This window comes from Loktanella sp. IMCC34160 (genome assembly GCF_004145845.1).
Classification (GTDB): Bacteria; Pseudomonadota; Alphaproteobacteria; order Rhodobacterales; family Rhodobacteraceae; genus SELP01.
In genome coordinates this window covers 56,651-169,930 of record NZ_SELP01000005.1, presented here as the reverse complement: position 1 = coordinate 169,930, position 113,280 = coordinate 56,651, and the positions used below count along the sequence as shown (strand labels likewise).

Annotated in this window: 107 protein-coding genes and 2 tRNA genes (2 of these 109 only partly in view); 43 read left to right on the top strand and 66 right to left on the bottom strand. The window is 63.6% G+C overall.

Translation table 11 applies throughout. The features are described from left to right. Positions 1-1,642, top strand: the 3' portion of a protein-coding gene (locus EU803_RS14430) for a molybdopterin cofactor-binding domain-containing protein (protein WP_129684063.1). Its footprint begins 602 nt before the window's first position; 1,642 of the gene's 2,244 nt are visible here — the last part of the coding sequence; its start codon lies off the left edge, out of view; it ends in the stop codon at positions 1,640-1,642. Positions 1,643-1,654: 12 nt separating this feature from the next. After that, positions 1,655-2,002: a hypothetical protein gene (locus EU803_RS14425; protein ID WP_129684061.1), complete on the top strand. Its 348-nt coding sequence runs from the start codon at positions 1,655-1,657 to the stop codon at positions 2,000-2,002. Positions 2,003-2,033: 31 nt separating this feature from the next. Here the strand turns inward: EU803_RS14425 and EU803_RS14420 are convergent, their stop codons facing one another. The 11 genes from EU803_RS14420 to EU803_RS14370 form a co-directional block, all read right to left on the bottom strand. Then, the gene (locus tag EU803_RS14420; protein ID WP_129684059.1) at positions 2,034-3,668 is read right to left on the bottom strand and encodes an acyl-CoA synthetase; all 1,635 of its coding nucleotides are present in this window, start codon (positions 3,666-3,668) and stop codon (positions 2,034-2,036) included. A gap of 3 nt (positions 3,669-3,671) precedes the next feature. Beyond that, a complete protein-coding gene (locus EU803_RS14415; protein WP_129684057.1) occupies positions 3,672-4,472 on the bottom strand; it encodes an enoyl-CoA hydratase in 801 nt (266 codons plus the stop codon). Between the two features lie 20 nt (positions 4,473-4,492). Further along, positions 4,493-4,942, bottom strand: coding sequence for an OsmC family protein (locus EU803_RS14410; protein WP_129684055.1), 450 nt, complete (start codon positions 4,940-4,942; stop codon positions 4,493-4,495). 23 nt (positions 4,943-4,965) lie between these two features. Further along, the gene (locus EU803_RS14405; RefSeq protein WP_129684053.1) at positions 4,966-6,108 is read right to left on the bottom strand and encodes a glycine cleavage T C-terminal barrel domain-containing protein; all 1,143 of its coding nucleotides are present in this window, start codon (positions 6,106-6,108) and stop codon (positions 4,966-4,968) included. Between the two features lie 162 nt (positions 6,109-6,270). Continuing rightward, entirely contained in the window at positions 6,271-6,762 is a 492-nt protein-coding gene (locus EU803_RS14400; protein WP_129684051.1) for an Lrp/AsnC family transcriptional regulator, read from the bottom strand. Positions 6,763-6,936: 174 nt separating this feature from the next. Continuing rightward, positions 6,937-7,011 (bottom strand) — tRNA-Gln (locus EU803_RS14395). Between the two features lie 65 nt (positions 7,012-7,076). Then, positions 7,077-8,408 carry a mechanosensitive ion channel domain-containing protein gene (locus EU803_RS14390; RefSeq protein WP_129684049.1) on the bottom strand — a complete coding sequence of 444 codons (1,332 nt, stop codon included), beginning with the start codon at positions 8,406-8,408 and terminating at the stop codon, positions 7,077-7,079. Positions 8,409-8,468: 60 nt separating this feature from the next. Beyond that, complete coding sequence (gene kdsA / locus EU803_RS14385; protein WP_129684047.1) at positions 8,469-9,302, bottom strand: 3-deoxy-8-phosphooctulonate synthase; 834 nt, start codon at positions 9,300-9,302, stop codon at positions 8,469-8,471. Beyond that, positions 9,302-10,981 carry a capsule biosynthesis protein gene (locus EU803_RS14380; protein WP_129684045.1) on the bottom strand — a complete coding sequence of 560 codons (1,680 nt, stop codon included), beginning with the start codon at positions 10,979-10,981 and terminating at the stop codon, positions 9,302-9,304. The genes kdsA and EU803_RS14380 overlap by 1 nt, the downstream gene beginning before the upstream one ends. Then, on the bottom strand, positions 10,959-11,618 hold the full coding sequence (locus tag EU803_RS14375; protein WP_129684043.1) for an ATP-binding cassette domain-containing protein: 660 nt from the start codon (positions 11,616-11,618) through the stop codon (positions 10,959-10,961). The genes EU803_RS14380 and EU803_RS14375 overlap by 23 nt, the downstream gene beginning before the upstream one ends. 194 nt (positions 11,619-11,812) lie before the next feature. Then, a complete protein-coding gene (locus EU803_RS14370; RefSeq protein WP_129684041.1) occupies positions 11,813-13,078 on the bottom strand; it encodes a Na+/H+ antiporter NhaA in 1,266 nt (421 codons plus the stop codon). A gap of 75 nt (positions 13,079-13,153) precedes the next feature. Between EU803_RS14370 and EU803_RS14365 the strand changes: the two genes are divergently transcribed. Beyond that, positions 13,154-13,750 (top strand): uracil-DNA glycosylase family protein, encoded by a 597-nt coding sequence (locus EU803_RS14365; RefSeq protein ID WP_129684039.1) that lies wholly within the window; start codon positions 13,154-13,156, stop codon positions 13,748-13,750. Continuing rightward, the gene (locus EU803_RS14360; protein WP_129684037.1) at positions 13,737-14,513 is read left to right on the top strand and encodes an SseB family protein; all 777 of its coding nucleotides are present in this window, start codon (positions 13,737-13,739) and stop codon (positions 14,511-14,513) included. Before EU803_RS14365 ends, EU803_RS14360 begins: the two co-directional genes overlap by 14 nt. A gap of 78 nt (positions 14,514-14,591) precedes the next feature. On the opposite strand, the gene EU803_RS14355 is transcribed toward EU803_RS14360, so the two are convergent. From EU803_RS14355 to EU803_RS14340, 4 genes are all read right to left on the bottom strand, one after another. After that, positions 14,592-14,668: transfer RNA gene (locus EU803_RS14355), tRNA-Pro, on the bottom strand. Positions 14,669-14,714: 46 nt separating this feature from the next. Next, on the bottom strand, positions 14,715-15,677 hold the full coding sequence (locus tag EU803_RS14350; RefSeq protein WP_129684035.1) for a DMT family transporter: 963 nt from the start codon (positions 15,675-15,677) through the stop codon (positions 14,715-14,717). 127 nt (positions 15,678-15,804) lie between these two features. Continuing rightward, positions 15,805-16,911, bottom strand: a complete 1,107-nt coding sequence (gene leuB / locus EU803_RS14345; RefSeq protein WP_129684033.1) for a 3-isopropylmalate dehydrogenase — start codon at positions 16,909-16,911, stop codon at positions 15,805-15,807. 58 nt (positions 16,912-16,969) lie between these two features. Beyond that, positions 16,970-17,866 (bottom strand): LysR family transcriptional regulator, encoded by an 897-nt coding sequence (locus tag EU803_RS14340; RefSeq protein ID WP_129684031.1) that lies wholly within the window; start codon positions 17,864-17,866, stop codon positions 16,970-16,972. A 60-nt stretch (positions 17,867-17,926) separates the two neighbouring features. Here EU803_RS14340 and EU803_RS14335 point away from each other — a divergent pair, with 60 nt between their 5' ends. Continuing rightward, positions 17,927-18,865 carry an epimerase gene (locus EU803_RS14335; protein ID WP_242494381.1) on the top strand — a complete coding sequence of 313 codons (939 nt, stop codon included), beginning with the start codon at positions 17,927-17,929 and terminating at the stop codon, positions 18,863-18,865. On the opposite strand, the gene EU803_RS14330 is transcribed toward EU803_RS14335, so the two are convergent. The 4 genes from EU803_RS14330 to leuC all read right to left on the bottom strand — a co-directional run bounded on the left by EU803_RS14330 (position 18,797) and on the right by leuC (position 23,106). Further along, positions 18,797-19,873 carry an endonuclease/exonuclease/phosphatase family protein gene (locus tag EU803_RS14330; protein WP_242494380.1) on the bottom strand — a complete coding sequence of 359 codons (1,077 nt, stop codon included), beginning with the start codon at positions 19,871-19,873 and terminating at the stop codon, positions 18,797-18,799. The two genes, EU803_RS14335 and EU803_RS14330, sit on opposite strands and share 69 nt — an antisense overlap. Continuing rightward, the gene (locus EU803_RS14325; protein WP_242494379.1) at positions 19,852-20,652 is read right to left on the bottom strand and encodes a hypothetical protein; all 801 of its coding nucleotides are present in this window, start codon (positions 20,650-20,652) and stop codon (positions 19,852-19,854) included. The genes EU803_RS14330 and EU803_RS14325 overlap by 22 nt, the downstream gene beginning before the upstream one ends. 445 nt (positions 20,653-21,097) lie before the next feature. Beyond that, positions 21,098-21,703, bottom strand: a complete 606-nt coding sequence (gene leuD, locus EU803_RS14320; protein WP_129684027.1) for a 3-isopropylmalate dehydratase small subunit — start codon at positions 21,701-21,703, stop codon at positions 21,098-21,100. Then, positions 21,703-23,106, bottom strand: coding sequence for a 3-isopropylmalate dehydratase large subunit (gene leuC, locus EU803_RS14315; RefSeq protein ID WP_129684025.1), 1,404 nt, complete (start codon positions 23,104-23,106; stop codon positions 21,703-21,705). The genes leuD and leuC overlap by 1 nt, the downstream gene beginning before the upstream one ends. 258 nt (positions 23,107-23,364) lie before the next feature. Here leuC and EU803_RS14305 point away from each other — a divergent pair, with 258 nt between their 5' ends. Together EU803_RS14305 and EU803_RS14300 are read left to right on the top strand one after the other, a co-directional pair. After that, on the top strand, positions 23,365-24,702 hold the full coding sequence (locus EU803_RS14305; protein ID WP_129684023.1) for a mechanosensitive ion channel domain-containing protein: 1,338 nt from the start codon (positions 23,365-23,367) through the stop codon (positions 24,700-24,702). A 123-nt stretch (positions 24,703-24,825) separates the two neighbouring features. Then, a complete protein-coding gene (locus tag EU803_RS14300; RefSeq protein ID WP_129684021.1) occupies positions 24,826-26,391 on the top strand; it encodes a bifunctional metallophosphatase/5'-nucleotidase in 1,566 nt (521 codons plus the stop codon). Positions 26,392-26,595: 204 nt separating this feature from the next. Here the strand turns inward: EU803_RS14300 and EU803_RS14295 are convergent, their stop codons facing one another. The 4 genes from EU803_RS14295 to EU803_RS14280 are packed head-to-tail and all read right to left on the bottom strand — an operon-like array spanning position 26,596 to position 31,572. Further along, the gene (locus EU803_RS14295; RefSeq protein WP_129684019.1) at positions 26,596-28,764 is read right to left on the bottom strand and encodes an RNA degradosome polyphosphate kinase; all 2,169 of its coding nucleotides are present in this window, start codon (positions 28,762-28,764) and stop codon (positions 26,596-26,598) included. 43 nt (positions 28,765-28,807) lie between these two features. Next, a complete protein-coding gene (locus EU803_RS14290) occupies positions 28,808-29,476 on the bottom strand; it encodes a DnaA/Hda family protein (RefSeq protein WP_129684017.1) in 669 nt (222 codons plus the stop codon). Further along, positions 29,476-30,585, bottom strand: a complete 1,110-nt coding sequence (locus EU803_RS14285) for an AI-2E family transporter (RefSeq protein WP_129684015.1) — start codon at positions 30,583-30,585, stop codon at positions 29,476-29,478. The genes EU803_RS14290 and EU803_RS14285 overlap by 1 nt, the downstream gene beginning before the upstream one ends. 48 nt (positions 30,586-30,633) lie before the next feature. Next, positions 30,634-31,572: a LysR family transcriptional regulator gene (locus EU803_RS14280; RefSeq protein WP_129684013.1), complete on the bottom strand. Its 939-nt coding sequence runs from the start codon at positions 31,570-31,572 to the stop codon at positions 30,634-30,636. Positions 31,573-31,740: 168 nt separating this feature from the next. Between EU803_RS14280 and EU803_RS14275 the strand changes: the two genes are divergently transcribed. From EU803_RS14275 to EU803_RS14220, 12 genes are all read left to right on the top strand, one after another. Continuing rightward, the gene (locus tag EU803_RS14275; protein WP_129684011.1) at positions 31,741-32,193 is read left to right on the top strand and encodes a cupin domain-containing protein; all 453 of its coding nucleotides are present in this window, start codon (positions 31,741-31,743) and stop codon (positions 32,191-32,193) included. 70 nt (positions 32,194-32,263) lie between these two features. Next, a complete protein-coding gene (locus tag EU803_RS14270; RefSeq protein WP_129684009.1) occupies positions 32,264-32,641 on the top strand; it encodes a hypothetical protein in 378 nt (125 codons plus the stop codon). A 111-nt stretch (positions 32,642-32,752) separates the two neighbouring features. After that, positions 32,753-34,096, top strand: a complete 1,344-nt coding sequence (proS, locus tag EU803_RS14265; RefSeq protein WP_129684007.1) for a proline--tRNA ligase — start codon at positions 32,753-32,755, stop codon at positions 34,094-34,096. A 60-nt stretch (positions 34,097-34,156) separates the two neighbouring features. Next, a complete protein-coding gene (locus EU803_RS14260; protein ID WP_129684005.1) occupies positions 34,157-35,044 on the top strand; it encodes an alpha/beta hydrolase in 888 nt (295 codons plus the stop codon). Positions 35,045-35,189: 145 nt separating this feature from the next. Beyond that, complete coding sequence (locus EU803_RS14255) at positions 35,190-36,125, top strand: AEC family transporter (protein WP_129684003.1); 936 nt, start codon at positions 35,190-35,192, stop codon at positions 36,123-36,125. A 33-nt stretch (positions 36,126-36,158) separates the two neighbouring features. Beyond that, entirely contained in the window at positions 36,159-36,989 is an 831-nt protein-coding gene (gene fghA / locus EU803_RS14250) for an S-formylglutathione hydrolase (protein ID WP_129684001.1), read from the top strand. A gap of 3 nt (positions 36,990-36,992) precedes the next feature. Then, on the top strand, positions 36,993-38,432 hold the full coding sequence (gene sthA, locus EU803_RS14245) for a Si-specific NAD(P)(+) transhydrogenase (RefSeq protein WP_129683999.1): 1,440 nt from the start codon (positions 36,993-36,995) through the stop codon (positions 38,430-38,432). Continuing rightward, a complete protein-coding gene (locus EU803_RS14240) occupies positions 38,429-38,869 on the top strand; it encodes a YaiI/YqxD family protein (protein ID WP_129683997.1) in 441 nt (146 codons plus the stop codon). The genes sthA and EU803_RS14240 overlap by 4 nt, the downstream gene beginning before the upstream one ends. A gap of 495 nt (positions 38,870-39,364) precedes the next feature. After that, a complete protein-coding gene (locus EU803_RS14235) occupies positions 39,365-40,333 on the top strand; it encodes a DMT family transporter (RefSeq protein WP_129683995.1) in 969 nt (322 codons plus the stop codon). A gap of 68 nt (positions 40,334-40,401) precedes the next feature. Then, a complete protein-coding gene (locus EU803_RS14230) occupies positions 40,402-41,022 on the top strand; it encodes an HAD family phosphatase (protein ID WP_129683993.1) in 621 nt (206 codons plus the stop codon). After that, on the top strand, positions 41,019-41,936 hold the full coding sequence (locus EU803_RS14225) for an ornithine cyclodeaminase (protein ID WP_129683992.1): 918 nt from the start codon (positions 41,019-41,021) through the stop codon (positions 41,934-41,936). Before EU803_RS14230 ends, EU803_RS14225 begins: the two co-directional genes overlap by 4 nt. 5 nt (positions 41,937-41,941) lie before the next feature. Continuing rightward, positions 41,942-42,868, top strand: a complete 927-nt coding sequence (locus EU803_RS14220; RefSeq protein ID WP_129683990.1) for an alpha/beta hydrolase — start codon at positions 41,942-41,944, stop codon at positions 42,866-42,868. 56 nt (positions 42,869-42,924) lie between these two features. On the opposite strand, the gene EU803_RS14215 is transcribed toward EU803_RS14220, so the two are convergent. The 6 genes from EU803_RS14215 to EU803_RS14190 all read right to left on the bottom strand — a co-directional run bounded on the left by EU803_RS14215 (position 42,925) and on the right by EU803_RS14190 (position 48,704). After that, positions 42,925-43,857: a LysM peptidoglycan-binding domain-containing protein gene (locus tag EU803_RS14215; protein ID WP_165352843.1), complete on the bottom strand. Its 933-nt coding sequence runs from the start codon at positions 43,855-43,857 to the stop codon at positions 42,925-42,927. 56 nt (positions 43,858-43,913) lie between these two features. Continuing rightward, positions 43,914-44,537, bottom strand: coding sequence for a rhodanese-like domain-containing protein (locus EU803_RS14210; RefSeq protein WP_129683986.1), 624 nt, complete (start codon positions 44,535-44,537; stop codon positions 43,914-43,916). Positions 44,538-44,862: 325 nt separating this feature from the next. Next, positions 44,863-45,378 carry a hypothetical protein gene (locus EU803_RS14205; RefSeq protein ID WP_242494378.1) on the bottom strand — a complete coding sequence of 172 codons (516 nt, stop codon included), beginning with the start codon at positions 45,376-45,378 and terminating at the stop codon, positions 44,863-44,865. Positions 45,379-45,516: 138 nt separating this feature from the next. Next, on the bottom strand, positions 45,517-46,788 hold the full coding sequence (locus EU803_RS14200) for a folylpolyglutamate synthase/dihydrofolate synthase family protein (RefSeq protein ID WP_129683985.1): 1,272 nt from the start codon (positions 46,786-46,788) through the stop codon (positions 45,517-45,519). After that, positions 46,785-47,723: an acetyl-CoA carboxylase, carboxyltransferase subunit beta gene (accD, locus tag EU803_RS14195; protein WP_129683983.1), complete on the bottom strand. Its 939-nt coding sequence runs from the start codon at positions 47,721-47,723 to the stop codon at positions 46,785-46,787. Before accD ends, EU803_RS14200 begins: the two co-directional genes overlap by 4 nt. A gap of 57 nt (positions 47,724-47,780) precedes the next feature. Then, on the bottom strand, positions 47,781-48,704 hold the full coding sequence (locus EU803_RS14190; protein ID WP_129683981.1) for a type II CAAX endopeptidase family protein: 924 nt from the start codon (positions 48,702-48,704) through the stop codon (positions 47,781-47,783). A gap of 191 nt (positions 48,705-48,895) precedes the next feature. On the opposite strand from EU803_RS14190, the gene EU803_RS14185 reads away from it, so the two are divergent. The 6 genes from EU803_RS14185 to EU803_RS14160 all read left to right on the top strand — a co-directional run bounded on the left by EU803_RS14185 (position 48,896) and on the right by EU803_RS14160 (position 54,586). Next, a complete protein-coding gene (locus EU803_RS14185; RefSeq protein WP_129683979.1) occupies positions 48,896-49,522 on the top strand; it encodes a hypothetical protein in 627 nt (208 codons plus the stop codon). A 104-nt stretch (positions 49,523-49,626) separates the two neighbouring features. Beyond that, positions 49,627-50,400: a DUF6478 family protein gene (locus EU803_RS14180; RefSeq protein WP_129683977.1), complete on the top strand. Its 774-nt coding sequence runs from the start codon at positions 49,627-49,629 to the stop codon at positions 50,398-50,400. 23 nt (positions 50,401-50,423) lie between these two features. After that, a complete protein-coding gene (locus tag EU803_RS14175; protein WP_129683976.1) occupies positions 50,424-50,801 on the top strand; it encodes a hypothetical protein in 378 nt (125 codons plus the stop codon). Positions 50,802-50,889: 88 nt separating this feature from the next. Continuing rightward, complete coding sequence (locus EU803_RS14170) at positions 50,890-52,914, top strand: NADPH-dependent 2,4-dienoyl-CoA reductase (RefSeq protein ID WP_129683974.1); 2,025 nt, start codon at positions 50,890-50,892, stop codon at positions 52,912-52,914. Then, positions 52,915-53,529, top strand: a complete 615-nt coding sequence (locus EU803_RS14165) for an MOSC domain-containing protein (protein ID WP_129683972.1) — start codon at positions 52,915-52,917, stop codon at positions 53,527-53,529. It abuts the gene before it with no gap. A 151-nt stretch (positions 53,530-53,680) separates the two neighbouring features. Then, on the top strand, positions 53,681-54,586 hold the full coding sequence (locus tag EU803_RS14160; protein ID WP_129683970.1) for a LysR family transcriptional regulator: 906 nt from the start codon (positions 53,681-53,683) through the stop codon (positions 54,584-54,586). Positions 54,587-54,668: 82 nt separating this feature from the next. Here the strand turns inward: EU803_RS14160 and EU803_RS14155 are convergent, their stop codons facing one another. The 7 genes from EU803_RS14155 to zapE all read right to left on the bottom strand — a co-directional run bounded on the left by EU803_RS14155 (position 54,669) and on the right by zapE (position 62,939). Next, on the bottom strand, positions 54,669-55,805 hold the full coding sequence (locus EU803_RS14155) for an ABC transporter permease (RefSeq protein WP_129683968.1): 1,137 nt from the start codon (positions 55,803-55,805) through the stop codon (positions 54,669-54,671). Beyond that, positions 55,802-56,725, bottom strand: a complete 924-nt coding sequence (locus tag EU803_RS14150) for an ABC transporter ATP-binding protein (protein WP_129683966.1) — start codon at positions 56,723-56,725, stop codon at positions 55,802-55,804. The genes EU803_RS14155 and EU803_RS14150 overlap by 4 nt, the downstream gene beginning before the upstream one ends. Continuing rightward, positions 56,722-57,675, bottom strand: coding sequence for an HlyD family efflux transporter periplasmic adaptor subunit (locus tag EU803_RS14145; protein WP_129683964.1), 954 nt, complete (start codon positions 57,673-57,675; stop codon positions 56,722-56,724). Before EU803_RS14145 ends, EU803_RS14150 begins: the two co-directional genes overlap by 4 nt. Next, positions 57,672-58,310 carry a CerR family C-terminal domain-containing protein gene (locus EU803_RS14140; RefSeq protein WP_129683962.1) on the bottom strand — a complete coding sequence of 213 codons (639 nt, stop codon included), beginning with the start codon at positions 58,308-58,310 and terminating at the stop codon, positions 57,672-57,674. The genes EU803_RS14145 and EU803_RS14140 overlap by 4 nt, the downstream gene beginning before the upstream one ends. A 107-nt stretch (positions 58,311-58,417) precedes the next feature. After that, complete coding sequence (locus tag EU803_RS14135) at positions 58,418-59,644, bottom strand: DVUA0089 family protein (RefSeq protein ID WP_129683960.1); 1,227 nt, start codon at positions 59,642-59,644, stop codon at positions 58,418-58,420. Between the two features lie 122 nt (positions 59,645-59,766). Next, the gene (locus EU803_RS14130) at positions 59,767-61,725 is read right to left on the bottom strand and encodes an acetoacetate--CoA ligase (protein ID WP_129683958.1); all 1,959 of its coding nucleotides are present in this window, start codon (positions 61,723-61,725) and stop codon (positions 59,767-59,769) included. A gap of 149 nt (positions 61,726-61,874) precedes the next feature. Continuing rightward, positions 61,875-62,939, bottom strand: coding sequence for a cell division protein ZapE (zapE, locus tag EU803_RS14125; RefSeq protein ID WP_129683956.1), 1,065 nt, complete (start codon positions 62,937-62,939; stop codon positions 61,875-61,877). 138 nt (positions 62,940-63,077) lie between these two features. Here zapE and ptsP point away from each other — a divergent pair, with 138 nt between their 5' ends. After that, positions 63,078-65,321: a phosphoenolpyruvate--protein phosphotransferase gene (gene ptsP / locus EU803_RS14120; RefSeq protein WP_129683954.1), complete on the top strand. Its 2,244-nt coding sequence runs from the start codon at positions 63,078-63,080 to the stop codon at positions 65,319-65,321. A gap of 30 nt (positions 65,322-65,351) precedes the next feature. Here ptsP and EU803_RS14115 read toward each other — a convergent pair whose 3' ends face one another. Continuing rightward, the gene (locus EU803_RS14115) at positions 65,352-66,155 is read right to left on the bottom strand and encodes an EcsC family protein (protein ID WP_129683952.1); all 804 of its coding nucleotides are present in this window, start codon (positions 66,153-66,155) and stop codon (positions 65,352-65,354) included. 3 nt (positions 66,156-66,158) lie between these two features. Beyond that, positions 66,159-66,674, bottom strand: a complete 516-nt coding sequence (locus tag EU803_RS14110) for an N-acetyltransferase (RefSeq protein ID WP_129684224.1) — start codon at positions 66,672-66,674, stop codon at positions 66,159-66,161. Between the two features lie 88 nt (positions 66,675-66,762). Between EU803_RS14110 and EU803_RS14105 the strand changes: the two genes are divergently transcribed. The 3 genes from EU803_RS14105 to EU803_RS14095 all read left to right on the top strand — a co-directional run bounded on the left by EU803_RS14105 (position 66,763) and on the right by EU803_RS14095 (position 70,382). Then, complete coding sequence (locus EU803_RS14105) at positions 66,763-67,371, top strand: flavin reductase family protein (protein WP_129683950.1); 609 nt, start codon at positions 66,763-66,765, stop codon at positions 67,369-67,371. 69 nt (positions 67,372-67,440) lie between these two features. After that, positions 67,441-69,222, top strand: coding sequence for a hypothetical protein (locus tag EU803_RS14100; RefSeq protein ID WP_129683948.1), 1,782 nt, complete (start codon positions 67,441-67,443; stop codon positions 69,220-69,222). A gap of 59 nt (positions 69,223-69,281) precedes the next feature. Next, positions 69,282-70,382, top strand: coding sequence for a cystathionine gamma-lyase (locus tag EU803_RS14095; RefSeq protein ID WP_129683946.1), 1,101 nt, complete (start codon positions 69,282-69,284; stop codon positions 70,380-70,382). Between the two features lie 126 nt (positions 70,383-70,508). On the opposite strand, the gene EU803_RS14090 is transcribed toward EU803_RS14095, so the two are convergent. Genes EU803_RS14090 through EU803_RS14080 form a run of 3 tightly spaced genes read right to left on the bottom strand, consistent with a single transcriptional unit; the run spans position 70,509 to position 75,548 of the window. Next, a complete protein-coding gene (locus EU803_RS14090; RefSeq protein ID WP_129683944.1) occupies positions 70,509-72,488 on the bottom strand; it encodes an FAD-dependent oxidoreductase in 1,980 nt (659 codons plus the stop codon). Further along, positions 72,485-73,501, bottom strand: a complete 1,017-nt coding sequence (locus EU803_RS14085) for a proline racemase family protein (protein ID WP_129683942.1) — start codon at positions 73,499-73,501, stop codon at positions 72,485-72,487. The genes EU803_RS14090 and EU803_RS14085 overlap by 4 nt, the downstream gene beginning before the upstream one ends. Before the next feature lies 1 nt (position 73,502). Beyond that, positions 73,503-75,548 (bottom strand): NADH:flavin oxidoreductase, encoded by a 2,046-nt coding sequence (locus EU803_RS14080; protein ID WP_129683940.1) that lies wholly within the window; start codon positions 75,546-75,548, stop codon positions 73,503-73,505. A 116-nt stretch (positions 75,549-75,664) separates the two neighbouring features. Here EU803_RS14080 and EU803_RS14075 point away from each other — a divergent pair, with 116 nt between their 5' ends. Continuing rightward, positions 75,665-76,315, top strand: a complete 651-nt coding sequence (locus tag EU803_RS14075) for a TetR/AcrR family transcriptional regulator (RefSeq protein ID WP_129683938.1) — start codon at positions 75,665-75,667, stop codon at positions 76,313-76,315. 164 nt (positions 76,316-76,479) lie between these two features. After that, the gene (locus EU803_RS14070) at positions 76,480-76,908 is read left to right on the top strand and encodes a DUF6484 domain-containing protein (RefSeq protein WP_129683936.1); all 429 of its coding nucleotides are present in this window, start codon (positions 76,480-76,482) and stop codon (positions 76,906-76,908) included. Here the strand turns inward: EU803_RS14070 and EU803_RS14065 are convergent. From EU803_RS14065 to EU803_RS14030, 8 genes are all read right to left on the bottom strand, one after another. Further along, complete coding sequence (locus EU803_RS14065) at positions 76,905-77,492, bottom strand: hypothetical protein (protein ID WP_129683934.1); 588 nt, start codon at positions 77,490-77,492, stop codon at positions 76,905-76,907. The genes EU803_RS14070 and EU803_RS14065 overlap by 4 nt on opposite strands. 86 nt (positions 77,493-77,578) lie before the next feature. Then, complete coding sequence (locus EU803_RS14060) at positions 77,579-78,355, bottom strand: hypothetical protein (protein ID WP_129683932.1); 777 nt, start codon at positions 78,353-78,355, stop codon at positions 77,579-77,581. Between the two features lie 27 nt (positions 78,356-78,382). Continuing rightward, positions 78,383-79,423 carry a PAAR-like domain-containing protein gene (locus EU803_RS14055; RefSeq protein WP_129683930.1) on the bottom strand — a complete coding sequence of 347 codons (1,041 nt, stop codon included), beginning with the start codon at positions 79,421-79,423 and terminating at the stop codon, positions 78,383-78,385. Then, positions 79,420-80,466, bottom strand: a complete 1,047-nt coding sequence (locus tag EU803_RS14050; protein ID WP_129683928.1) for a 3-oxoacyl-ACP synthase — start codon at positions 80,464-80,466, stop codon at positions 79,420-79,422. Before EU803_RS14050 ends, EU803_RS14055 begins: the two co-directional genes overlap by 4 nt. 34 nt (positions 80,467-80,500) lie before the next feature. Then, positions 80,501-81,514, bottom strand: a complete 1,014-nt coding sequence (locus EU803_RS14045; RefSeq protein WP_129683926.1) for a DUF2169 domain-containing protein — start codon at positions 81,512-81,514, stop codon at positions 80,501-80,503. Between the two features lie 3 nt (positions 81,515-81,517). Next, the gene (locus EU803_RS14040; protein WP_129683925.1) at positions 81,518-82,729 is read right to left on the bottom strand and encodes a hypothetical protein; all 1,212 of its coding nucleotides are present in this window, start codon (positions 82,727-82,729) and stop codon (positions 81,518-81,520) included. Positions 82,730-82,988: 259 nt separating this feature from the next. Beyond that, the gene (locus tag EU803_RS14035; protein WP_129683923.1) at positions 82,989-83,990 is read right to left on the bottom strand and encodes a sterol desaturase family protein; all 1,002 of its coding nucleotides are present in this window, start codon (positions 83,988-83,990) and stop codon (positions 82,989-82,991) included. 15 nt (positions 83,991-84,005) lie between these two features. Further along, the gene (locus tag EU803_RS14030) at positions 84,006-84,629 is read right to left on the bottom strand and encodes an HD domain-containing protein (RefSeq protein ID WP_129683921.1); all 624 of its coding nucleotides are present in this window, start codon (positions 84,627-84,629) and stop codon (positions 84,006-84,008) included. Positions 84,630-84,755: 126 nt separating this feature from the next. On the opposite strand from EU803_RS14030, the gene EU803_RS14025 reads away from it, so the two are divergent. After that, entirely contained in the window at positions 84,756-85,640 is an 885-nt protein-coding gene (locus EU803_RS14025) for a LysR family transcriptional regulator (RefSeq protein ID WP_165352842.1), read from the top strand. Here the strand turns inward: EU803_RS14025 and EU803_RS14020 are convergent. Further along, entirely contained in the window at positions 85,633-86,583 is a 951-nt protein-coding gene (locus tag EU803_RS14020; protein ID WP_129683917.1) for a GlxA family transcriptional regulator, read from the bottom strand. The two genes, EU803_RS14025 and EU803_RS14020, sit on opposite strands and share 8 nt — an antisense overlap. 132 nt (positions 86,584-86,715) lie before the next feature. On the opposite strand from EU803_RS14020, the gene EU803_RS14015 reads away from it, so the two are divergent. Genes EU803_RS14015 through EU803_RS14000 form a run of 4 tightly spaced genes read left to right on the top strand, consistent with a single transcriptional unit; the run spans position 86,716 to position 91,185 of the window. Continuing rightward, positions 86,716-87,423, top strand: coding sequence for a GntR family transcriptional regulator (locus EU803_RS14015; protein WP_129683915.1), 708 nt, complete (start codon positions 86,716-86,718; stop codon positions 87,421-87,423). A gap of 7 nt (positions 87,424-87,430) precedes the next feature. Then, a complete protein-coding gene (locus EU803_RS14010; RefSeq protein ID WP_129683913.1) occupies positions 87,431-88,348 on the top strand; it encodes a dihydrodipicolinate synthase family protein in 918 nt (305 codons plus the stop codon). Between the two features lie 3 nt (positions 88,349-88,351). Continuing rightward, the gene (locus EU803_RS14005; protein WP_129683911.1) at positions 88,352-89,848 is read left to right on the top strand and encodes an aldehyde dehydrogenase; all 1,497 of its coding nucleotides are present in this window, start codon (positions 88,352-88,354) and stop codon (positions 89,846-89,848) included. Further along, positions 89,845-91,185 carry an FAD-binding oxidoreductase gene (locus EU803_RS14000; protein WP_129683909.1) on the top strand — a complete coding sequence of 447 codons (1,341 nt, stop codon included), beginning with the start codon at positions 89,845-89,847 and terminating at the stop codon, positions 91,183-91,185. The genes EU803_RS14005 and EU803_RS14000 overlap by 4 nt, the downstream gene beginning before the upstream one ends. A 14-nt stretch (positions 91,186-91,199) precedes the next feature. Here the strand turns inward: EU803_RS14000 and EU803_RS13995 are convergent, their stop codons facing one another. The 6 genes from EU803_RS13995 to mbfA all read right to left on the bottom strand — a co-directional run bounded on the left by EU803_RS13995 (position 91,200) and on the right by mbfA (position 97,338). Then, positions 91,200-91,697, bottom strand: a complete 498-nt coding sequence (locus EU803_RS13995; RefSeq protein WP_129683907.1) for a hypothetical protein — start codon at positions 91,695-91,697, stop codon at positions 91,200-91,202. Further along, positions 91,694-92,176, bottom strand: a complete 483-nt coding sequence (locus tag EU803_RS13990; RefSeq protein WP_129683905.1) for an RNA pyrophosphohydrolase — start codon at positions 92,174-92,176, stop codon at positions 91,694-91,696. The genes EU803_RS13995 and EU803_RS13990 overlap by 4 nt, the downstream gene beginning before the upstream one ends. An 88-nt stretch (positions 92,177-92,264) precedes the next feature. Further along, positions 92,265-93,599 carry a S41 family peptidase gene (locus EU803_RS13985; RefSeq protein WP_129683903.1) on the bottom strand — a complete coding sequence of 445 codons (1,335 nt, stop codon included), beginning with the start codon at positions 93,597-93,599 and terminating at the stop codon, positions 92,265-92,267. Positions 93,600-93,652: 53 nt separating this feature from the next. Further along, positions 93,653-94,774 carry a peptidoglycan DD-metalloendopeptidase family protein gene (locus tag EU803_RS13980; protein WP_129683901.1) on the bottom strand — a complete coding sequence of 374 codons (1,122 nt, stop codon included), beginning with the start codon at positions 94,772-94,774 and terminating at the stop codon, positions 93,653-93,655. Next, on the bottom strand, positions 94,771-96,291 hold the full coding sequence (gpmI, locus tag EU803_RS13975; protein ID WP_129683899.1) for a 2,3-bisphosphoglycerate-independent phosphoglycerate mutase: 1,521 nt from the start codon (positions 96,289-96,291) through the stop codon (positions 94,771-94,773). The genes EU803_RS13980 and gpmI overlap by 4 nt, the downstream gene beginning before the upstream one ends. A 69-nt stretch (positions 96,292-96,360) precedes the next feature. Beyond that, complete coding sequence (gene mbfA, locus EU803_RS13970; protein WP_129683897.1) at positions 96,361-97,338, bottom strand: iron exporter MbfA; 978 nt, start codon at positions 97,336-97,338, stop codon at positions 96,361-96,363. 122 nt (positions 97,339-97,460) lie between these two features. Between mbfA and EU803_RS13965 the strand changes: the two genes are divergently transcribed. After that, positions 97,461-98,084, top strand: a complete 624-nt coding sequence (locus EU803_RS13965; protein ID WP_129683895.1) for a TetR/AcrR family transcriptional regulator — start codon at positions 97,461-97,463, stop codon at positions 98,082-98,084. On the opposite strand, the gene EU803_RS13960 is transcribed toward EU803_RS13965, so the two are convergent. Together EU803_RS13960 and EU803_RS13955 are read right to left on the bottom strand one after the other, a co-directional pair. Beyond that, positions 98,081-98,800: an NYN domain-containing protein gene (locus tag EU803_RS13960; protein WP_129683893.1), complete on the bottom strand. Its 720-nt coding sequence runs from the start codon at positions 98,798-98,800 to the stop codon at positions 98,081-98,083. The genes EU803_RS13965 and EU803_RS13960 overlap by 4 nt on opposite strands. Positions 98,801-98,910: 110 nt before the next feature. After that, a complete protein-coding gene (locus EU803_RS13955) occupies positions 98,911-100,047 on the bottom strand; it encodes an S-(hydroxymethyl)glutathione dehydrogenase/class III alcohol dehydrogenase (RefSeq protein ID WP_129683891.1) in 1,137 nt (378 codons plus the stop codon). Positions 100,048-100,158: 111 nt separating this feature from the next. Here EU803_RS13955 and EU803_RS13950 point away from each other — a divergent pair, with 111 nt between their 5' ends. From EU803_RS13950 to EU803_RS13940, 3 genes are all read left to right on the top strand, one after another. Further along, entirely contained in the window at positions 100,159-100,437 is a 279-nt protein-coding gene (locus tag EU803_RS13950; protein WP_129683889.1) for an I78 family peptidase inhibitor, read from the top strand. A 252-nt stretch (positions 100,438-100,689) separates the two neighbouring features. Beyond that, a complete protein-coding gene (locus tag EU803_RS13945) occupies positions 100,690-101,025 on the top strand; it encodes a DUF2794 domain-containing protein (RefSeq protein WP_129683887.1) in 336 nt (111 codons plus the stop codon). Positions 101,026-101,140: 115 nt separating this feature from the next. Beyond that, positions 101,141-101,812, top strand: coding sequence for a hypothetical protein (locus EU803_RS13940; protein WP_129683885.1), 672 nt, complete (start codon positions 101,141-101,143; stop codon positions 101,810-101,812). A gap of 242 nt (positions 101,813-102,054) precedes the next feature. Here EU803_RS13940 and EU803_RS13935 read toward each other — a convergent pair whose 3' ends face one another. Beyond that, positions 102,055-103,008 carry a GlxA family transcriptional regulator gene (locus tag EU803_RS13935; protein ID WP_129683883.1) on the bottom strand — a complete coding sequence of 318 codons (954 nt, stop codon included), beginning with the start codon at positions 103,006-103,008 and terminating at the stop codon, positions 102,055-102,057. A 92-nt stretch (positions 103,009-103,100) separates the two neighbouring features. On the opposite strand from EU803_RS13935, the gene EU803_RS13930 reads away from it, so the two are divergent. Further along, positions 103,101-103,889, top strand: coding sequence for a class II aldolase/adducin family protein (locus EU803_RS13930; protein ID WP_129683881.1), 789 nt, complete (start codon positions 103,101-103,103; stop codon positions 103,887-103,889). A 36-nt stretch (positions 103,890-103,925) separates the two neighbouring features. Here the strand turns inward: EU803_RS13930 and EU803_RS13925 are convergent, their stop codons facing one another. The 7 genes from EU803_RS13925 to EU803_RS13895 form a co-directional block, all read right to left on the bottom strand. Then, a complete protein-coding gene (locus tag EU803_RS13925; protein WP_129683879.1) occupies positions 103,926-104,432 on the bottom strand; it encodes a DUF2165 family protein in 507 nt (168 codons plus the stop codon). Between the two features lie 51 nt (positions 104,433-104,483). Continuing rightward, positions 104,484-106,148 carry an ABC transporter substrate-binding protein gene (locus EU803_RS13920; RefSeq protein WP_129683877.1) on the bottom strand — a complete coding sequence of 555 codons (1,665 nt, stop codon included), beginning with the start codon at positions 106,146-106,148 and terminating at the stop codon, positions 104,484-104,486. Between the two features lie 120 nt (positions 106,149-106,268). Beyond that, positions 106,269-107,150 carry a TauD/TfdA family dioxygenase gene (locus EU803_RS13915; protein WP_129683875.1) on the bottom strand — a complete coding sequence of 294 codons (882 nt, stop codon included), beginning with the start codon at positions 107,148-107,150 and terminating at the stop codon, positions 106,269-106,271. A gap of 4 nt (positions 107,151-107,154) precedes the next feature. Next, positions 107,155-108,555, bottom strand: a complete 1,401-nt coding sequence (locus tag EU803_RS13910) for an FAD-binding oxidoreductase (RefSeq protein WP_129683873.1) — start codon at positions 108,553-108,555, stop codon at positions 107,155-107,157. Beyond that, positions 108,552-109,781: an amidohydrolase family protein gene (locus EU803_RS13905; RefSeq protein ID WP_129683871.1), complete on the bottom strand. Its 1,230-nt coding sequence runs from the start codon at positions 109,779-109,781 to the stop codon at positions 108,552-108,554. Before EU803_RS13905 ends, EU803_RS13910 begins: the two co-directional genes overlap by 4 nt. Then, positions 109,778-110,572 (bottom strand): creatininase family protein, encoded by a 795-nt coding sequence (locus tag EU803_RS13900; protein WP_129683869.1) that lies wholly within the window; start codon positions 110,570-110,572, stop codon positions 109,778-109,780. The genes EU803_RS13905 and EU803_RS13900 overlap by 4 nt, the downstream gene beginning before the upstream one ends. Further along, positions 110,569-111,261: a glutamine amidotransferase gene (locus tag EU803_RS13895; RefSeq protein ID WP_129683867.1), complete on the bottom strand. Its 693-nt coding sequence runs from the start codon at positions 111,259-111,261 to the stop codon at positions 110,569-110,571. Before EU803_RS13895 ends, EU803_RS13900 begins: the two co-directional genes overlap by 4 nt. Before the next feature lie 128 nt (positions 111,262-111,389). Between EU803_RS13895 and EU803_RS13890 the strand changes: the two genes are divergently transcribed. Beyond that, entirely contained in the window at positions 111,390-111,782 is a 393-nt protein-coding gene (locus EU803_RS13890) for a RidA family protein (protein WP_129683865.1), read from the top strand. A 262-nt stretch (positions 111,783-112,044) separates the two neighbouring features. Continuing rightward, a protein-coding gene (locus EU803_RS13885; RefSeq protein ID WP_129683863.1) for a sulfatase-like hydrolase/transferase crosses the window boundary here: on the top strand, positions 112,045-113,280 show its 5' portion. It continues 429 nt past the right edge of the window; the window shows 1,236 of its 1,665 coding nt (coding positions 1-1,236); its start codon is at positions 112,045-112,047; its stop codon lies beyond the right edge, outside the window.

Genomic DNA, 113,280 nt, shown 5'->3' with positions numbered 1-113,280 from the left:
GCTGGCCTCCGCTGCGGCGGGCGTTGACCCGGTTCAGGATGTGACCTTGCGCGACCCCGCTGAATGGCGGCTGATCGGCAAACCGACCCAGCGGGTCGATATTGTCGCCAAATCAACCGGGACCATGACCTATGGGATCGACCTGAAGGTCGAGGGGGTGGTGCACGCCGCCGTCCGCACCAACCCCCGGCAGGGCGGCGCCCTTCTGTCCTATGACGACAGCGCCGCGCGTGCGATGCGCGGGGTCAGCGACGTGCTGGAAATCCCTGGAGGGATCGCGGTCATTGCCGACAATACCTGGCGGGCGATCCGCGCTGCCGAAACGGTCGAGGTGGACTGGGGCCCGGCCCCCTATCTGGCCGAACAGGATGACCATTGGACCGCGCTTGCCGACGCCTTCAACGACGATCAACTCGACAAGACCTGGCGGGATGAGGGCGACACCAGCGCCACGATCTCCGCCGCTACGGACGTGGTTCAAGCGGAATACCGGTCGCCGTATGTTGCGCACGCCCCGCTGGAACCGCTGAACGCCATCGTCCGGGTGAACGCGGACAGCACCGATGTCTGGACCGGCCACCAGATGCCGCAATTCCTGCAACGTCAGGTCGCCGCGATCACCGGGCAAACGCCTGACCAGATCCGGTTCCATAACCAGTTCATCGGCGGCAGTTTCGGCCACCGGCTGGAACTGGAGTATCTGAAACACGCAGCTGCCATCGCCGTGCAGATGCCCGGCATCCCGGTCAAGCTGACGTACAGCCGGGAAGAGGATTTCGCCCACGACTATCCCCGCCATCCTGCCATCGGGCGCGGGCGCGGCGTGGTCGCAAATGGCCGGGTCGAGGCGATGGAGGTGGATATCGCCGCACCATCGGTCATGGCCTCGCAAATGGGGCGGATCGGCATGAATATCCCCGGTCCGGATTCCCAGATCACATCCGGGGCCTGGAACAATCCCTATAATATTCCCAACCTGCGCGTCCGGGGTTTTCGGGCCGAAGGGCTGGCGCCCGTGTCGTCCTGGCGGGCGGTGGGCGCGCCAGGGGCCGGGTTCATCTTCGACAGTTTTCTGGACGAATTGATCCACGCGGCCGGGGCCGACCCGCTTGAAGAACGGATCAGGCTGATGGGCCACGAGGCTTCGCGCCGGGTGCTGGAAACCGTGGGCGAGATGGCGTCGTGGGCCGGTCCGCTTGGCAACGGCAAGGGGCGTGGGGTGGCCTTTGTCGAAAGTTTCGGCGTGCCCTTCGCCCAGATCATCGAGGTGACAGCCACCGACAGGGGCATCAGGATTGACGATGTCTGGGCCGCCTGCGACGTGGGCACCGTGGTGGACCCGGTCAATTTCGAAGGGCTGGTGCAGGGCGGGATCGTCTTTGGCCTTGGCCATGCGATCAATTGCGAGATCACCTATGCCGATGGGATGGCCCAGCAGCAAAACTACTACGACCACGAAGCGATGCGGATCTGGCAAGCGCCGCGCATCCACGTTCGGGGGCTTGAGAACGGTTCCAAGGTGCGCGGGATTGGCGAACCGATGGTGCCACCCGCGGCCCCCGCATTGGCCAACGCGATCTTCGCGGCGACAGGGCAGCGCATCCGCGAAATGCCGTTCAACAAGCACATAGATTTCGTCTGACCGGGGGCCGCCATGACACAGAACATTATTTCCGCTTCCGGCTTTGGCAGCTTTCGCTTCGGGGCGCTGATGATGGGGCTGGCCGCCGTGCTGCACCTTCTACTGGTGCCCTTCGCGGGACTGTCGGAACTGACCCTTGTCGGGCTGGCGCTTGTCGCGGGCGCGATCCTTTGGACCGGGTGGCGCGGGCCGGGCTGGCTGGTGATGCTGGCGCTGATCGTTGCGGCGGGCGTCGAACTTTCCCGACTGGGCGGCGGCGTTGTCCACGATCTCCTGATCGGCGGGGTGGTTCTGGCCGATCTTGGCGCGATCTTGTCGGTCTTTATGGCGCTCTGGAAAGGTCGGGCGGCGCCGACCTGATCGCAGCGCCGCCCGGAAAAATTGCTGAGCCTTAGGTGAATTCGGGCTGCCGTGCCTGTTCCCGCAGCACGAACTTCTGGATCTTCCCGGTCGAGGTGCGCGGGATCTCGGTGAAGACGAACCGCCCGGGCACCTTGTAGGGCGCCAGTTGCGACCGGCACCAAGCGCGAAGCGTTTCGGAATCCGCTTGCTGGCCCGGCTTCAACTCGACGAAGGCGCAGGGCGTTTCGCCCCATTTGTCATGCGGCATGGCAACCACGGCTGCCGTGCCCACGGCGGGGTGCCGATACAGCGCCTCTTCCACTTCGATGGACGAGATGTTTTCGCCGCCGGAAATGATGATGTCCTTGGACCGGTCCTTCAGCTGGATATAGCCGTCCGGATGCCGGACACCCAGATCACCCGAATGGAACCAGCCGCCTTCAAAGGCCTTCTGCGTGGCCGTGGGGTTGCGGAAATAGCCCTTCATCACCACGTTGCCGCGGAACATCACCTCGCCCATGGTCTGCCCGTCACGCGGGACCGGTTGCATGGTGTCCGGGTCCAGGACGTCCAGCCCTTCCAGCGGCAGATAGCGGACGCCCTGACGGGCCTTCAACGTCGCCTGTTGGTCGGCGGGCAGGTCGGACCAGTCGCGGTGCCAGTCGTTGACGACTGCGGGGCCATATGTTTCGGTTAGCCCGTATAGGTGGGTCACGTCGAAACCCGCCTCTTTCATCGCGGCCAGAACGCTTTCGGGCGGCGGGGCGGCGGCGGTGAAGAACTGCACCGTATGCGACAGGTCGCGCTTGGCCGCGTCCGGCGCGCCGATCAGCAGCGACATCACGATGGGCGCACCGCACAGATGGGTAACCTCCTCTTCGGCCAGCGCCGACCAGATCGGTTCGGCCCGAACCTGCCGCAGGCAGACATGGGTGCCCACGATGGCCGACAGGGTCCAGGGGAAACACCAGCCGTTGCAATGGAACATCGGCAGGGTCCAGAGGTAGACCGCGTGCTTCTTCATCGAAGTGGTCAGCGCGTTGCCCTGCGCCAGCAGGTAGGCCCCCCGGTGGTGTGACACGACCCCCTTCGGGTCGCCGGTGGTGCCCGAGGTATAGTTGATCGAAATCGCGTCCCATTCGTCTTCTGGCATCAGCCAATCGAAGTCAGGGTTGCCCCGGGTCAGGAAGACCTCGTAATCGGCGACCTCTACTTCGGTGCGGGGGCCGTCATATTCGGGATCGTCCACCTGAATGACCAGTGGCGCAACTTGGGCTAGCGACAGCGCCTCTTGCAGCAGGGGCATGAACTCGCTGTCGACGATGACGATCTTCGCCATCGCGTGATCCAGTTGGAACGCGATGATCGCGGCATCCAGACGGGTGTTGATCGAATGCAGAACCGCGCCACACATCGGCACGCCATAGTGGCATTCCAGCATGGCCGGCGTGTTGGGCAGAAGCGCCGATACCGTGTCGCCGCGCCGGATCCCGTTCTTGGTCAGGGCCGAAGCCAGACGGCGGGACCGCGCGTAGAATTCGGCATAGCTGCGGCGCAGGGCACCATGAACAATGGCGGTGTGATCGGGAAAGACGTTCGCGGCCCGCTCCAGAAAGGTCAGCGGCGTCAGCGGCTGATAGTTGGCCGGGGTCCGGTCAAGATCGGTGTTGTAGGGGTTTGTCATCGGTCAGGCATCCTGCCACTGGGGGCTGCGTTTTTCGATGAAGGCACCGATGCCTTCTTCGGCGTCACGGGCCAGCATGTTGTCGACCATGACTTGGCTCGCATAGTCGTAGGCCGCGGCCAGCCCCATTTCCCGCTGGGCGTAGAACGCGCGCTTGCCGGTCGCCAGCGTCATGCTGGATTTCGACGCGATCTTGGCGGCCATCTCCATCGCGGTCCGGGTCAGATCTTCGGCCGGGACAACCCGGTTCACCAGCCCGATTTCCGCGGCGCGGGTCGCGGTCGTCATATCGCCGGTCAGCAGCATTTCCATCGCGTGTTTGCCCGACACGTTGCGCGACAGGGCGACCATCGGGGTAGAGCAGAACAGGCCGATGTGGACCCCCGGCGTGCTGAATTGCGCCTCTTCGGCAGCGACGGCCAGATCGCAGCTGGCGACCAATTGGCAGCCGGCGGCGGTGGCGATCCCTGCAACCTCGGCGATCACCGGCTTGGGGCAATTGACGATCGCCTGCATGACGCCGGAACATTGGGTCATGACCTTGGTGAAATAGGCGCGGCCGCGGTCCGGCCCGGCGCGACCTGCGGTCATTTCCTTCAGGTCGTGGCCCGCGCTGAACGCTGGACCATTTGCGGCCAGGACGATCACCCGGACCTTCGGATTTTCCCCGGCCTCGGCAAATGCCTCGCCAAGGCTGGCCAACATCGCCTCGGACAGCGGATTGCGCCGCCGCCCGTCGTTCAGGGTCAGACGCAAGATGCCGGTGTCATCAAGGTCACGCAGCAGGATGTCGCTGTTTTGCACGGGGAAAGTCCTTTTCAGGGTCAGAGAACGTTGACCTCGACGCTGTCGGCCAGCGTGTTTGCGATAAAGCAGTAGCGGTGCGCGCGGTCCTGCATCTCGGCCATTTCGTCATCGCTGACGGTGAACCCGGTGTCGAAACGGACGACCGGATGCAGGTCGATTTTCGTCACGGACATCTGCCCCTTGGGGTTCTTGCCCAGATGGGCGACCGCGTGGTCGTGATAGCTTGCCACCGGCCAACCGGCCTTGGCGCAAAGCGCAAGGAAGGTCATCATGTGACAGCTGGACAGGGCAGAGGCCAGCGCCTGTTCGGGGTTGGTGTTGGCGGGATCGCCGCCCCAATCAGGGGCGGCATCCACCATCACGTCGAAATTGCTGTTATACTGAACCGTGTGTTCTGCCGAATAGGCGTTGGGCTTGAATTCGGCTTCGGCACGGTGCCAGTGCAGCTGGATCGAGAGATCGGACATGTCGTGATGGTCCTTGTTCTGGCTCAGGCCGCGGCGAGCGACTTTTTCGGGTCGTAGAAGGGAACTTCAACGATGGTTGCCCGTGCCGGACCGGAGCCGGTGACGACCTCGATCTCGGTGCCCAGCTCGGAACATTCGACGGCGACCATGGCCAGCGCGATGTTCTTTTCCAGACGCGGCGAATAGACGGCCGAGGTGACCTTGCCGACGTTTTCACCGTTCTGGTTGATCGGCCAGAAGCGGGTGTTGGGGCCTTTCAGCGGATCGCAGTCGATGACCAGACCAACCTGCTTGCGGGCGACGCCCTCTTCCTTGATGCGGCGCAGCGCGGCCTTGCCGATGAAATCGGCCTCTATGTCGAGGTTCACAAGACGACCCAACCCCAGTTCGAACGGGTTGGTCTTGATGTCGGCATCGGCGTGGTAGGACAGCATCCCGCCTTCGATCCGCCGGATCGAGGAGGTGTGGCCGGGCTTCAGGCCGAATTCGAGACCGGTTGCCATGATCTTTTCCCACAGCTCGTCGCCGCGCGACCCATCCTGAAGGTACAGTTCATAGCCTAGTTCGCTGGACCAGCCGGTGCGGGACACGATCAGCGGGATCCCATCCAGTTCGACCGCGCGCAGCCAGTAGTATTTCAGGTCCATGATCTCGTCGCCGAACAAGGCGCGCATGATCTCGCCCGACTTCGGGCCCTGAAGCTGCAGAGGCGACACGTCGGGTTCGCCAATGGTGACGTCGAGGCCCGAGTTGACGGCCACGCCCTGTGCCCAGAGCAGGATGTCGCTGTCGGCCAGCGAGATCCAGAAGTGGTTTTCAGCAAGACGCAGCAGGATCGGGTCGTTCAGGATGCCGCCGTCTGCGTTGGTGATCAGGATGTATTTGCACTGGCCCACGGCCATCTTGGACAGGTCGCGCGGGGTCAGCATCTGCACGAATTTGGCGGCGTCCGGCCCGGTGATTTCGACCTGACGTTCCACGGCCACGTCACACAGGATTGCTTCGTTCACAAGGTTCCAGAAGTTCTGTTCCGGGTTCCCGAAGTCGCGCGGGATATACATGTGGTTGTAGACGGAAAAGCCGGTCGCGCCCCAGCGGACGGTCGCGTCGAAATACGGGGACTTGCGGATCTGGGTGCCGAAGCCAAAATCGTCTGCGTTCTTCATGTCAGTCGCCTTCTCTTGCGTGGGACCGGTCAGGTCATCAGCGGTTGGATCTGGCGAGGTTCTAGTCCGGGAAATTGCCCGGCTGCGGTCTGGAAATATCGGTTTGGACAGCCCAAACGGACCGATTTTTCTGGCCTTCAAAGTCTGTTCAGACGCAGGTGGTCAGTTCGCGCCACGTGCGATCAGTTTTCCGACACTGGGCTGAATCGATTTGATTCTGCGGGTCGCGATGTAGGTCATGTAGCGATCCACCTCGACATCGGCCGCCAGCAGCCTGTCCATCAGTTCCTGGAACGCCGCCAGACTGGGCGTGTAGACATGCAGGACATAGTCCATCCCGCCGCCGGTCGCGATGCACAGGGTGATCTCATCCATAGTCTGGATCAGGGCCTCGAACCGGTCGAAGTCGGACTTGCGATGCCGTTGCAGCGAAACCGTAACGATAACCTGGGTGAAGTCGGCGATGCGCTCCAACGCCAGATCGGCGTGAAACCCACGAATATAACCGGCCGCCCGCAACCGATCCAAACGCGCCCAGCAGGGGGTGGGTGACAGGTTGACCAGTTCCGCCAATCGCGACTTGCTCAGCTGACCATGCAGTTGCAGTGCAGTGAGAATACGAATGTCGGCGGCATCCAGTCCCGTGGATTTCATTCTTCTCTGCCTTCACAAAGGTGCCAGCGGCATAATCTGCCGTGATCGTCCCAAGCTGCTACATTCCGCCGTCGCGGTAAAGAAGTGGTCTTCTTTCACATATACCAAAAGACCCCGCTGCCCCATGGCACGGGGCCCGGACACAATGGGCGGGACATCAGGGAAACGCTAGGCTGGCTGGGGTGGTAGGATTCGAACCTACGGTACGCGGTACCAAAAACCGTTGCCTTACCACTTGGCTACACCCCAGCAGCGAGGGGCTAGATACTCGGCCTTGTGGGACTGTTCAACCCCTTTCAATCCGAAAAATTCGGCTATTCTTTCGTGGCGTCCTCGGTCAGCAGGTCCTCGGTCTCGTCCTGTTCGCGCTCTGCATCGATCATCTTGTCCAGCGCGGTTTCATTGGTGGTTTCAACTGTCGCGACCTCGGCCGATTCCGCGGACTCGGGCGCGGCCGCGGCGGCCTGTTGTGCCGGGGTCTCCGGCCCCGGTGCCCCTTCAAGAAGCACCCGCTGGACCGCGTTCACAAGGTCGATTCCCGCCTCTTCAAAGGCGCGCTTCACAAGGCGCAGCGCCTCGCCCCGCGCCAGCAGGATCGATGTCTCATGTTGGTCGATCCAGCCGGTCACCTTAATCTGCGCGCCGCCCGGTTCGATCCCTTCGATCCAGGCCTGCGCGGCCGGTTCGGCAAGGACAAAGGGAAGGCCCTGCACCGTCTCGGCGGCAATCGTGCGCGCCTGCGACAGATCTGCGCCCGGATCGACGGCAAGGTCGAACATGAACCGCCGGTCGGATTGCTGGGTGAAGTTGATGATGCGGCTTTTGAACACGGTCGAATTCGGGATACGGATGTGGTTGCCGTCAAAGCTCAGCAGGATCGTCGCCCGGCTGGTCAGGCGGATCACCTTGCCCTGATCACCGTTGATTTCCACCGTGTCGTTCGGCCGGAACGGCTGCCGGATCGAAAGCAGGACCGAGGCGATATAGTTTTCTACCGTGTCACGGACCGCGAAACCGATGGCAAGGCCGACGATCCCCGCCGCGCCAAGGATGGTGGACAAAAGCGCGGTGGCGTTCAGGATATCCAGCGCAATCACCAGTCCGGCGACCACAAAAATGATAAGCACGATCTGGCGATAGAGATCGGCGATGAAGGCATTGGGCGCGAGCCGGTCCCACGGCTGCTTCATCCGCGCCAGAACCCGGCCAACAAAGGCCACGGCAAGAAATGCCGCAAGCGCAATCAGGATCAGGGGCAGAAGGGTGATCAACTGATCGACCCGCGCCAGGAACCGGTCCATGGCCGGGTCCAGCCGCCGGGCCAGATCGCCTGTTTCCGTCACCTCGTTCTTGACCGCGACCACCCCTTCGACGCGGGTGGCAAGCCCGGTCAGGCTGTCGATCTCGGCGGCCGAGGTGGCTGTGCCGCGTAGCGTAACGATGCCGTCGCTTACCTGAACGGTCACATCCTCATATCCCCCCAACTCGCCGATGATGTCGCGGATGCGGGTGGCGATGGCCGCGTCATCGGTGGCCGAACTTTGGGTCGTGATCGGGCCCGAAGGGGCTTCGGTCGTCTGCGCCGGTGACAGCGAAGGCGACAGGACCAGGGTCAGACAGATCAGAAGGATGTGAAAAAAGCGCATGGGAAACCGCAGCAATGAACGAATGCCCAAACCCTAGGACGGAAACGCCGGGGGTGAAAGTCAGACGTGCAGCGGGTCTGCCTTGGCCAGCCGGTCAAACCCCATGAGGCTGTCAACAAGCGCGGGCATCCGCGACAGCGGGATCATGTTCGGCCCGTCCGAGGGCGCAGTGTCCGGGTCCTCGTGCGTTTCGATGAACACGGCCCCGATCCCAAGGCTGACCGCGGCACGGGCCATGACCGGTGCAAATTCACGCTGGCCACCGGACGATCCGCCCTGACCACCCGGCTGCTGCACCGAATGGGTCGCATCCATGACCACCGGGTAACCGCTGCGGGCCATGATCGGCAAAGACCGCATATCGGCCACAAGGGTGTTATAGCCGAACGAGGCTCCCCGCTCGGTCAGCAGGATGCGCGTGTTGCCGGTGCTTTCGATCTTGGACACCACGTTGGGCATGTCCCACGGGGCCAGAAACTGCCCCTTCTTGACGTTGATCACAGCGCCGGTTTCTCCGGCGGCCAGCAAGAGGTCGGTCTGGCGGCACAGGAAGGCGGGGATTTGCAGGATGTCGGCGACCTCTGCCACCCGGGCGCATTGGGCCTCGGAATGGATGTCGGTCAGAACCGGGCAGCCGATCTCATCCTTCACGGCCTGAAGCACGGCAAGACCTTCGTCGACGCCAAGTCCGCGCTTGCCCGAAAGGGAGGTGCGGTTCGCCTTGTCAAAACTGCCCTTGAACACATATTGCGCCCCCGCCGCAGCGCAGGCCTCGGCCATGGTGCGGGCGATCATCAGGGCGTGGTCCCGGCTTTCAAGCTGGCACGGGCCCGCGATGACGCAAAGCGGAAGGTCGTTGGAGACGGTAAGACCGCCAATCTGGACATGTTTCATCAGGAAGAGACCTGTTCGCGAAGGATGGAAGCGGTAAGCGAGATCATCAGATAGATGCCCGCGAAGATCAGGAAGGTGACAAGCGTGTTTTCCAGCGCACGGGGATAGGTCGGATCGTCCGGGGCAATCGGGCGCACCGAGAGCGACAGGTAGCGGACCTGCCGCTCGGCCTCGATCCGGGCGGTTTCGCGCATGGTCAGCGCCTGCTGCACCATCAGGGTCTGGAACTGGTAATTCTCCTCGGCCAGCCGCAATTCGGTGGTCTTGGAGGCCAGCGTGGACCCTTCACCGCTTTGCTGGGTCATCTGGCTGCGCAGGGCGATAATCAGATCGTCAAGGTTGGCGATTTCCTGTGTCAGGGCGTTGACGCGCGCCTCGTTCGGGCGGCGCACGCTGCTCAACTGTGCCAGTTCAAGCTGCTTTTGCTGCTTCTGGGTTTCCAGCGTGCTGACCTGCGCAAGAATGGCCGATACCTCGCCCTCGGGGCTCAGGACGGACACCTCGTTCTGGATACGCAGCAATTCCTGAAGGGCCTGTTCGCGGCGCGTCTCGGCATCGCGATAGCTCTGCTCTGCACCGGCCATCTGATCTTCGCGCAGGCGCTGGGTCATCTGGTCGACCTGCTCTTCCGCATAGCCGATCAGCGCCTCCGAGAACCGCTGGCTGACGGTGGGATCGGTGGCGCTGACCTCCATCTTGATGACGCCCTCGCTAGGGTCATAGGCAATGCGGATGTGGTCCTGATAGGCGGCAAAGGTCTCTTCGTTCGACGCATCCTGCGGCAGGCGCTGGATCGCGTCGATGGACGGGTCCGAGAAATGGGCCTTGAACCCGTGTTCGGTGTCCAGCCGCTGCATCGCGTCGCGGCTGGTCAGGTAGGATTGCACCGCCGTGCTATCCTGCTGCGTCGCCATGCTGGTGCCCTGGAACAATCCGCCAAGACCACCCGCGGCAGCGGATGCGCCTTCGGCCTGCTGGATCACGAACTCGGATTTCGTGGCGAACAGCGGCGTTGCGATCGCGAAGAAGTAGTACCCCGCGATCAGCGTCGGCAGCATCACGAACATCGACAGGCGCGATGCCAGCAGAACCAGCCGCCGCCGCCGCCGTTTGGCGATATCGCGCTGAATCTTCAGAATCTCGCGGGCCCGCTGATCCGCCGGGTTCGGCTGAACCGGATGGCCCACCTCGCGGCTTTGCTGTGGGACGGTCTGGGGCAGCTGAATCCGACCAAGCGGCTGACCACCCGCAGAGGCGGGTTCGGCGGTGTTGGTCGGGTTGCTGGGCGGCTGCCCCCCACCCCCTGCCGCCGCGGTCGGCTTGACCAGTTCAAGGATCGAGGATTTTTCAAACGGGTCGATCCCGCGCGCGCGCAGTTGGCGCACAGCGTCGAAATCGGATGTGGCGGCGATGCCATGCTTTTGGGCTACACGCCGGGCCATGCGGAGTTGCCGCCCGGTCAGCCCCTCGGCCCGGATCGTATCAAGATCGGTTTCCGCCTGAACCTGCGCCGGGGTGTCCACCTGTCCGCCCATCGGCCGCGCGGCAGGGGCCGCCGGCGGGGCAGAGGGGGCCGTGCCGATTGCACCCAGCGGCGCACGCGTGTCGGGCCGGGCACTGCCCGGGCCGGTGCCGCTGCGCCGGATGCGGAATTTTCTAGCCTTGGGTTTCGTAGTCATACAACTGCTTCGCTTCTTCCAAGGTGTCAAACATGTGAAAACGGCCATTGGCAAGCACGGCGGCCGATCTGGCGAACTTCTCGAGCGTCTGGGGCTGGTGGGACACGATGATGACCGTCGTCGTTTCCAGCCGTTCGCGCATGATTTCGCCGGCCTTGCGGTTAAAGGCGGCGTCGGTCGTCTGCGGCATCCCTTCGTCGATCAGGTAGATGTCGAAATCCAGCGCCAGCATCAGGGCAAACGACAGGCGCGACCGCATCCCCTGGCTGTAGGTGCCGACCGGCATGTCGAAATATTCCTTGATGTCGCACAGCCAGCGGCAGAACGCTTCGACATAATCGGGATCAAGCCCATACAGGCGCGCGATATAGCGGGTGTTCTCGCGCGCGGTATGTTTGTGGACCAACCCACCCATGAACCCCAGCGGAAAGGAAATGCGGCTGGTGCGGAGGATCTTTCCTTCGTCCGGTTTTTCCAGCCCCGCCATCATGTTGATCAGGGTCGTCTTGCCGGTGCCGTTGGGGGCAAGGATGCCCAGAGAATTGCCAAGCTCCACCCGGAACGACGCCCGGTCAAGGATGACCTTGCGCTGCTTGCCGGTCCAGAAGGACTTGCTGACATCAATGAATTCCAGCATTGCGATCCGCTTTTGCCTGCCCGCGGATGGCCCGCAGAGCGTCTGCAAGGTCACCGAACATGGTTAACGCCCAATGATCAGGCGCTGTTTTTCTTTATATTATGTCGGATGGGGGCGGAAAAATACAATCCTTATTGCACAAATGAAAAGGGCGGCCCGGTCAGACCGCCCTTTTCCAAAACTGCCCCCGGAGGTCAGCTGTTCTGCTTCTGCACCCGGGTCAGCTTCCCCACGACGATCGAGATGACAGCCGCACCAAAGCTGAACAGGGCGCCCATCTTGGCCGCGTCCTGAACCGGACCCGGATCAAAGGCGACCGAGGCCACGAACAGCGCCACGGTAAAGCCGATCGCCGCGACGCAGCCGATCACGAACAGGTCGATCGTCCGCATCCCCTTGGGCAGGCCCAGTCCCATCGGCCCCGCCGCAAGCCAGCCGAACAGCAGAACGCCCACCGGCTTGCCGATCAGAAGCCCCGCCAGAACCAGCCAGGTCGGCGACGAAATGGCGGAAAACTCAACGCCGGCGTTCAGCAGGCCGAAGAAGAACAGGATGATCTCAACCGGGTGCTTCAGGATGTGTTCGATGTGGTTCAGAAGGTCGGTCAGATATTGTTCGGCCTCCGAGAAGAAACCAAAGGCCCGGTCGGCATGGGGGATGGTCGGCACGATCGGCAAAAGGCCAAGGGCCGGGTGAATCCCGCTTTCCTGAAAGCCGTACCAGCTGATGCAGCCCGCGATCAGGTAGGGCCAGAACGACAGGGTGTTGCGCGCCCAGGTGGACCAGGGCCGCGCGTCATTGCCACGATCCAGACGCCGGGGCAGCCAGTTCGCAAAGACGAACACGGCGACAGCGGCGGCCAGCGACAAGAGCAACCATTCCGGCGCCAGTTCGCCCGACGGGTAGAAGATCGCCAGAATAATCAGCCCGCCCGCGTCATCCGCGATGGCCAGAAGCAGCAGGAAACGCACCGCCGGATGGCCCGCGCCAAACACCATGCGACCCACAAGGTAGGAAAATGCGATGTCGGTCGCGGTGGGGATCGCCCAGCCGTTGGCGACAGCGCTGTAGGTCTCGGACCCCAGAAGCGCGGCAAGACCAAGGTAGACGGTGATCGGCCCGAGCATCCCGCCCGCGGTTGCCACCAGCGGGGTCGCGGCCTTTTTGCCACGCAGCGACCCGTTCTTGAGGATGATCGCCTCCCAGACTTCCTTGGCCGCGATGGCGAAGAACAACGCCATCAGCACATCGTTCACAAGGTAGTGCAGCGTCAGCGTCCGATATTCGACCTGCCCCGCCGCGTCATAATGGGCGTGGCCGATGAAGAAATGATCGACCAGCGGGTATTCGACGAAATGGTGATAGCTGCCGGGGTTCACGTTTGCCCAGATCAGGGCGATGATTGCCCCGGCGATCAGAAGCAGGGAATAATTGGTGACGAAATTCCAGACGCGATACATCGAGTTCCCCCGTTGGATATTGTTCCTTCGCGATTACCCCAATCGAACCAAAGGCACAACGGCGGCGGGCGGGAAATGGCCGTGCTGACCGAACGGATCGCGGAATGCAGGCTGTGTGCCGACAGGTTTCGGGCGACGGCGACGGCCCATGCGCCGCGTCCCGTGGTCTGGTTCAGGCCCTCGGCGCGGGTGCTGGTGGCGGGGCAGGCCCCCGGCGCGCGGGTCCATGAAAGCGGCCAACCCTTCACCGATCCCTCCGGTGACCGGCTGCGCGATTGGATGGGGGTGGACGGTGAAACTTTCTATGACCGGGACAGAATCGCGATCGTGCCGATGGCCTTCTGTTTCCCCGGCTATGATGCCAAAGGCGCCGACCTGCCGCCGCCGCCCCTATGCGCCCGGACATGGCGGGCCGAGGTGTTGGACAGCCTGCGGGACCTGCGCCTTATCCTTTTGGTCGGTGGTGCCGCGCAGCGTTGGCACCTTGGCACCCGCGCCGGTGTCACCGAAACCGTTGCCGGCTGGCGCGACCATTGGCCCCGCGTGCTGCCCTTGCCTCATCCGTCGTGGCGCAATACGGCGTGGATCAGACAGAACCCATGGTTCGAAACCGAACTTCTGCCCGCCCTGCGGGCCCGCGTCGCCGAGGTGCTGGATGATGACCGAACTTGATACCGCCCATGCCGCGATGGAGGCCGCGCCCGAGGACGATCTTGCACGCCTGCGATTCTACGAACGGCTGGCTGACACCGAACTCTTCCTGTTGCTGGAGGGCGAACCCGAGGGCGACGACGTGACCCCGCAAACATTCGAGGTCGAGGATCAGACCTTTGTCCTTGTCTTCGACCGGATCGAACGGCTGACCGGGTTTACGGGCAGTGAAAGCCCCTACGCCGGGCTGTCTGGTCGGATGCTGGTGCGGATGCTGGCCGGGCAGGGAATCGGGCTGGGGCTGAACCTTGAAACCGGGCCGTCGGCCATGCTGATCCCGTCGGACGCTGTCGATTGGCTGGCCGAAACGCTGGCCCATGGCCCCGAAGTGGCCGAGGCCCGACCGGTCGAGTTCACCGCGCCGCAAGGGTTGCCCGACAGCGTGGTCGCCGGGATTGACCGCAAACTTGCCTCTGCCGTGGGGCTGGCCCGTTTCGCCTATCTGGCCGGGGTGATCTATGACACGGGCGCGCGGGGGCACATGCTGGCCTTCGTCGACGCGGTCGAAGGGGCCGAGGCCGCGCTGGCCTCTGCCGCGGGCGAGGCGCTGACCTTTTCGGGAATCGACGCAGGCGCAATCGACGTGGCCTTTGTGCGGGCGCAGGATTCGGCGGCCGCCAGTCTGGCGCGGGTCGGGCTGCGGTTCGACCTGCCCGAACCCGAGGTTGCTGCCGCGCCCATCGCCCCCGGCAGCGACCCGGACAAGCCGCCGCGCTTGCGCTAGGGACCGGCAAGGCGGGAAACGGCAGGTAACAGGACTGTCGTCCCGCTCGTGCCGCGCATTTTCGTAAATCGGGAGATTTGGTCGGAGCGAGAGGATTCGAACCTCCGACCCCCTGCTCCCGAAGCAGGTGCGCTACCAGGCTGCGCTACGCTCCGACCGTGGGGCGTGGGTTAATCCGCCCGCGCGGAATATGCAAGCGCCTTATTGCCCCCTTTTGAAGCGGATCGAACTGGGCAGGAACGGGCTGATCCGCAGGGTGGTTCCGGTCTCGGGGCGGGACCGGGTGCGCAACACCGGACGGTTGGCAGAATTGCCCGATTTGCTTTCGCGCAGCACGATATAAAGGCCCGAGGCGATGATGATCGCCGATCCCAGCGCCGTTGCCCCGTCGATCTGTTCATCGAAGAAGAAGGCGCCATAGGCACTGGCCCAAAGGATCTGGGAATATTGCATCGGCGCGACGATCACTGCCTCGCCCGATTTGTAGGCCGCGATGATTCCCAGCCCCGCGACCCAGGCCAGGACCGACAGGATCGCCAGCAGGCCTAGATGTTCCACCGGCATCGGTTTGTAGACGAGGGCAAGAAACGCGCCCATCACAAGGAAATTGGCGACCATCGGATAAAGCAGAAGCACCACATTGCGTTCATCCGCCCCGATTTTACGCACCACGACCGAGTTCAGCGCCCCGCCAAAGGCCGCCATCAGCGCGGCAAGGTGGCCAAGGCCAAGTTCGGTCTGTCCCGGTCGCAGCACGACCATCACCCCGACCAGCCCGACCAGCACGGCAAGCCCCCGGCGCAGGCGCACCTTCTCGCCCAGAATCGGGATCGCCAGAACGGTGATGATCAGGGGCGAGGCGAAGATCATCGCATAGACCTGCGCCAGCGGCAGAACCGAAAACGCATAAAAGGCCGACATGCCGGTGACCACCGCCGCGACGGTCCGCAGGGCCATCCACCACGGGTGCGCGGGCAACAGGGTGCCCGGCGTCGCATCCCGCATCAGCATCAGCGTGGCCAGCGGAAAGCTGAGAAGGACGCTGAAAAACACCAGCTGGACCGGCGAATAAAGCCCGCCAAGGATTTTCACCAGAACGTCGTGGGTGGCGAAAATGCCAAATGCGATCAGCGCGTAAAGCGCGCCTTTGATATTCGGGCTCATGAATCCGGCCTTTGGTGATAGCGCCAACAGTTTTGGGGAATATCGTCGCGGGGTCAATCTGGCGACCCTCAAAATACGAAACCCCGCCCTGCGTTGGGCGGGGTTCTGTTGTCATCGTCCGATCAGATCAGAGGCTGGCGTCAAGCGCCCCGATGATCGCGTCGCCCATTTCGCTGGTGGTCACAGGGGTCACGCCCTCTTCGCCCAGAAGATCGGCGGTGCGGACACCATCGGCCAGAACCTTCTCGACAGCCTTTTCCAGACGGTCGGCCTCGGCCCCCTGATCGAAGGAATACCGCAGCGCCATTGCGAACGACAGCACACAGGCGATGGGGTTGGCCTTGCCCTGACCGGCGATATCCGGGGCCGACCCGTGCACGGGTTCATACAGCGCCTTCGGGCGGCCGTTGGCCATCGGCGCGCCAAGCGATGCCGAGGGCAGCATCCCAAGCGACCCGGTCAGCATCGCGGCGGCATCCGACAGAAGGTCGCCGAACAGGTTGTCGGTGACGATCACGTCGAACTGCTTGGGCCAGCGGCACAGCTGCATCGCGCCGGCGTCGGCGTACATGTGCGACAGCTCGACATCCGGATAATCCTCGTCGTGGACCTTCTGGACCACTTCGCGCCACAGGATGCCCGATTCCATCACGTTGGCCTTTTCCATCGAACAGACCTTGTTGCCCCGGCGACGTGCCAGTTCAAAGGCAGACCGGGCGACGCGGTCGATCTCGGATTCCGTGTAGCGCTGGGTGTTGATACCCACGCGTTCGTTGCCTTCCTCGAAAATGCCGCGCGGCTCGCCGAAATAGATGCCGCTGGTCAGTTCGCGGACGATCATGATGTCGAGGCCCGCAACCACATCCTTTTTCAGGGACGAGAAATCGGCCAGCGCGTCAAAGCACTGCGCCGGACGCAGGTTGGCATACAGGTCCATTTCCTTGCGCAGGCGCAGCAGGCCGCGTTCCGGCTTTACGCTGAAATCCAGCACGTCGTACTTCGGGCCGCCTACGGCACCCAGAAGAACCGCGTCCACCTCTTGCGCCTTGGCCATCGTGTGGTCGTGCAGCGGCGTGCCATGCGCGTCATAGGCGGCCCCGCCGACAAGGTCTTCGCTGACGTCAAACTTCAGGTCGCGCTTGTCGCCGTACCAGCCGATGATTTTCTTGACCTCGGCCATGACTTCCGGGCCGATCCCGTCGCCGGGCAGGATGAGGAGAGAGGGGTTGGACATGGGTTTGGTTCCGTCGTGATAAGGGTTCGGCACCGCCTAGCCCTTTGCCCCGCGAGGGTCAAGAAACCAAAGGCGAAAGCCCCTCGGCCAGCAGGTCCCAGACGCGGCGGATGCGCGGGGTTTGCCGCATCGCCTCATGCGCGGTCAGCCAGACCGGCAGCGTCGGCAAGGGAAACCCAAAGTCCAGACGTTCGACCAATGGGTCGTTGTCCCCGATCTCGGCCTGAGAAAACCCGATGCCCGCCCCGGCCCGAACAAGCGCCCAATAGGCAAGCTGGTCATCGGTGCGCATCCGGAACCAATGGCGGTCCACATCCATTCCCGCCGCCCGGAACCCGTCCAGAATGTCGGACTGGGCGTCATAGCCGATCACCTCATGCTGCGGCAGGTCTTGCGGCCCCTTTGGACGGCCGCGCCGCGCCAAATAGGAGGTGGCGGCATAGGCCGCCAGTGACAGGTCGCCGATATGGCGGGTCACGAGGTCCAGTTGCGTCGGCCGATACATACGGATCGCGATGTCGGCCTCGCGATACAGCAGGTTGCTGCTGGTGTCTGACGGAACCAATTCCAGTTCGATCTCGGGTTCGGCCTCGCGGATGCGGGTCAGGATCGCAGGCAGGTGAAAGGTCGACATGACGACGCTGGCCGTGATCCGCACGGTGCCCGCCAGCCGCTCCTCGCGCCCCGCAGCGGTCAGGGCGATTCGGTGCATGGCCTCGCGCATGTCGCGGGCGGGGGCGACCAGCGCCGCGCCGGTCTCGGTCAGTTCGAAGCCGCGCGCCCGGCGGTGAAACAGCGCCGCACCCAGCTGCGCCTCGATCGCCTTGATCTGGCGGCCAAGGGTCGGCTGGCTGCTGCCAAGGTCGCGGGCTGCGGCGGACAGGCTGCCGGTTTCGGCCACGGCAAGAAACGCCTGCACCAAAGACCAGTCGAGGGAGTGAAGCGGTTTTGTCATTCAATAATGAATACACGATATGCCGCTATGGGCAATTTCAAAACAAAGGTGAATGGATAAATGTCGACCCATCACATGAAGGAGATCGACATGACTGGAAAGGTTCTCATCCTCGGCGGCTCGGGCAAGATCGGGCATCACGCTGGGCAGGCATTCAAGGACGCGGGCTGGCAGGTGGACTATTACCGCCGTGGCACCGACATGACCAAGGCGGCACAGGGGGCGGATGTAATCGTCAACGGGTTGAACCCGCCCGCCTATCACGACTGGGCCAACCTGATTCCCCCGATCACCGCGCAGGTCATCGCCGCCGCCCGCGCCAACGGGGCCACCGTCATCATTCCCGGCAACGTCTACAACTATGGTGACCGGGGCGGCGAATGGTCTGACCAGACCCCGCAAGTTCCGGTCAGCCGCAAGGGCCAGATCCGCAAGGAGATGGAAGAAATCTACCGCGCCGCGGGCGTGCCGGTGATCATCCTGCGGGCCGGCAACTTCATCGACCCGTTGGCAAATGGCGATGTGATGTCGATGGTCCACCTGCGCGGGATCAAGTCGGGCAAACTGACCATCGCGGGCGGGCCGGATGTGATGCAGGCCTACTGCTACCTGCCGGACTGGGCGCGGGCGGCGGTGATGGTGGCGAACCGGCGGGCCGATCTTGCGCCCTTCGAGGACATCCCCTTTCCGGGCCATGCCTTCAGCGGCGCTCAGTTGCGGGACGAACTTGAACGGCAACTTGGGCGACCCGTCCGGTTCAGCCGCTTCCCCTGGTGGATCATGTCCGCCCTGTCCCCGGTCTGGGAACTGGCGCGCGAGATGAAGGAAATGCGCTACCTTTGGGAAACCTCGCACTGGTTGGGCCGGGACAAGTTCGACCGCCTTTTGCCGGGGTTTCAGGACACGCCGTTTGACGCGGTGATCCGCGCCTCACTCGCGGCGCAGATCGACCCAGACAAGGCGATGCGGCCCGGCGGCAAGCCCGTCGTCGCCCAGTAGCACAGCCGCAGGATCGTCGGGCGCGGGCCAGAAAACGCCCGCGCCCGAAACCGTCCAATCGACAGAGGGCAGGACATAGGACACCCGCAGGTTCCCCGGCTCTCCCTCCGGCCAGTCGGCGGTATCAAGGGCTGGGTCGCCGCGATGATCGGGATCAGGGGCCAAGGCCGCGCCCGCGCTGCGCGGGGCCGGGTCTTGCAGTCGGGGGGCGGCCAGAAAATCGGCCATCGCCCCGGCGAACCCGTCACCATCCACCGGGTCAAGGTTGCTGTTGCCCGCGAGGATGAAGCTATCCGGCACCCGGCCAAACGCCCCATCCAGAACCGCCGTCCACAGGCGCAGTTCATCCCGGCCCCGCAATCCGTTCAGATCTTCCGGTCCGTCGAACACCGGCGGGGTGGCGGCATAGACCAGCAGATCAAAGGGCGGATCGTCCAGCGGGGCAATCCGCACGATCCAATGGCCAGAAGACGACAACCGTTGAACCGCCTGCGCCTCGGCCGACGGGAAATCGTCTTCGGGCAAGGTCGCACCGGCCAAGTCCCGCCACAGCACGTCCGACAGATCGACAGAGGCCCCCGTATCAATCGGCAGGCGCGACAGCACCGCCATGCCATTGTCCCCGGCAAAGAACCCGAACCCCTGCCGGTCCGCCGCGCCGCCCAGCCGGCCGTCACCGTCCAGATCAAGGTCGGTCATCCAGACGCTGTTCGGCGCCCGTGCAAAGCGATGGGGATAGGGCGCGCCCGATTGGGCCAGAAGATCGGCAAAGGCCGCCAGCGCGACCTGATCCGCGTCATAGTCGAAATCGGTCAGGATCAGGATGTCGGGATCGGCGTGGGCAATCACGGCGGCAATCGCGGCGATGCCGGGATCGTCGCCCTTCAGGATATCGCGTAGCAGAAGCCCCGGCCCATCCCGGCTTAGCGGGGCGGCAAAAGTGGCAACGCGGATCGGGTCGGCAAGTCCTGTCGTCGCCGCAAGGATCAGGCCGAGGCCGGCTCCCACTCCTCTTGCGAGGCGGCATAGTCGCGACGGCGCTTTTCGCAGATCATCTGGGCAACCCGGTGGATCGCGATCCCGCGCATCAGAAGGGAGGATGGCAAGAAGGCCCATGCGGTCATCGTCCAGATCAATGTATGCGGGTCCGCCAGGCTGATCGGGTCGAACAGGTTCGACGCCAGCTTGACGAAGGCCGGGATCACGAATGGCAGCAGAAATCCTAAGATAAGGTTAATCTGGCTGTCCCGGCTGAGCCGCTCAACCACGTCGCCGCCTGCGGTCGGGTCAAAGGTGGGCATGTTGGTCCAGACATTGAATCCGCCCACCTGGCGCGGCCAGCGCTGGAAGCGCATCACCAGAACAAAGACACCAAGCGACAGGATCGACACCAGATAGGACAGACCTGCCGCCGTGCGGACCGAGCCGACAAGCGCGCCGCTGGCGTCTTCCGGCAGCATCAGCACCATCAGGCGAACCGGCGAATAGGGGAAGTCGATCACATCGGCGATACGGGCCCCGATCGCTTCGAAGAACATGGTCAACGTCGTGGGCGCGACCTTGCCCCGGCAGATCACGGCCAGCATGAACACCGTCATGAACAGGGCAAGGAACCGGATCCGGTTGAAGGGCGGGGCGTCCCTGAATTCCACAAGGCTGGGATAGGCCGCGCGATATTCGACGAAGGTAAAGATGCCGGCAATCAGCCCCACAAGCGCAACAATCTGCGTTGTGTCGGCCGGGGTTACCGGCAACAGGATCGACGGCGTCGCAACCAGCAACACCATCAGAAACGCGCGTGTCAGCGCACTTGCAAGTCTCGATACCACTCGACGTCCATCCTCAATCCGGTCGGCCGCGATACGATGCCGCGCCCTTGTCCCAGTTTGATTTTCCGCCACTGCGGCGGTCTGCCTCATTCTTGACATGATTTTGCCCAGATTCCGATTGGTCAGCAAGTGATGGGTCAACTGACCGTGGAACTGGGGCGGTTTTGCGGCGAAACTGGTGCCGGAATGCAACCATTTCAAAGCCTTAGAATGGTGCCCTGTTTTCAGCCACAAGATGCGGTGTGCAATTTGAGGGTCCGCCACCAGATAGGGCGGCCCGCGCCTAGGCTTCGAAATGCGCCCGATATGCGGGCAAAATGTTGGAAAATGTGGCACATGGTAAACAAGAACCGCCCCGGAAACCCGGGGCGGCCCTTAGAATTGACACCATTGCCTTGGGAAATCAGACCCAGGGACGGTCCTGCGCCATCTTCGCTTCATAGGCGTCGATCGAGGCGCCTTTTTCCAGCGTCAGACCGATATCGTCCAACCCGTTGAGCAGGCAATGCTTGCGCCAGGGGTCAACCTCGAACGCGATCTCACCGCCGTCGGGTCCGGTGATCGTCTGGTTTTCCAGATCGACAGTCACGGTCGCGTTCGCGCCCCGCTCTGCGTCGTCCATCAGCTTGTCCACATCTTCCTGCGGCAGGACGATCGGCAGAATGCCGTTCTTGAAGCAGTTGTTATAGAAGATGTCGGCGAAGCTGGTGGAGATCACGCAGCGGATGCCGAAATCCAGAAGCGCCCAAGGGGCGTGTTCCCGCGACGAGCCGCAGCCAAAGTTGTCGCCCGCGACAAGGATCTGCGCATCGCGATAGGCCGGCTTGTTCAGAACGAAATCTTCGATCTCGTTGCCCTGCCGGTCATAGCGCATCTCGTCGAACAGGTTCACGCCAAGGCCCGACCGCTTGATCGTCTTGAGAAAGACCTTGGGGATGATCATGTCGGTGTCGATATTGACCAGCGGCATCGGCGCCGCGATCCCGGTGAGTTTGGTGAATTTTTCCATCAGATCATCTCCCGCACGTCAGTCAGGTGCCCAGTGATTGCAGCGGCGGCGGCCATGGCCGGCGACACGAGGTGCGTGCGCCCCTTATAGCCCTGACGCCCTTCGAAGTTGCGGTTCGAGGTCGAGGCGCAACGCTCGCCCTCGGACAGCTGGTCGGGGTTCATGGCAAGGCACATGGAACAGCCGGCCATCCGCCATTCGAACCCGGCCTCCTTGAAGATATCTGCCAGACCTTCTTCTTCAGCCTGGGCGCGGACGAGGCCGGACCCGGGGACGACCATGGCGCGTTTGACCTTAATCTTCTTGCCCTTGAGGATCTCGGCCGCGGCGCGCAGGTCTTCGATCCTTCCATTGGTGCAGGAGCCGATAAAGACGGTGTCGATCTCGATGTCCGACAGCTTCTGGCCCGGCGTCAGGCCCATGTATTCGATCGACCGGCGGGCGGCCTCGACCTTGCCGCCAGAGAAGCTCTCGGGCGCGGGAACCACATCGGTGATCGGCAGCACGTCCTCGGGCGAGGTGCCCCAGGTGACGACGGGAGCGATGTCTTCGCCCTTGATGGTGATGACCTTGTCCCAATGGGCGTCGTCATCGGAATAGAGGGTTTTCCACCATGCCAGCGCGGCCTCGTACTGGGCGCCTTTCGGGGCGTGGGGGCGGCCCTGCACATAGGCAAAGGTCTTTTCATCCGGGGCGATCAGACCGGCGCGGGCGCCGCCTTCGATCGCCATGTTGCAGACGGTCATGCGGCCTTCCATCGACAGGTCGCGGATCGCTTCGCCACAATATTCGATGACATAGCCGGTGCCGCCGGCGGTTCCGGTCGCGCCGATGACGGACAGGGTGATGTCCTTGGCGGTCACACCGGGGCGCAGTTTGCCGGTGATCTCGACTTTCATGTTCTTGGATTTCTTCTGGATCAGGGTCTGGGTGGCCAGAACATGTTCCACTTCCGAGGTGCCGATCCCGTGGGCCAGCGCGCCGAATGCGCCGTGGGTGGCGGTATGGCTGTCGCCGCAAACCACCGTCATGCCGGGCAGGGTCCAGCCCTGTTCCGGGCCGACGATGTGCACGATGCCCTGACGCACGTCGGTCACCGGGTAGTAATGGATGCCGAAATCCTTCGCGTTCTTGTCAAGCGCGGCCACCTGAATGCGGCTGTCTTCGGTCATCTGGTCGGGGTTTTCCCGGCCCAGCGTGGTGGGCACGTTGTGGTCGGGCACCGCGATGGTCTGATCGGGGCGGCGCACCGGGCGGCCCGCCATGCGCAGCCCTTCAAAGGCCTGCGGGCTGGTCACCTCGTGCACAAGGTGGCGGTCGATATACAGAAGGCAGGTGCCATCCTCGGCCTCATGGGCGACATGGGTATCCCAGATTTTATCGTAGAGCGTTTTACCGGACATGGTGTCCTCTTTCGTGCAAATGAAAAGGGTCGTGCGAACAGGGTGCCCCTACGGGCACGCGCCGTCATAGACGGGCGAGGATCGTGTGCGTCGCGCCAAAGAACCGCCAGGGCAGGCGGGCGCGGTCGTCCATGTCGAAAACCTGTTTCATGACAGCGCAGATACACTCCTTGCCCGAGTCTCGCAAGGGCGCAGAACAGGCGGCTTGCGCTTGCCGGGCGTCCGGGGCCGGTGCATGGTGGACCGAACGGAGGGCGCATGGAACAAGAGGTCGAAACGCCCGGTTCTGCCGGGGATGTGGTCCAGATCGGGCACGGGTTGTGGGAACGGGCGATGGACTTCGCCGAAAGCCTGCTGCGGCCGTGGAACGCCTATCAGGTTCTGATCGCCGTCGGGTTGCTGATTGCCGCCCATGTCTTTGCCCGGATCATCGAACCCCGCGTGACCGAATGGCTGCGGACCCGCGAAGGCTGGCCCAAGTGGCGGCTGCGGGTGCTTCTGATCGTCCGCAACCGGCTGCGGCTGATCACCTTCGTTCTGCTGATCTGGGTCACCGTCGCGATCATGCGAGAGGTCACCTGGCCCTCGCGGTCCTACCTTTTGGCCATCGTCGCCAACCTTGCGCTGGCATGGCTGGTCGTGGCCTTTGCCACAAGGCTGATTTCCAACTCATTCCTGCGGGCAGTCGTGCGCTATGGGGCCTGGGCCTGGATCACCCTGCGCATCCTGAACCTGACGACCGAGGCGGAACAGGTTCTTGACAGTCTGGCGATCGAAATCGGGGGCATCCGCCTGTCGGTCTGGATGATCCTGCAGGCCGTGATCGTGATCGGCATCCTGTTCTTCGGGGCGCGGGTGTTGTCGCGGACCACCTCGGCCCGGCTGCAAAGCAACACCGACCTGTCCCCGTCGATGCGCGTGCTGACGATCAAATTCGTGCAGCTTGTCCTTTACGGCGCGGCGTTCTTTGTCGGGTTGAAGGCCGTGGGCGTGGATCTGACCGGGCTTGCGGTCCTGTCGGGGGCCATCGGTGTCGGCCTTGGTTTCGGTCTGCAAAAGGTGGTGTCGAACCTTGTGTCCGGCGTCATTCTTCTTCTGGACAAGTCGATCAAGCCCGGCGACGTGATCTCGCTTGGGGAAACCTTCGGCTGGATCAACACGCTGGGCGCGCGCTATGTGTCGATCACCACGCGCGATGGGCGCGAATACCTGATCCCGAACGAAGACCTGATTACCGGGCAGGTGGTGAACTGGTCCCATTCGAACGATTTCGTCCGGCTGGATATCCACTTTGGCACGTCCTACGCCGACAACCCGCATGACGTGCGGCGGATCGCGATTGCGGCGGCGGAAAGCGTCGACCGGGTGCTGACCAGCCAGAAGACCGTCTGCCATATCGTGGGCTTCGGCGACAGCAGCGTCGACTATGTCCTGCGGTTCTGGATCAGAGACCCGACTGGCGGGCTGACCAACATTCGGGGCAATGTCTACCTCGCGCTTTGGGACGCCTTCCAGGAGAACGGGATCTCTATCCCCTTCCCGCAACGCGAAGTGCGGATGCTGGGCGGCGAACAGGTGGCGGCGGCGCAAGATTAAGCGCCCCCACACCGTCAAACGACCGTTACATGCCGACGTTAGGTCAGGCCGGAAGACAACCTTTGACTCTTCGGTAAACTCTCGTCAGCATCGGCTGATAACAACCAATAAGGGGGGCAAATTATGCTCAAGACTCTACTCACCAGCTCTGCCGCTGTCGTGCTGGGCGCGGGTGCGGCGATGGCCGATTATTCGCTGACCATTCTGCACACCAACGATTTTCACGCGCGCTTTGAACCGATTTCGCGGTTCGATTCGGGCTGTTCGGCAGAAGACAACGCCGCCGGGGAATGCTTTGGCGGCACCGCCCGTCTTGTGACCGCGATCGAGGAAGCCCGCGCGCGGTCCAACAACTCGGTCCTGTTTGATGGCGGCGACCAGTTCCAGGGCACGCTGTTTTATACCTACTACAAGGGCGCGATGGCCGCCGAATTCATGAACAAGCTGGGCTATGACGCGATGACCGTGGGCAACCACGAATTCGACGATGGCCCCGAGGTTCTGCGCGGCTTCATGGACAGCGTGAATTTCCCGGTGCTGATGTCCAACGCCGATTTCTCGGGCGAAGAGCTGCTGGCCGACACGCTGCAGAAATCGGTCATCATTGAGCGGGGCGGCGAACGGCTTGGCCTGATCGGCCTGACGCCGCAGGACACCGATGAACTGGCCAGCCCCGGCCCCAACGTGATCTTCACCGATCCGGTCGATGCCGTGCAGGCCGAGGTGGACAAGCTGACCGCCGAAGGGGTGAACAAGATCATCGTCCTGTCCCATTCGGGCTATGCCACCGACATCCGCGTGGCCGAAAACACGACCGGCGTCGATGTGATCGTAGGCGGGCACACCAACACCTATCTGCATTCCGATGACGAAGATGCCGAAGGCCCCTATCCGACCATGGTCGGTGGCACTGCCATCGTGCAGGCCTATGCCTATGGCAAATTCCTGGGCGAGCTGAACGTTACCTTCGATGACGAGGGCAACATCACCGAAGCCTCGGGCGCGCCGATCATCATGGATGGTGCCGTTCACGAGGACGAGGCGACCGTCGCCCGGATCAGCGAACTGGCCGCCCCGCTGGAGGAAGTGCGCAACCGCGTCGTGGCCGAGGCCGCAGCGGCAATCGAAGGCGACCGGTCCTTCTGCCGCGCGGTGGAATGCCAGATGGGCAACCTTGTCGCCGATGCCATGCTCGACCGGGTGGCCGATCAGGGCATCCAGATCGCCATCGCCAACGGCGGCGGGCTTCGCGCCTCTATCGACGCGGGTCCGGTGACCATGGGCGAGGTGCTGACCGTTCTGCCGTTCCAGAACACCCTGTCCACCTTCCAGGTGACCGGCGAAACCGTCGTGGCTGCGCTGGAAAACGGGGTCAGCCAGGTGGAAGAGGGCGCAGGCCGCTTCCCGCAGGTGTCGGGGATCACGTTCACCGTGGACCTGTCCAAGGAACCGGGCAGCCGGGTGTCCGACGTGATGGTCGGCGGGGCACCGATTGATCTGGCCGCGACCTATGGTCTGGTGTCCAACAACTATGTCCGCAACGGCGGGGATGGCTACGGCATGTTCCGCGATGCAATGAACGCCTATGACTTCGGCCCCGATCTGGCCGATGTGACGGCGGAATACCTTGCCGCGAACGCGCCCTATACCCCCTATGTCGACGGGCGGATCAACATCACCGGCAACTGATCCCCGGATCAGGAGTGAAACAGGCCCCCGGCGCGACAGCGGCGGGGGCTTCTTCTTTGAAAGATATCCGAGGGACAAATCCCCGGCCTTTCGCAGAAAGGCCACGCGCCGACCGCCCCCGTCGTGCGAATAGCACGCCACTGGCGTGACGGCGGCGCGTTCCGCGTCACCCGCGGTCGGCTTGCACCCGGAATGGGCGCCGGGCTAATCCTCGGTATGGGTCAGTTGCGGCACGTCCTTCGCCCCGGCGGACCCCCGCCCGGACAGAGACGGGTTTTCCATGAAGAATCGGTGGCAGTTGAAGGCAAAACCAGATTCCGGAACCTCGGCGCGGGTGAACGACCCATCCGGCCCCATCACCCAGCTTTGCGCCACGTCATGCAGGTTCGCGGCCATGATCTGGCTGACGATCTGGGCCTTCACGGTCGCATTGGTGATCTCGACCAGCGTTTCGACACGGCGGTTCAGGTTCCGGCCCATCCAGTCGGCGGACGAAATGAACACCCGCGCCTTCTTCGACGGCAGATCCGAGCCGTTGGCGAAACAGACAATACGGCTGTGTTCAAGGAACCGGCCAACGATGGATTTCACCCGGATGTTTTCCGACAGGCCCTTCACCCCCGGTCGCAAACCGCAGATGCCGCGAACCACAAGGCTGATCTTCACGCCATCCTGACTGGCCGCATAAAGCGCGTCGATCACGTCCTCCTCGATCAGGCTGTTCATCTTGGCCCAGATCACGGCGGGTTTTCCGGCGCGGGCGTTGGCGGCCTCTGCCCGGATCATCTCGATCAACCGGGGCTTCATGCTGATCGGCGAGATCGCGAGGTTTTCCAGCGTATCCGGCTGCGCATAGCCCGACAGATAGTTGAACACCTTCGTCGCATCGCGCCCCAGCGCGGCGTCGCAGGTAAAGAACGACAGGTCGGTGTAAATGCGGGCGGTGATCGGGTGATAGTTGCCGGTGCCGTAATGGGTATAGGTCACCAACTGGTCGCCCTCGCGCCGGACCACGGTGCTGATCTTGGCGTGGGTCTTGTATTGGGTGAACCCATAGACGACATGCGCCCCGGCCCGTTCCAGCCGCCGGGACTGGCGAATGTTGGCGGCCTCGTCGAACCGGGCCTTCAACTCGACCAGCGCGGTGACGGATTTGCCGTCCTCCGCCGCTTCGCACAGGGCATCGACGATGGGCGAATTTTTCGACGTCCGGTAGAGCGTCTGCTTGATCGCCACCACATCCGGGTCGCGGGCCGCCTGATGCAGGAACCGGATCACCATGTCGAAGGTTTCATAGGGATGGTGCAGCAGCATGTCCTTCTGGCGGATCGCCGCGAACATGTCGCCATCGTGGTCCTGCACCCGTTCAGGCACGCGTGGCGCATAAGGCGGCCACAGAAGGTCGGGCCGGTCGTCCAGAACCAGTTCTTTCAGATCCGCCAGCCCGATCAGCCCGTCTACCTCGACAACCTCTTCCTCGGTGACCGGCAGTTCTTCCATGATCATGGACTTCAGGGCGGGCGGCGCATCGGCGGACAGTTTCATCCGCACCACCTCGCCCCGGCGGCGACGCTTCAGCGCCACTTCAAACTCGCGGACAAGGTCCTCGGCCTCGTCCTCGACCTCCAGATCACTGTCGCGAAGAACGCGGAAGGCGCAATGGCCCTTCACCTTGTAGCCCGGGAACAACTGGCCCAGATGCAGCAGAAGCAGTTCTTCCAGCGGCAGGAACCTATGCCCGCCCTCTGTCGGCAGGGCGACGAAGCGGTCGATCTGCTGTGGCACCGGCAACAGCGCGCGCAGGGGGCGCTTGTCGGCGCTGCGTTCCAGTTGCAGGGCCAACGCGAACCCTTCGTTCGGGATAAAGGGGAAGGGGTGCGCCGGGTCCACGGCCAGCGGCGACAGGACCGGGAAGACGCGGCTCAGGAACACCTCGTCCAGATGGGCCAGATCATCCTTTGACAGGTCGTCGCGCGACAGGAGGGTGATCCGCTCTGCGCGCATTTCATCCATCAGGGACCGGAACACCTGCTGCTGACGCCCCAGCAGGCGGCGGGCATCATGGTCGATCAGGATCAGCTGTTCCGCCGGTGTAAGCCCGTCCAGCGCGGGCGTGGTATTGCCCGCATGGGCCAGTTCCCGCAGACCCGCGACCCGGACGGTATAGAACTCGTCCAGATTGGTGGCCGAAATCGACAGGAACCGCAGCCGTTCCAGAAGTGGCACGCGCAGGTTCTCCGCCTCTTCCAGCACTCGCCAGTTGAACCCAAGCCACGACATTTCACGGTTGTAGAACCGCGACGGTCCGGTCTTGTCGATGTCCATCTCTACCGGGTCGGGAAAGGGTGCTTCTAGGAAATCTGCATAGGTCATGCGCGGGGTCTGGCCCAAAACTGTGACAGGGGTATGACCCATTTCATCCGGCATCGGGGGTATTGTCCAGAACCTCGCGCGCCAGCGCCTCGTTCACCTTGCGGGACCGGGCCAGCGCGGCGCGGTCAATCCGGTCCACCACATCGGCGGCGGCGGCAAAGGATCGTTCGATCCGCGCTGCCAGATAGGTGGCCAACCCCGGAGAGGGGGCGATCTGGCGATCCTGAAACTGCTTCATGATCACCGCCGACAAGAGCCTGTCATCGGGGTCGTCGATGGTGACAAGGTTGGTGGCCTGCATCCGGCTGGCCAGATCGGGCAGGGCGATCTGCCAGCGCGCCGGGGCCCGGTCAGAGGTCAGCAACAACCGCCCCCGGCCCTTTAACGCGTTGTGCAAGTGGAACAGCCATTCCTCGGCCTCGGGGGACAGTCGTTCAACATCCTCGATCACGACGGCGCGGGCCTCTGGCAGCGGGCTCGCGGGCGTCAGATCGGCGGCGTTCAGGATCATCGCCGCATTGGCTTGGGCAAAGACGCGGGCCAGATGGGTCTTGCCCGACCCCTTCGGCCCGACCACGGCCAGCTTCCCCTCGGGCCAGCTGTCGGGCGCGGTGACGGTGGCAAAGGCGCGGGCATTGGCCTCGGACACGAAAAAGTCCTCACGCCCCAGCGCCACCCGCGCCGGCCAATCGAAACTCAGTTGTTCGGACATCACTCGCCGGACTTTCCCGACAGGCCCTTGTACAGGCGGCCGTTCTTGTATTCGGCGATGAAGAACCGGGCGACGACGCCCAGCATCGCCGCGACCGGCACCGCCACCAGCATCCCGACAAAGCCAAACAGCGACCCGAAGACCGACAGCGCGAACAAGAGCCAGACCGGGTGCAGCCCTACGGAAGAGCCCACAAGTTTCGGCGTCAGCACGTTGCCTTCAAGGAACTGACCCAACCCGAAAATCCCCGCGACGATCCCGATCCGGATCCAGTCTGTCGTGTAGCGGATGGTGTCGCCGTCGGCCACTTCGACCACGCCCCAGTATTGAAACAGGGCCAGCCCGATCGCCAGCGCCCCGCCGACCAGCGCGCCGACATAGGGGATAAAGGTGATCAGCCCGGCGATGAACCCGACCACAAGGCCGAAATTCAACCCCACGATCATCAGCGCCACGGCGTAATAGGTGCCCAGAACCAGACAGACGGTGCCCTGACCCCGGATGAAACTGGCCAGCGTGCGGTCGATGTCATGGGCGATCTGGCGGATGGTGGGGGCATGGTCGCGCGGCAGAAGATCGTCGATCTTCGCGGTCATGTTGTCCCAATCCAGCAACAGGTAAAAGGCCACCACCGGCACCACGACCAGCAGAACCAGCATGTTGATCAGCGACAGGGCCGACGACAGGATGCCGTTGAACAGGTCGCCGCCCTTGGACTGGATCGCCTCGCCGATGGCAATCAACTGCTGGCGCACCGTCGATTCCTCGTCCAGCACTTGCGGGAACCGCTCGGTCAGCCAGTTTTGCAGGTTCTGGAACAATTCGGGCGCGGTGTTGATCAACTGCGCGGTCTGTTGGATCAGGGTCGGGATGACCGCAAGGAACATCACCACGAACACCAGCGCCGCGATCAGGGTGATCAGGGCGACCGACGTGGCCCGGCTCAGGCCCTTCTTTTCAAACCAGTCGGCGATGGGATCAAGGCAATAGGCAATCGCGCCCCCCAGCACGAAGGGCAGGATCACATCGCCCAGAAACCACAGGACGGCAACAAAGACCGCCGTGGCGATACTCCAGTATTTAATCTGGCTTTGAACGGGCAGGGCCATGGATACTCCGATACGCTTTGGGTCATTTCACCCCCAATGGGGCGAATTTCAACCCCCGGGCGCGTCAACCGCCCGCAGGACCGAGGCGATTTCGCCCCGCATCCAGCGGTGGGCGGGCGAATGAGATGACCGTTTGTGCCAGACCAGAGACAGATCCACCATCGGCACCTGCATGGGCGCGGCATAGGTGTCCAGCCCGGCCTTTTCACAGACCCGCGCGGCCAGTTGATGCGGCAAAAGGGCCAGAAGATCGCTTTCGCTGACCGTGCGCCATACCCCGGACATCACGGGTAGGGTCATGGCGATGTGGCGGCTGCGTCCCACCCGGTCCAGCGCGGCATCGCCCAGCCCCTTGCGGTGGCCTTCGGGCGAAAACAGCACATGGGACAGGTCGCAGTATAGGTCGATGGGGATCGTCTGTCCCGGTTCGATCCCGGCCCGCGCCAGCCGCGGATGCCCCTTGCGTGCGATCACGACGAACCCGGACCGCATGACGATCTGATCCTCGGCCCAGGGCGGGAAGGGGTGGCGCGGCACCAGCGCGAAATCGAGGCTGGGGTCCAGCAGCGGGTCGATGGTCACGTCGGGGGTGATGTCAACCTGCTGCACCCCGACCCCCGGCGCGATCCGCGACAGGCGGTCCGCCAGCGCGGGCATCAGCATCTCGGTAAAGAAATCGCTGCCCGAGATACGGAAACTGCGCGCGGCCGTGGCCGGGTCGAACGGCTGCACGGTCAGCGCCTCGGTCAACTGCCCCATGATCGACTGCAACTGGGGGGCAAGGGCGCGGGCGAATTCTGTCGGCTCCAGCCCGGCGCCGACCCGCACGAACAGCGGATCGTTCAGCGCACCCCGCAATCGCCCCAGCGCGGCCGAAACCGCCGGCTGCGACAGGCCCACGCGCGTCGCGGCCCGAACGGTAGAGTTTTCCGCCAGCAGCGCATCAAGCACCTTCAGCAGGTTCAGGTCGAACGAGGCTAAATTCATGATGTGGATATTATCTATACAATCAATTCGTTTCAAAGATTTTGTTGGTCATGTCAGAGTCCACTCATCGGGTCCGGATGGGGTGGCCCGATCCCGACAACCAAAGCCCGCCACGCCCGCCGATCCATTCGGCGACCGGCCCCGGCTTGCCCAAGGAAAGGAACGACAATGCTGGACAATCCGCTTGGCCCCGGCACCATCGACTGGAACGGGACGCTTTACAAAACGGTGCTGACACTGGCCGACAGCCAGGGCGCGATGACGATTACCGACAGCGTCTCGCCGCCCAAGTCCGGGCCACCGATGCACATCCACCACGGCGAGGACGAGGCGTTCTTCATCCTCTCGGGTGAGGTCGAGTTCAGCGTCGGCGGCACCCGCCTGCGCAAAGGCCCGGGCGAGGCCGCTTTTGTGCCGCGCGGGGTGGAACATACCTTCACCGTCGTCGGCGACAAACCTTGCCGCCATCTTGTCATCCTGACCCCCGGCGGCTTCGAAGGGTTCTTTGCCGAAATGGCCGAAGGTCAATTTCGCATTCCCGAAGACATGGAACAGGTGCAATCTTCGGCAAAAAGGCATAGTCTTGAATTTACCGGGCCGCCGATTTCGCCCGAGTTGTGATCCGCGCCGCGCCGCGTGATCTGTGCCAGTGGCTCTGGTTTTCCTTCAAAAGCAAACAATGGGGACAATGATGAAGGGTATCGCATTTCTGTTTTTCCTGACCGCCGTTCTGTGCGTGTCCATCGGCATGGGCTGGGGCATCCAGATGTCCGCGTCGCAGGATCATTCGCTTTATGGGGCACATGCCCACCTGAACCTTGTCGGCTGGGCGACGATGGGGCTGTTCGGCCTTTACTATGCGGTGACGCCGCAGGCCGCGCAGGGGGTCTTGCCGAAGATCCACTATGCGCTGGCGCTGTCGGGGGTTGTCCTGATGGTGATCGGGATCGTGATGGTGCTGACCGAACGCAGCGAAATGCCGGTGGTGATCGGGTCGTTCCTGACCATCGGGTCGATGCTGGTGTTCCTCTATACCGTGTTCCGGCACGGGATCGGCCGGGCCGCCTGACCTCTCCGTTTTGAACCGGGGGCCGCCTGCGCATGCGGGCGGCCCTTGCCTTTTGCGCGGGCGCACGTCTAAACCCGGAACGACAGTAACTTCCGCCGCCCGGAGTCCCAGATGCGCCTCAGCCGCTACTTCCTTCCCGTTCTCAAGGAGAACCCCGCCGAAGCCCAGATCGTGTCGCACCGCTACATGCTGCGCGCGGGCATGATCAAGCAGGCAAGCGCCGGGATCTATTCCTGGCTGCCGCTGGGCTTCAAGGTTCTGCGCAAGCTGGAAAACATCGTGCACGAGGAACAGGTCCGCGCGGGCCACATTCCCATGCTGATGCCGACCCTGCAATCGGCCGACCTGTGGCGCGAAAGCGGCCGCTATGACGATTACGGCGAAGAGATGCTGCGCATCACCGACCGGCACAAGCGCGACATGCTGTATGGCCCGACCAACGAAGAGCTGATCACCGATATCTTCCGGTCGCATGTGGGCAGCTACAAGGATCTGCCGCTGACGCTCTATCACATCCAGTGGAAGTTCCGGGACGAGATCCGCCCGCGCTTTGGCGTGATGCGGGGCCGTGAGTTCCTGATGAAGGACGGCTACAACTTTGACCTGACCAAGGAAGACGCGCTGCACGCCTATAACCGTCACCTTGTCAGCTACCTTCGAACCTACGAACGCATGGGCCTTCAAGCGATCCCGATGCGGGCCGACGGCGGCCCGATTGGTGGCGACTATACCCACGAATTTCTTGTGCTGGCCGAAACCGGCGAATCCGAGGTCTTCTATGACAGCGAGATTACCGACCTGAAATTCGGTGATCGCCAGATCGACTATAACAACGTCGAACAGTGCCAGGCCGTGCTGAAGGAATTCACCAGCCGCTATGCCCGCACCGACGAAACCCATGACGAGGCGCTGTTCAACCAGATCCCCGAGGATCGCCGTCGCGTGGCCCGCGGGATCGAGGTTGGCCAGATCTTCTATTTCGGGACTAAGTATTCCGAGCCGATGGGCGCCACCGTCGTCAATGACAAGGGCGAACGGGTGCCGGTCCACATGGGGTCGCACGGGATTGGCGTCAGCCGCCTGATCGGCGCGATCATCGAGGCGAGCCACGACGACAAGGGCATCATCTGGCCCGAAGGCGTGACGCCTTTCCACTGTGGCATCGTGAACCTCAAGCAGGGCGACGAAGAGGCCGATGCGGCCTGCGAGGCGATCTATGACAGCCTGACCGCGCTGGGGCTGGAGCCGCTCTATGACGACCGCAACGAACGGGCCGGGGGCAAGTTCGCCAGCATGGACCTGATCGGCCTGCCGTGGCGGATCACCGTCGGGCCGCGCGGGCTGAAGAACGGGGTGGTCGAACTGACCAGCCGCCGCACCGGCGAGAGCGAGGAACTGCCGCCCGAACAGGCGATTGCCAAGATCGCCGCCATCTACGGGCTGGCGCAGGGCTAGCGGATAAGGGGCGGGTCGAAAGGTCCGCCCCAGTTCGTTTCGGACGGGGAGATTGGCACGTTGAAAACGGTCACCGCAGGGGTTCTGGAGGTTGCCTATCTGGAAACCGGACCAGCCGATGGGCCGACGGTGATCCTGCTGCACGGGTTTCCCTATGACGTGCATTGCTACGACGATGTGGCCGCCTTGCTGGCGGCGCGTGGGGTTCGCTGCATCGTGCCCTGGCTGCGGGGCTATGGCCCGACGCGGTTCCTGTCCGCCGATACCATGCGGTCCGGCCAGCAGGCGGCGCTGGGCGTTGATCTTCTCGCCTTCATGGATGCGCTGAACGTCCCCACTGCCTGTCTGGCGGGCTATGACTGGGGCGGGCGTGCCGCCTGTATTGTCGCCGCACTTTGGCCCGAGCGGGTGCGCGGGCTGGTCAGTTGTGGGCAGGGCTACAACATCCAGAACATTCCCGCCGCCGCCCATCCGGCCCCGGCGGTGGAAGAAGCCCGCTACTGGTATCAATACTATTTCCACACCGACCGGGGGCGCGCCGCCCTGACCGACAACCGCGAAGATCTGTTTCGGCATATCTGGACGCTCTGGTCGCCCGATTGGCGGTTCGATGATGCCACGTGGTCCGCGACCGCCCCATCCTTTGACAATCCCGATTTCGTCGATGTGGTGGTGCATTCCTACCGGCACCGGTTCGGCGTTGTCGCGGGCGATCCGGCCTATGACGGGGTCGAGGCGCAACTGGCCGCCCAGCCGAAAATCACGGTGCCGACCGTCGTCCTGCAAGGGGCCAGCGACGGGGTCGACCCGCCCACACAGACAGACCGCGCCCGCCCGCAGTTCACCGGGCCCTATGACCGGCGCGTTCTGGGCGGGGTCGGGCACAACCCACCGCAGGAAGCGCCAGAGGCCTGTGCCGAGGCCGTGCTGGCCGTGATGGAAATGTAGTTCTGGGGACCGCCAGCCATTTTGTGCCTGATTGCAAGGCATCAATAGCCCAGGTTTCCGCCAGCCGGTCCCGGGCCCTCGCGATGCGGCAATATCCGCAATTGTCCCGTTCCCAATGCCCGCGCCCCATGCTACGCCCCTGCCCATGTGGGATATCCTTCTTCAGACCCTTCCCTTTTTCGCCCTGATCGCGCTTGGCTTTGGCGCGGGCCGGACCGGGTTTTTCACGCCCGAGGCGACGGCCTATCTGACGCGCTTTGTCTTCTATTTCGCGCTGTCGGCGATGCTTTTGAAATTCTCGGCCAACCTGTCGCTGTCCGAAATCCTCGATTGGCCCTTTGTCGGGGCCTATTTGACCGCGACGGTGGCCATCTACCTTGTTGCCACCGCAGTGGCCCTGATCCGCAAGCGCGGGATCGAGGAAGCGGCGGTCGAGGCGCAATGCGCGGTGATCGGCAATGTCGGCTTTCTTGGTATCCCGATGCTGGTACTGCTTCTCGGGCAGAATGCCATCGGGCCGATCATGCTGGTGCTGGCGGTCGATCTGATCGTGTTTTCCTCGCTGATCGTGATCCTGATCACCGGGTCGCGCGACGGGCGGGTCAGCCCGGCGGTTCTGAAAACCGTGGGGCTGGGCCTTTTGAAAAACCCGATGATCGTGTCGATCGTCGTGGGGCTGTCAGTTTCCGCCACGGGGATGACCATCCCGACCCCGGTGAACGATTTCCTGACCATCCTTGGCGCGGCGGCGACGCCGGGCGCGTTGTTCGCCATCGGCGCGTCTTTGGCGTCCAAATCGGCGGAGCGGCTGGCCGTGGCGGGCTGGCTGTCGGCGTCCAAACTGGTGCTGCATCCCGCCGCCGTGGCCTTTGCCGCGCTGGTGCTGTTCGACGTGGAGCCCTATGCTGCCGGGGTGATGATTTCCGCCGCTGCCCTGCCGGTCGCGGGCAATGTCTACATCCTTGCGCAGCATTATGGCGTGGCCCCACAGCGGGTGTCCGCCTCGATCCTCATTTCGACGGCGCTCAGCGTCCTTACAGTGTCGGCTGTGATCGCCTGGGTCCAGCCCTTCATGGGCTAGGCTGGCGCAAACCTCCAACCGTGGGAGACGACCATGAAAACGATTTCTGAGAACCGGTGCTTTGGCGGGGTGCAAGGGGTCTATACCCATGCCTCTGGCGCGACCGGGACCGACATGACCTTTGGCCTGTTCCTGCCGGAAGAGGCCGCATTCGGGCCGGTGCCCGTGTTGTGGTATTTGTCCGGGCTGACCTGCACCCATGAAAACGCCATGGTGAAGGCTGGCGCACAGGGCTGGGCCGCGGAACATGGCATCGCGCTGGTCTTTCCCGATACCAGCCCGCGCGGCGAAGGCGTGGCCGATGACGAAGCCTATGATCTGGGGCAGGGGGCCGGGTTCTATATCGACGCGACCGAGGAACCCTGGGCCCCGCATTTCAAGATGTGGACCTATGTGGCCGAGGAGCTGCCCCGGATCGTCACCGCGAATTTCGCCGTGGACGAAGACCGGCAGGCGATCACCGGCCATTCGATGGGCGGGCACGGGGCGCTGACCCTTGCCATGGCCCTGCCGGGGCGGTTCCGGTCGGTGTCGGCCTTTGCACCGATCTGCAACCCGACGAACAGCGACTGGGGCCGCAAGCAATTCGCGGCCTATTGGGGCGACGAAAGCAAATGGGGGCCGCATGACGCGACGCTTCTGATGCAGGGGCCGGGGTTTGACGGGCCGATCCTGATCGACACCGGCACCGACGACCAGTTCGGTGACAAGCTGGGCACCGAAGCCTTCGCCGCCGCCTGCGCCGCCCGGCGGCAAGAGGCGACGATCCGGCTCCAGAAGGGCTATGACCACAGCTATTTCTTTGTTTCGACCTTCATGGAAGATCACATGGCCTTCCATGCGGATGCACTTTACGGGGGATAACCCATGTCCAACCATTATGACCTGATCATCATCGGTTCCGGCCCCGCGGGCCGGGCCGCCGCCATTCAGGCGGGCAAGCTGAAGCGGCGGGTGCTGGTGGTGGACCGCAAGGACCGGCTGGGCGGGGTATCGGTGCACACCGGCACGATCCCGTCCAAGACCCTGCGCGAAACCGTGCTGAACCTGTCCGGGTGGCGGGAACGGTCGTTCTATGGCCGCAGCTACCGGGTGAAGGACAAGATCGACGCGGGCGACCTGAAGGCGCGGCTGCACATGACGCTGGATCACGAGGTCGACGTGATCGAACACCAGTTCAACCGCAACCACGTCGAAGACCTGAACGGGGTGGCCAGCTTTACCGGCCCGAACGAGATCGAGGTCGCGGTGGACGGCGGCGAGGTGCAGCGGCTGACCGCCGACAAATTCCTGATCTGCACCGGGACCAAGACCTTTCGCCCCGACTGGGTGCCCTTCAACGGCAAGACGGTGCTGGACAGCGACGAATTCCTGGAGATGGGGGAAATCCCCCGGTCGCTGATCGTTGTTGGCGCAGGCGTGATCGGGGTGGAGTACGCCTCGATGTTTGCCACGCTGGACGTGCGGGTGACGCTGATCGAACCGCGCGAAAGCTTTCTTGATTTCATCGACCGGTTCACCATCGATGAATTCACCCACGAGATCCGGGAAAACGGGCTGGACCTGCGGCTGGGATCGCCCATCGCCAAGGTCGAGGACATGGGCGAACACGTCGAGGTCAGCCTTGAAAACGGCCGCCATGTCCGGGCCGAGATGCTGCTTTTCGCCGCCGGGCGGATGGGGGCGACCGCCAGGCTGAACCTTGACGCTGTGGGGATCGAGACCGACCACCGGGGCCGGATCAGCGTGGACCGGAAGACCTATCAGACCTCGGTGCCGCATATCTATGCGGCGGGCGATGTGATCGGGCACCCCTCGCTGGCCTCGACCTCGCTCCAGCAGGGGCGGGTCGCGGCCTGTCACGCGCTGGACACGCCGACCCTGCCCGAAAGCCCGTGGTTCCCCTACGGCATCTATTCCGTGCCCGAAATTTCCACCTGCGGCATGTCCGAGGAAGAGGTGCAGGAACGCGGCATCCCCTATGAGATCGGGGTCGGGCGGTTCCGCGAAACCTCGCGCGGGCATATCATGGGGCTGGAACATGGGTTCGTGAAAATGCTGGTCAGCCTGAAGACCCGCCGCCTGTTGGGCGTTCAGATCGTGGGCGAGGGCGCGACCGAGCTGATCCACATCGCACAGGCGGTTCTGAACCTGAAAGGGACGGTGGATTACTTCGTCGAAAACACCTTCAACTACCCGACCCTGGCAGAGGCCTACCGGATCGCGGGGCTGGATGCCTTCAACCGGATGCCGATCCCCGAGGAATACAAGGTGAAGGGCAAGGCCAAGGGAAAGTCCAAGGGATGATCTACGTCGACGCCGATGCCTGCCCGGTCAAGGCCGAGGTCGAACGGGTAGGCACCCGGCATGGGGTGAAGATGTTCATCGTCTCGAATGGCGGGCTGCGCCCGTCGGCCAATCCGCTGGTGGAAACGGTGATCGTCCCCGAAGGGCCGGACGTGGCCGATATGTGGATCGCCGACCGGGCCGGGCCGGGGGATGTGGTGGTAACGAGTGATATCCCGCTGGCCGCAAGATGCGTCGAGGCCGGGGCAAAGGTGCTGAAACACAACGGCGAGGCACTGACCCAGGCGAACGTGCGCGAGGCGCTGGCCATGCGCGACCTGATGGCCGACCTGCGCGCCGCCGACCCCTTCCGGCAAGGCGGCGGCAAAGGGTTCACCAAGGCCGACCGGTCCCGGTTCCTTGACGCGCTGGAACGGCTGCTGCGGATGGTGGGTTGAAACCCACCTTACGGTTCGGGGGCGCTGCCCCTCTGGCCCGTTCCGGGCCATTCACCCCGGGAAACTTTTGACCCAAAGAAGCTGGCTGGACTCAGCGTCCATTCTTCTTTGGGTTTCAAATATCCTCGGGGGGTCCGGGGGGCGAAGCGCCCCCGGGTAAGGTGGGTCTTGACCCACCATGCGCCCTTGCCCCCGGGTCGCCCTTGCGGGCGCCGGGGTGGAGGGCCAGGGACCGTTTTCCGCGAGAAAGGGAAAGGGATTGCCGTGGGGGTGTCTGACCCCAGGTCCGTTTCCGCGCTCTTGTCCCGCCCCAAGGGGGCCGGCAACCAGTCTTCGGATATCCTTGGCGCACCCCTTGTCAGAGGTGCGGGTCAACCGGGGACAGGTCTAGCGGCAAAGGGTTAGCGGGCGGTTTTGCCACCGTGACGTTGGGGCAGGCCGGGATATGTCGCCCCTGTGGTTGCACCTTTCCCGCGGCCCTTGTTTGTTGGGCCCATGTTCAGGTCCATTTCCGACAACCCGACCCTTATGGGCGCGCTTTGCGCTTTGGTCGCCGTCTTTTGTTTTTCCATCAACGACATGGCGATCAAGTTCCTGTCGGGCGGCTATGCGCTGCATCAGGTGGTGCTGTTCCGCTCACTGATCGGGATGGTCGTGCTGCTGACGATCCTTCTGCCCCTGTCGGGCGGGCTGGCCGCGCTGCGCACCCGGCGGCTGGGGATGCATCTTCTGCGCGGGGCCTGCGTGGTCTTTGCCAATATGACATTCTTTCTGGGCCTCGCCGCCTTGCCGCTGGCCGAAGGGGTGGCGATCTTTTTCGTCTCGCCCCTGATCATCACCGTCTTTTCGGTGATCTTCCTGAAAGAAACGGTTGGCCCGCTGCGCTGGGCGGCGATTGCGTTGGGCCTTGTCGGGATCTTGATCGTGCTGCGCCCCGGGACCGAGGTGTTCCAGCCCGCGGCCCTGTTGCCGGTTGCGGCGGCCTTTGGCTATGCGACGCTGCATATGCTGACCCGCTACATCGGCCGGACCGAAAGCGCGCTGGCGATGTCGTTCTACATTCAGCTGACTTTCATCCTGATCTCCTCGGGCATGGGGGTGGCCTTTGGCAAGGGCCAGTTCGCGGGCTGGGACAATGCCTCGCTTGATTTCATGTTCCGCGAATGGGTTATGCCGCATGGCCGCGACTGGCTGATCCTTGTGACGGTTGGCGCGGCCTCGGCCTTTGGCGGGTTTTTCATCAGCCAGGCCTACCGCGTGGCCGAGGCGGCGGTGGTCGCCCCCTTCGAATATGTCGCCATGCCGCTGGCGGTGTTCTGGGGCGTCTTGGTCTTTGCCGAATGGCCCGACGGGGTGGCGATTGCCGGGATCGCGCTGATCATCGGGTCGGGCCTGTTCATGGTCTGGCGCGAGGCGAAGTCCCGCCGCGCCAAGGTGCCCGATACCCCGCGCTACCGCCGCTGATAGCCCTTCCAACCCCGCCCGCCCTGTGGTCAGATGGCTGCGGTTGAACGAGGGCGAACGGGGATGCGATGCCGGTTGAAGCGGTGATTTTCGACATCGGGAACGTGCTGATCGAATGGCAGCCCGAGCGGTTCTACGACGCCGCCGTTGGTGCCGCGCGCCGCCGCGCCATGTTCGCCGCTGTCGATCTGCACGGGATGAACGACCGGATCGACCGGGGTGAAAACTGGCGCCAGGTGGTCGAGGAGACCGCCGCGACCTACCCCGAGTTCGCCGCCGAGATCATGCTGTGGCATGACCGCTGGATCGACATGGCCAGCCCCGCCATCGACCATTCGATCCGCCTGATGCGGGCGCTGCGCCGCGCCGGGGTGCCAGTCTTTGCCCTGACCAATTTCGGCAAGGAAACCTTTGCCCGCGCCTGCCGCGACTATCCGTTCCTGGAAGAGTTCGACCGCGCCTTTGTGTCTGGCCACATGGGCGCGATCAAACCAGAGCCCCGGATCTATGAACTGGTCGAGGAGGGATGCGGCATTGCCCCTGAGCGACTGCTGTTCACCGACGACCGGGCCGAGAATATCGATGCCGCCGCCGCCCGTGGCTGGCAAACCCACCTGTTCACCGGCCCCGATATCTGGGCCGACAGGCTGGTGGCCGAAAACCTGCTGACCCGAGAGGACGCCCAATGACCGACGTGACGATGATCCCCTTTGCCGAGGGCGAAAAGGGGCTGGACTGGCTGGCCCTGACCGATGCGCTGGCGGCGGGCCATGACCTGCCCCCGGCCGAGGTGGAGGATGTGTTTCTCTACCGGGACAAGGACACGCTGCTGAACCGGTCCGCCTGGATTGACGGGTTGGGCGTGGCGGTGAAGGCGGCGACGGTCTTTCCCGGCAACCCGGCCAAGGGCAAGGCGATGATTGGCGGCGCCGTGAACCTGTTTTCGGACGAGGACGGCAGTCTTGAGGCGGTGCTGGATTTCCACCTTGTGACCAAGTGGAAGACCGCGGGCGACAGCCTTCTGGCCGCCCGCCGCCTTGCCCGGCCCGACAGCCGAAAGATCCTGATCGTGGGGGCCGGCACCGTGGGCCGCAGCCTGTGGGCGGCCTATGGCGCGGCCTTTCCGGGGGCCGAATTCACCGTCTGGAACCGCAGCCCCGAAGGCGCGGAACGCTTTGCGCAGGACTGCCCGGGTGTGGCGGTGGCCACCGACCTGGCAAGCGCTGTGAACGCGGCGGATATCGTTACCTCGGCCACCATGTCGACCGAACCCGTGATTAAGGGCGATTGGTTCCGCCCGGGCCAGCATATCGACCTGATCGGCGCGTATCGCCCAGATATGCGCGAGGTGGACGATACGGCGCTTCTGCGGTCCCGCGTCTTCGTCGACAACCGGCACACGACCGTGGGACATATCGGAGAACTGAAGATCCCGATCGCCAACGGGGTGATCGGGCCGGACCATGTGATCGCAGATTACTACGATCTGGCGGCCTTCCGCCGTGATCCCGAGGATATCACCCTGTTCAAGAACGGGGGCGGCGCGCATCTGGATCTGATGACGGCGCGCCATATCCTCGACAACTGGCGCAAACGGGGCTGACCGGAATGGGGATCGGCACGGTCATTGCGGGTCTTGCCGTGGCGGGCGTGGGGCTGTGGCCCTTTGCCGCCGAATGGCGCCGCCCGAAACCCAACTGGGACGATGCCCCCGGCGAACTTGTCCAGCTTAGTCAGGGCGTGACCCATTACCGTTGGATCGGCCCCGTGCGTGGCCCGGTCGTCGTCTGCGTGCACGGGCTGACAACGCCCTCTGACGCGTGGTTGTCACTGGCCGAAGGGCTGGGCGCGGCGGGCTACAGGGTCTTGATCTACGACCTTTATGGGCGCGGCCATTCTTCCGCCCCGGGCGGGCGGCAGGATCGGGCGTTCTTCCTGCGGCAGCTGTCGGACCTGTTAGAGGATCAGGGGCTGACCGAGGACTTGACGATCCTTGGGTATTCCATGGGCGGGGCCATCGCCACGGCCTTCGCCGCCGAAAACCCGCACCGGATGAAGCGGCTGGTTCTGGTGGCAAGCGCGGGGGTCGAGGTCGTGCGGGACCAGCTGACCCAATTCGCGATCAAGACCCCGGTCATTGGCGACTGGCTGCACCATGGGATCGGCATGGCCCGGTTCCGGCGGCAACTGGCCGCCACCCGCGACGCCCGGACCGAGGTTCCGGGGATTGCCGATATCCAGATTGCCCAGCTGGATCGGCGCGGGTTTCGGCCCGCTGTCCTGTCGTCCATGCGCGGGATGGTCACCGAACGGCAAGAAGCCGACCATCGGACCCTTGGGCGCGAAGGCGTGCCCGTCGTCGCCGTTTGGGGCAAGGACGACGATGTGATCCCGATCAAGGCGCTGGGCACGCTGGCCCAGTGGAACCGCGCAACAAGGCAAGAGGTGATCGAGGGCGCGGGCCACGGTCTGCCCTATACCCATGGGGCCGAGGTCGCGGCGCTGCTGCGGGGCATCCTGCGGGAAGCAGACTAAACCACCAAACGAAAAGGCCCCGGAAAATCGGGACCTTCGTGCGTTTCTGTCGGGCGTCAGGCGTCCAGTTTGGGGATCACCAGACGCTGCCCTGACCGGATCAGGTCGGGCGAGGACAGGATGCTGCGGTTCGCTTCGAATATGGTCTGGTAGTGTTCGACCGAGCCGTAGAACTTCACCGCGATGGAGCCAAGGCTGTCACCCGCGTTCACCGTATAGAAGGTGTATTGCTGGGTCTCGGTCGCACGTTGCACCACCCGGACCTCGACCCCATCGGAGCCGCCGGTTGGCACCTCGGGCACGACGGGGGCTGCGCCACCGTTGGCAATCTGGGCCTGGCTGACGATCGAGGCAAGAAGCACATGGGTATCGACCCGCCCGTCCGAGGTGACGAGGATTTCGGGAACGGACAATCGGCCCTCGGTCGCCGCGGCGTTCACGATCTCGTCGATGTAGCTGTCGGACTGGCCTTCGCGCAGCGCCTCGATCACCAGCGTTTGCAGCGCCGATTGCGGGGCGGCGGCGGTTTGTGGCGCGCCGGTGACGCCGCGAATGCCGGCCAGAACCCCGGCGGTCTGGGTCATCAGGCTGTCATCCGTGGGTGCGGTGGCCCCGGTGTTCAGGCCCAGACCGGCCAGAACCGCGGCGGTGGTCTCCGAAATAGAACTGTCATCGGTCAGAACGGTCGGGCCGGTGCGGGTTTGCACCCCGCCCGAGGCCGCGAGAATCCGCTGGCCCGCGTCCCCGCCAAGGGTGGTCGCGGCGGCGATCTGCGCAGCGCTGCTGGCGGGCGCGTCCGCCCCGGCAAGCGCGACCGCGTCCTGAAGCGACCCGATGTCGGTCTGGGCGCGGGTCACTTCGGGCAGTGCCGACGCAACCTCGGGCGCGGTGGCGGTGTCGGTCTGGCCAATCTTCGACATCGGGTCGAACACGATGAAGCCGCAAAGAACGACAGCAAAGGCGAACAGCGCAAGAACGGTACGGATCATCGGGAACTTCCTTTTGCGAATGGCGGGCGCGGGCTGGGCTTGGGCGTAGATCGTCATCAGCCACCTCCGGGATTGGTGACGGTCAGGCCCAGCATCAGCCAATCCTGCATTCCGCCCCGGTAATACTTGATCCGCTCGGCCGGGTATCCGGCATCCAGAAGGCTGTGGATGGCGCGCGGGCTTTGATCGCACCACGGCCCGTTGCAATAGAGCATGAGGGTGAACACATCCGAGAAATCCAGCCCCGACGCGGTATCTCGGGCGCCAAGCGCCTTGAGGATCTCGATCCGGTAGGGATTGCCTTCGTCGAGGGTCGAGAAGGGCACGTTCACCGCGCCGGGGATCGCCCCTTTGGCGAACCATTCCGGCACCCGGCTGTCGATCAGAAGGCCCCGCCCGGCGGCGACCTGCCCGGTCAGGAAGTTGATCACCTCCAGCTCGGCCACGGTTTCCACGCCCGGCGCCACCGACATCGGGTGCACACAGAACGGCGGGCAGGCCCGCGAGGTCCGGGCGAATTCCCCGGTCAGCAGGCTGTCCTGATCCTGTTCGCGGCTGATGGTGAAAGTTTCGCCGTTGATGGTGTAGGTCGCGGCGGCCATGTTGGGCGTGATCCGCACATCCTGCGCCGAAACGGCAGACGACAGGATAAGCAGAAGCCCTGCAAGAATACGTTGCATCACTCTTTCCCCCAATTCCACACGCACCATATATTGTGTTCGCGCTGGCAGGCGCGGCGAGTGTGGCTGCTCTTCCACAACATTTAGGAGAATCGGGTCGTTCAAGTCAAACAAAGAACGAATCGGGGGCGAATCAATTGTCCGCGTGTTGGGGGCTGTGAAAACAGAAGGACGGACCCATGTCCGCCCTCCCGCCCTGCCAAATCTTTGCGTCCCCTTTGTTTTCAGGGGTTCCGCGCGAACAGGGGCCGCGCATCGCTTGGGCCGACACTAGGCGAATCACTGATTCGCGGTCAACAGATTTGTGGCGGACGGGGGTGCGGGATCAGCTGTTCAGGTCGCGCAGCCGGCAATCGGGCGTATAGGCCACGGTCGAGGCGCGCAGTGGCGTTTGCGGCGCGATCGAGGAATGTTCGACCCAGACCCCGTAAAGGCAGAGGTCCTGCGCGTAGTTGCCCGAGTTGAACCCGAATCCCTTGTCGCCGCAGTTGTTGACTTCGCCATTGGCGTTCCAACCCTGCGAGGCGGGGCCGGGATAGCTGCCGCCGGTTGGGAAGCTCATCGTCGCGGTGTCGAACCGCAGGTGGAAGGTGCTGCCAGCGGCAAGGTCGTCCATCGACCAGCTGCCAACCGGGATGCCCACCTCGTATCCGGTGATCCGGAAATAGCTGATCTGGTCTTCGGTGATCATGCCGCCGGTCAGGGCGCTGTCGGGCACGCCGAATTCGCCGGTCATGGTGAACCCGTTCGCGCCGCGCCAGCAGAAATGCAGGTCCGCTGCCTGAACAGGGGCCGCGACGGCAGCGGCGATGACGGCAGACAATGTCAGCGAACGAAACATGGAATCCCCCCGGAAAGCACAAGCCGAGCAGACGGGAATTGGGCCGAGTCGTCAACTTTTTGTGGCGAAATCGGGGCAGGGGTACCCGTCTTGGCGACGGTGGCCGCCCTGCGCCCGATTTGTTTCCGATCCTGCCGGTCAGCCGTTGGTGCGCAGCACGTGCCCGGCAAGGTAGAGCGACCCGCAAATCAGGATTCGCGCGTTCGGATCGCGCGCGGTGATCGCCCGGATCGCGTCCTCGACACTTTCGGCGGTGGTCGCCGTCATGCCCGCCGCCAGCGCCTGCCGTTCGGTTTCTTCGGCGGGCAGGGTGTTGGCCTCTCCCGGGATCGACACGGCGGTCAGACTGTCGATCACCGCCGCCAGCGGGCGCAGATAGCCGCCGATGTCCTTGGTGTTCAGCATCCCGCAGATCAGGTGCGTGGGTCGGGGCGGCTGTTGCCGCAGGGTCTCGGCCAGCGCGATCCCGGCCGCCGGGTTATGCCCGCCGTCTAGCCACAGCTCGGCCGGTTTGGCCAGGTCCACCAGCGCGCCTTCGGTCAGCTTCTGCATCCGCGCAGGCCAATAGGCGCGGGTCACGGCGGCCTCGCAGGCGGCATCGTCCGCGCCCAGATGGCGCAGGGCGGCAAGGGCGGCGCCTGCGTTCATGATCTGGTGCGGTCCGGGAAGGTTCGGCAGGGGCAGGTCCAGCAGCCCCTTTTCATCCTGATAGACCAGCCGCCCGTGTTCCGTGCCGACATGCCACTGCTGCCCATAGGCCAGAAGCGGTGCCCCCAGACGCGCGGCCTGACGTTCGATGACCTCCAGCCCCTCGTCATGCTGCGGGCCGACCACGCATGGGACGCCGCGCTTGATGATTCCGGCCTTTTCGCCCGCGATCTGCGCCAGCGTGTCGCCAAGAAACTGCTGATGGTCCAGATCCACCGGGGTGATGATGGTCACCGCCGGCGCGTTGATCACATTGGTGGCGTCCAGCCGCCCGCCCAGCCCGACCTCGAGCAGGGTGTAGTCGGCGGGTGTTTCGGCAAAGGCCAGCAGGGCCGCAACGGTGGTGATCTCGAAATAGGTGATGCTTTCGCCGTTGTTGGCGGCATAGCAGCGGTCCAGCACCTCGGTCAGCTGCGGTTCCGAGATCAGCGTCCCGGCCAGCCGGATCCGTTCGTGGAACCGGGCAAGATGCGGCGAGGTATAGGCGTGGACGGTCTTGCCCATCGCCTCCAGCCCGGCGCGGATCATCGCCTGCGTCGATCCCTTGCCGTTGGTTCCGGCGATGTGGATCACCGGCGGCAGACGATCCTGCGGGTTGTCGAGCGCGGCCAGAAGCCGCCAGACACGGTCCAGCGTCAGGTCGATGACCTTCGGGTGGAGCGCCATCATCCTTTCAAGGATGACGTCAGAGCCGGGTGTCACTTGTCGGATGCCTTTTCAGCAGGGGTGGCGGCCTTTGCCTCGGGCTGCGCCGGGGCAGGGGCGGGCAGGTCGGCGACAACGGCCGGGTCCATGCCCATCAGAAGGCGGATGATCGTGGTCAGCTCGTCCTTCAACTGGGTGCGCGGAGTCACCCGGTCCAGCATCCCGTGATCCAGCAGGTATTCGGCCCGCTGGAACCCTTCGGGCAGTTTTTCCCGGATCGTCTGTTCGATCACACGCGCCCCGGCAAAACCGATCAGCGCATTGGGTTCGGCAATCTGCACGTCGCCCAGCATCGCGTAGGATGCCGTGACGCCGCCGGTGGTCGGATGGGTCAGGACGACGATATAGGGCAGCCCCGCCTCTTTCAGCATTTCGACGGCCACGGTGGTGCGCGGCATCTGCATCAAGCCAAGAATGCCTTCCTGCATCCGCGCGCCCCCGGCGGCGGAGAACAGGACGAAGGGCCGCTTGAGCTTGATCGCCCGTTCTGCCCCCGCGATGATCGCATTGCCGACATACATCGACATCGACCCGCCCATGAAGCCAAAGTCCTGCGCGGCGGCAACTATGGGGGTGCGGTTGATCTCGCCCTCGGCGACCAGCATCGCCTCTTTCTCGCCCGTCTTCTTCTGCGCGGCCTTGAGCCGGTCCGGATAGCGTTTCTGGTCGCGGAACTTCAGCGGGTCCTGCACCGGTTCGGGCACCTCGACCTCGGCAAAGACGCCGCCGTCGAACAGGGCGGTGAACCGGTCGCGCGGGCTGATGCCCATGTGATGGCCGCAGGAGGTGCAGACATTCTGATTGTCGGCCAGTTCGCGGTGGAACAGCATCGTTCCGCAATCGTCGCATTTGCTCCACAGGTTCTCGGGGACTTCACGCCGCGAGAACAGCGAATTGATGGTCGGACGGACGTAGTTGGTGATCCAGTTCATGCCTTGGCCTTCAGAGGTTGCGGAATCCGAGATAAGCCGGGTAGCGGCGAAATGCAATCAGCGCCGCAGGCCCAGACGCGCGGCAAGCCACAGGCAGCCGATGAAAAGCGTCACGGCGACGATCTCGGCCATGGCCCAGGGTTGCAGAAGTTGATCGAGCCCCATCTGGTCGGGCGGCGGCGTTTCGTCAGGCAGAAGAAACAGGGCAAGCCCGGACATCGGCCCACCCTGCAGCCCCCAGATCACAAGCGCGAACACGTTGTTGATGAAGTGCAGCGCGATGGCGGGTCCAAGGCTGCCGTGCCGCGCGGTCAGATCGGCGCAGGCCATGCCGATCAGCGTTGCGAACAGGACCCAGATCGTCCCTTCGACAGCGTTGTCGGCATTCAGATAGTGCAACAGCCCGAACCCGACGCTGGGAAGCACCATCCAGACCATCGGCGAGGGCGACAGGATCGCCAGACGTTGCTGAAGAAACCCGCGGAAAACGGCCTCTTCCGCTGTGACCTGAATGGCGATGGCGACAAGTGCGATGGGCAGGGCCAGAAGCCACACAAGCAGGGGCCGGGTTTCGGCGATCATGCCGGGCGGCACCCAGGGCGGCAGCAGTTCGAGCGCCAGAAGGACCAGTGCAACCGGCACCGCGACCGCGCGAAATCCGCTGACCACCCCATCGACTGGCCCGAAAACACTGCCGAGCGTCCGTTTCTCGACCCGGCGCAGATAAACGCGCAGTGCCCAGATGGGCAGGACCATGACCAGAAGCTGGACCAGCATCGCCACGGGGGTCGCCCCATCAAGGAACCTGTCGCGGTCAGCGGCAAAGACGCTGGCGAGATAGAGCGCTTCGGGCACCATCACGTAGAAGGCGAAGGCGATCAGGCCCAACCCGGTCAACAACTGACCGGCCAGCACCTGCCCCCCGGCACGGGCGACAAACCCGTCATGGGCGGCGTAGCGGGGATGGGTCGGATCAAACATGGGCGGACTATGATCGGGCCGCCGCGGGAAGAAAAGAGGCGTTGCCCAATGTCCACCCTACCGTCGCGAATCGCGGATCGGCACCGGCAAAGACTTGTGCGGGCGCGCCGCCCTTCCTATCCCGACAGGACCACGACGGGGAGGTGTGCGGGGTGCCGCAGGTACAGGGAACGGTTTTCAGGCGGTCGGCGATGGCCCTCATCTGCGCGGCCTTACTGGCAGGGTGTTTGCCTGCCGACTTTGGCGGTGGGCTTCAGCTCGGGTCGGATCGGGCGCAGGCCCGGGGCATTCGTGCGGTTTCGGTCCTTGATGGCGGGTTCCGGGTGCGCACGCCAGACGGCTATTGCATCGACCGGCAGGCCAGCAACACCGGCGACGGGTTCGTCGTCATGGCGGGCTGCGCGCTGGTGTCGAATACCGACATCATGCCGGACCTTGCCGCGTTGATCACGGTGCAGGTCGGCGCCACCGGGTCAGCCATCGTTGCGGGGGCAGAAACGGACCTGGCCGCCTTTGTCGAATCGGAGGGTGGCAAAGCGCTGCTCAGCCAGACCGGCGACGCATCCGAAATCGACGTGCGTTTCGTTCAATCGGCCACCAACCTTGTCGAGGTTTGGTTCACCGATGAAGGCCCAGACCGGTTTGACGGGTTGGAGCCGATGCAGGGCCGCGCCTTTCTGGACGTGAACGGCCATCTGGTGACGGTGAACGTGCGCGGCTATTCCCGCGACCCGATCAGCCGCCGCCAATCGGCCCGGTTGCTGTTGCTGACGGTCGACGCGCTGCGCGCCGCAAATGCGGGCGACAATCCCGCCTAGGTGGGATTGCTTTCTTTTCACAACCGAAAATTCAGGTATTGTGCCGCAAGTTGGGCGAAAGAACCAAGGCGCGACAGCGCAGGACTATCGGGGCAAGATCACGCATGGGCAGACGCAATTCCAGACTGATCGACAGGCTGCTGCATCGGGTCATGGCCCGCAGGTGGCGCCGCGCGGCCCGCATTGCGGCCACGACCGACCTTGACCGGTTGCGCAAGGATCGCGCCCGCGCCCGCGAATTGAACGCCGCCCTGTCCCAGTTTCTGCATGTTGCCGACAGCCGCCTTGCCCTGCCCCGCATCGGGTCAACCGCCTTTCCCAAACCCCCCGGGACCGATTGGTCCTGGCGACCGCAGCTTTGGCGCGGCCCCTTGGCCCGCAAGGGCATGTCCGGCGTGGAAAGCAAGACCATCATCGGCGAAGAGGTGACGCTGTTTCACGACTGCAAGATCAGTGAACTGACCCTGCGCCAGCTGCGCAATACCCGCGAACAGGATCTTGCGCCCTTTGGGTTGCGGCTGGACGTCTTCCGCTTTGACGGATCGTTCCTGAGCCTTGTTATCGACCTGCCGAAAGACGCCTGTTCCGGGCTGACCCGAAACCACCTGATCCGGCTGGACCCGATTATCGAATGGGAAAAGCCGCTGGAAATATTTGCCCGCCTGAATGTCCAGCATGGCCCCAACACCGAACAGATCGTGCGCGAATTGCCCTTGGGTGATAACGGGCCGATGGTCGAATTCGACCTTGCATATACCAAGCTGAACGAAAAGCGGGTCGAGCGGATCTGGCTTGACCTGATCTTTGAGGGGCCGGAAATGAATCAGGTCACAATCCGCGACCTGACATTCAGCCGCTATCCCCGCGCCGCCCTGTGACCGCCGCAGAAGGACCGAAGCCGATGGACATCACCCTGACGAAGACCCGTCTTTATGAAGGCCATTGGGAAGGTGTGCTGACCTGCACCGGCGCATCCGAAGGGTGGCTGCCTTCGCTCGTCGTGACCCATCTGGGCACGGCGATCGACGGGGTCAGCGTGACCGAAGAGACGGACAAGGGCCAGTGGCGGGTGCGGGTGCCGATCCCGGCAGACCGGATTGCCGATGGCGTGCAGACCTTCCTGATCGCCGACAGGTCGGGCGGAGAAACCCTTACCAGTTTCGCGATCTATGCCGGGGATGCGCTGGCCGAGGATATCCGCGCCGAAATTGGCCTGTTGCGGGCCGAGCTGGACATGCTCAAACGCGCCTTCCGCCGTCACTGCGTAGAAACCGCCTGATCCGGGCGGGGGGATGACGCCGCGTCTTGCGTGACGCGTGCGTAAACTTGCGCGATTGTGGCGGCACCAGACCGAAGGACTATCCGTCATGACCGCCTATCCGCACCTGCTTGCCCCGCTTGATCTTGGGTTCACCACGCTGAAGAACCGCGTGTTGATGGGGTCGATGCATACGGGCCTTGAAGAAACCCGCGACTGGAACCGGGTGGCCGAATTCTATGCCGCGCGGGCGCGAGGTGGGGTGGGCCTGATGGTCACCGGCGGCATGGCCCCGAACAAGGAAGGCGGGGTGTTCCCCGGGGCTGCGGGTCTGTTCACCGATCAGGATATTGAAAACCACCGGATTGTGACGGGCCGGGTGCATGACGCGGGCGGCAAGATCGCCATGCAGATCCTGCACGCGGGCCGCTATGCCTATTCCCCCGACTGCGTGGCCCCATCCGCCTTCAAATCCCCAATCTCGCCCTTTCCCCCGAAGGAACTGGACGAGGAAGGGATCGAAAAGCAGATCAGCGATATCGTCACCGCCGCGTCCCGCGCCCGCGAGGCGGGCTATGACGGGGTCGAGGTGATGGGGTCCGAGGGGTATTTCCTGAACCAGTTCCTTGTCACCCACACGAACAAGCGGACGGACCGCTGGGGTGGCAGCCTTGAGAACCGGATGCGCCTGCCGATCGAGGTGGTGCGCAGGGTCCGGGCCGCCGTTGGCCCCGACTTCATCCTGATCTACCGCCTGTCGATGATCGACCTTGTCCCCAATGGTCAGACCTGGGACGAGGTGGTGACACTGGCCAAGGCGATCGAGGCGGCGGGTGCCACGATCATCAACACCGGTATCGGCTGGCACGAGGCGCGCATTCCGACCATCGCCACCAGCGTCCCGCGCCGGGCCTTCACCTGGGTCACGAAAAAGCTGATGGGCGCGGTGCAGATCCCGGTCATCACGTCGAACCGGATCAACAATCCGCAGACCGCCGAAGAGGTTCTGGCCGATGGCTGCGCCGATATGGTGTCGATGGCCCGCCCCTTCCTTGCCGATCCGGAATTCGTGGCCAAGGCGCAGGTGGGCCGCGCCGATCTGATCGCGCCTTGCATTGCCTGCAATCAGGCCTGTCTGGACCACACCTTTAGTGGCAAGCTGACGTCCTGTCTTGTGAATCCGCGGGCCTGCCATGAAACCGAACTGGTGATCGCCCCGGCACCGGCGGCCAAGCGGGTGGCTGTCGTGGGCGCGGGGCCGGCGGGCCTGTCGGCGGCGCTGACCGCGGCGGACCGGGGCCATGCGGTGACCCTGTTTGACAAGGCGGACAGGCTGGGCGGTCAGCTGAACATGGCCAAGACCATCCCTGGCAAGGAAGAGTTTCACGGGCTGGTGGAATGGTTCGCAGCCTCGGTCGCCGAGGCGGGCATTGATGTGCGCCTTGGCACCGAAGCAGTTGCCGAGGATCTGACCGGGTTCGACGCGGTGATTGTCGCCACCGGTGTTATCCCGCGCGACCCGCAGATCCCCGGTCAGGACGGTCCGAATGTTCTGTCCTATATCGACGTGCTGCGCCACGGCGCGTCGGTCGGTGACCGCGTGGCGGTGATCGGCGCGGGGGGCATCGGGTTCGACGTGGCCGAGTTTCTGACCACGACGGACAGCCCGACAGAGAACCTGCAGGAATGGCTGGAGGAATGGGGCGTGACCGACCCGGCCACGGCCCGTGGCGGTCTGGCGCCGGAAGGACCGCAACCCGAAGCCCCGGCCCGGCAGGTCACGTTATTGCAGCGCAAGGCGCAGAAGCTGGGCAAGGGGCTGGGCAAGACCACCGGCTGGATTCACCGGGCGACCCTTCAGATGAAGGGCGTCAAGATGATCGGCGGCGTGAACTACGAAAAGATCGATGCGGAGGGACTGCATGTCAGCTTTGGCGAAGCGCGGGAAAATCCGACCCTGATCGCGGTGGACACCGTGGTTTTGTGTGCAGGCCAGTTGCCCGAACGGTCCCTTGCCGATGCGCTCGCGGCGCAGGGGGTGGATGTCCATGTGATCGGTGGGGCCGATGTGGCCGCCGAACTGGACGCCAAGCGGGCGATTGACCAAGGCACGCGGGTCGCGGCAGCGCTGTAGATGCGGCTTTTGTCGATCAATGTGGGCACGGCCGGGCCGATTGCCGCGAAATCCGGACAGTCCGGGAAATTCAAATCGCCGGTGGCGCAGGCCAACGTCACCGTCGCGGGAATCGCCGGGGATGCCATCGTTGACGCCAAGAACCACGGCGGACCGGATCAGGCGATCTATGCCTATTCCCGCGCCGACTATGACTGGTGGGAGGCGACACTTGGTCGGGACATTCCCAACGGCCTTTTCGGAGAGAACCTGACGCTCGACCGCTGGCCCGCAGAGGTCGTCTGTGTTGGGGACAGATTGCGGATCGGGCAGGTGCTGCTCGAGGTGACCTCGCCGCGCATTCCCTGTGTCACGCTTGAGGCGAGGATGGGCGTGAAGGGTTTCGCAACCACTTTTCTGAAGGCGGGCCGCCCGGGGCCATACCTGCGGGTCCTGGAAACCGGCACCATTGAACCGGGGCAGGAGATTACAGTTCTGCCGTTCAAAGGCAGTCGAAAACGGCTGGCGGACTGGCCGGGACTGTTCGGCCCGCCGCTAAGGACAGAGGCAGAGATCGACAGTTGGTTGCAGGCGCCAGTGCATCACAAAATGCGAAGCCAACTGCGCGGGAAATAAGGCGCAGCGCGGTCGGGAATGGGCGGTCTCCGCGTTTCCCGCCCCTCTACAGTCCCGGGAAATCCCCGCAATTGTCAGGCATCCGCCGCAGTCCTGCCCGATTTGGCCGTCAGAACACTCTGCAAGAAATATGTCATGCAGAGGAACGAGTATGGATCGCCTCACCGAAATGGAAGCCTTCGCCACGGTTGTGGATCAGGGTGGCTTCACCGACGCGGCAAAGAAGATGGGGATATCCAAATCCGCCGTTTCCAAGCATGTCTCGGCGCTTGAGGCCCGGCTTGGCGCCCGGCTATTGAACCGGACAACCCGCCGCGTAAGCCCGACCGAGATCGGCCTGGCCTATTACGATCGGGCCCGCCGTGTATTGAACGACGCCGGAGAGGCGGATGCGCTTGTCACCTCTATGCAATCGGCCCCCTCGGGCCTGTTGCGGATCAGCGTGGCAACCGATTTCGGGGTGAACCACCTGTCGCCTGTGCTTGGTGAATTCCTTGCCGAATTCCCGGACATCACCGTCAACATGGTTCTCAACAACCGCTACGTCGAACTGATTTCCGAAGGCTTCGACATGGCGATCCGCATTGGCGAGCTGGAAGACAGCACGCTGCGCGCCCGCAAGCTGACGGAAACCACCCGCCGGATGATCGCCGCGCCGTCCTATTTCCAGAAACACGGTCGGCCGCAGCGGATCGACGATCTGAACGAACACAAACTTCTGCATTATTCGAACCAAGCCAATTCCGCCGTCTGGAAACTGACCGCCCCATCGGGTGAAAAGCGGCAGGTCCGCACCGCGGGCTGGCTGACGGTGAACGACGGTCAGTCTTTGATGAACGCCTGTATTTCGGGCCTTGGCATCGCCTATCTGCCCTCCTTCCTATACGCTGACGCGATGGAAAAGGGGCTGGTCGAAGAGGCGATCCCCGATCTTCCGGTCGATACGCAGGGCATCTATGCGGTTTACCCGCCGGGCCGGTTCACCCAGCCCAAGGTGCGCGCCTTCATCGACTTTCTGGTCAATGCATTCGCCGAAAAGGGCCCCGATAAGTGGTAGCCCGCCGTCTCGGCAACGAAATCCCTACGGGTGCAACGCCCGACTTACGCGGTCTTCGGACCGCGTTTTCTTTTTCATGGGGTCAGTCGAGTGTCCGCCGGAACCGCAAAAGCGCGATCAGCGCGAGGACAAAGACGAAGGCCCAAAGCGCTGCGAATGTCGGCGCAACTGTCGCGGCATCCGCGCCTTTCAACATCACCGACCGGATCAGCCGCAGGAAATGCGTGAGCGGAAGGATCTCTCCCAGCATCTGGGCCCAGCCGGGCATCCCCCGGTACGGGAACATGAACCCGGACAGCAAAAGCGATGGCAGGAAGAAGAAGAAGGTCAGTTGCATCGCCTGCATCTGGGTCCGGCTGACCGTCGAAATGAGATAGCCAAGGATCACCAGGGCAAGGACAAAGACAAAGACCCCGGCAAGGATCAGGGCAAGGCTGCCCACGAAGGGCACCCCGAAAACCAAGCGCGCTGCCAGAAGAACGACCGTCACCTGCGCCGCGCTGACGGCCAGATAGGGGATGATCTTGCCCAGCATGATCTCCAGCGGCGTGACCGGCATCGCCAGCAGGTTTTCCATCGTCCCGCGTTCAATCTCGCGCGTCAGCGCCATGGCGGTCATCATCACCATGGTCAGTTGCAGGATGACCCCCAAAAGGCCGGGAACGATGTTGTACTGGGTCACACCCTCGGGATTGTAGCGCCGGTGCACGATCACAGACAGGCCGTGGTCCGTTGCCTCTTGCGCCGTGATTTCCGTTCCCGCCTCGCGCAGTAGCGCCCCCTGCGCCACGGTGCTGAGCGTCGATATGGCCCCCGAGGCGACCGAGGGGTCGGTCGCGTCCGCTTCGATCAGGATTTGGGCGCGGTCACCCCGTTCGATCCGGCGGCCAAAGTCGGAGGGCACGGTGACGACAAAGGCCACCTCGCCGCTGGCGATCATCTCTTCGGCCTCGGTTGCGGTCGCGTCGGGAACGATGAAGCGGTAATAGCCCGTCAGTTCCAATGCCGAGACCATGGCGCGGGTGAACCTGTCCTGCGTTGGCGCGACAAGGGCCGCGGGCAGGGATTTGGGATCGGTGTTGATGGCAAAGCCGAACAGCATCAACTGCACCAGCGGGATCCCTAGCATCATCGCGAAGGTCAGCCTGTCGCGGCGCATCTGGATGGTTTCCTTGGTCAGAAGCGCCCAGAGGCGACGCAGGGAAAAGAAGCGATTCATCGCATGTCCTCCGCCCCGCTCATCAACTGGATGAACACGTCTTCCAGCGATGTTTCCGCTGGTTCGATCCGCGCGCCGGTCTCCTTGGCGATCTTGCGGGCGGTCTTTTCCAATCGTGCCGGGTCGCGTCCGACGACGTGCAGGGTGCGGCCAAAGGGGGCGACCTGATCCACCCCGTCCGCACCGTGAAGGGCTCGGGCCGCGGCGGCAAGATCGCCGCCGTGCATCAACATGGTGGTCAGCCCCGCGTCACGCACCACGTCGGGCACGGTGCCAAGGGCGATCAGATGCCCGTGCGAGATATAGGCGATCCGGTGGCAGCGTTCGGCCTCGTCCATGTAGTGGGTCGACACCAGAACCGTCAGCCCGTCGCGGGCCAATTGGTGAATCTCGTCCCAGAATTCACGCCGGGCCTTCGGGTCCACCCCCGCCGTCGGTTCGTCCAACATCAGAAGGTCGGGCCGGTGCATGATACAGGCGGCAAGGGCCAGCCGCTGTTTCCACCCTCCGGACAGGGACCCCGCCAGCTGTGCCTTGCGCCCGGTCAATCCCAGGGTTTCAAGGGTGTCCCGCACCGTTTGGCGTGGACGTCGCATCGCGTAGAGGCCCGCGACGAACCGCAAATTCTCCTCGATGGTCAGGTCCTCGTAGAAGGAAAACTTTTGGGTCATGTAGCCGACCTTGCGCTTGATCGCGCGCCGTTCGCGGCGGATGTCATGGCCCAGCACCTCGCCGGTCCCCCCATCCGGTTCCAGAAGTCCGCACATCAGCCGGATCGTGGTCGTCTTGCCAGAGCCGTTGGGGCCGAGGAAGCCCATGATCTCGCCCCGCTGGACGTCCAGGCTGACCTTGCTGACGGCGGTCTTCTTGCCGAACCGCTTGGTCAGGTCCCGGACCGATATGGCGGCGCCCTCTGTCACTGATCAAAGCCTTCCGGGGCGGCAACTTCGACGATCTGGCCGGGCTTGAGGGGATGATCCCCCTCGGGCCGCGCCTCGACGAGGTAGACAAGCGTTTGCCGGTTTTCGAGGGAGTAGATCACCGGCGGGGTGAATTCGGGCTCGTTGGCGATATAGGTAATCCGGGCGGTCAGGCCGGGTGGGCAGGCATCGCAGGACACCGACAGGCTGTCGCCGACCGCGACGCTCGCAAAGGCGGTCTCGGGGACATAAAGCCGAAGCTTGACCGCGCCGTCCCCGAGAACCGACAGAACCGGGGCGGACGGCCCCGCGATTTCCCCGGCGGTGCGGATCACATCCGACACTGTGACGGGTTCAGGTAGGGTCAGGGTTCGCTGGGCAAGGTTCCAGTGCGCGCGGTCGCGTGCGGCCCGGGCACCTTCAACGGCGGCTTCGGCCTGTGCAATGGCCTGTGGCCGGGCGGGCAGGCGGGCAACGGCAAGCTGTGCCTCGACCTCGGCCACCTTGGCGGCGGCGATATCGGCGGCGGTTTCGGCGGTATCGCGCTGTGCATCATTCAGCACGCCGCGCGTGGCAAGGCTGGTCACACGGTCCCGTTCCCGCTCTGCCTCGGCGGCCTGCGCACGGGCCGATCTTAGCGCCGCTTCGATCACGCCGATCTCTTCGGGGCGCAACCCTTCGCGCAGGTCGGCCAAGCGGCTTTCGGCCTGCGCCAATGCCGCGTTGGCTTCGGACAGGGCGATCTCGGCATCGCGCCGCTCCGTCTCGACCAGAACTTCCCCTGCCTCGATCCGGTCGCCGCGCGCCACGGGAACATTGGTGATCTGGACGACCGCCACCGGGGCGACCAGCGTATATTCCCCTTCGACATAGCCGGTGGCAAAGGGCGTGGGCGGGGCGCATTCGGCAAAGAGCGATAGGGCAAAGGGCAGGGCGCAAAGCAGGCTCATCGGCGTTGGCTTTCGATTGTGGCGCGGATCTGCGCGGCAACGGTATCGGCAATCTGCGCGGCCTCGGACGGGCCGATGTCCTGCCATCCCATCCGGCGGGAAATGATCGGCTGGCCGATCCGGAAATAGAGGGCCTGACCGATCATCGCGAAAACAGAGAGCTTCACCCTCTCACTTTCCGCCGGCTGGCCTGTGGCGATGGACCAGAGGGCGCAGACCATCCGGTGCCGGGGTTCCAGAAATTCGGAATAGACAAGGTCCGCCACCTCGCCCGGCGTCATGATTTCGCGCACCAGGAAGGCGACGATATCGCGGGCATCGGGGGAGGTGACGATGAAGGCGACAAAGCTGCGGCCGACCTGTTCAAGAAGCGCCTGCGCAGCTTCTGGCGTGCTGGGCGGGGCAGGCAGGTCCGCGACGATTGCCCCGGTCACACGGGCTGCGACATCGCGGGCGCAGGCCTGCCGCAACCCAGCCTTGGAACCGAAGTGGTAGGAGATCGAGGCGACATTCGTGCCCGCCTCGGCCGCGAGAGCACGGGTCGAGGTGCCGTCATAGCCGGTCTGGCCAAACAGCCGCAGACCGGCCGCGATCAGCCGGGCACGGGTTTCGGAATCGGGTGGGGCTTGGGTCATGAGGTCATTCAATCAAACGTTTGATTGAATGTAAAGCAATCTGTGCGACCCCTCAAAATGCAGACGGGGCCCGAAGGCCCCGCCGTTGTCGTGTTGTATCAGGCGCCCTACTGCGCGGCGACGTAGCGTTCGACCAGTAGCCGGACAAAGCCCTGTGACCCGTCGTTCACCTCGCGCAGCGCAATCAGGTAGGTGCCCCGGTTGACCCGCGCGACCACCTGCGAATCCAGCCCGTTGTAGTCGTCGTTCTGATCGACCAGCCGGCCAAGATCGTCGTAGAGATACAGGTAGGGGTCGCCATTGCCGCCCGCTGCGATCGCTTCGATCAGGAGAAGGCCGCTTTCCAGCACCTCGACGCTGAACCATGTGGCGGTGGTGGTGTTCTGCGCGTCGATCCGGACCCGGCTGTCCACCGTTCCTAGATCGGTGATCGGGTGGCTGCCATCCATCGGCGGCGCGCTTTCGCCCCGGTCATACAGTGCGGCCAGCGCGGCGACCGGATCATATTCCGTCACCGTGACAGTGACCGGCGCGCCGGGATCGGATAGCGCGGTCATCGACACGCAATAGCGCCCGGGTGCCAGCGGCGCGGACATGTCCAGCCGCGAATTCAGCCCGTCGAAATCGTCGTTTTCGCCCAGCCAGTTGCCCGAAGCATCGTAAAGCGTGACAATCGGGTCCGCGTCCGGGTTTTCGGCGGTGATGGTCACAGGCATCGGTTCGGTCAGGGTGAAGGCCCAATAGGGCGTATCCGCGACCGCGGCGGTCGACGACCCACCGAGCGGGATGTCCCGCGCCGGGGTGTTGGCATCGCATTCGCCGCCGCCCGTGCCGTAGTCGGTTGAATCGAAGAACCCGTCGGTGTCGCCCAGCCCCTCGGTCAGCGGTTCCATGTCGGTGGTGCCGACCCGGACAAAGCTGGTCATGGGCGCGTTGTCGAAGGACCGCAGGGCAAGGCAATAGGTGCCCGGCCCCAGCGTCGTTTCAGCGCGCGAGGCACCGTTGCCTCCGGAATCGTCGTCCGACACGACGATGTTGCCAAACCCATCATAGAGGTCGATCACAGGGTCGCCCGCGCCACGACCGGCCGCCTCGACCCGCACGTCCGCGGTGCCGGACAGGCTGAACAGGGACACATATTGGTTCCCCGCGAGGACCAGCGCCATCTGTTCCATATGGCCGGAGGCAGCGGACAGGTCAGAGGCCGCCTCGGTCCCGCCGATCCACTGGCCGTTCGTGCCAACCCCGCCGCACAGATCCTGTGCCGCCGCCGGAAGGGCGAAGGCCAGCGATGCAAATCCCGCCAAAGCGGTGGTTCGGGCCAAATGTTTCATCGTGGGCTCCCTCGTCGATACGCATTCGGGCAAAGCTTAGACCCGCACGGTGGGACCAAGCCACCCCTAATGACGCGGAGGTCAGGAAAACCCTGCCTTCGGCAAAGGGCCGCTCGCCCGGGTCAAAGCGACTTCTTGGCCGAAAGGGTCGCGTATTCGGCAAGGCACCCGGCATTGGCCAGCGACGCCTGATTCTTGACCTCGCCGCCCGTGGCCATCGCCTTGGCCGCGCCTTCGACACGTTTTCCGTTGATCGTATAGGGCACGTCGGCCACCACGTAGATCGCAGCCGGAACATGCCGCGGTGAACAGGCGGTGCGCAGCGCGGTCCGGATGGATTTGGCCAGGTCCGCCGTCGCTGCCTGCCCCTCGGCCATCTTCAGGCACAGCACGATTTCCTCGTCCGTCGGATCATCGGCGAGGGGCCGGCCAAAGACCACGCAATCGTCCAGCTCGGCAAACCCGTCGCAGACGTTGTAGATATCCGCCGTGCCAATCCGCACCCCGCCGGGGTTCAGCGTGAAATCGGATCGCCCGTGGATCACGGCGCTGCCGTCGGGGTTCAGGGTGGCGCGGTCGCCGTGGGTCCAGATCTCGGCCCGGTCGGCGAAATAGGCGTCGTGGTAGCGCTGGTCGCCGCCCGCGCCCCAGAAGGTTCGGGGCATCGAGGGGAAGGGCTCGGTGCAGGTCAGTTCGCCATCGCGCCCGATCACGCCGACGCCCCTGTCGTCCAGCACCTGAACCGCCATGCCCAGCCCCCTTGCCGTCAGCGTGCCTTTGCGCAGGGGCAGGGCCGGGCAACCGATCAGGAAACAGCCAAGAAGCTCCGTACCGCCCGAGATCGAGGCGAACCCCATGTCCCCGCCCTTGGCCTGCACATTGTCGTACATCCAGTCATATTGCCACGGCGCCATCGGGCTGCCCGCCGCGAGCATCCAGCGCAGCGAGGATGTGTCGTAGTCCGCGTTCGGCACGAAGCCTGCGGACGACAAGGTCGCGAGGTATTTGGGCGAGATGCCAAGGTGGGTCAGCTTCTCCCGCTCGACCACTTTCCACAGGGGCGACCCGTCCAGCCCGTCGCCCGCCTTCAGCACCGGGGCGCCGTCGTAAAGAACGATGGTCGTGCCGCAGGACATGGACCCCACCAGCCAGTGATACATCATCCACGCGGTATTCGTGTACCACATGAACCGATCCCCCCGGCGCATGTCCGAATGCAGCAGGTGTTCCTTCATCAGGTTCAGGGTCGGGCCGCCGGTACGGTGAACGATGGCCTTGGGCTTGCCCGTGGTGCCGGAAGTGTAAAGGACGAAGGCCGGGGCATCGAAGGGGACGCGGGTAAAGGTCAGGTCAGCCGCTGCGCCGAAATCATCGTAGCACACGACCGGCACGTTGGCCGACAGCGCCCCATCGCCCACCTGCACCACGGTGGTCAGATGGGCCAGCTGCGTGGCGATCTCGGACATCCGCCCGGTCAGGTCGAGCGTTTTGCCCCCATAAAGCACCCGCGTCCCCGCGAAGAAGACTTTTGGTTCCACCTGTCCGATCCGGTCAAGGATCGCGGCGGTTCCAAAGTCAGGCGAGCAGGAGGTCCAGACCGCGCCCACAGCGGAGGTGGCGAGCATGGTGACAAGGCTTTCCAACCGGTTCGGCAAGACGATCGCGACCCGGTCGCCTTCGGTCACGCCCGCATCCCGCAGGCCCTGCGCCACCCGGGCCACCTCGGCCCGCAGTGTCGCGGCCGTCACCTCGCGCCGGTGCCCGGCCTCGTCGGTTTCGATTACGGCGATGCTGTCGCCATCCAGCCGCAGCATGTTTTCGGCGAAATTGATCCGCGCATTGGGAAAGAACCGCGCGCCGGTCATCCAATGCGCCGGGTTCGGGGCGAAGGCCGCATCGCCCTTGTCGCCGATCACGCCCGCAACATCCCACAGGTGCGACCAGAACCGGCCAAGGTCTGCGACCGACCAGGCGTGAAGCCCGGCGTAGTCCGACGGGTCAAACCCAAGGTCGCGGGCAAAACGGGCATAGGCGGTTTCGTCGATCCGGGCTTGGGACGGGGTCCAGACGATTTCGGACATCGGGCATCCTTTCGGGGGCGGAATTTCGCGCGTCACAGTAAGACCGGTTTCGCCGGATGCAAGACGCTAGGGAAAGGCGCAGGGTGGGTTGAAACCCACCTTACCTTTCAGCAGCGGTATCGTAACGTGGGTCTTGACCCACCATCCCGTCAGCCGCGTCCTGCGGCCCAGTCCTGCCCCTGCATTTCCCGTAGGCGGCTCGCGGTGCGTTCAAATTCGAACGTGCCCTCGCCCTCGACATAAAGCATTTCCGGTTCGGCGGCGGCGGAACAGATCAGCCGCACCTTCGCCTCGTACAGCGCGTCGATCAGGGTGACGAAGCGGCGGGCCTCGTTGAAGTTCGACCGGCTGAGGCGAGGGATGTCTTCCAGCACCAGCACCCGGACCGCCTCGGCCAGGGCAAGGTAGTCAGCCGGGCCAAGGGGCTTGGCGCAGAGGTTGTAGAAGGACGCCCGCCCGACCCCGTTGCGAAAGGCGGGAATTTCCACCTCGCGTCCTTTCACGGTCAGGATCAGCGGGTCGGTCGCCCCGCCGGTCATGTCCTCCCAGATAGAGGCGATCTCGGCCCGGGCCTCTGCGTTGATCGGGGTGAAATAGACCTGCGCCCCGGCAAGCCGCCCCTGCCGGTGGTCATGCGGGCTTTGCAGGTGCCAGACATCCAGCTTTTCCTTGATCAGCGCGATGAAGGGCAGGAACAGCTGCCGGTTCAGCCCGTTCTTATACAGATCATCCGGCACCCGGTTCGACGTGGTGACCACCGTCACCCCGGCGTCGAACAGTTTTTCGAACAACCGTCCGACGATCATCGCATCGGTAATGTCGGTGATCTGCATTTCATCGAAAGCTAGAAACCGGACATCCTTGGCCAGCGTGGTCGCAACGGGCGCGATAGCATCGTCCACACCGCGGGCGCGGGCGGCGTTCATCTCGGTGTGGACCCATTGCATGAAGGCATGGAAATGGGCGCGCCGTTTGGGCGCGTCGACCGCGTCGAACAGAAGGTCCATCAGCATGGATTTGCCTCGCCCGACACCGCCCCAAAGGTAAAGCCCCTTCACCGGCGGCGGGGCCTTGGAAAACCAGCCTTTCCGGACCGGTTGGGACAGCTCTGTCCGAATCCGTTCCAGCTCGGGCAGGACACCTTCCTGCGCCGGGTCGGGTCGCAGGCGCCCTTCGGCCACCGCGGCGGCATATCTGTCCGGGATCGTTTCCATACCCCTGCAATAGCGCCCCCGCGCGTCAGAGAAAAGCGCCGAGGAAACCCGGGCCGTGCCGCCATTTCCGTTTCGCTTTCCGCCCCGATATGTTCTAAGTCACTCAACCGGAACGGGGCCCCGATGGGGCGGGGACACATGGCAGAACGCTTCGAAACAGAAAGCCGCAAGCTGCTCGGGCGATTGCGCGACACGCTGGCCGAGGACAGCGCCGGGCAGGCGCGCCTTGACCGGATCGTGACGTTGATCGCTGATTCCATGCAGGCCGAGGTCTGTTCGATCTACTTGTTTCGCGATTCCGAAACCCTCGAACTCTGCGCCACGCAGGGTCTTCAGGCCGAGGCCGTGCACCAGACCCGCCTGCGGCTGGGCGAGGGGCTTGTCGGTCGGACCGCCAAGACCCGGACCGTGGTCAACACCGCCAATGCCCCCGCCGAAAAGGGGTTCCGCTATATGCCCGAGACCGGGGAAGAGCGGTTTTCAAGTTTCTGCGGCGTTCCGATTCAGCGCCTTGGCGATGCCCTTGGCGTGCTTGTTGTGCAGTCCAAGGCCGAGCGGCAATTCACCCCGGACGAGGTCTATGCGCTAGAGGTCGTCGCCATGGTCATCGCCGAGATGACCGAACTGGGGGCCTTCGTCGGTGAAGGCGCGGCCCTGTCGGCCCTGCACCAGCAACCGGTGATGTTCCGGGGTGCCATCGGCCAGGAAGGCGCGGTCGAGGGGCAGGTGTTCCTGCATGAACCGCGCGTCGTGGTCACCAACCCCATTTCCGATGATCCCGATTCCGAATTGAAGCGCCTGCGCGAGGCGGTTGAGACCCTGCGCGGGTCGGTCGATGACATGCTGATGCGGACCGACACTGTCAGCACCGAACAGCGCGAGGTTCTGGACGCCTACCGCATGTTCGCCAATTCACGCAGCTGGATGCGCCGGATGGAGTCCGACGTGGAAAACGGCCTGTCGGCCGAGGCCGCGGTGGAAAAGGAACAATCGCTGGCCCGCACCCGGATGAACGGCGCCACCGATGCCTATCTGCGCGACCGGCTGCACGATCTGGATGACCTGTCGAACCGGCTGTTGCGCATTCTGACCGGGCAGGGCCGCGATACCGGGGCGGAAATGCCCGACAATCCGGTTCTGATCGCCCGCAATATCGGCCCCGGCGAACTGCTGGAATACGGCAAGAAACTGCGCGGCATCGTGCTCGAGGAAGGGTCGGTCGGCAGCCATGCGGCAATCGTCGCCCGGGCCTGGGCGATCCCGCTGGTGATCCACGCGGGCGGCATCACGACCGAGGCGCTGAACGGCGACCCGATCCTTGTCGACGGCGATCAGGGGATCGTTCACCTGCGCCCGGATGACACCGTCACCGCCGCCTTCCGTGACAAGATCGCGATGCAGGCCCGCGCGCAGGAACGCTATGCCTCGATCCGCGATCTTCCGGCCGAGGACAAGGCCGGTAATGTCGTGGGACTGCACATGAATGCGGGGCTGATGGCCGACCTGCCGTCGCTGCCCACGTCGGGGGCCGAAGGGGTTGGTCTGTTCCGCACGGAATTGCAGTTCCTGATCCGCAACCAGATGCCCAAGCGCGCCGAACTGTCGGCGCTCTATGCCCGCGTGATGGATGCCGCCGAAGGGCGGCGCGTGGCCTTCCGCACCCTTGATATCGGGTCGGACAAGGTGCTGCCCTACATGAAGCCCAATGACGAGCCGAACCCGGCGATGGGCTGGCGCGCGATCCGGGTCGGTCTGGACAAACCCGGCGTGCTGCGGATGCAGTTGCAGGCGCTTTTGCGGGCGGCCAACGGGCGGCCCCTTACCATCATGTTCCCCTTCATCGCCCAATACGACGAATTCCGCGCTGCCCGGGCCGAGTTTGACAAGGCCATCGCGCGGGAAAAGATCCTTGGCCACCCGCTGCCCGACAAGATCGAGGTCGGAGCGATGCTGGAAACCCCCAGCCTTGCCTTCGCCCCGAACGCGTTTTTCAAAGAGGTGGATTTCCTGTCCATCGGCGGCAATGACCTTAAGCAGTTCTTCTTTGCCGCCGACCGGGAGAACGAGCGGGTGCGCCGCCGCTATGACACGCTGAACGTCAGTTTCCTGAGCTTCCTTGAACAGATCGTGGAACGGTGCCGCGCGACCGGCACCCCGGTGTCCTTCTGCGGCGAAGACGCGGGCCGCCCGGTCGAGGCGCTGTGTCTTGCGGCGATCGGGCTGCGAACGCTGTCGATGCGCCCGGCCTCTGTCGGACCGGTCAAACACCTGATCCGCCGGGTGAACCTGAACGAGGCGCGCGAGGTGATCCACGCGGCCCGCGACGCAGGCGAACAATCAGTCCGGAAGTCGATCACTGAGTGGCTGGCAAAGCAGGGGTAGAGCGGCCGCTCTGCCCGAAAACAGATTGCCCTACTTCCCCCGCAACACCGGCGTGGTCAGCCGCGCGAGTTCGCGGTGGAAGGCCTCGGTCACCTCTGCTTCGTTGTGCAGCCGTGCCAGTTGCCGCAGTCCGAAATGCACATGGGCGACCTCGGTGTAGTAGCGGATGAAGGCAAAGTTGGTTCCGGCCCCGGCGGCGGCCCCAAGGACCGGCACCGCCTGCGAGGCGAGTTTCTGCGACAGGACGGCGGCAAAGCGCGGCGCGACCTTGCCGATCAGACCATGCACCGCCGCGCCGGTCAGGCTGATCCTTGCGCCAAGGAAAGAGGTATCGACCCCATCGTCCAGCCCGCCCGGGCCGCCCGCCCCGAACACCCGCAGGCATTCGATCCGGGTTTCCATGCTGGTCGGGTCTTCGCCATGCGCCTCGGCCACTTCCTGCACCGCCCGGAAGATCAGCGTGGTCGCCACAGGCAGTTCCAACAGGGCCGTGGGCAGCCCGCCCAAGCCCCCAATGGCCCCCGAAAGCGTGGCCATCGCCCGGTGTGCGGCCCCACCGGACAGGGATTGCCCCGCCCCGGTCCGGCTTTGGCTGGCGGCGTGGTAGCTGCGCTCCAGCGCCACCCTTGCCGCGGCATCCAGTTGCGCGCGGGTCGATTTTGGCAGCAGTTTCAACCCATCCTCGACCTGCCCGCCAACAAAGTTGATCGCCTGCATCAGCACCCCGCCTGCCTTGGACTGTCGCCGGGCAAGCGCGGCCACCTCCTCGCGGGCGGCGTCGGTCAGGGGCCGGTCGGGGTTGATCTCGCGCAGGGGCGGTTTGGGGTCGGTCATTCCCTAGAGATGGGGGGCAGGAGCCGAATTGCAATCCTCGGCCCGTTCCACCAGACCCGTCACGCCGACCCACGCGCCGGGCACCAGATCCTGCCCCAGCACCCGGTCGGGGTTGGTGGGGGGCGGCATTTCAACGCCCTCCAGCCGTTCAAAGCCAAAGCGGGAGTAGTAGGGGTAATCGCCCACCAGCATGATCCGTTCCCAGCCCAGCTCCCGGGCCTCTTCGATCACGCGGCGCATCAGGTAGGCGCCCAGCCCTTCGCCCTGCCGGGTCGGGTGCACGGCGACCGGGCCAAGCAGGATCGCCAGCTTGCCGCCCACCCGGACCGGCCAGTTGCGGATTGCCCCGCCAAGGATGCCCGCCTCGTCCCGCGCGGTGAAGCACAGCGGCGCGATGGGCGCGACCCCCTCCCGCAGCCGGTAGGAGGACAGCGCGGTCCGCCCCGGCGCAAAGCACAGGTCGTAGAGCGCCTCGACTTCCCACCAGTCCTCTGCCGTTTCGACCGCCAGCGTGATCATTGCTGCCCGTTGTTCCTTGTCTGCCCTTGCCGTACCTGCCGGTGCGCCTAGCATGGGCGGAACGCAGAGGCAAAGGAAGGGCAAAGCGATGTTCTATCGACCGGAAGACGGGCACGGGCTGCCGCACAACCCCTTCGGCGCCGTCATCGCGCCCCGTCCGATCGGTTGGATTTCCACGCGAGGGACGGATGGGGCGGACAACCTTGCCCCCTATTCGTTTTTCAATGCGGTCGCCTATGAGCCGCCACAGGTCATGTTCGCCTCTACCTCGGCCAAACCGGACCGGGGCGACACCAAGGACACGGTGGCCAATATCCGCGACACGGGGGTATTCTGCGTGAATATGGTCGGGGCGGAACAGCAGGATGTCATGAACCGCACCTCTGGCGCATGGCCGCGCGGGGTGGATGAATTTTCCGATGCGGGGATCGCGCGGGCGGACTGCGCGGTGATCCCCTGCGCCCGCGTTGCGGCCTCTCCGGCGGCGCTGGAATGCCGGATGACCCGGATCGTGCAACTTGAGGGCGCACATAACTTCGTCGTCTTCGGGCAGGTCGTGGGGGTGCACCTGCGCGACGACCTGATCCGGGAGGTGCGGTTCGACACCGTCGGCGCCAACCTCCTCGCCCGGCTGGGATACAAGGATTACACTGTGGTGCGCGAGGGGTTCGAACTGACCCGGCCGGGAGAGGCATAAATCCCCCATCGCGGGACTTGCCAGCCGCCCGGAACACCCGCAGATTGTGGGGCAGGGGAAGGGGGGATTATGGCGCGTAACCCATCGGTTCAAGAGTTCATTGAGGACAACGGCCCGCTACTGGCGGCAGAGGAGAGACTGCTGGAGGCCTGCCGCGTGGGCGGGGTATGCCGCCTTGGGACCCGGCCAGAGGTGTACCGGGCGGATCGGGAGGTGCGGGCCGAGTTCCTGAAGGTGCTGATCCTTGGCGGGACAAAGGACTGTGACCTCGACCCGAGCCGGGTCTGGCTGGAAGGGGCGTGGATCAGCGGGCAGTTGAACCTGTCCTACCGCCGCGCCGTGGGGCAGATCGTTTTGGACAATTGCCGGTTTGTGGCGGAACCTCGGATCGAACAGGCCCGATTTGACTCGCTGAGCCTCGATGGCAGCCACCTGCCCGGCCTTTGGGCGCAGGGGGTGCAGGCAAAGGGCGATCTGTTCCTGCGCGGCATCACGGCCACCGGCACCGTTGCTGTGAACGGCGCACAGATTGGCGGGCAGCTGGATTGCACAGGTGCAACGCTGGATGGCGCGGGGGGAAAGGCGCTGCATGCCCAAGGCGTGACCTGCGGGCAAGACCTGTTCCTGAGCGGCATCACGGCCACCGGCACCGTGAATGTGGATGGCGCGCAGTTTGGCGGGCAGGTGGATTGCACAGGTGCGACGCTGAATGGCGCGGGGGGACGGGCGCTGTTTGCGCAGGCGCTGAGGGCTGAGCAAGGCCTAGTCTGGCGCGATGTTACCGTCACGAAAGGACAAGTTGACCTGATCGCGGCACATGTGAGCAATCTGGTGGACGATCTGGAAAGCTGGCCGGTTGATCGGGAAAACCGGCCAGATGGCGGAAATCTGATCCTTGATGGGTTCACTTATGACCGGATCGTTGGCCCGCTTGGCGCTGCAGAGCGGATTGCCTGGCTGCGCAATGGGACCAAGTGGGACGGGGAATTCTACCCCCAGCCATATCGCCAGCTTGCTCGCGTGTTGTGGAACATGGGCCACGACCGCGCGGCGCGGCAGGTGCGAATGGCCCTGGCCGAGGATATGGCGCGGCATGAGCGATTCCTGGACCGTCACTCTCGGCGCGTTCTTGCCGCATTGCGTAAGTTCAGCGCACGTCCCGGCCCGCGTCGGCGCGAGAGGGTGGCCAAGACGGTTTCGGAGTTGCCGGGCCACCGCGCGGAAGTTGCCACGACAACCGTCGACAAGCTTTTAGCGCTGCACGGACAAGTTGACCCCAATCATGTGCCTCCGGGCCCCGGGGTCCAGCCGATTTCAGAGACGACCCGGCGCTATGCCCAGCGTCAGTTTCGCAGCGATCTCGCGTGGCAAGAGCTGGGCCTGCGGGCGCGAATCGCGCGGTCTTGGGTCATTGATCATCTGTCCAATTGGGTCATCGGCTATGGCTTTGCCCCGTGGCGCAGCATCTATTGGCTGGTCTTGCTCATGTCGATTGGCGCTACCATGGCGGCGCTGACGTGGAAGGAAGGCTCTTTCGCCCCAAATTCCGCCCCGATCCTTGTGTCCCAAGGCTGGCACGATGCCCTGTCCGCCGACAACCCGGCGCAGGTGTGGTCGGACGATGAGTTTGGCGGCAAGGATTGGGACAGTTTCAGCGCGCTTGCTTATGGTGCGGATGTGGTCATTCCGATCGTGCCCTTCGGCCAGACCGATGCCTGGGCCCCGTCCACACGCGGGCCGTGGGGCACCGGGCTCTGGTGGGGGCGTTGGGTGCTGACCGCGCTGGGCTGGATCGTGACCGCCCTTGGCGCGGCTGCCGTGACCGGGTTGATCCAGCGCGACAAGGATTAGCTCCACTTGCCCCGCCCCGCCCCTTTGGCCAATGTGGCGCCGAAGCAGAGGGGACAGTGATGACAACTGACAACGACCGCGCCGCGCGCCTGATCCATCACCGCCGCGAGGGGCTGGCGAAGGGCGATCCTGTCGCGCTGCCCCTGTCCGTGTCGTCGATGTTTCACCTGCCCGGCGATCCGGCGGGGGTGCCGGGCTATGGCCGCTCCGCCAATCAGACGTGGGAGGCGACAGAGGCGGCGCTGGCCCTTCTGGAAGATGCGCCCTGTCTGTTGTTCCCGTCTGGCATGGCCGCGATTGCCGCGCCCTTCTTTGCCTTGCTGAAGTCGGGGGACCGTATCCTGCTGCCCTCTGACGGGTATTTCGCCAGCCGCGCGCTGGCCGATGGGTTCCTGTCGCGCATGGGGGTGACGATTGAAACCCGCCCGACGGTCCGGTTCGAAGTGGGGGGCTTTGCGGGCTATGCGATGGTCCTGATCGAAACCCCGTCTAATCCCTTTCTGGACCTCTGTGATCTGCGGGCGGTTTGCGCCTCCGTCCGCGCAGCGGGTGGGATCAGCGTGGTCGACAACACCACCAGCACCCCCTTTGGCCAGCGCCCTCTGGACCTTGGCGCGGATATGGTTGTGGCCTCGGACACCAAGGCGCCGGGCGGTCATTCGGACCTGTTGCTTGGCCATGTCGCGACCCGTGATGCGGGTCTGATGGAGGCAGTCCGTGGTTGGCGGGGCCTGTCTGGCGCGATCCCCGGCGGGCTTGAGGCCTGGCTATTGCATCGCAGCCTTGAGACGCTGGAGATGCGGTTTGACCGGATGTGCACCTCGGCCCAGATCATCGCGGAGCGGCTGCGGGATCATCCGGCTGTTCGGTCGGTCCGCTATCCCGGCCTGCCGGACGATCCCGGCCATGCGCTGGCCCGCGCCCAGATGGCGCGGTTCGGCTTTCTGATCAGCGTGACGCTGGCGGATGCCGAGACGGCTGAGGGGTTCATCGACGGCTGCGCCCTGCTGCAACCGGCGACGTCCTTTGGCGGGGTGCATAGCTCGGCCGAGCGCCGTATCCGCTGGGGGGATGCGGTGGACCCGGGCGCGGTGCGCCTGTCGGTCGGATGCGAACCGGTCGAGGAGTTGTGGGCCGCACTGGCAGCGGCGCTGAATTAGACCATACCTGCAATTGTGCGCCAAGCCGTCCGCGGGTGGCGCGAAACGCGCCGCCCATGGGGGCGGACGGCGCGTGGCCAATCTGGCGATTGGCCAGGGCCATGCCCGATCTGCGGCGGCGCTGGGCTAGAGGCCCAACCCAGCGACGCGCCCTTCATAGATTGCCGCCGCCGCGAGCCGGGGTGCATTGGCGTCCCCGATTGCGGTAAAGCCGACACCCAGCGCCCGCAGCGCGGCGGGCAGGTCTGGATCGGCCCGGTTCCCGGTCGCCAGAACCAGCGTATCAGCGGCAATCACCTGTTCCTCGCCTGTCAAAAGCGAGGCACAGCGTGCGCCGGCAACTGACCATTCCAGTATCGCGGTTTCAGTGACGAAGCGGACGCCCATCCCGGCCAGCGTTCGCCGCGCGGGGAAATCGGCGGCGGAACGCACCAGTTCCTTGCCGATCATCGCGTCGGGGGTGACGATGGTCACCTGATGGCCCGCCTCGGCCAGATGCCATGCGGTGCCCATCCCCTTCCAATGCCCGCCTTCGTCAAGGATCAGGACATGCGGCCCAAGCCGCGCGGCGCGGCCCATCACATCCTCGGTCGACCAGACGTTGGGCCGGTCCACGCCGGGAAGCGTTGGGATATGGGGAAGCGCCTTTTGAAATCCGGTGCCAGAGGGCTGCGACCCGGTGGCGAGGATCACATGGTCGGTGCCAAACGCGGCAATCTCGTCGGCGTCCAGATAGCTGTTGAACCGCACCGTGACCCCAAGCTGGTCCAGCTGCCGCCCATACCATGCGATCAGATCGGTGATCTGGGCGCGGCGCGGTTGCATCCCGGCCAGACGGAACTGTCCGCCAACCTCGGGTCCGGCCTCGGCCAATGTCACCCGGTGGCCGCGCTCGGCGGCGACCCGTGCGGCCTCCAGCCCGGCAGGGCCGCCACCGACCACCAAAACGGATTTCGGGGTATCCGTGGCGGCGAACCTGTCGCCGCCCCAGAGGTATTCGTGCCCCGCAGAGGGGTTGATGAGGCAAGAGATGTAGTAATCCCGCCCGCGCCGCCCCCAGCACTGCTGATTACAACTCAGGCAGCCCCGGATGTCTCCGGTCCGGTCTGCTGCGGCCTTGGACACCAGATGGGGGTCGGCGATCTGCCCGCGCACGATCGACACAAGATCGGCCCGCCCCGCACCGATGACCGCATTGGCGTTGTCAGGGGTGCGGATGTTCGCCTCTGCCGTGACCCGCGCGGTCAGGCCCGCCTGTTTCAACCGCTCGGCCAGGTCGGCCCCAAGGTTTTCAGGATATTGGAAGGTGGGGAGCAGTTTGTAGAAATCGAAATAGCTGCCCGCGCCGACAGTGACGTAATCCATCAGCCCTTCGGCATCGTGCAGGGCGACGATCTCGACCATCTCGTCCCGGCTCAGGCAGACTTCGACCTCGGCGTCGTCGTTGATCGACAGGCCGATGATGAAATCGTCGCCGCAGGCGGCGCGGATGCGGCGCATGATTTCGCGCGAGAGGCGGGTGCGGTTTTCAAGACTGCCGCCCCAGTCGTCGGTGCGCTGGTTGGAAAACGGGGTCCAGAACTGATCGAGAAGACAGTGGTAGGCAGCCCAGACCTCGACCCCGTCGAACCCCGCCTTCTGGCAGCGGACGGCGGCATCGACGAAGGATTGGATGGTCTCCTCGATCTCGACCACGGTCATTTCGTGACTGCCGTCATTGTCGTGATAGCTGGGGCCGCCGGACGGGGACCAGTTGGCGTGCCAGCTGTTGTCCCAATCGCCGTGGGCGCCGACGTGGTACAACTGTTGGATCATCACCGTTCCATGGGCCTTGCAGGCTTCGGTGATGCGGGCGAAATGGGGGATCACCTCGTCAGAGGAATGCCGGAAATTGCCGCGCGTCAGCACCGCGGCGGCATGAACCGGCACCGGTTCTACCACGATCATCGCGGCCCCGCCGATGGCCCGCTCAAGGTAGTATCCAAGGTGCTGATCGCCGGGCAGGCCGCCCTGCGCCATGTTCGTCGTATGCGCCCCAAAGACGATGCGGTTCTTCAGGGTCTTGTGCCGCAGGGTCAGCGGTTGGAAGACATGCTTGAACGTCATCTTGCGCCCCATGTGTCAGACAGGCGGTAGCCATCGGGCCAGGGGTCGTCCGGGTCCAGCATGTGCTGATGCACCCCGGTGATCCATCCTCGGCCCGATATTTCGGGGATGATCGCGGTCAGGCCGCCAAGGTCGCAGGTGGCCGCGATCCGCCCGGTGAACCGGCTGTCGATGATCGAGGCGCAGTCAAGCGTATCGCCCACGTCCATTTGCCCCCGCGCCGACAGGATCGCCATGCGGGCCGAAACCCCGGTGCCGGTGGGCGAGCGGTCGATCTTGCCGGGGCGGATGGCGACAGCGTGCCGGGTGCATCCCTCCACCACGGGCGTGGTGAAGGCGCAGAAACTGATGTGGGACCAATCGGGGTTTGTCGGGTGGCTGAAGCCGAGCTGTTCTGTTGCGGCGGCGGTGATCCTTACCCCCAGACGGGCAAGATCCGCCGCTTCGTCCGGGGCAATGGAAAACCCAAGCGCGGGCGCATCGACAAAGACAAAGCTGTCGCCGCCAAAGCCGGTGTCCACGGTCAGGGTGCCCAGCCCCTCGACCTCTAGCTTGGCATCCAGATGTTGGGCGAAAGAGGGCAGGTTCTGCACCGTGATCCGTTCCGCCTTGCCATTGCGGCAGTCGGCACGGACCTTCACCAAACCGCCCGGTGCCTCCAGCAGCATCTCGGTCACCGGTTCGACCATTGGGATGATGCCGCTGTCCAGCAGGACGGTCGAAACGCAAATGGAGTTGGAGCCGGACATGGGCGGCGTGTCTTCCGGTTCCATGATGATAAAGGCGACCTGCGCGTCGGGGTGCTTGGGTGGAACCAACAGGTTCACATGCCGGAACACCCCGCCACGTGGTTCGTTCAGGACGAAGTTGCGCAGGGTTTCGTCCCGCGCGATCCAGCGGCTTTGATCCCACAGCGTGTCACCGGGCGGTGGCGTGACCCCGCCGACGATCACGTCGCCGACTTCGCCCTCGGCATGGGCGGAAATGACATGGATCGTGCGGGTGCTGCGCATGTCAGATATCCTTCATCAGCCGCAGCGCATCATAGATCGCCGCATGGGTGTTGCGGGAACTGACCGCATCACCGATCCGGAAAAGTTGAAACGTGCCATCCGGGTTGCGGGTGATGTCCTGCGTTTGCCCCGCGATCAGCGCATCCGGGTCGACCGCCCCATCATTGCGCGACAGGGGGCGCAGGTCAAAGTACAGGTCGGCCAGCGGCATCGTCCCATAGTTCACCACGATCTGATCATGGGTCTGTTCGCGGGTCAGGTCGCTGTAGTCGGTGCCGATCACCGCCTTCAACTGGTTGCCATCGCGCACTACGTCCAGAAGGCGGCGGGTGACGGTAAAGGTCACGTCCTTGTCCTGAAGCGCGCGCATGTAGGGGACAAGGTTCATCGCCATGACGTCGGGGGCGAAGGTGCGGTCGGGGGTCATCACCTCGACCTTTGCGCCGGCGTTGGCGGCGATCTCTGCCGCCATCAGGCCGGGGTGGTCGCCGCTTTCGTCATAGACCAGAACAGAGTGCCCCGGTTTCACATCGCCGGAAATGAGATCCCATGCGCTGACGACCAGATCGGTGTCGCGGCTGGATTCAAACAGGTCCGTGTTGGGCAGCCCGCCGGTGGCGACGATCACCACATCGGGGGACAGGGCGGTGACATCCGCGACCTCGGCCCAGGTGTTGAACCGGAATTCCACGTCGCGGGCGGCGCATTGGGCCATGCGCCAGTCGATGATGCCGATCATCTCGCGCCGCCTTGGGTTCTGCGCGGTCAGCCGGACCTGTCCGCCGGGGTCCGGCTGCGCCTCGAACACGGTCACGTCATGGCCGCGTTCGGCGGCGACGCGCGCGGCCTCCAGCCCGGCGGGGCCAGCGCCGACGATCACCACCTTCTTGCGGGTGTCCGCCGGGGCGATCTCGTGCGGCATTGTCAATTCGCGGCCCGTGGCCGGGTTGTGGATGCAAAGCGCCTCGCCCGCGCCATAGATCCGGTCAAGGCAGTAGGTGGCCCCGACGCAGGGGCGGATGTCGTCCTCGCGCCCTTCGATGATCTTCTTGACGATCTGCGGGTCGGCCATATGCGCCCGCGTCATGCCCACCATGTCCAATTGGCCAGAGGAAACGGCAAAGCGCGCGGTGGCCACGTCGGGAATACGCGAGGCGTGGAACACGGGCATCCCGGTCGCGGCACGGATCGCCCCGGCCAGCCCAAGGTGCGGCGCGCTGGCCATCCCCTGCACCGGGATCATGTCGGTCATCGCCGGGTCGGTGTGAATGCGTCCGCTGTTGATGTTGAACACATCAACAAGCCCCGCCGCCTGAATATGTTTGGCCAGCGCCAACCCTTCGTCAGGGGTGATCCCGCCGGGGGTCTTTTCATCCGCCCCCATCCGCAGGCTGAGGATGAAATCATCCCCCACCCGCGCCCGGACAGCGGCCAGAACGTCCAGCGTCAGCTGCGCCCGGGTTTCAAGTGTCACGCCGCCATAGGGGCCGTCCAGATCATTCGACAGGGCCGACATGAACTGATCCAGCAGGTGGCCATGAGCGATGATTTCGACCCCGTCCATGCCGCCGGCCTTCATCCGCTCGGCCGCGTCCGCGAAATCCGAGATGATCCGCTCGATATCCCAATCCTCGGCCAGTTTCGCAAAGGACCGATGCGCCGGTTCGCGGTGGCGGGACGATGACACCGACGGCAGCCAGTCGCCCTTGGACCACCCTGTGCGGCGGCCAAGGTGGGTCAGCTGGATCATCGCCGCCGCGCCATGTTCGTGGATGGCGTCCGTCAGGTTGCGAATCCACGGCACGACCTCGTCCTTGTAGGCAAGGATGTTGTTGAACACCGGCGGGCTGTTCAGGGACACCGCCGCTGATCCGGCGGTCATGCACATGGCAACCCCGGCCTCGGCCCGCGCCGCGTGATAGGCGGCATAGCGATGCTTTGGCATTCCGTCTTCGGGATAGGCCGGTTCATGGCTGGTGGTCATGATCCGGTTGCGCAGGGTCAGATGCTTGATCTGGTAGGGCTGCAAGAGAGGGTCGTTTGACATGGAAGCTCCGCCATCAGGTTGACGCGAGGATTCCGAAAATGTGCACTTATGTCAAGTTTGTGTTCATGCGTGACGATTTTATTGCTCCCGGCCCGTCGGGCAGCTAGGATCGGGCCATGACGACGGTAGAAAACATCGACACGGACGAGGCGCCCGGCGGTTGGCGCGGGTCGCGCGAAGGCTGGCTGCTTGCCGCGCGCGAGGCTTTTGTCACCTCCGGCCTTGACGCGGTGAAGATCCAGCCACTGGCAACCCGGCTGAATCTGTCGCGCACCAGCTTTTATTGGTTTTTCAAGGATCGCGCCGCGCTGCTGGACGCCCTTCTGGACGATTGGGAGGCGACCAATACCCGCAGCCTGAAGACGGCGGCAGAGGCCTATGCCGAAACCATCACCGAGGCGGCGCTGAACCTTGTCGCGGTCTTCATGGAAGGCGGCCCGTTCGAGGCCGGGCTGGACCTTGCCGTGCGGGGCTGGGCGCATCAGTCCGAGGATGTGGCGGCGCGGGTCAACGCGGCGGATGCAGAGCGGCTGGCGGCGATCCGGGCCATGTTCGAACGCTTCGGCTTTGCCATGGCAGAGGCGGACGTGCGGGCGCGCACCGTCTATCTTGTGCAGATCGGCTATATCTCGATGCAGGTGATCGAGGACATGGCCACCCGTATGGCCCGCATCCCGGGCTACATCCAGACCTTCACCGGCCAACCCCCGACCGAGGCGGAGCTGCGCCGGTTCCATGCCCAATGCGGGTTTGATGGAGGCCGCTGAAGGTACCGTCCCAGAATCTGGGTGACAGCTTGGCGACTGCCCGCTTACACTGGGGCATCGGCCGTCATCACCGCAATTTCGGCTCTCCGGGTGGTGTGCCGACCGGGCCATTCCGGGCCGGACCCGATTTCAGCACCGCCCCGACAGATCAAGAAGGGACCGACATGATCACAGCAGATACCGCCGCCACCGTCGAGATTGGCGTGATCCTTGGGTTCAAGAAGGATCAACCGCTTGTCGTCTTCGCCTCCAACCCCAAAGAGGCCGCCGTGCCCGCCCGGTCGCTGCACCAGCTGTCGCAGGACAATATCGGGGCTGAGGTGGCGCTGATGTTCGAAGGCGGACGGCTGGACCGGCCACTGATCATCGGGCTGGTCCAGAAACCGATCCGGACCGAGGCCACGCCGGTCACGATCCAGCGGGACGAAGACCTTCCGATCCAGATCACCAGCCGCAAAAGCATCGAACTGCGCTGCGGAAAATCCAGCATCGTGATGAAAGCGGATGGAACTGTCACGATCCGGGGGACGCAAATCCTGACGCGGGCGGAACGGAACAACCGGATTCAAGGGGCCAGCGTTCAGCTGAATTAGGGGCGCAGTTCCGAGAAATCGATGAACGGATTGTCCCGGTCACCCTGCATCAGCCAGTTGTAGAGCGATGACCGAGCAGTGGCCGGGTCATAGTCGGTTTCCGGCACAAACACATCCCGACCGACGACGGGTTCGAACCGGACCGGAACGTCGAACAACCCAAGCTTCGGCATCTCGCTGCGGGGATGAACACGGGCAAGGCGATCCGCCGCCCAGTTGAACCAAGCGTCAAACGTCTCGGCATCATCTTCAAGGACGTAGCGGGCAAAATCTGCCATCCAGCTTGTGCGCAACCTGATATCCGGGTTGAGGTTCATTCCGTACATTGCATCCATCAGGATGATTGCAGTCGTCGCGAGCGGCGCGCGGACCGGGCCGACCCATTCTTCGTCGTCGGGTTCGAAATAATCGCTCGCCTCAGGTTCAAGCATATTGGCCCAACCGGCGGCGATGACCTGCGACAGCATCGGATCGGAACTGACTCCGGAAAGCCGAACGTCGATCCAGGAAGCGGAGGCAAGGGCCAGCCCAAAGGCCGCCGCATCCGAGATTTCTTCCAGGAAGCCGTCTGGGGCTTCGAACATGAAATACTCGCGGACTCTCCAATCTTCCCACTCGAAAGTTGGTTGATCCCGGCGTCGAAGGACACCCGCGATATATTCTTCAAGCGTCACGAAGGCACTCCATAGGGATCGCCTTTGAATCCCATCGCAAGCATGTCGGACGGGCTCCGAAGGAAGCGGTTCTTAGTGTGGTCGAGGCCTTTGAGGTTCGCAAATGCTTCGGCTTCGAGGTCTCTTCCATCGAGTTCAAGCGAAAGGTCTAGGAATGACGGCGGCAATGGTTTCCCGCGTATCATGGCGCAGTAGTCCCGCATTTCAGGCCCCCGAGGAATCGCATCGATTTCCTTATCCGTCTTGTGCTGGACGAGGGATGTCTGCTCAATTCTTGCAAGATATTTTTCCAACCATGTTTGGAAAAGCGCCCGTCCGTGGTCTGGCAGTATGTGTTGAACTAGCATGGTGAGGTGAAAAGCAGGAAAGATTGGTGCGTTGGGGTTTGTCCAGTCCAGCATGTTTTCCATCTGTGATCTGAACAAGGTGTCAATCTGCATAAGCGCTGATAGTTCTGGCGGATTGGCTGGCGGGTAATTGTCCGGTTCCGCATCCGGATCAAGATACCTGAAATTGAAATGCCAAGCGAAGCTGGCCTCAATCAGTTCATCAAGGTGGCTGACATCTGTGAAATGTTCCAGTCGACGCGCCGCCCAAAAAGAAACTCCGGCCATCATCGTGATAACAGAAAGTTTTGATTTGTTCCCGAGAATCCTGACCAAGGGCGTAACGGTTTCGGCGGGTCCGATGTGCGCGCGTGGGCCTTTCCATTCCGAAGCGAGTGGGGCTTGCGAAAGGTCGAATTCTCCTAGTTCATTTATCTGAATCATCATATTTCCCGTTCGCAATTCAAAGACCGGTTATGGCTTCGGAGCTTTCTTGATCTTCCGTTTCGAAAATACCTTTTCGCCGTCTTCATCGACGCCCTCCTCACAAATCTCGATGTCCATGCAATTTGCGGCATGCCTAAGAAGGGCCTCGCAATCAGAACAAGGATCGTGCGGTTTCATGCCGCTGCTTTCGGCCGACGGCCAGTCGATCGAGATCACCAGCTTCCCCTTTGGCCCGCCTGCTGAACTGCCGGTATTTTCCTTTTGTTCCTTCAACAACGTTTCCAGGATGCGCGCTTCAGTGTGGCTTTCTGGATGATTTCGATAAACTGGTTGCGGGTGCTCATAGCCTCCGCAAATCTCCGACGTCGTGCCGCCTGTGTCCTTATTGACCATCTTCCGGCGTTCGGCGCCTTTTCTGCCCTTCGCGCAGCCCTGAGACCGGGTGAGCATTGCATTGCTCGACCCTGACCAACCAACGGCGGCGGAGTTGCTTTCATCAATATGCAGGAACGTCGAGACTGTTGAACTTCCCTCTGCGGCGGCACGACCGGCTTTACTCCCAGTATCCTCAATTTGATCGCGGACCTTTTTTTTTGCTTCAGCCAGCCCTTCACATGGATTGTCGTGGTCGACCTCGACCGCGATGGAAACGCCCGCCGCATCTATCGTCGCTGCCGTCGCCGGGTTGCTGTGGTTCGTCGTGGTGATGTCCGAGAACCGATTGACACCGGCGCCTTGAACTTTGACGTCGAAAGAATAGGCCTGATGTTTTGTTGCCCCGCTCAGCGTGTGCGAAACCACGTCCATCCCGAAAGACCGGGTTGCGGCCTCGTTTCCGTTGGATTTCTTGTAGGTCGAGGAGTTCTTCTTGCCGACTTCCTTTTTCTTGATCTTGACGGTGGTCGTCCCCTGCGACGTCTTTTTAGCGTTGGTGAACATCGGGTAGGGGATTGGCACCGGCCCGGCGGGCGGCGACGGCGGGCTTAGGCAGACGCTGGGAAAGCCCGCGATGATCTGGTTCGCCTGGGCCTTGCCCGACACTTCCCGTCCATTTGCAAATACGCTCATCCTGAAAATTCTCCAACTATGGCGACCCGCGTTCCGTCGTCCTCTCCGCCGTGGAACAGGACGTGGCGCAGGGGCAGAATTCCCATGCGTCCCGCCTCGAACGCCCAGCCCATCGCGGCGGGCAGCATCGCGGCACCAACTTCGCCGATCGCCTCGGCTGTGTTCCAGTCTTCCAGAAGCTCGCGTGGACGTCTAGACACCTCGTCTGGCGGCAGCCGGTCATTGCGCATGACGGCGATGGTCGCCTCTTTGAACTTGCCATGCTCGCCGTTCAGATCGCCCAGCAGGACCCCGATGTCGAACATCTGGGTTCCGGCCGCGGCAAGGGCCGACCGGATCGCGTTGGTCAGCCCGGAACAGCGTGGGGTTTCGTCGTCGGGATTGCCGATGGGTTCGCGGCCTTCGCCGACCCCCGTCAGCCGCAATTCCGGCAGGCCCGTCGCCCCCGGCGCGGAGAGGATCACCGCGGCCCCGGCCTCGCCCGGAATGAAGCCCGAGGAATTGCCGCCACACAGCAGCCGGTTTTCGCGGATGTAATGGTTCACGATCACCTGTTGCAGCAGGCTTTCCACACCCAGAAGGATCACGTAGCGCGACCGGCCCAGTAGCGCACCAGCATTGGTCAGAAGCGCCGGGATCGCGGCCTTGCCGCCGGGCAGGATCCCGCTTCCCTCTGGCAGGTCGAACCCAAGCTGCGCCGTCAGGCGGGCAAGCAGACCCTGTTCAAGACCGGGCGTGCGGCCGGGCCGCGTCTCGGGCGCGACGCTGATCAGGATCGGCACCTCTTTGGGCTTGGTCCCGTCGATGGCATCGATCTGCGCATGGCATTGGCCAATGACCTCGGCGGCGATCTCGGCCAGAAAACTTTCGCCTTCCCACCATTGATGCGCGCTTAGCTGAAAGGCGTTCAGGGCCGCGCCCTTGGTCGGATCCCACAGCGGGGTTTGGATTGCCGCCGAAAGTCCGGCCCGCATCGACGCGACAGATGACGGCCCGTCATGCCCGGCCGCGGTCCACATGCCATAGCCGATCACCGCAAGCATGGCGTGCCTCCCCGAGTTATGATCGCGCGACCGGTCATTGCGCCTCGACCACGACTTGCGACAGGTCGAAGATGTCCCGATCCGGTTTCAGATGGGTGCGCCACGTGATCGTCAGCTGGTGGTCGGACGGGTAGAAGACGACCGTATCGGGTTGCGCGATCCGTTGGGTCATGCGCCCGGTCTTGCGTTCGAACCGCATGGTGACCTTGGGCGCGGGCAGGACCCCGTGGATCGGTCCACGCGGTGACAGGCCCACCAGAGAAAAGGCCTCTCCATGCGTTGGGTAGCGGATCTGCTGGTCCGGCGGGGCTGACTGGAAATATCGCGGGTCCAGATCCGTCGGCGGAAACGGCATCCGCGTGTCCTGCCAGACCTTGTCATATGTTCCTGCGAAGGTGCGCCGGGGCAGCCATGCCCGGCCGATGGGGCCAAACGCCATGGGCACATAGGTGCCTACCGGGTCCAGGACCGGTTTGCCGATCTCTTCGGTGTTTGGCAGTGGTTTGCCCTCGGTCTTGGACGCATAGGGGTAATAACCAACCCCAGCCGGGTTGGTTTCGACCGTGTCCCAGATGTCTTCCTTGCGGGGGTGCTGTTCGCCGCCGCCCCAAGCCTGCTGATAGCCGATCTCTTGCACGGAAAACGGTTTGGGGTCTGACGGTTCGACTCCCAGCATCCGGCCCTGCCAGGCGCGGGGGCCCAGGACGTGGAAGGATTTCTTCACCTTGCCCAGTTGCGCGGCGACCAGCAGCCGTTTCACTTCTTCCCCGCCGGGGGTACAGGCGGGGCCCGAGACCATCACATCGCAAAAGGGTTTGGCCGGAGCAAAATCAGTTTCGGACAGGATCGCGCTTCCCAACCCTTCAGCGATTTCGTCAGCAAGGTGCAGCGGGCGCTGGACCGGGGAGAGGGCGCAGGCGTCGCCCGGAGCCTCGGGCAGGGTGTAGGTGCCCTTGGTGACCACCACGACCATCTCGCGCCCGGCCGAGTCAAACGCGAGGGTGAACTGGCAGGGGAAAGGGGTCAGGTTTTCAATGTGCATCGACATGGCTCATCCCATCTGCCAGTCGCGTCGAAACTGCCGATCCTGCAGGAAGACCCGCGACCGCCAGTTTGGCAGGCGCCGGTCAGGCGATTGCATGGCAATGGCCTGCGCCACGGCGCGGAACCGACCCTGAAACTCCAGCTGGGTCGTGTCGATGTCCTGATAGCTCCACCGCGCGAGGCCGAACAGCATCGGGTGGTCGCTGCTGAGGCGCGACCCGTTTTCGGCCATCCATGCCGCGATCCGCTCCGGATCGGGCCAGGGCAGGGCCTCTTCGATGGCATCTTCTTCGGGCGCGTCCTCCAACAGCGGGTTGTCGGGGCTGTCAGGGAATTCATCCAGCTCCAGATCATCCTCGGCCACATTGGCCCCGGTGATCATCGAAAACGCCCAGCCAGCCATGCGCGAAAATTCGGGCGCGGCCATATCCGAGATGATGAAATCAAGGGTCCGGGTGGCCCCGATCACCCCCAACGCCAGAAGCCCCCAGCGCCGGGTGTCGATATCGGACAGAAGCGCGCGGACGTGATCGCGGGCGTTCTCTTCGTTGAGGGTCAGGAAGGCGACCTCGGTCGCAAGGCGGCTGTCCCGCGCGCTGCTGGAGGGGCCGATCTTTGACAAAAGCGGAACGATCGTTGCGCCCGAGGCAATCCGGCATCCGGCCACCGCCGCCGCAAAGGACACGTCCGGGGCGCTGTCGCCCGCCGCCTCCTCGGCCCTTGGTCCGTGTTCGGCCAGTCCCATCACCCCTGCGTATTCGAACGCGCGGGTGCGGATGCCGCTGTCGGCATGATCAAACAGCGGGATCAGCAGATCGCGCAGGTTCAGCCGATGCTGGATCGCGGCCTCCAGTGCGGACCGAACAAGGAAGGGGTTATCCGAGTGTATCCACTGCCCAAGATAATCCCGCCGAACCGGCTTTCCGCAGAAGGCGAAGGCATGGCCGACCGCGGCTACGGCATCTTGCGGGTCGGCGGCCAGGTCGCCGATCAGTTCGGGAAAGTCCTTGTTTCCCTGTAGCATGGCGACATGGGCGAACATCGAAACTTCGCCCCGCGTCGGGCTTTCCTCAAAGATGCTCCGGGCCATGTCCAACGCCTGGGCGCCGCAGTACATCCCGAAATCAAGATGCGCGGCAAGGCGCTGCTCGGTCTCATATAGGTCTGGCAGGCGGACGTTGGGCATTTCCGTCAACTGGCGGTGCTGCATGAACAGCATGGCCGCATCCTCCAGATGAACACGGAGGAAGTCGTCCCGCACAGTCGGTCTATTTACCTTTTTGAGCATAATGACTTCGCAAAATGGGATGCGAGGATGCTAGCCCGGCGGTCATTGAATCAGCAAGGAAATTTCTGAACGGGTTCACCGCGCCGAAAGCGTTTCGACCTGCCCCTTGATCGGCCCTTCGCTGCCTTTCGCGCGGCAGGCTCAAACGCCACGGCCGATACCGGGCGCCTCAATGCAAAGACGAAACGCTCTAGTCGGCCGAGTTCCAGATCCGCCGACGCCGTTCCCGGACGGCCGTGTCGCCGTCGCTGGTGCCGTCATGGAAGGTGTTGAACCACTTGTCCCAGGGCGTTTCCCATGTGCCGTAGTTGCAGTCGAAGAACCGGTGATGAAGCTGGTGAAAGAAATCCCCGACCTCGATACCGCCCTTGCCGATCTTCAGTTTTTCAAACCCGGCGTGCGAGGTCGGCGCGCCGATCCCGTGGTGGAACAGCAGGAACAAGACATGCACCGGGTGTGCGGGGATCAGCAGGAACAGCAGCGTATCGGTCATCAGGACAAAGCTTTCGACCGGGTGCATCGCAAGCCCCGACCACGGTCCGGTGTTGACGTTCTTATGGTGCCACGAATGGACGTGGCGATAGAACGGCCCGACATGCAACAGCCGGTGGTGGGTGTAGAAATAGAACCCCGCCCAGATCGGGATCAGCACGATCAGGGTGACGAACCAGACCGGGTTCGTCTCGAAGGTGATCATCGTGGCCCAGCCGTTGGCGTAGGCATACCAGATCAGGCATTCGAAGAAGGTCCAGAATTGCAGGGCGACGAAGGACCAGAACATGTTGTCCCAGACCTGATTGCGAAACCAGAAGGCCCGCGCCCCCTTCATCATGGGCCGCATGTCGTAGCGGTAGTCGTCCTTTTGCACCGCGAACCGCCACAAAAGCAGGTGCAGCCCACCGGCAATGCCAGTCAGGAGGATGAAGTTGCGCAACCAGACCTCGGCGATCCAGTCGAACCGGATGGTTTCGGCGCGTGACAGATCGGGGGTGAACCATGTCCAGACGACAAAGGCCGCAACAAGGAACAGAAACCGCAGTCCCACCGGGTTCCAGCTGCGCAGCAGGTAGGCCGCTGCCGCGAGCGGGCGCATCGGCCAATCCCAGTAGGGCGCGAGCTTGATCGGCAGGTCGGGTGTGTAATTCCAGACCCGCCGCTCCGGGCGGGCAGGCGGCGGGGTCTGGTCAGTCATGGCTTTCCCTCGGGCCTAGGCTGCGCGCTGTGCGGCAACATCCGCGTTGGCAAGCGGGAGTCGGGTTCCCGGGGTCATGACATCCGGGTCATAGGGTTTGCGGGCAAAGACCTCTTCGACCATTGGCGCAAAGAACGACAGCGGCAGGTCGTCATAATCGGGGTCAAAGCTGGCCTGATCCCAGCGTTCGCAGAATTCGGCGCAGTCATCGAAATAGGGATGACCCCGGTGCCGTTCCCGCTTGTGTTGGTCAAAACCGTCAAGATGATGCCCGTAATAGAGCATCTGGAAATCGCCGTGGGTCTGCACGCACCACGCGCATTGGTCGCGGACGAAGGGGCGCAGGATGGTCGCGGCGTATTCGTCGTGGTTATAGGGGGCATAGATGTCCCCGATGTCGTGCAACAACGCCGATACGATCCAGTCGATATCTGCGCCGTCGCGGTAGGCGCGGCTGGCGGATTGGATCGAATGCCCAAGGCGTGTGATCTGGTAGCCCGACAGGCTTTCATCCAGTTCGACCAGCGCCTTCATCAGCCGTTTGGCCGTGTCCTTGGTATGATCGATCTCATGGGCGGTCAGGAATTCGTAATCTTCCTTGGTGCCGTCCTTCATCTGCTTGAAGCTGACCTTGTCCATTGTGGAATCTCCCTTGTCTGGCGTCACCATGCCCGTTGCGCCCATTTACGCCGAGAGGGAAAAGTGGAATAGTTCGATACCTTTTTGTTATGTAGGATCGCCGGGATGCGCCGCAGGCTGCCGCCAATGAATGCCCTTCTCGCCTTCGAGGCAGCCGCCCGTCTGGGCAATTTTACCCGCGCGGCGGAAGAGCTGGGCGTGGCCCAGCCCGCCATCACCCGTCACGTCGCCAAACTTGAAGATTGGATCGGCGCGCCGCTGTTCCTGCGGCGGGGCAACGCGATCAGCCTGACGCCCGAGGGGCAAAACCTCTCAGAACTTGCGACCTCGGTTCTGGACCGGGTCGAACTGGGCGTGCGGGACGTGCGCCGGGCCGGCAGCCGCGATTTCGTGGTGGGGGCGTCCTTTGGCGTGGCCCATCTGTGGCTGATGCCGCGCATCGGGGCCATGCGGCAGGTCGCCGATGCGCCTGTGAACTTCCTCACTTCGGACGATTATCGCAGCTTCGACGAGGGGGGCGTCGATTTCTCCATACGTTTCGGGAATGGGGACTTCCGGGGGATGGAGGCGGACCTGCTGTTCCCGGAACGGTGCCGGATCGTCGCCGCGCCCGGGTTCGCAAAGGCCCATCCCGGCTTTGACCCCGCCGCCCCCTTCGAAACCCTGCCGCAGCGGTTCCTGCTGGACCATGGCGACCCGAGCGGATCGGGTTGGATGACCTGGGAACGGTGGTACAGGGCGCTGGGCCGAAGCCTGCCGCGGTCCGCCAATCTTCCGGTCGTGCGCAGCTATCCGACCATGCTGGATATGATCACCGCGGGCGACGGCGTTGGCATCGGATATCTTGGGCTGGAAGATGCGCTTGTCGAAAGCGGGGCCATCGTGCGGATCGGGCCGGAACTGGGGCGTGAGGGATATGGTTATTACCTCGTCTACCGTCCGGCGTTGCGCGAAAAAGCCTCCTTCGAAAGACTTCGGGCCTTTCTTCTGCGTGATGCCCCGGTCAGCTGATCCGGCTACGCTGCGCCATCGGCGTGACCCCAAATGCGGAGCGATAGACCCGCGAGAAATGACCGGGACTTTCAAACCCGCAGGCATAAGCCACGTCGATGACCGAGGATTCCGTCTGGATCAGCAGGTGCCGCGCCCGATCCAATCGCAACTGCATGTAATACTTCTTGGGAGAGGTGTTCAGGTGCTGCCCGAACAGCCGTTCCAATTGACGAGTGGATATCCCGATCTCTGACGCGATGGTGGCCGGGGATATCGGGTCTTCGATGCGGTCTTTCATCCGCTTGATCGCGCTGGACAGGTGGACGTTGCGCATTCCCATCCGTGATTGGATCGACACCCGCTGTTCGGCGCTCGCCTCGCGTGCAGAGCTATAGACCATCTGATCGGCCACGGCGGTGGACAGGTCGGCCCCGTGGTCCAGCTCAATTAGGTGGAGCATCAGGTCTGCGGTGGCGGTCCCGCCCGAGGCGGTCAGGTATTTTTCGTCCGCGACAAAGACATTCCGCACAAGTGTGACCTTGGGAAAGGTCTCGGCGAAACTGTCGTGATAATCCCAGTGGATCGCCGCGCGCCGCCCGTCGAGAAACCCCAGATGCGCCAGAATCCACGAGGCCGAACACAGTGCGCCGATGGGTCGCCCCCGATACCGTTCCCGCCGCAGCATGGCGATCAGCGGTTTGGTGATACGGTCGCGCATTCCAAGGCCAGACAGGACGAACAGCCGGTCACAGGCCGGAACGCTGTCGAAACTGCCGTGCACCAGGGTCCGCGACCCGTTCGATGATTTCGCGGTCTGCCCGTCTTCGGACAGGAACGACCAGCGATAAAGGTCTTTCCCGGCGATGAAGTTCGCAATCCGCAGCGGTTCGACCGCGCAGGAAAAGGCGATGTGGGTGAAATCTTCGACAAGGGCAAAGACGATGTGCTGGGGCGTGGGCATCAGTCGGGCCTTCACGAGGCATTGCGCAGATTTGTATCCTAGAAAAATTCGAATTGAGTACAAGTTGTATTTTGGGTATTGAGTTCGGGAGAAAACGCCCCTGAACGTGGGCCGGTCAGGAGGTGACGCGCAATGAAAGACATCGCAAAAGGCCCCAAGGCCGCCCTCTATGGCCATATCAAGACCTCGATTCTGACAATGCAGATGCGCCCCGGCGACGATCTGGACGAAGTGGGGCTAAGCGATGCCTTCGGCCTGTCCCGCACCCCGCTGCGCGAGGTGTTTCGCGAGCTTGCGGGCGAGGGCTATGTCGAACTTCGCGCGGGTCGCGGCGCGCGGGTGTCAGAGATGTCCCATACGACACTGCGCGATTTCTTCCTTGCCGCCCCGATGATCTATAGCGCGATCATGCGGCTGGCCGCCCTGAACGCGACAGCGGACCAGATTGACCAGCTCAAGGCCGCACAAGAGGACTTCCGCGCGGCCCTGCGCGACGGCAGCCCCGCCGACCGGGCGCTGGCCAACAATCGGTTCCACGAGATTACCGGAGAGATGGCCGCGAATGTCTACCTGCTGCCCTCGTTCCGCCGGTTGCTGATTGATCACGCCCGGATCGGCATGACCTTCTACCAACCCCGCACTGACACGATGGCCGACAACCTGTCGACGGCCAGCCATCAGCACGACCAGATCATCGCCGCGATCGAGGCCCGAGACCCCGACAGCGCCGCCCGCCTTGCCGACGACCACTGGAAGCTGTCCCGCGACCAGATCGAAATGTTCGTGATGCCCGGCGGCTTGACCGCTCCGCTTGGCACGCTTCCCCATTCCACCGCCTGAGGACCGCATGACCCCCATTTTCAAGTTCGAAGGGATCTACACCCCCGTGGTGACCCCCTACCATGATGACGGAAGCCCCAATTGGGAGGCGCTGGCCGAGGTGATCGATTTCCTGATCGACAAAGGCGTGCATGGCCTGATCTCGGGCGGGTCGACGGGCGAAAACTATGCCCAGACCGTGGCGGAACGGGTTGAAACAGCCCGCTTTACCAAGGACCGGATCAGGGGCCGTGTGCCGCTTGTCGTCGGGACCGGCGCGATGTTGACCGGCGATTCCATTGCATTGGCGACCGCCGCCCGCGACATGGGGGCGGATGCGATCCTGCTGGCCAGCCCGCCTTATTCCGTGCCAACCGACCGGGAAAACGCCTTGAACGCGCTGGCCATCGACAAAGCCGCCGACCTGCCGGTGATGCTGTACAATTACCCGCACCGCACCGGGACCATGATGGGCGAAGAGTTTTTGGACCGCGTTGGCCGTAGCCGGAATTTCTGCGGCATCAAGGAAAGCTCTGGCGATATCAACCGCGTCCACCTTCTGGCCCGCGACTATCCGCATATTGCGCTGGGCTGTGGCATGGACGATCAGGCGCTGGAGTTCTTCGCCTGGGGCGCGCCGTTCTGGGTCTGCGGCGGGTCCAACTTTCTGCCCGAGGAACATGTGGCCCTGTATGAGGCCTGCGTGATCGAGGGCAATTTCGCCAAGGGTCGCCGGATCATGTCGGCCCTGATGCCACTGATGCGGGTGCTGGAACAGGGCGGCAAGTTCATCCAGACGATCAAATACGGCGTGACCCTGAACGGGTTCGACGCCGGCGCGATGCGGCCACCGTTGAAGGGGCTGAACAAGGACGACAAGCGTGCGCTGGAACAGGTGGTGCGTGTGCTGAAGAAGACAATCGCTGACATCCGGGCGGAGGGCTGACCCATGGGACTGCTGACACTAGACGAATACAAGGCCATCGCCGCCGGGTTGGACCTGCCAAATGCGGCCTTCATTGATGGGGGATTTCGCCCGGCCATTTCGGGCAGGACCTTTGAAACGGTGAACCCGGCGACGGGTGAAAAATTGGCCGATATTGCTGCCTGCGGGGCGGAAGACGTGGATTTCGCGGTGACGAAGGCGCGAGAGGCATTCGACGATGGCCGCTGGTCGCGCTTGCATCCGTCGGATCGCAAGGATGTGTTGATCCGTCTGGCGAAACTGATGACCCGCAACGCCCGTGAACTGGCGGTGATGGAAAGCATCGACAGCGGCAAGACCATCTTTGATTGCGAAACCGTGGATGTCCCGGAAACCATCCGCTGCATCAAATGGCACGCCGAACTGATCGACAAGATCTACGATCAGGTCTCGCCCGCGTCGGACGATCACATCGCCATGGTGGTGCGGGAACCGGTGGGCGTTGTTGGTCATGTCCTGCCGTGGAACTTTCCCCTGTTGATGCTGGCGTGGAAGATCGGCCCGGCCTTGGCGGCGGGCTGTTCGGTGGTGGTGAAACCGGCGGCGGAAACGACCCTGACCGCCCTGCGGGTCGCGGAACTGGCGATGGAGGCGGGGTTGCCGCGCGGTGTGCTGAACGTGGTTCCGGGCCATGGGGCGGAGGTGGGCGAGCCCATCGGCCGTCATATGGATATCGACGCCGTGTCCTTCACAGGATCGACCGCAACCGGCAAGCTGTTCCTGACCTATTCGGCGGAATCGAACGCCAAGGAGGTCACGCTGGAAATGGGCGGCAAGAACCCGGCCATTGTGATGGACGATGCCGAAAACCTTGATCGCGTGGCGCAGCACATCGTCAACGGCGCCTTCTGGAACATGGGCGAAAACTGCTCTGCTTCGTCCCGGTTGATCGTGCACAAGTCGGTCAAGGCCGACCTGCTGACCCGGATCGCCCACCACGCCAAGCAATGGAACGTCGGCGACCCGCTGGACCCGGAAACCCGCATGGGTGCGCTGGTGTCGAAGTCCCATTACGACAAGGTCTGCGGCTATCTGGACAAGGCCGACACCATCCTTCTTGGCGGCAAGGCCGACAAAGGGTTCGTCGAGGCAACGGTCGTTGAAGTGCCGGACAATACCCATGTTCTGGCACGCGAGGAAATCTTTGGCCCGGTCCTGTCGGTGATCGAGGTGTCTGGCTTTGACGAGGCGATCAATATCGCCAACGACACCGACTATGGCCTGTGCGCGTCGATTTTCACGGCCAACGTGAAACGGGCGATCCGGGGCGCGCGCAGCTTGCGGGCCGGGACCGTCACCGTCAACAGCTTTGGCGAGGGCGACAATGCCACCCCCTTTGGCGGGTTCAAGCAATCGGGCTTTGGCGGGCGCGACAACGGCATCCACGCCCACGACCAATATACCCAGCTCAAGACGATCTGGATCGACCTTGCCGACGACGCAGACGAGGCCGTGGATTGACGACCTATTGCGCGCGCCGCCTGCCGGTGCACCTTGGTCCGGCGGCCTGGGACGCGATCCTGCCGCCGCGCCCCTTGGGGCCTGAATTGGATCACGACCTGACCGTGGATTTCGCGGTGATCGGTGGTGGCTTTGCTGGCATGGCCGCCGCGCGCCACCTGACACAGCTTGCACCCGGCGCCCGGATCGCGGTGCTGGAGGCGGGGGCGGTGGCCGAGGGCGCATCGGGCCGCAACTCTGGCTTCATGATCGACCTGCCGCATGATCTGGCAAGCGAGGACTATGCCGGATCAGGCGATGACCGAGCGGTGATTGCCCTGAACCGGCAGGCGCTGAGGTTCGCCGCGGCGGCGGTCGAAGACTATGGCATCGACCGAAATTTCTTTGATCCGGCGGGCAAGATCAACGGCGCGGCCAGTCCGGCGGCGGACGCGCACAACGCCAGCTACGCGCGGCATCTTTCTAGCCTTGGGGAGGTCTCGGAACGTCTGGACGCCCACCAGATGCAAGAGATCACCGGCAGCGCGCATTACCTGTCCGGTCTCTACACCCCCGGCACGGTGATGTTGCAGCCCGCGGGATATATGCGGGGCATGGCCGACGGGTTGCGCCGCGACGGGGTGCAGGTGTTCGAACGCAGCCCGGTGACAGGGTTTTCGCGGCAGGGCGGGGCATGGGCCGTGGCCACCCCCAAGGCGCGGTTGACTGCGGGCAAGGTAATCCTGACCGTCAACGGCCACCTGGAAAGTTTCGGGCAGGCGCGGGGGCGGCTGATGCATCTGTTCCTGTTCGCGACGATGACGCGTGAGTTGGACGTCGACGCGCTGGCCCGGGTGGGTGGGCATCCCCGCTGGGGCATCACCCCGTCCGATCCGATGGGCACGACCATGCGCCGGATCGACAGCGGGCAGGGGGGCAACCGGATCATCACCCGGACTTGTGCCGTGCTGCGGTCGGGCATGGCGGCCAGCCCCGCCGACCTGCACCGCGCGGCCCGCACAATGCGCCGCAAGTTCGACAGCCGCTTTCCGCAACTGGCCGGGATGGCAATGGAACACAGCTGGGCCGGGCATCTGTGCCTGACGATGAATGGTGTCGCGGTGATGGGCGAGATCGAAAACGGCGTCTATTCGGGCTGCGTGCAAAACGGGCTGGGCACCGCCCGCGGCACGTTGACCGGGATTGGTGCCGCGGAACTGGCCTGCGGGGTGCAAAGCGACATTACCCGCCATTTCACCACCGAGGCCGCGCCGACACGCCTGCCACCTCGCCCGGTGCGGGACATGGGCGCGAACGCAGTTCTGCGTTGGAAGGAATGGAAGGCGCGGGCCGAATAGGAAAGGTCCTGACGCTAGCGACGGCGCGGAAAGCCCTCTGGCTCGCAGGCCTCGCCGCGCATGCAGGCCTCGACCGCGCGGACGGTTTCCAGTGATGGGTTGGGAAAGACCCAACCGCCGCAGGGGTCGGCCTCGACCGTGTAGTGCCCGTCCGGTCCAACCCGGACAAAGGCAAGGGTCGGCAGGTTCGGGGTCATGTTTCCGCACCACGGCCCAAAGCACAGCGGTTGGATGGTCACACTGCGATCCGATGTCGGGGCAAAGCCCGCCGCGCCAAGGCCCTGCCCGGAAAATCGGGCCTGCGCGCTGGGCGGGCGATAGTTCGGGTCGTTCGTCTGCTCCATCCCCGGCAGGTCAATGGGATCAAAGCGGAATGTGCCGAACAGCACGGCATAGCTTTCTTCCGCCTCTGCCGCGCGCTGAAAGCTGGCGGCGGGGTCGGGCGGGATGCAGGACAGGGCATTGGCGGCCCCGGCGGCGCAGATCAGCGCAGCGGCGATGGTCAGTTTCATAGCTTCTCCTCGAACTCGTCCAGAACACGGGCATAGACATCCCGCTTGAATGAGACGATCGAGGCAAGCAATTCCTTGGGATCGAGCCAGATCCAGCGGGAAAATTCCGGGTGGTCGGTTTCGATGTTCACGTCCGCGTCGGTTCCAAGGAACCGCAGAAGGAACCATTTCTGTTCCTGACCACGATACCGCCCCTTCCAGATTTTCGGGACAATGTCATGGGGAAGGTCATAGGGCAGCCAATCGGCCGTTTCCGCCTCGATCCGGACAAGGTCGGCGGGAATGCCGGTTTCTTCCCACAACTCGCGCAGGGCGGCATCGCGCGGGTCTTCGCCGGGGTCCACGCCCCCCTGCGGCATTTGCCAGGCGGCCTGATGATTGTCGATCCGCTGGCCGACGAAAACCCGGCCCTCGGCATTGACCAGCATCAGGCCAACACAGGGGCGATAGGGCAAGCGGGCGATCTCTTCGGGCGTCATCTGGAAACCTTTGGCAGGGGGCGTGGGTCAAGACCCACCTTACAGGGGCGATGCGCCCGTAAGGTGGGTTTCAACCCACCCCACCAGATCAGTTCTGGGGACCAAGCGCCGACAGCCCGCGCAGGATATCCAGCGCATAGGCCAGTTGGTAATCCTCTTCGCGCAGGGCGGCGGTTGCGGCGGCAGCGGCCTGATCTTCCTCGATCTGGCGAATCTCGTCCTCGGTCAGGCTGTCATTGTTCAGCGCGCCGCGCAGGTCGGCCTCGGACCGCAGCCGGGGCTGCTCCTCTTCGCCGTTTTCGTCCTGCAGGCGCGGGCGCGGCTGTTCGACGATGATGTCGGGCTGGATGCCCAGCGACTGGATCGACCGCCCCGACGGCGTGTAATAGCGGGCGGTGGTCAGGCGCATGGCCCCATCCCCCGGAAGCGGCATCAGCGTCTGAACCGACCCTTTGCCAAAGCTCTTGGTTCCGACAACAATGGCCCGGCGGTGATCCTGCAACGCCCCCGCCACGATTTCAGAGGCCGAGGCAGAACCGCCGTTGATCAGCACGACAATGGGCAGCCCGCCGGTGATATCGCCCGGTTCGGCATTGAACCGGTCGCCGTCCTGCGGGTTGCGGCCGCGTGTCGACACGATTTCGCCCGCTTCAAGGAAGGCGTCGGACACCATGATCGCCTGATTCAGCAGCCCGCCGGGGTTGTTGCGCAGGTCCAGCACGACGCCGTTGATGTTCTCGATCCCGCCGGCCTCGTCGACCTGTTCAAGGAACTGTTCTTCCATGCTGGGATATGTTTGATCCGAGAAGGTCACGAGGCGCAGAACCACAGATTGCCCTTCGGTCCGCGACCGCACGGCGGTCAGGCGGATGGTGTCGCGGATGATCGACACGTCGAAGGGTTCGCTTTCGCCTTCGCGCACTACGGTGACGATGATTTCCGACCCGACCGGGCCGCGCATCAGTTCAACCGCTTCGTCCAGTGTCAGCCCAAGCAGGCTTTCGCCATCGACAGCGGTGATGAAATCCCCGGCAAGGATGCCTGCCGCGTCCGCCGGTGTGCCATCCATGGGCGAGACGACCTTGACCCAGCCTTCTTCCTGCGTGACCTCGATCCCCAGCCCGCCGAATTCGCCGCGCGTCTGCACCCGCATGTCGGCCGCGTCATCGGGCGACAGGTAGCTGGAATGCGGGTCAAGCGAGGTGAGCATCCCGTTGATCGCCGCCTCGATCAGGTCGGCTTCGTCCACCTCTTCCACATATTGGGCGCGAATTCGCTCGAAGATATCGCCAAACAGGTCCAGCTGTTCATAGACGCTGGCATTGCGCGACGCCTCCTGCGCGATCAGCGGACCGGCGATCTGTGTCGTGGCCAAAAGCCCAAGGACCGAACCGGTGACGGCGGCGATGGCGAATTTCTTCATGGTCTTTCCTACCTCGTTTTCAGGGTGTTGGCGGGCGTTGCCTGCCGTCCCTGTCATTGCAGCGCGAACCAGGTCGCGGGATCAACCGGACCTTGCCCCTCTCTGACCTCAAGATAAAGGGTTTCGGTGGCACGTATGCCCCCGCCAGAGGCTGTTTCAGTCAAAATCTCGTCAATCGGCGGGCTCTCGCCGCCCATCAGCCCGATCGGCGCCCCTTCGGGAAGGATCTGGCCCGGTTCTCCGTAGACCTCGGCCAGACCGGCGATGACGAACAGGACATCGGCGGCGGGTTCAAGGATGACCACGTTGCCATAGTCCAGAAGCGGGCCGCGAAACCGCAGCGTCGCGGCGACGGGTGTCGTCACAAGGGCACGGGGGCGGGCGGCGATGATGATGCCGGGCCGGGCGATCCCGGCGGCGTCCGCCTCTCCGGCGCGGCGGATCACCTGCCCCTGAACCGGCAACGCGATCTGCCCGCGCAGATCGGTCGCATCGGGCGCTTCGCCGGTAACATCGCCGCCGATGGTCATCGACAACCCGCTGGCAAAGGCATCCAGCGTCTCGGTCGATGCGATCAACAGCGCGGTTTGAACCGGGTCTTCGGCGTAGCGCCGGGGCAGGTCGGTTCGGTCTTGGATCGCGACGGCCAGGGCGGCCCGGGCCTCTTGCGCGCCCGCCAGCCCATCGCGCAGGGTGTCGGCCGCGCCGTCTTGCAATTGCCGCAGAACGGCGACCTCTTCCAATTGCGCGCGAAGGTTTTCCACCTCGGACTGAAGCGCCGGGGTCACCTCGGCCACCATCATGCCGGACCGGGCGGTTCCGGTCGGGCCGGAGGGGTGCAGCAGCAACAGCGGGGCCGGTGCGCGACCCATGGTTTCCAAAACGCCCAGAAGACGGGCGACCTCGTCCGACCGGGCGTTCAGGTCCGTTTCAATGGCGCGCTGGCGGATGGCTGCGCGGCGCAGACCGTCGCGCAGCGCGACAAGCCCGTCCTCATAGGCTTGCACCGTCGCGGTCAGCGCGGCGACCCTGTCGGAGGCGGTTTCGGCCTGCCCCAGCATGACGCTGGCCTGTTCCAACCGGTCCGACGCGGCAAGCGCTGCCGTTGCCGGGTCCGACTGCGCCTGCGCCAGACCGGCGCAGAGCGACAGGCAAAGGGCAAACCGCCGGATCATCTGTCGATCAGGCTTTTGCCGGTCATTTCGGGGGGCAGGTCAAGGCCCATCAGGTCCAACACGGTCGGCGCAAGATCGGCCAGCCGCCCGTTGTGCAACTGCGCCCCTTCCGGCCCACCAACCACGATGACATGCACGGGGTTGAGCGTATGCGCCGTGTGCGGGCCGCCTGTCTCGGGATCGACCATGGTTTCGCAATTGCCGTGGTCGGCGGTGACAACCATCGCGCCGCCGGCCTTTTCCAGCGCGGCAAGCGCCCGGCCAAGGCCCGCATCCACGGCCTCGCAGGCCTTCATAGCGGCCCCCAGATCGCCGGTGTGGCCGACCATATCGGGGTTGGCGAAGTTCACGACGATCAGGTCATAGCCCTTCTCGATCGCCTCGACGAATTTATCCGACACCTCGGGCGCGGACATTTCGGGTTGCAGGTCATAGGTCGCGACCTTGGGCGATTGCGGCATGAAGCGATCCTCGCCCGCTTCGGGCGTTTCCTTGCCGCCGTTCAGGAAGAAGGTGACATGCGGGTATTTTTCGGTCTCGGCCAGACGGAACTGGGTCAGCCCATGTTGCGCGACCCATGATCCCAGCGTGTTGGCGATGGCCCGCTTGGGGAACACCGTGTCGAACCACGCGTTATGGGCGTCGGAATATTCGACCATACCCAACCGCGCCGACAGGTTTGGAAGCGGCCCGCGGTCAAATCCATCAAAGTCGGGCTGGGCAATGGCGGCAAGGATTTCGCGCGCCCGGTCCGCCCGGAAGTTAAGACAGAACAGCCCGTCCCCGCTGGCAAACCCGCCATATGCCCCGATCACGGTCGCAGGGATGAATTCATCCGTCACCCCGTCGGCATAGGCGGTGCCCACGGCCGCGGTTGCGTCGTGCTGGTGCAGGCCTTTGGCGTTGACCATGGCGTCGAATGCTGTGCTGACCCGTTCCCAGCGGTTGTCCCGGTCCATCGCATAGTAGCGACCGATGACCGTGCCGATGGTGGCCGTCTTCGGCAGGCGCCGTTCAAGTTCCGGCAGGAATTGATCCGCCGAAGATGGGGCCACGTCGCGCCCGTCGGTGATGGCGTGGATGATGACATCGACACCCTGCGCCGTGATCGCCTCGGCTGCAGCGACGATGTGGTTGATATGGCCATGCACCCCACCATCGGAGACGACACCCATCAGATGCGCCGTTCCGTGGGCGGCCTTGACCGTTTCCGCGAACCGCAGGATCGCCTCTTGCCGGGCAAAGCTGCCGTCTTCGATGGACAGGTCAATCTGGCCAAGGTCCATCGCCACGACCCGGCCCGCGCCGATGTTGGTATGCCCGACCTCGGAATTGCCCATCTGCCCGCTGGGCAGGCCCACGTCGGGCCCATGGGTGATCAGCTCGGCGCTGGGGCAGGTGGCAAGGATACGGTCGAAATTCGGGGTGTTGGCCAGCGCCGGGGCGTTCGCCGTGGTCTCGGCCCGCTTGCCCCAACCGTCAAGAATGCAAAGGACAACGGGTTTGGGACGGCTCATGGCGGGCTCCTTTTCGGTGTTCGATGCCTTTTACCCAAGGACCGGGCCGGGGGAAACCACCGATCGGCGCTAGCCAGACCCGATCAATGCCCCGGCGGCAAAGACCAGCGCACCGCCCAGCACGACCTGAAAGGTGGCCCGCATGAAGGGCGTGTCCATGAACCGGTTCTGAATCCAGACGATGGCCCAGAGTTCGACAAAGACGACGATCATCGCGATGGTCGTCGCGGTCCAGAAATGCGGGATCAGATAGGGCAGGGCGTGGCCCAACCCACCGACGGTTGTCATGATCCCCGAGGCAAACCCGCGTTTCACCGGCGAGCCCCGGCCGGAAATCTGGCCATCATCACTGGCTGCTTCGGTGAAACCCATGGAAATCCCCGCCCCGATCGAGGCGGCGAGACCCACCAGGAACGTGGTCCACGGGTCTTGCGTGGCAAAGGCGGTTGCGAAAATCGGGGCAAGCGTCGAAACGGAGCCGTCCATCAGTCCGGCCAGCCCCGGCTGCACCCATGTCAGGATGAACTGGCGATGGGCTTCGTCATCTTCATCGGCACGGGCCTCTTGCCCCAGATGCTGGTCGGCAAGGTCGTGGGCCGATTGTTCATGTCCTGCCTCGGCGGCGGCCAGATCCCCCAAAAGCTTGCGCGTCGATGCATCGCTCGTCCGCGTGGCGGCGGCCTCGTAGAACCGTTGCGCATCCCGTTCCATCGCGGCGGCCTCTTGCCGGATCCGGTCAAGCCCGAGGTTTTCCACCAGCCAGACCGGGCGGCGGGCATAGAACCCGGCGACATGTTCGCGCCGGATCAACGGGATCGTGGCCCCAAAGCGCGTCTCGTGCAGGTCGATCAGGCGGCGGCGGTGCTCGTCCTCTTCCTCGGCCATGCCGTCAAAGATGGCAGCAGAGGCGGGGAATTCGGCCCGCAGCCGTTCGGCGTAGGTTCGGTAGATCCTCGCATCATCTTCTTCCGAGGAAATCGCCAGCGCGATGATTTCCTGTTCGGACAATTCCTTGAAGTTGCGGCGGGACGAAACACCGGGGATCATGCTACACTCCAGTTTAGAACGGTTCTAATCTAGCGATTGCCCATTGGATTGCAAGTGACGGACCCAAGGATGCCTTGCCGGTTCTGAACCGCCCGGTTTATATTTCAACAATGAGAGGTGACATGGCAGACGGCAATCCGGAAATCAAACGTGGGCGCAAGTACGATCAGGTGCTTGAAGGCGCGCGCGAGGTTTTTCTTTCCTCTGGTTTCGAAGGGGCCTCGGTGGACGAGATTGCGCGGGCTGCCGGGGTATCGAAGGCAACCCTGTACAGCTATTTCCCCGACAAGCGTCAGCTGTTCATCGAGGTGACCCGCGCCGAGTGCAAGCGGCAGGCGGACCTTGCCATGGGACAGATCGACCTCAACCAGCCAATGGCGGACCTGCTGGCCATCGGCGCGCGGCTGATGATCGACCAGTATCTGTCGGACTTCGGCCAGAACATCTATCGCATCTGCGTGGCCGAGAGCGACCGTTTCCCCGAAATTGGCCGCGCGTTCTGGGAAACCGGGCCGGGGCTGGTGCGTCGGACGCTGGTGCCGGTGCTGCAAATGGGCGTGGCACGGGGCGAGTTACGGATCGAAGATTTCAACCTTGCTGCCGACCAGATGAACGAACTGTGCAAGGCCGACCTTGTCCATCGGGTGCTGTTCAAGGTGACCGATAGCGTGACCGAGGCCGAAAAGGCGCGGGTGGCGGATGGGGCGGTGCAGATGTTCCTCGCCCGCTATGGCACCGAAGGCTAGTCCAGTCGCCGTACCTCGAGCTGGTTGCCCGGGCTGCGCCGAGTCTCGAACGCCTTCAGCGACTCGAACAGATCCTTGAGCTTGGCCTTGCCGTAGGTCCGCGTGTCGAAATCCGGATGGGCCTGCTGAAGCGCCTGTCCGATCCGGCCCAGCGGCACCCAATCTCCGTCCTGTTCGATCAGGGACATCGCCTTGCGGATCAGCGGCATCGCCTTCTCCGGGGGGAGCTTCGTCGAGGCCTTGGTGGATTTCTTGTCCGACGGCTCTGATGCGACGTCGAGGTTCTCGATCAGGATGAAGCGGTTGCAGACATTGCGCAGTGCCTCTGGCGTCTTTGCCTCGCCGATCCCGAAAACGTCGAGCCCATGTTCCCGGATCCGGTTTGCCAGCGCGGTAAAGTCACTGTCAGAGGACACAAGGACAAAACCGTCAAAGCGCCCGGAATGCAGGATATCCATCGCGTCGATCACAAGACCGATGTCGCTGGCGTTCTTGCCGGTGGTGTTGGAACTGTCCTGATGCGCGACAAGGCCCAGTTCCCGAACCCGCTTTCCCCAGCCCGACAGACGGGACGACGACCAGTCGCCATAGACCCGGCGCAAGGCCGGTTCGCCAAGTCCCTTGATCTCTTCCAGAATGTCGACTGCGTATTTGTCGGGGACATTGTCCGCGTCGATCAGAACGGCGAGCAGTTTGCGTTTGGTGGTCTCGGACAATGTCTATCTCCTTGGTGTTGGCGCCAGACTAGCATGCCAATGCAGGAGCACACCCGAAATCGAAGAAGGCCCGGCGTTTCCGCCGGGCCCGTCCTACGTGTTGGGCTCGATCAGTAGATCACCACAGACCGGATCGATTCCCCCGAATGCATCAGGTCGAAGGCGGTGTTGATGTCATCCAGCGGCATGGTGTGGGTGATCATCGGGTCGATCTCGATCTTTCCGTCCATGTACCAATCGACGATTTTCGGCACGTCGGTCCGGCCCTTGGCGCCTCCGAAGGCGGTGCCTTTCCAGACACGGCCGGTGACCAGCTGGAACGGACGGGTCGAGATTTCGGCCCCGGCAGGAGCAACGCCGATGATGACCGAGACACCCCAGCCCCGGTGCGAACATTCCAGCGCGTCGCGCATCACCTGCACGTTGCCGGTGGCGTCAAAGGAATAATCCACGCCGCCGAACTGGTCTTTCTCGGTTTTGGTCATCTCGATGATGGCCTGGGTGACCGACTGGCCCTCGGGCAGGTCCTTGGGGTTCACGAAATGGGTCATGCCGAACTTCTTGGCCATTTCGGCCTTGTCGTTGTTCAGGTCGACGCCAATGATCATGTCGGCCCCGGCCATGCGCAGGCCCTGGATCACGTTCAACCCGATCCCGCCCAGACCGAAGACGGCGGCGGTGGAGCCGATCTCGACCCCGGCGGTGTTGATCACCGCGCCGATCCCGGTGGTGACGCCACAGCCGATGTAGCAGATCTTCTCAAACGGGGCGTCGTCGCGAACCTTGGCCAGCGCAATTTCGGGCATCACCGTGTGGTTGGCGAAGGTCGAACAGCCCATGTAGTGATAGATGGGCGTCCCATCGAGCATCGAAAACCGGGTGGTCCCATCGGGCATGAGGCCCTGACCCTGCGTGCCGCGGATCGCCGTGCACAGGTTGGTCTTGCCCGAAAGGCAGGCATGGCATTCGCGGCATTCCGGGGTGTAGAGTGGGATCACATGATCGCCGGGCTTCAGGGTGGTGACACCCTCGCCGACCTCAATCACGATACCCGCACCTTCATGCCCAAGGATCGCCGGGAACAGCCCTTCGGGGTCGGCCCCCGACAGGGTGAATTCGTCGGTGTGGCAAATGCCGGTTGCCTTGATCTCGACCAGAACCTCGCCCTTCTTCGGGCCGTCAAGGTTCACTTCCATGATTTCAAGCGGTTTTCCGGCCTCAAGGGCCACGGCGGCACGGGTGCGCATGATTATCTCCCAATTGTCATTTGGGGGCAGGTTACGGGAAAAGACCGCACAGACAACCCGCAGAAGGCGGCAGGACTTGTCCAATTGGCGGCATTGGGGGATGATTCAGGGATGAAGCATCTTCAACTTTCATTCGTATTCGGGTTCTGCGCTCTGGCCTCCTGCGCGCAGGTCCCGGCCCCCGTGCCGACACCCGCCGACGATACCTGTGGCGGGGCAGAGTTCGCGCCTCTTGTCGGGCAGCCATCGACCGCGCTGGAACGTCACCTGATCCTGCGGCAGGTGCGGGTGATCCGCCCCGGCGATGCAGTCACGATGGACTACCGCGCAGAGCGTCTGAATTTCGAAATCGACGCGACGGGCCAGATTTTCCGGATTTTCTGCGGCTGACGGCCCCGGGTGGGCCAAAAGGAACGCCCCCTGTGTTGGGGCACAGGGGGCGTTGAAACTTACGAAGAGAGGCCCAGCGTCGCGGGCTGGGTGGGGGCTGTACTGCCGCGCCGCCGGGCCGTCTCTTGCATGAGACCTTTCTCGTCCCCGAATCCGGCGGGGTCGTGGACCGTTGAAGACGAGTCCAAGGTCATTTTATGGCAAACTCAAGGCAGGCTTGATCTGGCGGGAAAATGGCGCAACTCTGACCCCATGACGTTCCAGTCCCCATTCCCGGGCGTTCAGCCGGAACAGGTGGCGTTCCACCGGACCGAACTTGCCGTCATTCTTGGGCTTTATGGGCGGATGGTCGCCGCTGGCGAATGGCGGGACTACGGGATTTCCTGCCTGCGGGACGTGGCGGTGTTTTCGGTGTTTCGGCGGACGGCAGAGAACCCGATGTACCGGATCGAGAAACGCCCACGCCTACGGATGCGGCAGGGGCAATACGCGGTGATCGGGGCCGAGGGGCAGGTGCTCAAGCGTGGCGATGATTTGAAGACGGTGCTGCGGGTGCTGGAACGCAAGCTGATCCGGGCGGTGACCTGAGACGGCAACAGAATCCATCCGATCAGCGCCAAGAGCCAGCCCAGCCGGGCGACCAGCTGTCCAGAAATCCACGGCGACTGAAAAGTGATGAAGGGTCCGTCTTTCAGATTTCTATATGGTCGCCAACGTTTGCCTTTTCCTTCCTCAAAAAGCAGTTAAACATTCGGAAAACGACTGCTGGAGACCTATTTTGCCGAAGGCTGAACTCAGCCACCTAGCCGTGGCCAAGAAGTTGGCGGACGACAGCGGTCGACATATTTCCGAGTGTATGGACGAGGCCGCAGAGATTATCATTCGCAGTCAACGCGAACCACAGCTTCCCAAGATCCGGGCGCTCTATCTAGCATTGGCTGGCATGTGTTCGGCTCTGGTCTTGAATTCCGTTTCCAGCATTCTGAATGTCGGCAGTATACTTCCCGATCCCGCCTCTCTTGGGCTGTTGGCATTGGTGCTTGTGGGCATGTTTTGGGTCACACCAGAGATTCCTCTGATGTCAAAGCTATGGACGCGCTGGAACACGCCCGCATTCATCGCGGCAATGGTAATTGTCCTATGCAGTAACCATCCCCTTGCGCGTGCCGTGAACGACATTGCCCTTGTGTTGTTTCTCGGCGTTGCGGTCGTGGCGGCCGTGAACGGGTCAAGACACCCCGATCGGGCATTGGAAAAGCGCCCGTACACAACGAAATTCCTGTTTCACGAACTTTCTGCCGAAGATCAGGGCCGCATCTTTTTCCTGGCCCCCTGGCTGACCCCTTTCGGTCTCGGTTCCGGCAAACGGCGCTAAGGTGGTTTGGCGCACCCCCTAGAACGAATAGTCCTGGGACGCGCTTCAATATCAGAAGAGCGGACGAAACGGTCATTCATTAGCCCGGGCCGAATAGCACCGAAGGTGCCGGCCCATCGCCATCCCGGGTCTGGCGATGAGCCTCCTGCCAAACGTCGAACTTGGGCCCAAACCAGCAGTTCTCCCAGACGATTTCCACATGTCGCGCCCACACCTGACAGGACCACATGCCACGGCATTGATCACCGGGGGGCGTCAGCTTGCCCGAACCGCCTCTCGGCCCTGATCGCGCGGGGTGATTTTCCGAACCGGTCCAAAACCGCACGCGAGAAGCTTGACGCAGACTCGAACCCGCAGTGGAGGGCAACGTCCGTGATCGCGAGTTGCGAGTTCACCAAAAGCTGATGGGCCTGCTCCAACCGGCAATTGCGATAATAGGCTGCCGGGGTAACCCCGTAGGCCGCGACACACAGGCGACGCATCTGCTTGGATGACAGATCAAGGCTCTGACTGATCGTCGCGATGGGCAAGGGGTTGGGCAGATTGGACACCATCATCTGATGCATCCGCAAAAGCCGGGGATCGGCCGTGGTTTCGCTGCGTTGCGGGGTATCCCCGCGCCGGGGGCGGCCGTGGATCATCCCGTCGGCCACGACATTCGCCAACTGCGGGTCGATATCCCGTTCGATCCAGGCCAGCATGGCATCGCCTGTCGCCGTGCCGCCGGCGGCGGTCAGCCGTTGGCCGTCAAGGCAGTAGATCTGGTCGGTCACCTCGATATCGGGCCAGCGGTCGCGGAACGCGGCGGTCGCCTCGAAATGCAGGACGGCGCGTCGGCCATCCAGCAGCCCGAGTTCCGCGAGGATCACCGTCCCGGTATCGACGGCCCCGATCACCACCGCCTCTCGCGCGGCGCGCGCGACAAAGGCCCGGACACGCGGTGTCAGGAAGGCAAGCGGGTGATATCCGGCGCAGAGCACGATCAGATCGGCGCGGGATGGCCCGACCCAATCCAGACAGTCCGGCGCGACAAGGGCGCCGTTCGAGGCCTGAACAGGCGCATTCGTCGCCGACCGCGTGGACCATTGAAAGAGGTCCTTTCCCGCGCATTTGTTCGCCAGCCGCAAGGTTTCCGTCGCCAGCACATAGGCCAGCATCTGGAATTCCGGGAACAGGACGAAGGAGACCTTTGGCATGAGGGCATTTTCCGCACAGTTTTGGGTGGTTCAAGGAAAATTACGGGGCAGGGCGGGCGTAACATCCCCGTTGGACCACTTGGAGATTCCGCATGAACATCATGACACCCACCCCCACCGGTCAGCGCCCCGCCAATTGCAGCGACGCGGAATGGGAGGCCCGCTGTGAACTGGCCGCCATCTACAACGCGCTGGTCAAATATCGTCTGACCGACATCACCAACCAATGGCACGCGATCCGCGTTCCGGGTGAGGATGCGCTTTTGACCCATCACTACGGATGGATGCATGAAGAAGTGACCGCGTCCAACCTGATCAAGGTCGGGTTTGACCGAACCAACCACAACCCGGAGAACGGGGAACCGAACCCCTCTGCCACTGAGATCGGCAAGCTGTTCTTCGAGGCGGACCCGACGATGAATTGCATCATGCATGTTCACACCAAGGCGATTATGGGGGTTTCGGCGCAGAAGGACGGGCTGCAACCACTGAGTCAGGCCTATCTGATGATCGGCGGGGGCGAGGTGATCGGCTACACCGACTATGAATTCGAGTGCACCGACGATTTCCTGTCCGGTCTTCTGAAGGCCGGGCTGGGCCGCAAGGCGATTATCGAAGCCTGGCACGGGGCCTTTGTGTTTGGCGCGACCGCGGGCGAAACCTTTTTTCGGTCGTTCTACCTTGATCAGGCCTGCGCGGTGCAGCTCGAGGTGCAGAAGTCTGCAGCAGGTGGTGCCGTCATCCGCGAGATCCCGGTAACCGAAATCCGCCGCCATCTGGCGGATATGAATTCCAGCGACTGGTACGGATACGAGGGCGAGTTGGAATGGCTTGCCATTCGCCGCCGACTGGACGTCGAGGCGCCGCACTACCGGGCCTGAGATCCGGTCTCGCTGACCGCGCCCCAACAGGCGCGGTCAGGTCAGATACATATACATGGCCACCAGAAGAACCTGCACCAGAAGCCCCCATTGCAGCATTTGGAAATGCGTGTTCTGCCCGCCTTCGTGCCCGAACCAGTAGCAGAAATAGTTGCCCGCCACGAGGAACCCGGCCCATGTGGCCAGAAACAGAGTCGAAGCAACCAGGCCGATTTCCAGCGCGGTTGTCGGGGACCCCACACCGAAGGCAGCAGCAAGGCAGACCCCCGTCGCGATCCACAGACCCAGCATCGCCGCCAGTTCCCAGGCGACGATCGCCCGAAAGACCAGTTTCAGGACAGTGGGGTTGGTCAGCCGCCTGTGCGCCACGTGCACATAGGCCTCGGGGTATTCCTCGCGCATGAGTTCCATATCCATTACCTGCGCGGTGTAGGTTTCATTCAGGAAAGGGTGGAACAGGTTCTCAAGCGCGCCGATGGTCAGCCACGCCGCCATGAAGCCAAGATTAACGGCGGCGACCACAAATAGAAGAGTGTCAAACATTTCGATACCGGGCTGGTGCCCGCCCGGACCGATCCGGGCGGGCGGTTTACATCAGGCTTCCCAGTACATGTACTGGGGGTAGAGTTCGTTCGAGATGTGGATCTCCGCCCCTTTCAGGTTGCTCTTGCTGTGGTTGTAGAGCGCGCGCCAATAGGGCTGAATGATCACCGCCTCATCCACCATGATCTGTTCCAGCCGGGCCATCAGGCCGCGCCGCGCCTCGACATCCGGCGTCGCAAGCGCCTGTTGTACGAGCGCGTCGAACTCCGGGTTATCAAAGCCGGTTTCATTCCACGACCCGGCGCCAACATAGGCAAGCGCATAGGTCTGGATGCCAAGAGGCCGGTGGTTCCAGTTGGTGATCGAGAAGGGATAGCTTGCCCATTCGTTCCAGAAGGTCGACGACGGGTAGACCGTGCGCTTGACGGTGATCCCGGCATCGCGCAGCTGACCGGCGATCGCCTCGCCCGTCGCCCGCCAGAACCCGCCGTCCAGCGAGATCAGCTCGAACTCGTAGTCGCGCATCCCGGCCTCGTCCAAGAGCGCCAGTGCCGCATCGACATCACGAGCCGGCGCGCCGATGTCGGCGTATTCTGGGTGTTTCGGGGAGACGTGGTGGTTTTCCGCCACGCTGCCGTAGCCGTTATAGGCAAGTTCCAGGATCGTCGCATTGTCCACGGCGAGGGCTAGCGCGCGGCGCACGCGCACGTCGGCATAGGGCGTTTGACCATCCACGACCGCCTTTTGATGGCAGCGCGCCAGAACCGTGGCCGCCGTATCGACGGCATGCCGGGTCCAGCCGTCCAGACTGTCGAACGCGACGATGAAATCGCCTTCGGTGTCATAGGTCACGTCGAATTCATCGGCCTCGGCCCCGGCGAAATGCGAGCTGGGATCAGCCCCGAAGTCAATGAATTCAACCCGGTCCATGAAGGCGCCATTGCCGGCATTCCACCAGCTGTGGCCTTCGTTCCGGACCAGCGCCGCGCGTCCTCCGACTTCGTAGAATTCAGGAAGATAGGGTCCGGTGCCGACCGGATTGGTCAACATGGTATCCTCGTGGAAGCTGGAATGGACGATCGCGGCGGGATAGTCTGCAAGCCCGGCGATCAGCGAAATGTCTGGCTGCGGCAGGTTCAGCCGGACGGTGTGACTGTCGACGACCTCGACCGCGCCATCCATCAACTTGCCGGTGTCTGGATCGACGATGACCGCGAATTTCGAAGCCATGGAATTGCCTTCCACGGTGCTGTCGCAGAACCGCTCGATGTTGAATGCAACGTCTTGCGCGGTGAACGGGTCGCCGTTGTTCCAGGTCACGCCCTTGCGAAGGTTGAGGGTATAGAGGGTGGCGTCGGCGTTGATGTCCCAGCTTTCCAGCAGGATGGGGGTGATGGTGCCGTCCGAATTGTATTGCACGAGGTATTCAAGCCATCCGCGTGTAAAGGTGGCGAGGCTGTTGAAGTCGAATTTGCGGGGATCGCGCATGGTGACGATCTGCTGCTGAATCCGGACGGTGCCGCCCATTTGCGCATGGCCAGCGGCCCGCGCCGGGGCCGCCATGCCAAGCATCGCGTAGGCGGTTGCCGCGGTTGCACCGAAGGAACAGGCGGTTGCCAGGAATTCTCTTCGGCTCATCGCATCATCCGGCACGGACTTCGCCGATTTCTGGATCGCTTCTGGAAGCGGTTTTCCGGTACTTGTCTTGAAAAGCATGATTTGTCCTCTCTGTTGGGTCGTGAGGTGGACCGCCCGGGGGTGGGGTGGGCAGCCGCCGGGGCTGCCCGTGACGTGCACGGCCGCAAAAGGGCCCAGTCGGCCGAGCACGGAAAAGGCTCAGGCCGGCATGCGCACCCGGTCGACTCCGTCTTCTTCGGTGACAGAGCAGCAGATGCTGGACAGGGTGCGGGGCTGTTCGTAAGGCCAGGGCGTGCCGCGGTGCAGAACCGCCCGTTGATCCCACAGCAGCACGTCGCCCACGTCCCATTTGTGCGAATAAACAAAGGCGGGCTGGGTGCAATACTCGGTCAGTTCGTCGATCAGGGCCTGACTTTCGGCATCGTCATACCCGTCGACCTTGTAGGCATGGGACGCGATATAGAGCGCTTCACGCCCGTTGATCGGGTTTTCCCAGATCGAATTCCACCGGGTCGCGGGCCATTTGTTGAAGATGGGAAGCTCTCCCAACTCGGGCGAGATCCGGCGCCGGGAATGGCTGAAATGATGCCAGATCCCGCGGCCCCGAATCCGGATTTTCAGCGACTCCGGCATCATCGCCCAGGCCGCCCGCGTCGAGGCCAGCTCGGTCGCGCCGCCCTCGGTCGTGACAACGCGTCCGATCAGGATATTCACCAGCGAGGGGACGGGTAGGAAGGTGCTGTCCGAATGCCACAGAAAATTGGATTTCAGGTTCAGTGTCTTGAGATCCATTTCGCCGAAAGTGGTGCCATCGTCGCCCACGTTCGACACTTTGGGGATGCTGAAGGTCTCGCCCGGCTTGCGTTCGTCGGCCTGACGGTCCTCGATCGGGCCGAAAAGCCGTGCGAGGGAAATGTGGTCCTCGTCCGAAAAATCCTGTTTGCGGAACAGCAGCGCCGAGTGTTCCTCGAACAGGGCCCTGATCTGCGGAAACAGATGGTCGGCGGTAACATCTGCAAGCCGGATGCCGGTCACTTCGACCCCGAAATGGGGATTGAGCGGAGTTGTGTTGATAGTCATTGGATCAGTCCTTGGCCTTTGCTTCGATTTCAGTTGCAGAGAGATGGCGCACCATCTCCCAGGCCCGTGACTTGCCGGGGTTCAGCAGTCCCTTGGGGTCCATTCGTTTCTTCCACGCGAGGTGGCGGTAATCGGCGTTCTTCACGCCGCCCCCTTCGATGTGGAAGGTATGTGCGTCCCAGACGGTGAACCCGTGGTCCGCATAGATGCTGTCGATTTCTCGCAGCCGGTCTTCGCCCCGGAACCAGATGATCGGCAGATCGGCAACGATCAGCCGGCCATCCACCCGGGCGAATTCGTGATGGTGCCAGACGTCATCCCCGATGGCCTGTTCGACCGCGATAACCGCATCGACATCTGCGGGATCGGGGACCCCAAGTTGCTGGTAGGTCGCCGAACGATCCGCCTTGAGCACCTGAAGCGTTGTGTGGTTGTAGGCAAATTCGAAGACATGCGGGATGCCCTTCGCCACGCGATCCTCCTCGGTCAGCGCAAGGTCAAGATGCCCGCCCTGCGCCGCTACGAGGTCGGTGAAGGCGGCAAGGTCCTCTCGGGGCACCAGCGTGACCACAAGGTGTTTGCCTTCGCGGATATGTCCGGCCAGCCGGGGAAAATAGCCCGCGATCCGCGCATCCACGACCGAACAGAGCTTGCGCGCGATCCGGTCGCTGGTCGCCAGCGCGTAGCCCGCGAGATAGGCGTCGCAGTAGCTGTCAAAGCTGGCCATGCAGCCGATCCAGTCGCGGGTCGGGACGGTTCGCAGCGTGACCTCGGTAATTGCGCCGTTCAGACCCCAGGCGTGGTGGATATGAAGAGCGTCCGCGGCGTCGAAGACATGTTCGTGCGGCGTTTCTTCGACCGAAAGGGCCTTGAGCTGGATGATATTGCCCTTTTCCCGAAGCGCCCCGTTCGCGATGGACCCGATACCGGCGCTGCCCCCGGCGACGAAGCCGCCGATGGTTGCAATGTCCTGGGTCGACGGGAACATTGCCATTTCCCATCCGTGGGGTTTCAGCGCCGCATTTATATCGGCCATCAGCGCCCCGGCTTCGACCCGAACGAACCCTTCACCGATTTCGAGAATGCGTTTCATCCCCGTCGTTTCGATGATCAGCCCGCCTTGCAGTGGGACCGATTGCCCGTAATTGCCGGTGCCACCGCCCCGCAGGACAACGGGCAAGTCATTCGCATAGGCGACAGCAAGGCAATGGGCGAGTTCGTCCGAGGTTTCCGGGCAGGCGACAAGATCGCCAAAGCATTTCTTCAGCTTTTCGTTCAGGATTGGGGAATACCAGAAGAAATCGCGCGACCGTTTCTTGATCAGAACCGGTTCGTCGATGACCCTGACCGGGGCCAGTTGGACGGCGATCGCCTGCCAGTCGATTTCGGGTTTTGCAATGGTCATTCAAAGGCTCCTGCGGTTTCCGACAGGCGGCAGGGGACAGCCCCGCTGAACAGCTCGGATGTGTCGGTGGCGTCGATGCACAGAAGGTCCTGTGCGCGGGCGCCGACCACGCTTTGAACCGGCAGGCCGAGTGCCCGTTCTGCATGTGTAGTGATCAGCGGAAGGTGGTCGCCCAGCGGCGGATCCAGATGGGCCGCAAGCACGGCGAGGCCGAGGACATAAAGCGGGTCATGCCGCCCGATGGGGCAGAAGGCATCGCGCACATTGTCCGCACCAACGACAACCGTGACCCCGGCCGCGCGAAGTTCCTTCAGCCGCGTGACCCCACGCCGGTCCGGCGTGCCGCCGTTGCGGCCCTGAAGGTAAAGGTTGGTTTGCGGCAACATTGCCACCGCGATTTCTGCCCGGCGCAATTTGTCCGCAATCCGGGCAACGTCCGATGGATCGCGATTTGCCAGTGCGCAGGCGTGCCCACACAGAACCGGCCCTTCGAAGCCAGTGGCAAGGGCGGCATCCGCCACCCGCTCGAGCCCGTCGAGGCCCGGGGCAAGCCCTTCATCGACATGGAAGTCGAGCGCCAATCCCAGCCGGTCGGCCTCGCGGAAGGCATTTGAAAGACCCGCGTCCCGTTCGTTCTGATCGAACACGAACGCGCCAAGCACGCCGCCATCCCGGGCGACCCGATCCGCGCAGCGCCGGGCATAGGCCGCATCGGCCATGCGGTCGATGCCCGTCAGCGCGGCGCGCTGCACGACCATCCCCGACGCCTCACCAAGCTCGGCCAGAAGGTCCCAGGCGGGTGGCGGTGCATCGCCCGAGGGGTCGTCGGGCCAGTCCACATGGGTCCTGACCGCGCCACATCCTGCGGCCGCCAGTTCGTCAAGGCCCCGCTTTGCCCGGTCCCGAACATCCTCGACGCCCCAGTTTCGCTTGTCCGCCCTTTGCGCGTCGATCGCCGCGGCAAGGTCCCCACCGACATCGTTCATCCGAAAGACGCTGTGACATTTGTCGAGGTGGACGTGGGGCTCTGTGAGACGCGGCAGGACAATTCGGTGGGCCGGTTGCGTGGACGGGGCAAGACCCGCAACACGCCCGTCCCGCAGGACCAGATCCCCTGCCAGACAGTCGCCACGGACCTCTCCGCCAAATCGGGCGGGATCAGCGATCAGGCTTCGGGGAATCTGAACCCCCGTGATCCGCGCGTCCTGTCGAATCGCCCGGTTCATCGCGTCTGCCCCCGATGATCGAAGCCCGCGAATTCCGCAAGGAAGGACGCAAAGTTGCGGGCGGCGCTGTCCAGAAGGAGCCGCCCCTTTTCAACCGTCGCGGCAGAGGCGTCGCCGCAGGCCCCGTCGGGATGCATGTCCTGGGCTAGCCAGCCGGGGGTGGCGGCGGCACCCGCCAATCCAATGTGCGGAAAACCGGCCTTCCAGTCCACGAAGGCGGGCCGAAAATCCTGCGCCCGGGACATATCGACAAGATCCGGACGAAGCGCCAGCATGGCCGAGGTTTCGCAGTCGCCCGCATGGATGTCGGCGGCATAGGTCTCGGGGTCATAAAGCGTGCGCCAATCCGCGAAGGCGCCCCAGGAACTGCAGACAACGATCAGGTCGTGCCGAAGCCGAAGATCCCTTGCCGCAACCTGAAGCAGGGCGCTGTTGCCGCCATGACCGTTGAACAGCACCAACCGTTCCACGCCCGCCCGGGCCACACTGGCCCCGATTTCGCGGACGACCGAGAGCAGCGTTTCCGCGCTGAGCGTCAACGTCCCGGCAAAGCCAATGTGTTCTTCGCTTTTCGTCACGGTCAGGGCAGGCAGGACCAGAACGGATTGACCGGGTTCAAGGTGGTCAAGCATCCGGTCGGCCACCGCGCCGATCAGGTCGCTGTCGACACTGAGCGGCAGGTGCGGGCCATGCTGTTCCGTGGCGCCAAGCGGCAGCACCGCAACGGTATCGGCGGGCAACCCGTCGAAATCCGGTGCACGAAGATCTGCCCAATACCCCTGAACCGTCATGCCGCGTCTCCGAAGAACCGTCCGAGAAACCCATGAAACCAATCGGCCTGCGCGGCATCGTGCAGCGCGGCCAGCCGATCCTGTTCCGCGCGGGGCTGAACGCCATTGCGCCCATAGGCATTGGTTTTCTGAACTTGCCAGCGCCGGAACCCGTCACGGGTCACCTCGGCGTGGAACTGCAACCCATAGGTCTTGTCCCCATAGCGAAACGCCTGATTTTCATAGGTGTCGCCCGAGGCCAGCCGAACCGCCCCGGCAGGCAGGTCGAAGGTGTGAAAATGGGCCTGACAGGCGACGATCTCTTTCGTCAGGAAGTCGCCGGACTGTGATGTGGGGCGGATGGGGTAATATCCGAATTCGAAGACCTCCGGATCTCGCGGGCCGGCCCATGCGCCGAGGTGGTGGGCAATCATCTGCGCGCCCTGACAGATCCCCAGAACCTTGATGCCTGCGGCCATGCAGGCCTCGATCCAGCGGTATTCCTCTTTCAAGAACGCGTGCGTGTCCGCGTCGAAGGCATTGTAGGGCCCGCCATAGATCACCGTGGCGGCGACATCGTCGGTCGGCTGCCCCAAGATTTCACCCAGATACGGCCGCCGTGGCTCGACGGCATAGCCAGCCCCGGAAAGCCAGGTCGTGATACGATCGTCCAGGGGTTCATCCCCATGGCGCACAGAAACAACACGCATTCCCGTTTCCCCCCGAAAGGTTTGGTCGCGTGGCCCTGAGATAAATCTGTGCCAGAGATGTATTTTCAGGGTTCCAGAAGTTTCTGAAACTGGCAAGAGTTTTGTTTAGACGGAAAATAGGTAGGAAAATGATAGGCTTAAATCCAGACACCCTGCGCGCACCCTTCGGTGCCTATTCGCACGGCACCGTCATTCCGGCAGGCCACAGGCTGCTGCGGACCTCGGGCCAACTGGCCATTCGACCAAATGATTCGATCCCGGAATCGGCCTTCGATCAGGCGGTCCTTTGCTTTGAATCGATCACCGCAATTCTTGCCGAAGGGGGCATGGGTCCGGCCGATGTCGCCCATATCTCGGCCTATGTGACCGACAGGGCCTTCATGTCCGACTACATGCGCGCAAGGGATGCGTTCGTGGGACGGGCGGATCGTCTGCCAAGCTCGACGCTTCTGATCGTGTCGGGCTTTACCCGGCCGGAGTTCAAGGTCGAGGTAGAGGTTCTGGCCGCCGCCGCCGAATGAGGCCCAAAGACGGATCGGGGCGCATTTCCCGACCCGCTGGCGTTCGGTCCGGGCTCGTTTCCGAACGGCGTCGTGAGATCCCAAAATCAATTGGCGATTCGCGGTTCCGGGCCATGGGAATTGCTTGAACCCTAAGGGAACCACGGTAAGATCGGGAGGCATCCTTTTGGCACTCGGTCTGGCCGGGTGGGGACGCCTTGATCAGACAACTTGGCTTTACCCGCATTGCCTTGTAACGGATTGATATGAAGAGGAAAAAATATTGTCCCAAAGCGCGAAAAACATCCTTTTCATAATGTATGATCAACTCAGGTTCGACTACCTGAGCTGCGCGGGTCACCCCCATCTTCACACACCCAATTTTGACCGGCTTGCGGCGCTTGGCGTGCGGTTCACCCGGGCCTATGTGCAATCCCCGGTTTGCGGTGCCAGCCGGATGAGCACCTATACCGGACGCTACATGTCCAGCCATGGGGCGCAGTGGAACAACTTTCCGCTGAAGGTCGGGGAAATGACCCTTGGCGATCATCTGCGCCCGCTGGGAATGGAAACCTGGCTGATCGGCAAGACTCATATGAAAGCCGATTTCAAAGGCATGGACCGGCTGGGTATTTCGCGCGACGGGGTGATCGGCGCGCGGGTGGCCGAATGCGGTTTCGACATCTGGGTCAGGGATGACGGCCTGCATGCCGAAGGGCCGGATGGGCCATATGATACCGCGCGATCCCCCTATAACGAATATCTTCGCCAGAAAGGCTATGCGGCCGAAAACCCTTGGCATGACAATGCGAATGCAGGCGTGGACGATGACGGAAACGTCGCCAGCGGTTTCCTCATGGCCAATGCGGTGCGACCCGCCAACGTGGCGACAGAGGACAGCGAGACGCCCTGGCTGACCGATCGCACGATCGACTTTATCGAGGCGCGGGACGGGGCACCGTGGTGTGCGCATGTGTCATTCATCAAACCGCACTGGCCCTATATCGTGCCCGCGCCCTATAACGACATGTTCGGACCGCAGCACGTTTTGCCCGCCAACCGAAGTGACGCGGAAAAGGCGGACCCGCACCCGGTTTTCGCAGGCTTCATGGACGGCAAGATCGGCCGGACCTTCCAGCGCGACGACGTGCGCGAGGCCGTGATCCCCGCCTATATGGGGCTGATAAAACAGTGCGATGACGAATTGGGACGGTTGCTGGACTACCTTGGGGAAAAGGGCCTGATGGACGACACGATGATCGTCCTGACCTCTGACCACGGGGACTATCTTGGCGATCACTGGATGGGGGAAAAGGACCTGTTCCACGATGCGTCGGTCAAGGTGCCCATGATCATCTACGATCCGTCGCCCGAGGCCGATAAGACGCGCGGGACGACCTGCGACGCACTGGTCGAACAGATCGACCTTGCGCCGACATTCGTCGAGGTTGCGGGCGGGCCCGTGCCGGATCACATCCTGGAGGGGCGATCGCTTTTGCCGCTTCTGCATGGGGAACGT

Coding starts and splice junctions, on each gene's coding strand:
- EU803_RS14425 (WP_129684061.1), top strand. CDS start 1,655: ATGACACAGAACATTATTTCCGCTTCCGGCTTTGGCAGCTTTCGCTTC.
- EU803_RS14420 (WP_129684059.1), bottom strand. CDS start 3,668: ATGACAAACCCCTACAACACCGATCTTGACCGGACCCCGGCCAACTAT.
- EU803_RS14410 (WP_129684055.1), bottom strand. CDS start 4,942: ATGTCCGATCTCTCGATCCAGCTGCACTGGCACCGTGCCGAAGCCGAA.
- EU803_RS14405 (WP_129684053.1), bottom strand. CDS start 6,108: ATGAAGAACGCAGACGATTTTGGCTTCGGCACCCAGATCCGCAAGTCC.
- EU803_RS14400 (WP_129684051.1), bottom strand. CDS start 6,762: ATGAAATCCACGGGACTGGATGCCGCCGACATTCGTATTCTCACTGCA.
- EU803_RS14390 (WP_129684049.1), bottom strand. CDS start 8,408: ATGCGCTTTTTTCACATCCTTCTGATCTGTCTGACCCTGGTCCTGTCG.
- kdsA (WP_129684047.1), bottom strand. CDS start 9,302: ATGAAACATGTCCAGATTGGCGGTCTTACCGTCTCCAACGACCTTCCG.
- EU803_RS14380 (WP_129684045.1), bottom strand. CDS start 10,981: ATGACTACGAAACCCAAGGCTAGAAAATTCCGCATCCGGCGCAGCGGC.
- EU803_RS14375 (WP_129684043.1), bottom strand. CDS start 11,618: ATGCTGGAATTCATTGATGTCAGCAAGTCCTTCTGGACCGGCAAGCAG.
- EU803_RS14370 (WP_129684041.1), bottom strand. CDS start 13,078: ATGTATCGCGTCTGGAATTTCGTCACCAATTATTCCCTGCTTCTGATC.
- EU803_RS14365 (WP_129684039.1), top strand. CDS start 13,154: ATGGCCGTGCTGACCGAACGGATCGCGGAATGCAGGCTGTGTGCCGAC.
- EU803_RS14360 (WP_129684037.1), top strand. CDS start 13,737: ATGACCGAACTTGATACCGCCCATGCCGCGATGGAGGCCGCGCCCGAG.
- EU803_RS14350 (WP_129684035.1), bottom strand. CDS start 15,677: ATGAGCCCGAATATCAAAGGCGCGCTTTACGCGCTGATCGCATTTGGC.
- leuB (WP_129684033.1), bottom strand. CDS start 16,911: ATGTCCAACCCCTCTCTCCTCATCCTGCCCGGCGACGGGATCGGCCCG.
- EU803_RS14340 (WP_129684031.1), bottom strand. CDS start 17,866: ATGACAAAACCGCTTCACTCCCTCGACTGGTCTTTGGTGCAGGCGTTT.
- EU803_RS14335 (WP_242494381.1), top strand. CDS start 17,927: ATGTCGACCCATCACATGAAGGAGATCGACATGACTGGAAAGGTTCTC.
- EU803_RS14325 (WP_242494379.1), bottom strand. CDS start 20,652: ATGGTGTTGCTGGTTGCGACGCCGTCGATCCTGTTGCCGGTAACCCCG.
- leuD (WP_129684027.1), bottom strand. CDS start 21,703: ATGGAAAAATTCACCAAACTCACCGGGATCGCGGCGCCGATGCCGCTG.
- leuC (WP_129684025.1), bottom strand. CDS start 23,106: ATGTCCGGTAAAACGCTCTACGATAAAATCTGGGATACCCATGTCGCC.
- EU803_RS14305 (WP_129684023.1), top strand. CDS start 23,365: ATGGAACAAGAGGTCGAAACGCCCGGTTCTGCCGGGGATGTGGTCCAG.
- EU803_RS14300 (WP_129684021.1), top strand. CDS start 24,826: ATGCTCAAGACTCTACTCACCAGCTCTGCCGCTGTCGTGCTGGGCGCG.
- EU803_RS14295 (WP_129684019.1), bottom strand. CDS start 28,764: ATGACCTATGCAGATTTCCTAGAAGCACCCTTTCCCGACCCGGTAGAG.
- EU803_RS14290 (WP_129684017.1), bottom strand. CDS start 29,476: ATGTCCGAACAACTGAGTTTCGATTGGCCGGCGCGGGTGGCGCTGGGG.
- EU803_RS14285 (WP_129684015.1), bottom strand. CDS start 30,585: ATGGCCCTGCCCGTTCAAAGCCAGATTAAATACTGGAGTATCGCCACG.
- EU803_RS14280 (WP_129684013.1), bottom strand. CDS start 31,572: ATGAATTTAGCCTCGTTCGACCTGAACCTGCTGAAGGTGCTTGATGCG.
- EU803_RS14275 (WP_129684011.1), top strand. CDS start 31,741: ATGCTGGACAATCCGCTTGGCCCCGGCACCATCGACTGGAACGGGACG.
- EU803_RS14270 (WP_129684009.1), top strand. CDS start 32,264: ATGAAGGGTATCGCATTTCTGTTTTTCCTGACCGCCGTTCTGTGCGTG.
- proS (WP_129684007.1), top strand. CDS start 32,753: ATGCGCCTCAGCCGCTACTTCCTTCCCGTTCTCAAGGAGAACCCCGCC.
- EU803_RS14255 (WP_129684003.1), top strand. CDS start 35,190: ATGTGGGATATCCTTCTTCAGACCCTTCCCTTTTTCGCCCTGATCGCG.
- fghA (WP_129684001.1), top strand. CDS start 36,159: ATGAAAACGATTTCTGAGAACCGGTGCTTTGGCGGGGTGCAAGGGGTC.
- sthA (WP_129683999.1), top strand. CDS start 36,993: ATGTCCAACCATTATGACCTGATCATCATCGGTTCCGGCCCCGCGGGC.
- EU803_RS14240 (WP_129683997.1), top strand. CDS start 38,429: ATGATCTACGTCGACGCCGATGCCTGCCCGGTCAAGGCCGAGGTCGAA.
- EU803_RS14235 (WP_129683995.1), top strand. CDS start 39,365: ATGTTCAGGTCCATTTCCGACAACCCGACCCTTATGGGCGCGCTTTGC.
- EU803_RS14230 (WP_129683993.1), top strand. CDS start 40,402: ATGCCGGTTGAAGCGGTGATTTTCGACATCGGGAACGTGCTGATCGAA.
- EU803_RS14225 (WP_129683992.1), top strand. CDS start 41,019: ATGACCGACGTGACGATGATCCCCTTTGCCGAGGGCGAAAAGGGGCTG.
- EU803_RS14220 (WP_129683990.1), top strand. CDS start 41,942: ATGGGGATCGGCACGGTCATTGCGGGTCTTGCCGTGGCGGGCGTGGGG.
- EU803_RS14215 (WP_165352843.1), bottom strand. CDS start 43,857: ATGATCCGTACCGTTCTTGCGCTGTTCGCCTTTGCTGTCGTTCTTTGC.
- EU803_RS14210 (WP_129683986.1), bottom strand. CDS start 44,537: ATGCAACGTATTCTTGCAGGGCTTCTGCTTATCCTGTCGTCTGCCGTT.
- EU803_RS14205 (WP_242494378.1), bottom strand. CDS start 45,378: ATGTTTCGTTCGCTGACATTGTCTGCCGTCATCGCCGCTGCCGTCGCG.
- accD (WP_129683983.1), bottom strand. CDS start 47,723: ATGAACTGGATCACCAACTACGTCCGTCCGACCATCAATTCGCTGTTC.
- EU803_RS14190 (WP_129683981.1), bottom strand. CDS start 48,704: ATGTTTGATCCGACCCATCCCCGCTACGCCGCCCATGACGGGTTTGTC.
- EU803_RS14185 (WP_129683979.1), top strand. CDS start 48,896: ATGGCCCTCATCTGCGCGGCCTTACTGGCAGGGTGTTTGCCTGCCGAC.
- EU803_RS14180 (WP_129683977.1), top strand. CDS start 49,627: ATGGGCAGACGCAATTCCAGACTGATCGACAGGCTGCTGCATCGGGTC.
- EU803_RS14175 (WP_129683976.1), top strand. CDS start 50,424: ATGGACATCACCCTGACGAAGACCCGTCTTTATGAAGGCCATTGGGAA.
- EU803_RS14170 (WP_129683974.1), top strand. CDS start 50,890: ATGACCGCCTATCCGCACCTGCTTGCCCCGCTTGATCTTGGGTTCACC.
- EU803_RS14165 (WP_129683972.1), top strand. CDS start 52,915: ATGCGGCTTTTGTCGATCAATGTGGGCACGGCCGGGCCGATTGCCGCG.
- EU803_RS14160 (WP_129683970.1), top strand. CDS start 53,681: ATGGATCGCCTCACCGAAATGGAAGCCTTCGCCACGGTTGTGGATCAG.
- EU803_RS14155 (WP_129683968.1), bottom strand. CDS start 55,805: ATGAATCGCTTCTTTTCCCTGCGTCGCCTCTGGGCGCTTCTGACCAAG.
- EU803_RS14145 (WP_129683964.1), bottom strand. CDS start 57,675: ATGAGCCTGCTTTGCGCCCTGCCCTTTGCCCTATCGCTCTTTGCCGAA.
- EU803_RS14140 (WP_129683962.1), bottom strand. CDS start 58,310: ATGACCCAAGCCCCACCCGATTCCGAAACCCGTGCCCGGCTGATCGCG.
- EU803_RS14135 (WP_129683960.1), bottom strand. CDS start 59,644: ATGAAACATTTGGCCCGAACCACCGCTTTGGCGGGATTTGCATCGCTG.
- EU803_RS14130 (WP_129683958.1), bottom strand. CDS start 61,725: ATGTCCGAAATCGTCTGGACCCCGTCCCAAGCCCGGATCGACGAAACC.
- zapE (WP_129683956.1), bottom strand. CDS start 62,939: ATGGAAACGATCCCGGACAGATATGCCGCCGCGGTGGCCGAAGGGCGC.
- ptsP (WP_129683954.1), top strand. CDS start 63,078: ATGGCAGAACGCTTCGAAACAGAAAGCCGCAAGCTGCTCGGGCGATTG.
- EU803_RS14115 (WP_129683952.1), bottom strand. CDS start 66,155: ATGACCGACCCCAAACCGCCCCTGCGCGAGATCAACCCCGACCGGCCC.
- EU803_RS14110 (WP_129684224.1), bottom strand. CDS start 66,674: ATGATCACGCTGGCGGTCGAAACGGCAGAGGACTGGTGGGAAGTCGAG.
- EU803_RS14105 (WP_129683950.1), top strand. CDS start 66,763: ATGTTCTATCGACCGGAAGACGGGCACGGGCTGCCGCACAACCCCTTC.
- EU803_RS14100 (WP_129683948.1), top strand. CDS start 67,441: ATGGCGCGTAACCCATCGGTTCAAGAGTTCATTGAGGACAACGGCCCG.
- EU803_RS14095 (WP_129683946.1), top strand. CDS start 69,282: ATGACAACTGACAACGACCGCGCCGCGCGCCTGATCCATCACCGCCGC.
- EU803_RS14090 (WP_129683944.1), bottom strand. CDS start 72,488: ATGACGTTCAAGCATGTCTTCCAACCGCTGACCCTGCGGCACAAGACC.
- EU803_RS14085 (WP_129683942.1), bottom strand. CDS start 73,501: ATGCGCAGCACCCGCACGATCCATGTCATTTCCGCCCATGCCGAGGGC.
- EU803_RS14080 (WP_129683940.1), bottom strand. CDS start 75,548: ATGTCAAACGACCCTCTCTTGCAGCCCTACCAGATCAAGCATCTGACC.
- EU803_RS14075 (WP_129683938.1), top strand. CDS start 75,665: ATGACGACGGTAGAAAACATCGACACGGACGAGGCGCCCGGCGGTTGG.
- EU803_RS14070 (WP_129683936.1), top strand. CDS start 76,480: ATGATCACAGCAGATACCGCCGCCACCGTCGAGATTGGCGTGATCCTT.
- EU803_RS14065 (WP_129683934.1), bottom strand. CDS start 77,492: ATGTTCGAAGCCCCAGACGGCTTCCTGGAAGAAATCTCGGATGCGGCG.
- EU803_RS14060 (WP_129683932.1), bottom strand. CDS start 78,355: ATGATGATTCAGATAAATGAACTAGGAGAATTCGACCTTTCGCAAGCC.
- EU803_RS14055 (WP_129683930.1), bottom strand. CDS start 79,423: ATGAGCGTATTTGCAAATGGACGGGAAGTGTCGGGCAAGGCCCAGGCG.
- EU803_RS14050 (WP_129683928.1), bottom strand. CDS start 80,466: ATGCTTGCGGTGATCGGCTATGGCATGTGGACCGCGGCCGGGCATGAC.
- EU803_RS14045 (WP_129683926.1), bottom strand. CDS start 81,514: ATGTCGATGCACATTGAAAACCTGACCCCTTTCCCCTGCCAGTTCACC.
- EU803_RS14040 (WP_129683925.1), bottom strand. CDS start 82,729: ATGCTGTTCATGCAGCACCGCCAGTTGACGGAAATGCCCAACGTCCGC.
- EU803_RS14035 (WP_129683923.1), bottom strand. CDS start 83,990: ATGACTGACCAGACCCCGCCGCCTGCCCGCCCGGAGCGGCGGGTCTGG.
- EU803_RS14030 (WP_129683921.1), bottom strand. CDS start 84,629: ATGGACAAGGTCAGCTTCAAGCAGATGAAGGACGGCACCAAGGAAGAT.
- EU803_RS14025 (WP_165352842.1), top strand. CDS start 84,756: ATGAATGCCCTTCTCGCCTTCGAGGCAGCCGCCCGTCTGGGCAATTTT.
- EU803_RS14020 (WP_129683917.1), bottom strand. CDS start 86,583: ATGCCCACGCCCCAGCACATCGTCTTTGCCCTTGTCGAAGATTTCACC.
- EU803_RS14015 (WP_129683915.1), top strand. CDS start 86,716: ATGAAAGACATCGCAAAAGGCCCCAAGGCCGCCCTCTATGGCCATATC.
- EU803_RS14010 (WP_129683913.1), top strand. CDS start 87,431: ATGACCCCCATTTTCAAGTTCGAAGGGATCTACACCCCCGTGGTGACC.
- EU803_RS14005 (WP_129683911.1), top strand. CDS start 88,352: ATGGGACTGCTGACACTAGACGAATACAAGGCCATCGCCGCCGGGTTG.
- EU803_RS13995 (WP_129683907.1), bottom strand. CDS start 91,697: ATGAAACTGACCATCGCCGCTGCGCTGATCTGCGCCGCCGGGGCCGCC.
- EU803_RS13990 (WP_129683905.1), bottom strand. CDS start 92,176: ATGACGCCCGAAGAGATCGCCCGCTTGCCCTATCGCCCCTGTGTTGGC.
- EU803_RS13985 (WP_129683903.1), bottom strand. CDS start 93,599: ATGAAGAAATTCGCCATCGCCGCCGTCACCGGTTCGGTCCTTGGGCTT.
- EU803_RS13980 (WP_129683901.1), bottom strand. CDS start 94,774: ATGATCCGGCGGTTTGCCCTTTGCCTGTCGCTCTGCGCCGGTCTGGCG.
- gpmI (WP_129683899.1), bottom strand. CDS start 96,291: ATGAGCCGTCCCAAACCCGTTGTCCTTTGCATTCTTGACGGTTGGGGC.
- mbfA (WP_129683897.1), bottom strand. CDS start 97,338: ATGATCCCCGGTGTTTCGTCCCGCCGCAACTTCAAGGAATTGTCCGAA.
- EU803_RS13965 (WP_129683895.1), top strand. CDS start 97,461: ATGGCAGACGGCAATCCGGAAATCAAACGTGGGCGCAAGTACGATCAG.
- EU803_RS13955 (WP_129683891.1), bottom strand. CDS start 100,047: ATGCGCACCCGTGCCGCCGTGGCCCTTGAGGCCGGAAAACCGCTTGAA.
- EU803_RS13950 (WP_129683889.1), top strand. CDS start 100,159: ATGAAGCATCTTCAACTTTCATTCGTATTCGGGTTCTGCGCTCTGGCC.
- EU803_RS13945 (WP_129683887.1), top strand. CDS start 100,690: ATGACGTTCCAGTCCCCATTCCCGGGCGTTCAGCCGGAACAGGTGGCG.
- EU803_RS13940 (WP_129683885.1), top strand. CDS start 101,141: ATGGTCGCCAACGTTTGCCTTTTCCTTCCTCAAAAAGCAGTTAAACAT.
- EU803_RS13935 (WP_129683883.1), bottom strand. CDS start 103,008: ATGCCAAAGGTCTCCTTCGTCCTGTTCCCGGAATTCCAGATGCTGGCC.
- EU803_RS13930 (WP_129683881.1), top strand. CDS start 103,101: ATGAACATCATGACACCCACCCCCACCGGTCAGCGCCCCGCCAATTGC.
- EU803_RS13925 (WP_129683879.1), bottom strand. CDS start 104,432: ATGTTTGACACTCTTCTATTTGTGGTCGCCGCCGTTAATCTTGGCTTC.
- EU803_RS13920 (WP_129683877.1), bottom strand. CDS start 106,148: ATGCTTTTCAAGACAAGTACCGGAAAACCGCTTCCAGAAGCGATCCAG.
- EU803_RS13915 (WP_129683875.1), bottom strand. CDS start 107,150: ATGACTATCAACACAACTCCGCTCAATCCCCATTTCGGGGTCGAAGTG.
- EU803_RS13910 (WP_129683873.1), bottom strand. CDS start 108,555: ATGACCATTGCAAAACCCGAAATCGACTGGCAGGCGATCGCCGTCCAA.
- EU803_RS13905 (WP_129683871.1), bottom strand. CDS start 109,781: ATGAACCGGGCGATTCGACAGGACGCGCGGATCACGGGGGTTCAGATT.
- EU803_RS13900 (WP_129683869.1), bottom strand. CDS start 110,572: ATGACGGTTCAGGGGTATTGGGCAGATCTTCGTGCACCGGATTTCGAC.
- EU803_RS13895 (WP_129683867.1), bottom strand. CDS start 111,261: ATGCGTGTTGTTTCTGTGCGCCATGGGGATGAACCCCTGGACGATCGT.
- EU803_RS13890 (WP_129683865.1), top strand. CDS start 111,390: ATGATAGGCTTAAATCCAGACACCCTGCGCGCACCCTTCGGTGCCTAT.